The organism is Bradyrhizobium sp. Leaf396 (assembly GCF_001424605.1).
GTDB lineage: Bacteria > Pseudomonadota > Alphaproteobacteria > Rhizobiales > Xanthobacteraceae > Bradyrhizobium > Bradyrhizobium japonicum_C.
In genome coordinates this window covers 55,014-168,946 of sequence record NZ_LMQJ01000006.1, presented here as the reverse complement: position 1 = coordinate 168,946, position 113,933 = coordinate 55,014, and the positions used below count along the sequence as shown (strand labels likewise).

The window sequence follows — 113,933 nt, the reverse complement described above, 5'->3', positions numbered from 1 at the left end:
ATGCGCCCGTAATTGTTCATCTGCGGCAGGCAGGCTTCGAGAATGTCCCCGCCGACATTGTCGAAATAGACGTCGATGCCTTTCGGAGCGGCTGCGCGCAGCGCCTTGAACAATGCGCCGTCCTTGTAATCGACGGCGGCATCGAAGCCGAGCTCGGAGGTCAGCCAGTTGCACTTCTCGGCTCCGCCGGCGATGCCGACGACGCGGCATCCCTTGATCTTGGCGATCTGCCCGACGATCGAGCCGACCGAGCCCGCGGCCGCCGAGACCACGACCGTCTCGCCCTCCCTGGGCTTGCCGATCTCCAGCAGGCCGAAATAGGCGGTGAGGCCGGCGATGCCGAACACGCTGAGCAGGTGCGTCATCGGCTCGAGCTTCGGCATCTTGGTGAGATGCTTCGCCGGCACCGCGGCATATTCCTGCCACCCGGTGTCGCCGAATACGATGTCGCCGGGCGCAAGCTCGGGCGCCTTCGAGCTGACGACCTCGGCGATGGCGCCGCCGGCCATCACGCTGTTGGCTTCGACAGCCGAGCGATAGGTCGCACCGTGCATCCAGGCGCGGTTCGCAGCATCGAGCGAGATGTATCGGACGCGCAGCAAGGCCTCGCCGTCCTTCGGCTCCGGCACGGCGCCCTCCACCATCTTGAAATGCTCGGGGCCCAGCTTGCCGCTGGGCTTCTCCACCAGCAGAATCTGGCGATTGACGTTGCTGCTCATGGACATTCCCTCGTCGATGGTCTGATTATCGATGCCGGCGTTCAAACAAACGTGCGAAGCCGCATTCGCCGTGCGCTGTGCGAGGCTAGATCGCAGCGTTCCATTGCACAACGGGAACATCCTGCCAACGGCTGGACGCCGACATCCTGCTCTCCGGCGTGGCGCGCGCGACAACGCGCCGCTCAAGCACATCTCTCCGAGCGTGATCTCGATGTGGCGTGTGCCGGCCGAGCTGCTCGCTGCCGTCTGACCGGACTCAGGGCCGTCCCGTCACGTTGAAATCCGGTCTTGCGTGACCGCGCATCTCCGTGGCCGGCGAAGTGCCCAGCAATCGCGCCGGCACGTGTCTGCCGGTGAAAGTCTGCGCATCCATGCTCTGCTGCATGTAGAGCTGCCCCGCGACCAGTGTCACGGCCGCACAGGCGAGCACGAACATCGCCAGAGCCAATTGGTGCGCTTCATTCATGTCCGCAGCTCGAAAGACTGGAAACTGCTGATTTAGCTGCCAAAAGGACGGTGCAACGTTGATGTTGCGCAACTTCAGAGGTTGAATTCTCTCCGGCAGACTACTTAGGGGACTCGCCCTAAGATAAGCCGCGCAATCGCGCGACCCGGCGGTTCCGTTTAACAACGCCTTAGCGGAACAGAGTCCGGAGAGCCCAATGAATCATTCGATTTATAGCGCCGACCGCGCCACTCATTCGAGGATCGTCATCGTCGCGCTGCTGGTTGCCGCGGCCGTCGCCGGCCTTGCCGTTTCCCGCCACGCCGATGTGAGAACCGTATCGGTCGAGAGGGCCGCCGTATTCAAGCCTAGCAAGGCGGTGGTTCTGAGCGGTTCGGCCATCGTCGCCGTCCGCTGACCCGGAGATCCCCGATGCGAATGAGCAGAACTGAGGCCGGGATTGCCAACAAGCCGTTTGACGCGGCGTTCTGGTCCGTTGCAGCCGTCCTTAGCGGGGCGGTTGTCTATCTCGCCCGTCTGATCTAGCGGGCCGCGAGCCCGTCAGAGGCCGATGCCGTCTTGCGAGCGGCGTGCCGCCGCGCATTTCGTTATTGTTTGCGCTGGCGCAACCGACACGACCAGATGCGCGATAGCGTCTTGGAGCCTGGCGGCTCTCTCTGAAACCCCGATGCAGTTGCTATGGCAACGAGGCTCGGTAATTCCGGGCCTCGTTCTATTTTGCCGATTGGCTGTCGAAGGATATCGGCGGTCAGCGCTGGCGGCTCAGTGCTCCGCCTCGAAGATCCGGTCCAGCGCCGCCTCATACGCCGCATGCACCATTTCCGGATGCAGCTTGCCCAGCGCTTCCATCATCACGCCGGAATTGATCTCGAGCACTTTCCATTCGCCGCCGACGCGGACCACGTCGATGGACGCGAACGCGATCCCGATGGCGCTTGCGGCGGCGCTTGCGAGTCTGACGCAAGCCGCGCGAACCTCGCCATCGCCGAGCAATATCGGCGTTGCGCCGGCATCGAGATTGTGCCGCCAATCTGTGCCACGCCGCTTGCTGTAGACGACGAGCGGGAGATCACCGAGCAGCACCACACGGACTTCGTCCTCGATCGCGACATAGGGCGAGATCACGAGTCCGGCGCTCATCGAAAACACGTCGCGAACCGCGCGGTCGAGCTCCGCCTCCGTCGTCGCCTTGAACACGGCCCGGCCCGAGGTGCCCTCGTTCGGCTTCACCACGACGCCTTGCGAATTCTGGGCGAGCAGCATCAGCATCTCACGGCGCCAATCGGTGCCGGCGACGTGAATGCCCAGGCTCGGATTGAGGAACAGGTGATGCGGAACGCACGGCACGCCCGCCAGCGTCAGCACCTCGGCGGTGGCCGACTTGTCATTGGCGAGGCGGTGGGCGATGGCGCTGTTGAGGCCGATGTCGTAGCCGAAGGCGAAGTGACGCTTCGCACCCTGGCGCATCGCGATCAGCCAGCCACCCGCGCGGACATCGACCGCGATGCCATGCTCCGCGCAATAGCGCCTGATCGCCTGAACGAAGATTCGCTCGCCGCTCGCCATACTTTTCGTTTCTGTCGCCAAAAGCCGTAAATGCGCGGAAAGGGCGCCAGCCGGGATGAAAATCAGAGCTATTCTTAATGAATTTCTCGCGAGCGCAGCAGAAATTAACTGCTCCAACCACGCGGCTGAGTGGAAGGAAATTGCCTGCCGTGCCTGCTCGGGAGGGGAATCGTTAATGCTGTGGCCAGTTCTGCCGCAAATGCCGGTTTGACCGGCATCAATTGCATCCGGAACGAGGTTGATTATTGGTCGCAATGGCGTAGATCACACACGCGAAATCCTCCGCCATGGCAATGGTGTCCGCCCCCATTTCAGGGCCGGGCTACGCTTTTGCCCGAAAGCCGCAACTATTCGGAATATCGAGAATCATGAGCGCGTTTTACCGAGAGAAGGTTCTTTCCGTCCACCATTGGACCGACACGCTGTTCAGCTTCCGCGCCACGCGCGATACCGGCTTCCGGTTCCAGAACGGCCAGTTCGCCATGATCGGCCTCGAGGTCGACGGTCGTCCGCTGCTGCGGGCCTACAGCATGGCGAGCGCCAACCACGAGGAAGAGCTGGAATTCTTCTCGATCAAGGTTCAGGACGGCCCGCTGACGTCGCGCCTGCAGAAGATCAAGGAAGGCGACACCATCCTGGTCGGCCGCAAGGCGACGGGCACGCTGATCACCGACAACCTGCTTCCCGGCAAGCGGCTGATGCTGCTGTCGACCGGCACCGGCCTTGCGCCCTTCGCGAGCCTGATCAAGGATCCCGAGGTCTATGAGCAGTTCGAGAGCATCGTGCTGGTGCACGGCTGCCGCCAGGTCTCCGAGCTCGCCTATGGCGAGAAGCTCGTCGCGACCCTGCGCGAGGACGAGCTGTTCGGGGAGCTGCTCGCGGACAAGCTCGTCTATTATCCGACCGTGACCCGCGAGCCGTTCAGGAATCGCGGTCGCATCACCGACCTCATCAGCTCCGAGCAGATATTCAACGACATCGGGCAGTCGCCCCTCGACATCGAAACCGACCGCATCATGATGTGCGGCAGCCCGGCGATGCTCGAAGAGCTGAAGGCGATGTTCGAGAGCCGCGACTTCGTGGAAGGCTCCGGCAACAAGCCCGGCCATTTTGTGATCGAGAAGGCCTTCGTCGAGCGGTAAGCTCGGTTGGAAAGTGGCGTGATCGTGCGCCACGTTCAGCTCGTCGTCCCGGCTCTGCCGCTCAAGCTTGCCCGGGACGGCAGCTCTGTCTGGTGGCGGCTGTCGCCCTTCCATCCTCTTGCTGCACCGCAACCCGGTCCATCGGGCTGATTGATTTCTCTCGGCCGGATTCGCTAGCCTGAAACAAGGGCCGCGTCATATCCGTATGACAGGCGCGGGCGTATCGTAGCGCCTTCTGGCGAGAGGATGTGATCGTGGCCGAGGACAACAAGACGCAGCAATCTCCCAAACGTCTGCCGCTGGCGGAAGAGGGGATCATGGAGACCCTGCTGCTTCCATTCTCGCCCCGCTTCATTGTGCTGACGATCTGCGCGATCGTCACCGCGCTTCTCATGGGCATCGGCCTGGCGGATCGCAAGATCTTCGACATCATGCTGGTCCCGATCCTGATCTTCGGCGCGCTGACGCTGCTCGGGGTGCGCGATCTCCTGCAGAAGAGCCACGCGGTGCTGCGCAACTACCCGATCTCCGCGCATATCCGCTTCCTGCTCGAAGAGATCCGGCCCGAGATGCGGCAGTATTTCTTCGAGAGCGAGAAGGACGGCATGCCGTTCTCGCGCGACACCCGCGCGGTGGTCTATCAGCGCGCGAAGATGGAGCTGGACAAGCGGCCGTTCGGCACCCAGGAGGACGTCTACCGCGAAGGCTACGAGTGGATGCATCATTCGGTGTCGCCGAAGCCGCATGCCGCGGAAAAATTCCGTGTCGTCATCGGCGGGCCGGATTGCGCAAAGCCCTACTCCGCCTCGGTGTTCAACATCTCCGCGATGAGTTTTGGCGCACTCAGCCCCAACGCCGTTCGGGCGCTGAATGCCGGCGCGAAGAAGGGCGGCTTCGCGCACGACACCGGCGAGGGCGGCGTCAGCCCCTACCACCGCGAGATGGGCGGCGACATCATCTGGGAGATCGGCTCGGGCTATTTCGGCTGCCGCCATCTCGACGGCACCTTCGATCCCGAAGCGTTCGCGCGCGTCGCGAGCGACGACCAGATCAAGATGGTCGAGCTCAAGGTCAGCCAGGGCGCCAAGCCGGGCCACGGCGGCGTGCTGCCTGCGGCGAAGGTCTCGGAGGAGATCTCCAAGATACGAGGCGTAGCGATGGGTGAGGACTGCATCTCGCCGGCCTCGCACCGCGCCTTCTCCACGCCGGTCGGCATGATGCAGTTCGTCGCCGAGATGCGCCGCCTCTCCGGCGGCAAGCCGGCCGGTTTCAAGCTGTGCATCGGGCACCCCTGGGAGTTCCTGGCGATCTGCAAGGCGATGCTGCAGACCGGCATCTATCCGGATTTCATCGTCGTTGACGGCAATGAGGGCGGCACCGGAGCCGCGCCGCTGGAATTCATGGATCATCTGGGCATGCCGATGCGCGAGGGCGTCAATTTCGTCCACAACGCGCTGGTCGGCATCAATGCGCGCGACCGCATCAAGATCGGCGCCTCGGGCAAGATCGCGACCGCTTTCGACATGGCGCGCGCGATGGCGATCGGCGCCGATTACTGCAACTCGGCGCGCGGCTTCATGTTCTCGCTCGGCTGCATCCAGTCGCTGAGCTGCCACACCGACCGCTGCCCGACCGGAGTCGCGACGCAGGATCCGACGCGCGCCCGCGCGCTCTACGTGCCGCTCAAGATCGATCGCGTGTACAATTATCACCACGCGACGCTGCACTCGCTGACGGAGCTGATCGCCGCGGCCGGCCTCGACCATCCGCAGCAGCTGCGGCCGATCCACTTCACCCAGCGCAGCTCGACGACGGACGTGAAATCGTTTGCGCAGCTCTATCCGGCGCTGCGCCCGGGCGAGCTGCTCGAAGGCACTGAAGACCCGCGATTTCGCGACGCCTGGCGAATGGCGCGCCCGGAGACGTTTCAGCCGGCGCTGTAGGATGCCGGCTGCCTGATTCATCCCGACTTCAGCCCGCACTTAACGTTTGTTTCAACTTTGGGTGTAAATTGGGCTCATGGGCGACGAACGACGCAGCAGGGCGAGACATCGCGTGCTGAAGGCCGGAACGATCGAGTTCGGCGGCGGCGCGATCGACTGCACCGTCCGCAACCTTTCCGACACCGGTGCGGCGCTCGATGTCACGAGCCCCGTCGGCATCCCCGAGCGCTTCACCCTCTTCGTTCAGGCGGATGGAACTCACCGGGCCTGTACCGTGGTATGGCGCAAGGAAAGGCGGATCGGCGTGAAGTTCGGGTAAGGCCACACAGGCGTGCTGAACTCACGCCGCGGCCTGCTCGCTCCGCCGGGTCGCCAGGATCTTGTCGATCCTGCGCCCGTCGAGATCGACCACCTCAATGCGCCAGCCGCCGGCGTCGAAGGCATCGCCGGCGCTGGGCAGCACGTTGAACTGTTGCAGCACGAGGCCGGCCACTGTGTTGTAGCGGTGCGGCGGCAATTCGATGCCGAGCAGCTCGCCGAATTCGTCGGCCGGCATCCAGCCGGAGATCAGGAGCGAGTCGTCGGCGCGCCTGACATAGGCCGGCTCCGGCGGTCCCGCCTCGGAATGGAAGGCCCCGACAATGGACTCGAGGATGTCGGCAGCCGTCACCATGCCTTCGAAGGAACCGTATTCGTCATAGACGAAACCGACGTGAACCGGCGCAGCTTTCAGGATGGCCAGCACGTCGCGCGCATCAGCCGACACCGGAATGCCGGGCGCCTCGCGCACCAGCGCGCGCAGGTCAGGATCGCGCTCGTTCATATAGGCGACCAGCAGGTCCTTGGCCTGGAGCACGCCGATCGGCGTGTCGCGGTCCCCGTCGGAGACGGGAAAGCGCGAATGCGGGCTCTTGGCGATGATTTCCTGGATGACCGCCGGATCGTCGTTCAGGTCGATCTCGTCGACCTCCGTGCGCGGCGTCATGACCGCACCGACCGGCCGATCGCCGAGCCGCATCACGCCCGCGATCATCTCTTTCTCGCCGGGCTCGAGCACGCCCGCGCTCTCGGCCTCGCTGACGAGGTGATGGATCTCGTCCTCCGAGACCTTCTCGTCCGCTTTGCCGCCGCGGCCGAGCAGCGTGAGGATCAGCTTTCCCGAGACGTCGAGCAGAAAGACGAGCGGCAGCGATATTTTCGCGAGCACGTGCATCGCGGGCGCGACCCTGACTGCGATGCTTTCGGGGTCGCGAAGCGCGACCTGCTTCGGTACCAGCTCGCCGACGATCAGCGTCGCGTAGGTGATGAGCGTGACGACGATGCCGACGCCGACGATGTCGGCAATGCCCTTGGACAGCCCGAGCTCGAGCAGCCATTGCGTCAGCCGCTGTCCGAGTGTCGCGCCCGAGAACGCCCCGGAGAGCACGCCGACCAGGGTGATGCCGATCTGCACCGTCGAGAGAAACTTGCCGGGATCGGCGGCCAGCGTCAGCGCCCGCTCGGCGCCGCGCACGCCCTTGGCCGCGAGCAGCGACAGACGCGCCGGACGTGACGAGACCACGGCCAGCTCGGACATGGAGAGCAGGCCATTGATGACGATCAGCACGACGACGATAGCGAGTTCGAGTGAGAGCATTGACCTTCCGGAGGTAAATAAGTGTGTCGCGCATCGGCGCGCCAGTCACTGATATAGGTATTACTGAGGAGAATGCGGGCAATTCTGCGTATTTGGCATCGAAGGGAACCCGCGTCCGCCAGCGGTATCCAGGCCGCCGCGACGACCTGACGCTCCGCGGAACTACGGATCGTTGCTTAACGGGGTCTTAGTGGCCCGACGGCTAGGTTTCGACATTGCAGAAATCTAGCTGGGGACTGAAAGATGCGGATTGGGAAGCTCTTCGCACTGTCGATGCTGACGGTGACGGTATTTGCAGTCATCCTCGGCGCAGAGGTGCTGATACCCCAGGCGCGCATCTTCACGAACCGCTCGGACGCGATCAAAACCGTCGACGCTTTTGGCGCGACGCTGATGGCCAGCCAGCACGTCGCGAGCCTTCGCGCGCCCTACATCGGACCGATCTTCCAGGAAGGCGCTGCGACGCAGGCGCAGCTCGAAGCTGCGACGAAGGCTGCGAAAGCTGCCGAGGCGGGCTTCGAGGCGGCACGGCGCGCTGTCCTGGTGCTGGATGACGGGGCCGCCATCGCCGAGAATATCGACCGGGCCGCACGGCGACTGAAGGATATCACCACCGCTGCCGATCGGGCGATGAGCGTTCCGCTCGCGGCGCGTGACAGCGCGGCGACAAAGGGCTTCCTGCCCGGTGTTGCCGAGGTCATCGGCCACATCGAACCGGTCATGAACCGTCTCGAGGCAAAGGTCGTCAATGTCGATTCCTCGCTGGCCGCACTCCTGAGCCTGGCGCGAACGGCTCAGGATCTGCGTGTCTCGGCCGGCAGCCGCGCCGCCACGCTGTCCCCGGCGCTCTCCGCACGCCGCCCGCTCACCGCGGCTGAACTGTCGCTGATGGACCGCATGCAGGGACGCGTGGAGGCCGATCGCGAGCGCATCGAGGCCGGAGTCGACCAGCTTGGAAATCCCGCCCGCATCGCCGCCGCGCTGAAGGCGGCAACGGAATCCTACTTCGGACAAGCAGCGGTCGCCGTGGACAAGGAGCTTCCTGCGGCCCGGAGCGACGGCAAGTACGGCGCCACGGCGGACGAGCTCGCGAAAGTCATCGTGCCGGCGATCCAGATGTTCTACGGCGTGCGTGACGCCGCGCTGGCGGAAGCAGCCGCGCGCGCCTCCGCCGCGCGCGACGGCGCGCTGGCGATGCTCGCGCTCGCCGCTGTCGTCGTGACGGCGCTGCTCGGGACGCTCGCTGGCGTGACGATCATGTTGCGCAGGCGCGTGGTGACGCCGCTTGCGAAGCTCGCCGACGTGATCGGGGTGCTCGCCGCAGGACGGCACGAGGTCGAGATCCCTGCAACGGGCCGCAACGACGAGATCGGCCAGGTCGCGGGCTCGCTCCAGCACTTCAAGGATTCGCTGCTCGCCAAGAAGGCCGCCGACGAGGCCGCCGCGGCCGAAGCCGAAGCGAAGCTCAAGCGCAGCCAGCGCATGGACCAGATCGCGCGCGAGTTCGAAGCCATGATCGGCGACGTGATCAATACCGTCTCGTCGGCCTCCTCGGAGCTGGAAGCGTCGGCGGGAACGTTGACGAGCACGGCCGAGCAGTCGGAAAAGGTCACCGCGACGGTGGCGGCCGCGTCCGAGCAGGCCTCGACCAACGTGCAGACCGTCGCCGCCGCGGCCGAGGAGATGGCCTCGTCTGTGGACGAGATCAGCCGTCAAGTCCAGGATTCCGCGCGCATCGCCGGCGAGGCAGTGCAGCAGGCGACGCGCACCAATGATCATGTCGGCGAGCTCGCCAGGGCCGCGGGCCGCATCGGCGACGTCGTCGAGCTCATCAGCCAGATCGCCGGCCAGACCAATCTTCTGGCCCTCAACGCCACCATCGAGGCGGCGCGCGCCGGCGAGGCCGGCCGCGGCTTTGCCGTCGTCGCCTCCGAGGTCAAGGCGCTGGCCGAGCAGACCGCCAAGGCCACCGGCGAGATCAGCCAGCAGATCTCCGGCATCCAGGCCGCGACCGAGGACTCCGTCGGCGCCATCAAGGCGATCGGCGACACCATCACGCGCATGTCCGAGATCGCGTCCGCCATCGCATCGGCGGTCGAGGAGCAGGGCGCGGCGACGCGGGAGATCTCTCGCAACGTTCAGCAGGCCGCGCGCGGCACCCAGCAGGTCTCCGCCAGCATCGTCGACGTGCAGCGCGGCGCCAGCCAGACCGGATCGGCCTCCGCCAACGTGCTGACGTCCGCGAAGTCGCTGTCCGGCGAGAGCACCCGTCTCAAGGCCGAGGTCGGAAAATTCCTGGACGCGATCCGGGTGGCGTAAAGGCCGCAGAATATTGGCTCGATGCAAGCCGAGGACAAGAACACCTCTCCCCTCCGGGGAGAGGTGAACGACCATCGAGCCCGTGCTGAATAGGCTCAGAACTCCCCGTGCAGCCGCCCCGAGAACACCGACACGGGTCCGCGATCGGCGTTGTAGGCGGGGTTGACGATGAGCTGGTAGTCGCCGGTGAGGGTGAGGTTCTTGTTCAGCGCGTAGGCGTAATAAGTCTCGAGGATGCGCTCCTTGCGGTAGTTGAGCGCGCCGTCGCCGACGAGAACGCCGAGGCCGCCGGCGGCGAGGAAGTCGCGATAGTCCCGAGAAATCGCGTTGATGGCGCCGCCGATGCCGATCACGTCGTCGGAGCGCCCCCATGCCGCGCCCCTGATCGAGAGGCCGCCGGACAGGCTGCGATGAATGTCGGTGAAGGCGAGGGTTTCGGTCCTGCCGTCGTTCCAGCTCCAGCGGCCGAACAGCCCGACATCGTCCGTGATCGCCTGCTCGACGTTGAGCACATAGCCGTACTTCAGGCGGCCGCGCCGGGTCCGCGCGATGTCGAGGTTGAGTCCGGGATTGTCCAGCGTCTCGCGGAAGCTGCCCATATTGGCGCTGTCCAGCCAGCCTATGGTCCTGAGCTTGCCGGGGCGGCCGAACAGCGAGAGCCGGGTCTCGAGCTCGAGTAAGTATTGCCCGCGCTCCCCGACCCTGGTGTCGAAGTGATTCCCATTGGACTCCGCCACCATCAGGAAATAGCCGCCGCGCAGTGCCCATTGCCGCTGGTTGAGTTCGGCAGTGACGCCGTAGGTGAGGCCGACTCTGTCGGCGGAATAGTCGAAGGCGCCGGGCGCCCAGATCGACCAATTCATGAAATCCCGGCGGGTGTCCTTTGCATAGGCATTGCCGTCGAACACGTCCACCACCGCGAACTTGCCGGCCTGCAGGGTGAGGCGTGACACGTCGGCCTTCTGGGCGAGCTGCAGCTGGCCGCTCGCGAGCTCCTCCTGCTCGCCGCCAAATCCAAACGTCTGGCGCACGAACAGGCGCGAGGCGTTGTAATGTGGGTAAGGGAAGTTCGACTTCTGCGCCTCGCCGTTGGGAAAGCCCGCTGCACCGACGGTATCGTTCAATCCAAAACCCTGAAGCAGTTCGGGATTGTAATAGACCTCGCCGCCGTCCCAGAGCCGTGCGTTCAGGAACAGGCTGTTGCTCCACGTCGCCTTGGCCTGCCGCGACGGCGAGAGCGAGTTCGGTCCGCTATAGAGCGCGGGAAATGACGGATAGCCTTGCGGCAGATAGGTGCTTTGGCCGTGGATCTCCCAGCGATCGGATTCCGTGTCGAAAAGAGAGCTTTTCGGGTTGTAGCTCGGCAGGCCCGGCCAATCGACCTTGCGATTGAGGCCGAGGCGGATGGCGTGCATGTTCAACGTCGATGCGTAGTTCACGCCCGACGGAAAGCTCACCGCCGCGCGGTCGAAACCCTGATAGAGATATTCGAGCCGTGCCGTCCAGTGCGGCGCAAACCCGTATTCGAGGCCGGCTCCAGCCGCCCAACCGAGTCTCGTGTGCAGTCGCCTGTCCTCGACGTCGTTGATGGGCGTCGAGAGAAAGCGCTCGCCGGCAAAGGCGAGCCCGCCGGTCGCGTAAAGGAGCCAGTTGCCGCTGGTGTAGCCAAGCCGCGCGCGCAGGCTCGCGACATAGTCCCAGCGCTCCTCCGCGCTCGACAGCCCGGTCGCAGCCGATGACACGACGTGATTGGAGGGCAGGTAGTTCGGAAACGAGATGTCGCCTTCGACGCCGAGCAGGACCCCCGAGCTGAGGCGCCAATTGTAGCCGGCCTGGACGCCCCCGGTCATGCCGTTGAACACGTGGTTGTCGGTCGCGACCGTGGGATCGGCGAGCGTGGCCGAGGACGTGCCGCGGGTGAATCCGGTGTGCATGCCGATATAGAGTCCGGTCCAGTCGTAGACCGCTTTCAAGGCGGGGGCCTTCAGCACCAGATCAGCCGCCTGGCCGGCGGCGGGAAAAGCCAGCGCGCCCCAGGCAATCGCCGCAGCCGTCCGCAAGGACCTGTAACGGTGACCTCTCAACGTCAAAACGCACGCCCCCAAACGCAAGTCTATTCCACCCGCCGCAGTATCCCTGCCGATTCGCAGGGGCCCTGTCATCAAGCCTCAATCGTCCACGCGAACCGATGCAACTTAGCCCCAAGTTCCCACGGCTACCGCAGCATTATTGCAATTCATTCGCAACTGCAAAATGTGGGGATTGCTGCAAGTGGATGCTTCGCACTGCTTTGTGACGGGGGTGCAACAACGGCTCCGGCGCAGGAAATGGATGACCCCGCCCGGGGGGACAGCCGGACGGGGTCGGGGGCACGACACGGGGTGGATGAGGCGCCCGTGTCGGACACAGGATCCACGTGAGATCGGCCTCAGATACTCAGATCAGTAGCAGGTACGAACGCGGCCGACGTACTGGCCGAAGGCGTTGTATTGGGCGACCCAGCCGCAGCGATGATAGCCGTAGTAATAGGGGTCGTTGCTGGCAGCCATCGCGGAGCCGACGACGGCGGCGGTGGCGAGGCCGGCACCCATACCCCAGACCCAGGCGGGCTGCTTGGCTTCAGCCGAGGAGGTGGTGGACACGATGCTGCCGGCGACGGCGAGGGCAGCGAAGGCGACGGCGGCAATCTTGGTCCTGGTCGACATGAGAACTCCATCCGGATTGAGGCGGTCCGTTGTGGCCCGCGTGCCCAATTGGACGGAGCCTCTTCGCGTCCGGTTCGAATCCGGCGGATGAGGCGCTGGTGCGCGCCCTTTTCCCGAACGAATCCAGATGGATGTGAGCTAACCGAGGGGGCCTTTGGCCAGCCTGTTCACGTCGAAGTTATCGACCTCGCCGAGCAGCTCGCAAAAGCCCGTCGCGCCCTGATCGATCAGCTGCTCGCCTTTCTCGGCCACCGCCAGCGTCGCATTGCCGACTGCACCGCTGGCATTCAGATCCTGCGCCTGCCAGGCGAACGGCGCCGGACGCTGGGTCGACAGCCAGCGATACTGCCGCTCCATCGCGATGCTGCTTGCAGGAAAATCCGCGATCGCGCTCTTGCGCACCTGGTCGGGATAGCGCGCCAGCATGATCGAGGTCTCGACCGCGCCGCCGTGAATGCCGTGGCGTACTTCATCGGCCGGGAACAGCTTGTCGGCGCCGGAGAGCCGCGACCACGACGTCGTCACCACGAACAGCTTCCGATGCGCGCGAAGATCCTGCGCCACCAGCATCATGGCCGCGCTGTTGCCGCCATGGCTGGTGACGATGACGAGCTTCTTCACGCCGCGGCGTGCGACGTCCTCGCCGATCCCCGTCCATCTCTTCAGCGCGGTTTCGGTCGGCAGCGTCTGCGTCCCCGGAAAGTCGATATGCTCGGTGGAGATCCCGATTGTCTCGACCGGCAGGAAACAGGCCGGAACGGACGCCGGCAACAACTCGCGTACGCGCGCCAGATAGGCGTCCGCGATCAGTACGTCGGTTGTCACAGGCAGATGCGGGCCGTGCTGCTCCGTCGCAGCCAGCGGCAGCACCGCGATCCATCGCGACACATCCGCGAGGCTCGCATGAGCCCAGTCGATGTCGATCCAGTCGCGAGGCGGCGTCATCAAGGTTTCCCTGCCTGAATTTGTCACGTAATTTGGGGTATGAGGGGACGCGGGCCCGGCCGGCTCGCGTCCCCTGGCGTCATGCGGTTCTATCGCGTCGCGTTCATATCGGCCAGCCACGATCGACGGAGTGCCATCATGACCCCCTCTCATTTGCGGCTAGCGCTAACGGCGGGCCTGATCGCCGCTCTGGTCGCTCTTGCACCGGCCCGGGCCGAGACGCTGGACAAGGTCACCTTCGGCACCAACTGGGTCGCCGAGGCCGAGCATGGCGGCTTCTTCCAGGCGGTCGCCGACGGCACCTACAAGAAATACGGGCTTGACGTCACTATCGTCCCGGGCGGCCCCAACGAGAACAACCGCATGCTGCTGATCGCGGGCAAGATCGATTTCTTCATGGCCGCGAACACGCTGATGTCGTTCGACGCGGTCACCAACAACGTGCCTGTCGTCACCATCGCCGCGATTTTCCAGAAGGATCCGCAGGTGATGCTGACGCATCCGGACGCGAAGGTCGGCAAGATCGAGGACCTCAAGCCGCTGACGCTGTTCGTCTCCAAGGAGGGCATGACCAGCTACTTCCAGTGGCTGAAATCCGAATACGGTTTCGGCGAGAAGAACGTTCGTCCCTACAATTTCAATCCGCAGCCCTTCATCGCCAATCCCAAGAGCGCGATGCAGGGCTACGTCACCTCCGAGCCTTTCGCGGTCGAGAAGGCGGCCGGCTTCAAGCCCAACGTGCTGCTGCTTGCGGATTACGGCTTCAACACCTATTCGACCCTGATCGAGACGCGCCGCGACATCGTCGAGAAGAAGCCCGACCTTGTCCAGCGCTTCGTCGATGCTTCCATGATCGGCTGGTACAACTACCTCTACCGCGATAACTCCGCCGGCAATGCCATGATCAAGAAGCTCAATCCGGAGATGACCGACGATCTGCTCGCCTATTCCGTCGCCAAGATGAAGGAGCACGGCATCGTCGATTCCGGCGACAGCCTGAAGAACGGCATCGGCGCGATGAGCGACGAGCGCTATACTTCCTTCTTCAACAAGATGGTGAAGGCCGGCGTCGTGAAGGCGGACCTCGACTTCCGCAAATCCTATACGCTGCGCTTCGTCAACAAGGGCGTCGGCGTCGAGCTGCGCCCCAACAAGCCGTAGCGCATGCCGGGACCAATCCACGGTGTAGCGGCGTCGCCCACCTCTCCCCGATGGGGAGAGGTCAAAGACGCGGCGCGACCGAGCTCCACAACGGCCGCCCATCAATGATGGCGAATCCGACGCCACCCACCGTCGAGGCCAAGCTGACGGCTCTCGCCGTCAGCCTGCGCGGCGTGACGAAAGCCTATGACAACGGCGTAATGGCGCTCGGCCCCCTCGACCTTGCCGTGCGCAAGGGCGACTTCATCTCGCTGCTGGGGCCGTCCGGCTGCGGCAAGTCGACGGCCCTGCGCATCATCGCAGGCCTCACTGCGGCGTCTTCAGGCACGGTGCGGGTGGCGCGGCCGGAGGGCGAGATGCAGCCGGGCCACGGCATCGGATTCGTGTTTCAGGAGCCGACCCTGATGCCCTGGACCAGCGTGCGCGAGAACGTGAGGCTGCCTCTGAGGCTTGGTCGGATTCCGAAGGCGGAGGCATGCGCGCGTGCCGACGCGGCGCTCGCCAGCGTCGGGCTGGCCGATTTCGCCGACGCCTATCCGCGCGAGCTCTCCGGCGGCATGAAGATGCGGGTGTCGCTCGCGCGCGCGCTCGTCACCGATCCCGACATTCTGCTGATGGACGAGCCGTTCGCGGCGCTCGACGAGATCACGCGCTTCCGCCTCAACAACGATCTGCTGGCGCTATGGCGAGCGCTCGGTAAGACCGTCATCTTCGTCACCCATTCGGTGTTCGAATCCGTCTACCTGTCACAGCGCGTCATCGTGATGACCGCGCGGCCCGGCCGGATCCAGGCCGACATCCGCATCGAGACCGTCGAGCCGCGAGCCGAGGAGTTTCGCACCTCGGCCGCCTATTCGGACTACTGCCGAAGAGTGTCGGCTGCGCTGGCGCCATCCTATGCGGGACGGTCGACGCTATGACCGCGCAAGCTGCCGTCACCGCAAAACCGTCCGGCGCACGACGCGCGATGCGTTTCGTGCTTCCCCTCATCGTGTTCGCGGCGGGGCTCATCGCCTGGGAGCTGCTGGTCCGCCTCAAGGGGATCCCGCCCTATGTGTTGCCGGCGCCGTCTGTCATCGTCCTGACGCTGATAAAGGACTGGGCCGTGCTTTCGCAATCGCTGGCCACCACGCTGCTGACCACGCTGGAGGGTTTTGTCGCCGCCAGCATCGGCGGGATTGCGCTGGCGCTGCTGTTCAACCAGTCGAAATGGGTGGAGTACTCGCTGTTCCCCTATGCAGTCGTGCTTCAGGTGACGCCGGTCATCGCGATTGCGCCGCTGCTTCTGATCTATCTCGAGCAGCAGACTGCGGTCGTGGTGTGCGCCTTCATCGTCGCCTTCTTCCCGGTGCTGTCCAACACCACGCTCGGGCTGAATTCGGTCGATCGCAACCTCGCCGGCCTGTTCCAGCTCTATGGCGCCTCGCCGCAGCAGACCCTGCGCTTTCTCAAGCTGCCCGCGGCCTTGCCCTACATTCTTGGCGGCCTGCGCATCGCCGGCGGCCTGTCGCTGATCGGCGCGGTCGTCGCCGAGATCGCGGCGGGAACAGCCGGCGCCGGCTCCGGCCTCGCCTACAGGATCGCGGAATCGGGATATCGCCTGAACATACCCCGCATGTTCGCGGCGCTGCTTCTGTTGTCGCTCGCCGGGATTGTCATCTATGGGGTGCTGGCGCTAGTTTCGCACCTCGTTTTGCGGCGCTGGCATGAGAGCGCGCTTGGAAAGGAAGACTGATGACCGCCGGTTCGATTTCGTCCGAGAAGATCGACCTTCTGATCTATGGGCCGGTGCGGCCGATCCTAGAAAACGGCTTCTCCGATCATTTCGTCGTGCACAAGGCCGAGACGCGCGGCGATCTCGAGCGGCTGACGCCGGCGGTCCGCGACAAGATCCGCGGTGTCGCGGTGACCTATCACACCGTGCGCGCCGACAGGGATTCGCTGTCGCAGCTGCCCAAGCTGGAAATGGTGGCGAGCTTTGGTGTCGGCTACGACCACATCGATGCCAAATATGCGGCCGAACACGACATCATCGTCACCAACACGCCCGACGTGCTGACCGAGGAGGTCGCCGACGTTGCGATGGGCCTCTTGATCGCCACCCTGCGCGAGTTCATCAAGGCCGACCGCTATGTCCGCTCCGGGCTCTGGCAGACCCAGAACTATCCGCTGAGCGTCGGTTCGCTGCGCGACCGCAAGGTGGGCATCGTCGGCATGGGCCGGATCGGCCAGGCCATCGCGCGCCGGCTCGATGCCTCGCTGGTGCCGGTGGTCTATCACTCCCGCAATCCGTCCAAGGACGTTTCCTACAAGCACTATCCCGATCTGATCGAGATGGCGAAGGCGGTGGACACGTTGATGGTGATCGTGCCCGGCGGCGCCTCGACCAACAAGATGATCAATGCCGAGGTGCTGAAGGCGCTCGGCCCGCGCGGCGTGCTGATCAACGTCGCGCGCGGCTCGGTGGTCGACGAGCCGGCGCTGATCCAGGCGCTGAAATCCGGCACCATTCTCGCCGCCGGCCTCGACGTGTTCGCGGCCGAGCCGAACGTGCCGGACGAGCTCAAGTCCATGCAGAACGTCGTGCTGCTGCCGCATATCGGCTCGGCCTCGGTGGTGACGCGCAACGCGATGGACCAGCTCGTGGTCGACAACCTCAAGGCCTGGTTCGCCGGCAAGGCGCCGTTGACGCCGGTCGCGGAAACGCCGGTCAAGGGGCGCTGATGACCGCGCCTCGGCTCCTCGCATTCGCCATCATGGCATGTGCAGCCGCGGTGGGTTCTGCGCGTGCGCAGGATGCGACGAGCCTGAAGAAGCAGATGCCCGGTCAGTGGGAGCTCTCGACCACCGAGCGCAGCAAGACCTGCGTCGTCACGCTGAAGGGTGATGCCGCTGGCCAGGGCTTAAAGCTGGAGCTCGAGCCGGCCTGCAAGACGGCGCTGCCCTTCACCAAGGACATCGTCGCCTGGAGCGTCAGGGGACTCGACATCGTCCGCCTGCAGGATGCGGCCGGCGAGGCCGTCATCGACTTCACCGAGGTCGAGGCCGGCATCTTCGAGGGCTTGCGGCAGGGCGAAGGCGTCTACATCCTGCAGGATCTCGCCGCCGCGCGTTCCATGGCGAAGTCGATGGACCAGATGATCGGCGACTGGTCGATGGTGCGCGGCAACGGCCAGCCGGTCTGCGGGCTGACGCTGACCAACACCGAAGCGGACCCGGACAATTTCCAGGTCTTCCTCAAGCCGAGATGCGACGCGGCGGTTGCGCAGTTCAATCCGACGCAATGGCGCCTCGAGCGCGGCCAGATCATCCTGATGTCGAAATCGGGTGAGGCCTGGCAATTCGAGGCCGACGATCACGCCCAATGGCGTCGTGTCCCCGACACCGCCGATCCCCTGATCATGCTGCGGCAGTAGGCGGCGGCTGATAACGTTGATGCCGTGCCGCGTTTGGTCGGGTCCCGACGGGGACGAACTCGGATGGGCCGAAGATCGCCTGCCAAGGCAATTCCCGTTCGAACTTTTCTCGCATCTGGAGAGACCAAGACGGGAATCGCTCAAATTCGATCGGGCTTTGACATGAAACTGTTTGCCCTGGCCTTCTCGTGTCTTCTGCTTTTCGCGGTGTCCGCCAGCGCGAATGACACCCGCACCTTCAATGCGATGGTCGCATTGGCCAATCGCGGAGATTCCGAGGCGCAATATCATGTGGGCATGATGTACAACAACGGCATCGGCACGCAGCAGGATCGCAGTCGGGCCTTCGAGTGGTTTCAGAAATCGGCCGCCGCCAACGACCCCCTCGGTGCCTACAAGCTCGGCTGCTACTATGACGGACAAGGCGCAGGCATCATCACAACCGACGCGGATCAAGCACTGAAGTACAAGCTCGTTGCCGCCAATGCGGGTTATGCGCGTGCCCAGCACGATGTCGCTCTCACATATGACCGGCGAGGCAATCCGGAAGAAGCGCTGAAATGGTGGAAGCTGGCGGGCGATCAGGGGCTTCCCGAGGCTCTCTTCAGCCTGTCCCGCGCCTATTCGGCCGGAAAGGGAACGCCGAGAGATTTGTCACTGTCGTATGCCTATTTCAAGCTCTCGAAGGTGGCGCCGGCGAAGAACGTGAACGAGATGGCTTCCATGTTGTCCAAGCCCGAGCTCGAGAAAGCCGAGAAACTCGCTGCCGCATGGAAGCCGCGACCGACCGCCCTGACGCTCAAGGCATTCGCCGGCATCACAGCCGCGGAAGACCATTTGAAAGCCGCCAGGAACCAAGTGTTCTGATCTGGCCTAAATCAACCGCATTCCACGCAAGCTCGCGTGGCCATTCTTGCCCACGATGATGTGGTCGTGCACGGCAATGCCGAGCGGCTTGGCGATGTCGATGATGGCCTTCGTCATCTGGATGTCGGCCTGCGACGGCGAGGGATCGCCGCTTGGATGGTTATGCACCAGGATCAGCGCGGTCGCGGAGAGCTCCAGCGCGCGCTTGATCACCTCGCGCGGATAGACCGGCGTGTGGTCGACGGTGCCGGTCTGCTGCACCTCGTCGGCAATCAGCTGGTTGCGCTTGTCGAGGAAGAGCAGGCGGAATTGCTCCTTGTCGGCAAAGGCCATGCTGGTGCGGCAATAATCGATCACCTCGTTCCAGGACGACAGCGCGTTGCGGCTGTTGACGCCGCCCTTGGCGATGCGGTGCGCCGCCGCGGCGATCAGCTTGAGCTGGTTGACCGCGGCCTCTCCGACGCCGTGGACCTCGCGCAAGCGCGCCACCGGGGCATGGACGACCTCGGCGAACGAGCCGAACGTCTTGATCAGCGATTTCGCCAGCGGCTTGGTGTCGCGCCGCGGCAGCGCCGGAAACAGCGCCATCTCCAGCAGCTCGTAGTCGCTGAGGGCATCCGCGCCCGCGCTGTAGAAGCGCTCGCGCAGCCGCTCGCGATGGCCGTGATAGTGCGGCGCCTCGGCGGATGGATTGTCTGGCTGGTCGGTCTTGCGGGGCATCGGCGCAAGGATGCCGCGCCGGGCGGTTTTTGCAGCTCTGAAGTGCTGCGCGACGTCCGGCGGCGGCGAGAAATCAGGCGCCGCGCGAACACGGAGCCTTTCGCATTCACGGCTTGCGGCGCGATCAGGCCTTGACGGCGGCGAAGGCGTAGCCGTTGCCGTCCTTGGCCAGCGTGCCGACGTTCGGAAAGCCGAAATGATAGCCGGCGATCATCCCCTTTTCGGCGATTACGCGGTCGAAGAAGGCGCGCCGCGTGGCTTCCGCCTTCGGCCCGTCGCTGTCGAAGCCGGAGAACCAGCCGGGGTTCTTGACGAACAGCTGATAGATGCCGGTGACGTCGCTCTGGATGAAGAGCTGCTGCCCGCCGGAGGCCACCAGGAAGGACATGTGGCCGATCGTGTGACCCGGCGTGGCGATGGCCTTGACGCCGGGCGCGAGGTCGGCGCCGTCGCCATACTGCTTGATGTTCTTCCAGGTCGGGAAGGTCGCCTGAATCCGCTTGACGTGGGGGCGATTGGCCTCGGGCACTTTCTCCACCAGGGCCGCATCGGTCCAGAACTTGTACTCCACTTCGGGCATCATGATTTCCGCGTTCGGAAATACCTGCGCGTCGGTTTCCTTCACCCACAGGCCCGAAATGTGATCCGGATGGAAATGCGAGATGACCACCGTCGATACCGTCGCCGGATCGAGTCCGGCAGCCTTCATGTTGCTCGCAAGCTTGCCGACGCTGGCGGGGCCGTTGCCGCCGAAACCGGCGTCGAACAGCACGACCTTGCCGCCGGTACGGATGGCGGTGACCGTAAAGGGGTTGTCGATCTTGTCGGGCCCGATGCCGGCTGCGGTCAGCGCCTTCTTGACCTCGTCGAGCCCGGCATTCTTGACCATGCCCTCGGTCACCGGCCGTTCGATCGAGCCTTCATGGAGGCTGAACACCTCGATGTCGCCGACCTTGTATTTGAGGCTGTCGGCGGCGCGCTGTGCAGAAGCGGCTCCGATGAAAGACACTGGTCCGTTGAGGCCGAAGACCAGTGCCGCCCCGGTGCTTCCGAGGACCAGATCCCGGCGTGAAATCTCGAACATTGTGGTGCTCCCTTTGAGTGAATCCTCGGGCGGCGCTTTTCATGGGTTGAATGCGCCCGCCATGGTTCGACACCGGGATGCGTGGCCTATTCCATGGCGATTGTCGTGCAGGGAACGGCAAGATGACGCAGTCAGGCTGCGGTCTTGAGAACAATTTGCAACAAAGAGCGTGCGCTTACGCTGCCGCCCACGGCTTCTCGCCGTGCCGCTCCGACAGCGTGAAGATCTCCACGCCCGTCGCCGTGACGCCGACCGAGTGCTCGAACTGCGCCGACAGCGAGCGGTCGCGGGTGACCGCGGTCCAGCCGTCGGAGAGGATCTTCACATGCGGCTTGCCGAGATTGATCATCGGCTCGATCGTGAAGAACATGCCGGGCTTGAGCTGAACGCCCTCGCCGGGCCGGCCGACATGGATGATGTTCGGCTCGTCGTGGAACATGCGCCCGAGGCCATGGCCGCAGAAGTCGCGCACCACGCTCATGCCCTGCGGCTCGACGAAGCTCTGGATGGCATGGCCGATGTCGCCGGTGGTGGCGCCGGGCTTCACCGCGGCGATGCCGCGCATCATCGCTTCATAGGTGACCTCGATCAGCCGCTCGGCCTTGCGCGCGATCGGGCCGATCGCATACATCCGGCTGGAATCGCCATACCACCCGTCGACGATGAAGGTGACGTCGATGTTGACGATGTCGCCTTCCTTCAGCGGACGGTCGCCGGGCATGCCGTGGCAGACCACGTGATTGAGGGAGGTGCAGGTGGAGTAGCGATAGCCGCGATACATCAGCGTCGCCGGATAGGCGCCGTGGCTGAAGGCGAAGTCGCGGACGAATTCGTCGATCTTCGAGGTCGGCACGCCCGGCCCGACGATGTCAGTGAGCTCGTCGAGGCATTTTGCCACCAGCGCCCCCGCCTTGCGCATGCCTGCAAAGGCGTTCGGCCCATGCAGCTTGATCTGTCCGGTCTTGCGCAGGGATGTATCGGTGGCTTCGACGTAGCTCATGCGTGTCAGGTCTTCCGGGTCTTATCTCGATTCGGTGGAAAGGCTTGATTTCAGGCCCCAATCTAATGATTGGCGGCCTTCATGCAAGCCAAGGCAGGGCGTTTTCGAGCGAAGTGGCGACCGGTTCGCGCGAAGAAAACGCGTCAAAACAGGGGCCTTGCCGGTCCGGGGGGACGAAAGCAGCCTAATCCGGGACTTCCACGGTGGTTTCCACCGGCAGGACGCCGCCGCGGATGCGGATTTCGCGGACGGGGTAGGGAACCCGGATGCCTTCGCGCTTGAACGCGTCCCACAGCGCCAGCATCACGTCGCTCTTGACGGTGTCCATGCCGTCGGGATCCGCAAGCCACAAGGTCAGCGAGAACTTCATCCCGGCCTCCGCAAACTCGGTCAGGATACAGTTCGGCGGCTTGCCCTTCTGGGCGCGTGGATGAGCGGCGGCGATCTCGGTCGCGAGCTTGCAGACTAGCTTCGGATCGGCGTCGTAATTGGTGCCGAAGGCGATCTTCACCAGCGTGTTCTTGTCGGTGTAGGTCCAGTTGACGACCTTCTGCGTCACCAGATCCTCGTTCGGGACCAGGAACTCGCGGCCGTCGCCGGCGGCGACGGAGATGTATCGCGTCTTCATCGCGCTGATGCGACCGGTATTGTCGCCGATGGTGACGAGATCGCCGGGCTTCACCGACTTGTCGGCGAGCAGGATGATGCCCGAGATGAAATTGGCGACGATCTTCTGCAGGCCGATACCGATGCCGACGCCGACCGCGCCGGAGAACACCGCGAGCGCCGACAGATCGATGCCGACGGCGCCGAGCGCAATGACGATTGCGACGGCCAGAAGCCCGATGCGGATGATCTTCATCAGCAGCACCTGCACCGACGGCGTCAGGTCGGTGGTCGCGTTGATCCGGCTCTCGGCGAAATTGCTCGCGATATTCGTGAGCCAGAGCGCGATGAGGAGGAGGGCGCCGGCCTTGATCGCCAGGAGCGGGGTCAACCTGAGACCGCCGAGCACGATCGCGAAGGAATCAAGCAGGTCGACGGTCGCATCGAGCTGACCGACGATGGAGAGCGCCGCGACCAGCCACGCCGTGACCGACACCACCTTGACGATGAAGGCGTTGCGCAGCACCGAGGTGACGAGCCGGATTACCAGCCAGGCGAAGCCCAGCTTGGCTGCGACCATCAGGAGATAGCTGCGGCTTGGCCAGGTCGCATGGTACATCACGACCCGCGAGATGATCACGAGCAACGTGAACACCGCCGTGGAAGCGCTGGCGATCATCACCCGCGCGAAGTGCCGGAGCGGCAGCGGCCACCGCATCGCCAGCGAGGTCATGTCGAGACGGCTGCGAATGGCGGCTTCGGCCGCATAGGCGATACCGGCCGCGGCCAGGATGAGACCGAATTGCAGGTAGAACCAGGGTGAGGAGATTTCCGCTCCGACGCTGCGTGCGGTCGTCTGCACGAACTCCATGAAGTCTTTGAGGTCCATGTCCGTCGGTCTCGTCAGGGAAGCGGAGGAGGGATTGATGCGAGGGGGCCGGAGAATCCCACAAGGGGCACGGCCGAGCCATCGATACACCGCCAAGTGAAGCGCGTTAAGGCCGTAAAATCCTGGCAGATTGCCGCGAGCCGCAGAAAATGGGTTGGCGCGAGAGTCCACCGACGATATGGATGCAATTCCAGCGAATTTTGCCCGGAAGGTGGATGGCTTCCCTCGATTCCGTCAGTCTCGCCATATTGCTCGGCTCCGTCCTCGTCATGGCCGGCATCCTGTCCAGCCTGCTTGCGCTGCGCTTCGGCGCGCCCCTGCTGCTGGTCTTCCTTGCGATCGGCATGCTCGCCGGCGATTCCGGCCCGGGGCAGCTCCAGTTCGACGACGTCCGCACCACCTATTTGGTCGGCTCGGTCGCGCTGGCCCTGATCCTGTTCGACGGCGGCTTGCGGACGCGCTTTGCCAGCATCCGCACCGTGCTGGCACCCTCGGTGGCGCTGGCGACCATCGGCGTGCTGCTGACCGCTTTGATCACGGCACCCTTCGCGAAGTACGCGCTCGACCTCAACTGGTCGGAATCGCTGCTGGTCGGCGCCGTGGTGGCCTCGACCGACGCGGCCGCCGTGTTCCTGCTGGTGCACACCCAGGGCCTGCGCCTGCGCCCGCGCGTCGGCGCGACGCTGGAGGTGGAATCCGGCACAAACGATCCGTTCGCGATCTTCCTCACGCTGATGCTGGTGGAATACATCTCGCTGGGCTCGAGCTCGCCCGGCCATGTGCTGATGGAGTTCGTCCTGGAGGCGGTGCTGGGCGCCATCGTCGGCATCATCGGCGGCCGCCTCGTCGTGATGGCGCTCAACAAGGTCGCCTTGCCGCAGGGGCTGCATGCGCCGTTCGTGGCCACGGCAGCGCTCGTCATCTTCGGCGGCTCGCAGATCATGCACGCCTCCGGCTTTCTCGCGGTCTATCTTGCCGGCATCATCATAGGCAACCGGCCGACGCGCGCGCATAATTCGGTGGTGACCTTCCTCGATGCCGCAACCTGGCTGGCGCAGATCGTCATGTTCGTGCTGCTCGGCCTTTTGGTCTCGCCGAGCCGGCTCGGCACCAGCATATTGCCGGCGGTCGCCGTCGCGCTCGTCCTGATGCTGGTGGCGCGGCCGCTCGCGGTGTTCCTGTGCCTTGCACCGTTCCGCTTCAACTGGCGCGAAAGGATATTCATCGCCTGGACGGGCCTGCGCGGCGCCGTCGCGATCTTCCTGGCGTCGATCCCCATGCTGGTCGGCCTGTCCAAGGCCTATCTTTATTTCGACGTCGCCTTCGTCGTCGTCATCATCTCGCTGTTGCTGCAGGGCTGGACCCTGGCGGCCGCCGCGCGCAAGCTGCACGTGGCACTGCCGCGCGTCGAGCGCGGCCCGCGCCGCGTCGAGCTGGACCTGCCGGGCCAGCTCGAGCAGCAGCTCGTCGGCTATCCGGTGCGGCCCAAGAGCCTGTATTTCCGCCGCGGCCTGATCCCGTCCTGGTCCAAGCCGACGCTGGTGATCCGCAACGAGCACATCCTGACGCCGACGGAAGCCGACCCGGTCGCGCCCGGCGACTACATCTATCTGCTGGCACCGCCGGAAAAAGCCGAGTCGCTCGACCGGTTCTTCGTCGACATGCAGCCGAGCTCGGCGCCAGATCCGCATTTGCTCGGCGACTTCGTGGTGTCCGGCGAGCACACGCTGGCCGAGCTCGCCGAGATCTACGGCGTGATGGTGAGCGAGGATGCGAGCAAGCTCACGCTCGCCGATTATTTCGACGTGCATCTCGACCACGCGCCCAAGGAGGGCGCCGAGCTCGCCCTGGATACCATCGTCCTCGTGGCGCGCAGCATCTCCGGCGGCCGCGTCAACGTCGTCGGCCTGCGCCTGCCCGAGGAGGACGAGACCCCGCCGCCGCTGACGCGCGCGCAAGCGCTGCGGAAGAAGCTCGCGGATGTGTGGGCCTCGGTGGCGGGGGTCTAGCCTTTCCTCGTCATTTGCGAGGACGTTGGCCCTACGGGGCTACGCCAGCACCTTCACGCCGCCGAGACTCGTCACCCGCCCCTGCTTCAGCATCACGATCTGCGTGGCGAGCTGGCGCAGCTCGGCGACGTCGTGGCTGACATAGACCATCGGCACGTTGGCCTCGTCGCGCAGCCGCACCAGATATGGCAGGATCTCGAGCTTGCGGCCCTCGTCGAGCGCGCCCAGCGGCTCGTCGAGCAGCAGCAGCCGTGGCTTCGACAGCAGCGCGCGCCCGAGCGCAACGCGCTGGCGCTCGCCGCCGGAGAGCTTGCCGGGGCGGCGATCCTGCAGCGCGCCGATGTCGAGGAGGTCAATGATGCGCTTGTGCTGCGCCGGATCGAAGGCAAGCCCGTTCATCCGCCGTCCGTAGTCGAGGTTCTGCGCCACGCTCAGATGCGGAAACAGCCGCGCATCCTGGAACACATAGCCGATGCGGCGGCGGTATGTGGGCACGTGAATGCCGGCCGCGGTGTCGTCCACCGTCTCGCCGTCGATCACGATGGTGCCGCGATCCGGCCGCAACAGCCCCGCGATCATGTTGACCAGCGATGTCTTGCCGGCACCGGAGGCGCCGAACAGGCCGATGACGCGCCCTTCGCTGCTGAAGGATGCATGCAGCGAGAAGTCGCCGAGCTGCTTTTCGATGTCGACCCGCAGCATGGTCAATTCCCGTGCAGGCGCTGCGTGGCGCGGCGGGCGAACCACTCGGCGGCGATGAGTGCACCGAGCGCCAGCACGATCGAGACGATCACCAGCCGTCCCGCAGCGGCATCGCCGTCCGGCGCCTGGATCAGCGAATAGATCGCCGAGGAGATCGTCTGCGTCTCGCCGGGGATATTGGAGACGAAGGTGATGGTCGCGCCGAACTCGCCGATCGCTTTGGCGAAGCCCAGCACCATGCCGGCGAGCACGCCGGGCAGCGCCAGCGGCAACGTCACCGTGAGGAACACTTTCCACGGCGCCGCGCCAAGCGTCTCTGCCGCCTGCTCGAGCCGTCGGTCGATCGCCTCGATCGACAGCCGCATCGGGCGCACCAGCAGCGGAAACGACATCACGCCGCAGGCGAGCGCCGCGCCGGTCCAGCGGAACGAGAACACGATGCCGAGATGGTCGGCGAGGAAGCCGCCAACGAGGCCGCGGCGGCCGAACGTCAGCAGGAGCAGATAGCCGGTCACGACCGGCGGCAGCACCAGAGGCAGATGAACGAGGGCATCGAGCAGCGACTTGCCCCAGAAGTCACGCCGCGCCAGCAGCCACGCCAGCGCAATGCCGAATGGCGTCGCCACCAGCGTTGCGATGATGGCGACCCTGAGCGAGAGCAGGATCGCCGTCCATTCGGCGGGAGAAATCTCGGTCATCGAGCCCCAGCTATCACGTCGCAAGACCTAAGTTACGGGACTGATCAGGAACTTGAAGCCGTACTTCTCAAAAATGGACTTGGCCGCCGTGGAGCGCAGGAAGGTCAGATAGCCGCTGGTCTCGGACTTTGCCGTGGTGGTTGCGGCGACCGGATAGATGATCGCGGGATGCGAATCCGCCGGAAAGGTGCCGACGACCTTCACGCCCGGCTCGACCTTGGCGTCGGTGGAATAGACGATCCCGAGCGCGGCCTCGCCGCGTGCGACCAGCGTCAGCGCGGCGCGCACGCTCTCTGCCATCGCGAATTTCGGCTCCGCGGCCTGCCAGGCGCCGAGCCTTTCAAGCGCAGCCTTGGCATATTTGCCGACAGGTACAGATTTGACGTCGCCCGTCGCGATCCTGCCGTCGCCGGCGAGCCTGGCGAGATCGAAGCCTTGCGCGACAGTCACGTTGTCGATCCTGGAATCCTTGGGCGCGATCAGCACGATGCTGTTGCCGAGCAGGTTGACTCTGGAAGGCTCGTTGATGGTCTTTTTGGAGATCGCGTAGTCCATCCAGTCGGTGTCGGCGGACACGAACACGTCGGCCGGCGCGCCCTGCTCGATCTGCTTGGCGAGCACCGAGCTTGCGGCATAGCTGACCGAGAACTTGACACCGGTCCTGGCGGTATAGGCCGCGTCGATCTCGTCCAGCGCGTTCTTCATGGAGGCCGCGGCGAACACGGTGATGGTCTTGTCCTCGGCGACCGCAGGTGAGAGGGGTGCGGTGGCAAGGATCACGAAGGCGGCGAGAAGCCGGGACAGACGAAACATGGATGCGCTCCGTGCGAGCTCGCGCGCGCAGGAGGCGCGCAATCTGGCGTTGGTTGGGTCAGATGCGACGGGCGGACGCGCTGTTCCACGTGGCCTTGCGACGGCTTACGACCGGCAGGGATATCGCAATTGCGAAGATAGCAGGCCAGGTCGGAAGGTCAAACCTGGTGCGTCATCCCGGGCTCGCTTCGCGCCCCCGGGACGACAGCGATGGGCGAGGCGGCAGCTTGCCTTCCGCCGCAACCTTACCGCTTCGCATCGCCGGCGTGCAGCACCGCTTTGCAGGCCGCCGGCATCTGGGCCAGCGTCATCGTCGGCTTCGGCTTTGGCGGCTCCGGCGGCGGCTTGGGGTGCAGCACCGCGTCGGAAAACCAATAGGCGAGATCCGCGGGCTTGCAGCCTTCGTCCTCGGCCTGTGACGGCTGGCCCTCGCATGCGCCGGCACCGGCAGGGCAGCGCATGCGGATGTGGAAGTGATAGTCGTGGCCCCACCAGGGGCGGATCTTCGACAGCCATGCGCGATCACCCTTGGCCTCGCGGCACACCGCCTTCTTGATCGCGGCGTTGACGAAGATGCGCTGCACCGCGGGCTCCCGCGCCGCATCGCGCAACACCAGCACATGGCCCGGCGTGAACACCTTGGGATCGACGTCGAGCCGGTCGGGCCGCACCATCATCACGGCCGACATCTCCTCCCGCTCCTCGCGCGAGAGCCGGCGGTTCGGCATCGGCGTCAGCCAGATGTCGGCATCGAGGCCGATCTGGTGGCTGGCATGGCCCGAAAGCGCCGGCCCGCCGCGCGGCTGGGCGATGTCGCCGACCAGGATGCCCGGCCATCCCGCATCCCTGTGGGCCTTCGCCGCGAGCCGCTTGATCAGCGCGATCATGTCCGGGTGGCCGTAGCTGCGGTTGCGCGACAGGCGCATCACCTGCCAATGCTCGCCGCTGACCGGAATCTGCTCCGCGCCGCCGATGCAGCCCCTGGTATAGGAGCCGATGACATGGGCCGGCCCCTTCGACGGCAGCAGCTTTCGCGCGAACAGCTCCTTGGCGGCGAGATCGGGGTCGTTCGGATTGGCGAGCGGCGGCAGCGGCTTCGGGGTGACGCTGCCCTTGTCCTGGGCCAGCGCGCCGCCGGCGCCCGGGAAAGCCAATGCAAGCAGGAGGAGGGTGATGCCGCGGCGACTCATGCTGTCGTCCTTATAACGCAATTGCCGCATCAGGGTTAAGAACTCAGGCTTCTGTTCCGGCCGCAGGCTCGCGGCACAGGAGCTCAGTCAAACCGCGCCTCGAACTGCCGTTTCTTAACTGTGCAATAACCCTGTCCCGCATTGACCAAAATACGTGCGCGGCGGGCGGAATAACTGCGGCCTGGCATGCAATCGCGTGCGATTTCGGAACTGATTCAGGTGCGCGCGCAATTTTGCGCCAGATCGATCCCTGATTGCGGCGCTGAACCCATTTTGACGGTGCCTGCCGTCGCAGCCGCGCCTCGCAAACAGGCAGCAAGGTCCGCCTCGCGCGGATCGCCACCGGGCAAGATTACTTTTTTTTCAGACACTTGTCTCAAGACTCGCGGCCGCCGGGCGCACTGGGACGCGTGAAGTTGAGTTTGAAATCTCGAAGAACAAGAAAGCGAACGCAAAGCGTGCTTGCAAGCGTCGGCAAAAGGGCGCGCAAGCCGCGCTTTGCGGTCGCGTCGCGAGTTCCTTCCGAGCGCAGCGAAGTGCTGCGCAGCCGTGCCGAGGCGGAAGCCGCGATCGCGGAAGCACGCAAATCCCATGAACGCCTGCGCCAGGCCATCGATATGCTGCCGCAGGGCATCGTGTTTCTCGATGCTGAAGGCCGCTACGTCCTCTGGAACAAGAAGTACGCCGAGATCTACAGCAAGACCGCCGACCTGTTTGCGGAAGGAGCGCGCCTTGAGGACACGCTGCGCATCGGCGTGGCCCGCGGCGACTATCCCGAGGCCGTCGGCAACGAGGACGAGTGGATCTCCGAGCGCCTGCAAAAGCTCTATCAGCCCGGTGCGCGCCACGAGCAGAAGCTGTCGGACGGCCGCGTCATCCTGATCGACGAGCGTCTGACCGATGACGGCGGCGTCGTCGGCCTGCGCGTCGACATTACCGAGTTGAAGCAGCGCGAGGCTTCGTTCCGCCTGCTGTTCGAGGGCAATCCCGTGCCCATGATCGTCTGCGCGCTGGACGACGAGCGCATCATCGCCGTCAACGACGCCGCGGTCGCGCACTACGGCTACAGCCGCGCCGAGTTCGAGCGGCTGAAGATCCGCTCCTTGCAGGCCTTTGACAGCGAGCCGCCCTGGACCGCCGACGTGACCGGGGAGGAGCAGGCAGGCCGCACCTGGAAGCACGTCAAGGCAGACGGCGCGCTGATCGACCTTGCGATCTATTCCCGCGAGCTGACTTATGCCGAGCGGCCCGCGGTGCTGCTCGCGCTGATGGACATCACCGAGCGCAAGCGCGCCGAGGCGCGGCTCGCCTTCATGTCCCAGCACGACGGTCTGACCGGCCTGCCCAATCGCAGCCTGCTGCGTCAGCAGGTCGACGAGATGCTGCTGCATACGCGGCGCAGCCCCGAGAAGGTCGCGCTCCTGATGCTGGGGCTCGACAGTTTCAAGGCCGTCAACGACACGCTCGGACATGCGGTCGGCGATAAGCTCCTGCGCGGCGTCGCGAAGCGGTTGCGTTCCACCCTTCGTGAGGAAGACGCGCTGGCGCGGCTCAATTCCGACGAGTTCGCGATCGTGCAAAGCGGGCTGACGCGCCCCGAGGACGCGGTGATGCTGGCCAAGCGCCTCCTGGCGGCGATCGCCGATCCCTATCTGCTCGACGGCCATTCCGTGGTCATCGGCGCCTCGATCGGCATTGCGATGGCGCCCGGCGACGGCGACGATTCCGAGAAGCTGCTCAAGAGCGCCGACATGGCGTTGTCGCGCGCCAAGCTGGACGCGCGCGGCACCTTCGCCTTCTTCGAGGCCGCGCTCGACGCCAAGGCGCAGAGCCGCCGCAAGATCGAGGTCGAGCTGCGCGATGCGATCCAGAACGACGTGCTGCGACCCTATTACCAGCCGCTGATCGACCTCCAGAGCGGCCGCATCACCGGCTTCGAGGCGTTGGTGCGCTGGCCGCATGCGGAGCGAGGCATGGTCTCGCCGGCCGAGTTCATCCCGGTCGCCGAGGACACCGGCCTGATCAATCCGCTCGGCGGGCAGATGCTGCGCCGGGCCTGCCTGGATGCCGCGGCCTGGCCCGACGACGTCCGCGTCGCGGTCAACCTGTCGCCGCTGCAGTTCCGCAGCGGCAATCTGCTCTCGGTGGTGACGGACGCGCTGAAACATTCCGGCTTGCCGCCGCGCCGGCTCGAGCTCGAGATCACCGAGACCCTGCTATTGGAGAAGAGCGCCCAGATCCTGGCGACGCTGCATGCGCTGCGCGCGCTCGGGGTGCGCATCTCGATGGACGATTTCGGCACCGGCTATTCCAGCCTCAGCTATTTGCGAAGCTTCCCGTTCGACAAGATCAAGATCGACCAGTCCTTCGTGCGCGATCTCGGCTCCAACCGCGAAGCCCAGGCGATCATTCGCTCCATCGTCAGCCTCGGGAAGGGCTTGGGCGTCACCATCACCGCCGAGGGTGTCGAGACCGAGGCCGAGCTGAGCTGTCTCCGCGCCGAAGGCTGCCATGAGGGCCAGGGCTTCCTGTTCAGCAAGGCCCGGCCCCATGCGGAGATCGTCAGCCTGCTGGCGGCGCAGCGCGGCATCGACGGCAACGAGGACGCCGCCCTGGTGGCGTGAGGCCGTTAACGGGTCCGCAAGGGTGCTGCACTCCCTCGCCCCTCTTTCAAGGGGCGAGGTGAAGAGATCTCAGGCTGCCCGCAGTCCGGCCAGAAACGTATCCACGCTTCGGATCAGCACCGAGGCATGTTGTCCCAGCTCGCCCGTGGCAACCATGACGTCGCCGGCCAGCGCCCGGGACTGGTCGGCGGACTGGCTGGCGCCGGCGACATTGGCCGAGACGTCCGTGGTGCCGGCCGATGCCTGCTGCACGCTGCGGGCGATCTCCCGCGTTGCCGAGCCCTGTTCCTCGACCGCGGCAGCGATCGTGTTGGCGATGCCGCTGATCTCGCGGATGGTGTCGCTGATGCCGGAGATTGCGGTGACGCAATTTCCGGTGGCGGCCTGGATTGCGGTGACCTGGCTTGCGATCTCGTCGGTCGCCTTCGCGGTCTGGCTCGCCAGCTCCTTCACTTCGGCGGCGACCACGGCAAAGCCGCGGCCGGCTTCGCCCGCGCGGGCGGCCTCGATCGTGGCGTTGAGCGCGAGCAGGTTGGTCTGGCTGGCGATTTCGCTGATCAGCCGCAGCACGTCGCCGATGCGCTCGGCGGCGGTGGCAAGGCTCGTGACCATCTCGGTCGTCTCCGCGGCCTTGCGGACGGCGCCGCTCGCAACCTCGCTGGAATGGGTGACCTGACGGCCGATCTCGTTAACGGATGAGGCCAGCTCCTCCGTCGCTGCCGCGACGGCATTGACGCTGGCCGAGGCTTCCTCGGAGGCCGTCGCTGCGGCGGAAGCTCGCTGCGAGGTGCCGTTGACGCTGGTGGTGATCTCGCCGGCCACGCTCTGCATGCCCTCGGTCGCCTTTGCCACGGCGGCCACCACGCCCTTGACGTCGGCCTCGAAGCGGTCGGCCATCTGGCGCTGGAGTGCCTGCTTCTCGATCTCGGCCCTGGCCCTGTCCGCTTCCTGCGCCTCGCGCAGGGCGCCCGCCTCGAGCATGTTGCGGCGGAACACGTCGACCGCCTTGGCCATGGTGCCGAGTTCGTCCGTGCGTTCGCTTCCGGGAATGGTGACGCTGGTATCGCCGCTCGACAGCCGGTTCATGACCGCAGTGATCGCGGTAAGCGGCCGCGACAGGCCTCGCCCGAGCAGCAGGGCCAGCACGATCGTGACGGCAAGGATCGCAAGCGTGCCGAGGATCAGGTTGCGCTCGGCTGTGGCGAACGCGGCCTCATACTCGCTCGTGTCCTTGATGATCTCGAGCACGCCGACGGGCGCTCCCGCATAGTTCTTGATAAGTCCGGCATAGACCTCGACTGGATGACCGTCGAGCTCGGCCGCATGCCGGACCACCGAACCGTCGATTGCGTTCTTCAGCTGATCCAGCGTGGTGACGACCGTGTCGCCAAAGGTTGACGACAGCTTGTTCAGGTTCTTGCCGTCGAGCGAGTAGACTGCGAGGTCGATGCCAAAGCGCTTCTTGGCGCGGTCGACGAATTCCTTGCCGAAGGCTGCGCCGATATCAACGTTGGCAAGGCTTTTGCCGCCTCGCACGATCGGTGTCATGCCGAAGATGCCAAGCGCCTCCCGGCCGGGCTCGACGCCGACGATCTGCCGGCCGCCCTTGATCGCCTCGACCACGGTCTCCCGGCGCGCCGAGACGTCATCGCCGAACACCTTGGGAGCATGTACACGGTAAAATGCGACCGCGGGCGGAACCTGGAAGGTGATGAGTGGGATACCCTGCGCTTTCAGCGATTTGTTGGCCTCGCCGAGCAGTGCGGCCAGGCTGTCGCGGTCGCCCTTCGCTATGGCATCGCCAACCGGCGGCAGCGCCGCGATCACGGCGGAGACGGCCAGTGCCGAACGCCCTTCATAGTCGATCGCCGCAATCACGCTCTCATATTGCAGCTTGAGCTGCTGATCGAGCGCCATCCGCGTCAGCGCCCGCTGCTGGGTGATCGAGAAGCCGGAGAGGATGGCGCAGGCCACTGCCACTGTGAGTGCGATGGCGAGGATCAGGCGGGCGGCAATCGACTTGATCTTGAACATGAACAATTCCCGGGTATTTCCAAATTCTGCTTTGGTGGGAATGGTTGCAGAAATTGCTTAACAATAAGGCCGGATGGCCCCCGTGTTTTAACGGAGACGCCGTCATCCCTTTGCATGACTCGCTGCAACGGGCGCATGGAGGGCTGGTGGTTCGCCGCGAGCAAAGGCAACGCGCGCAGTCATTCCTGCAGGCGACCAGTGCAAGTCGCGGAACCGGCGTGAGCGGTCGAAGCCCGATGTTGATCCATCTGGCTGATGGGACCAGGCGACGCGTCGTTCGACGCCGGAGCATCGTTCGAACGCGAGGGCCTCGCCACCATTCCTGGATCTCAGCGACGAGGGCAACGCGGCGAGATGCTTTCTGGACCATAGCAAAGCGGCAATGTACCTTCACCGGCGGACCATACGGCAAGACCACGTCCCGCGAGGCGATCGGGCAAGCGCGCGCCGACGGGGCGGTGCTCCGATGACGAAAGGCAGTGCGCGGGAGTGAATTGGAATTCGACCATACCGGCACCTCTGAAGGAGCGCGATCTTCGGATCGATCTCTTTCGGGGCCTTTCCCTATGGTGGATCTATATCAATCACATCCCGGAAACTTATCTCAACAGGTTCACGCCCAAGAATTTCGGCTTCAGCGATGCGGCAGAGATTCTCGTGTTTCTGTCGGGCCTGGCGTCCGGCATCGTGTACGGCGATCTGTTGCGCAGCTCCGGCTTTGCGGCGGCGAGCCTGCGCATGTTGCGGCGTTCGTTCGAAATCTATATCGCGCAGATTTTGACGGTCGTCCTGTTGCTGGCGGAAGTGTCCTACATCGCGGCATGGCAGCTCGACATGTTCGATCACGCCAACCTGGCCGTCCTGCTGCAACAGCCCGCAGAAACACTGCTGCAGGCCGCGCTGCTGCGATATACGCCGGTCAATCTGGATCCTCTGCTCCTGATGGTCATACTTCACTTCGCGCTCGTTCTCATCGTGCCGTTGACGATCGGCGCCTGGCCGCTGGCCCTGGCCGGATCCGTGGCTCTTTATGTTTGCGCCCACCTGTTCGACTGGTACATCCCGGCCTATCCAAAGGGGCAACTCTACTTCAATCCGCTGAACTGGCAGTTGCTGTTCGTGATCGGCATCTGGTGGGGAGCGAACCGCGGTGATTGGCAGCTCGCCATTCTCAACTCCCGGACGCTTGCCGTCCTGGCGGCGGGCTATGTGCTGTTCTCGTTCGTGATCACTCTGGGCTGGCAGATTCACGCGATCGAAGCCTATGTGCCGGCCTGGCTGTCGCGTCTGATCTATCCTGTCGACAAGACCAATCTCGACATCTTGCGATTGTTGCATTTTGCTGCGCTCGCGCTGCTCTGTTGGCGTTTTCTTCCAAGCAATGCCAGCATCTTGAAAGCCAGATCGCTGGTGCCGCTGATACGGTGCGGCGAGTATTCGCTCGCGATCTATTGCGTCAGCGTTCTGCTGTCCTTTGCGGCCCATGCGCTGCTCAGCCTGGGCTCGAACGGCCTGGCATCGCAGACGCTGGTCACCCTGCTGGGCTTGGGCCTGATGAGCGCCCTGGCGATGTCGCTCGCCGCGATTGATCGCGGCGTCTTGCCCAATCTCAGGCCATTGTAGGTCGACCGCGACCGCACAGGCGCATCATGCAGATGTCAGACCGCGGCGCGACCGAGATCGAGCGATGGCCGGCGCCTGGTCGGAAAGCTCAGCGCCACTGCGACGGCGGCGAGGCCGATCGCGAATGAGCCGGCGTGCAGCCAGGTGTAGCGCTGGAAGTTATCGAACACGATTCCGCCGGCCCAGGGCCCCAGCGCCATGCCGAGGCTGGCGAAGGCCGACACCGCGCCGAACACGGTGCCCATGATGCGCGCGCCGAAGTATTCGCGGACCAGCACCGCATAGAGCGGCATCACCCCGCCATAGGCGAGGCCGAACACCACCGAGAGCGCGTAGAATTCGCCGAGTTGCGCCACCGCGAGATAGGTCGCGATGCACATCGCCTGCACGAACAGCCCGCCGACCAGCACGGGCTTCGCGCCCATGCGATCGGCCAGCACGCCCAGCAGCAGGCGTCCTCCGAGGCCGGAGACGCCGGCGACGCTGTAGACCGTCACCGCCGTGAGCGGGGCGATGCCACAGACCATCGCATAGGACACCATGTGGAAGATCGGGCCGGAATGCGCGGCGCAACAGGCGAAATGGGCCGCGGCGAGTGCGATGAATTGCGGCGTGCGCAGCGCCTGCGCTGCGGTCAGCTCAACGGCGGCTGCCTCGTCCGCCGTCGCCGGCGCGGGGGCCGCCGGCGCCGGACGCACCAGGAAGCAGGCGGGGATCAACAGCGCCCAGGCGGCAATGCCGATCACCAGCATCGCGGTGCGCCAGTCATAGGCCGTGATCAGCCAGCTCGCGGCCGGCGCGATCGTCACCGGAGAAACGCCCATGCCGGCGGAGACCAGCGCCACCGCAAGGCTGCGGTTCTTCTCGATCCAGGCGCTCGCGAGCGCCATCATCGGTGCATAGAAGCTGCCGACGGCGATGCCGATCAGAACGCCGAAGCAAAGCTGGAACTGCCACAGGGTTGTCGCCTGGCTCGCCGTCACCAGCCCGAGCCCCAGCAGCAGGCTTCCCGAGAGCACCACGATGCGGGTGCCGAAACGATCCGACAACGTGCCCCACAGGAACGCGGCAAATCCCATGCAGAGGAAATCCAGCGTCGCCGCCGCCGAGACGCCGGCGCGCGACCAGCCCATCGCTTCCGAGATCGGCTGCAGAAACACCGCGAGCGACAGCATCGTGCCGAACCCGACACAGGTCATCAGTGCGCCCGCGGCGACAACGACCCAGCCATAGTCGAAGCGTGCTGGCCTGCTCATGCGTTTCCCCGCGCTGTTTGTCTTGTTGGTGGTGCGCGGCGGGATGGTGGCCTAACTTCCGCGCGAGGGCAAGGTGGCCGCAACGGCACGCTGACACTGTCTGTCCGCCTTGGTAGCATGCCTTGGTCCCCGGCCTGCGAGGTTGTTCTCATGAGCGCACACACAGGAATGTGTGAGGAGACAAGTTCAATGAGGCGGGAAGCGCTCTGCAGGCTGCGCGATTGTCGCAGGCTGTTCGTTTCCGTCATTTTCGCCGTCGCGGTCTCGGCACCTCCGGCATGCGCACAGGACGGCAGAAGCTCGCTGGGTGAGCCGGGGCCGGTCTTCTCGGACAGCGGTCCCGACGCCGAACTCTACGGCGCGGCCGAGGGCTATCCGGTCGGCACCCGGGCCACAGCCACTCAGCTCGACAAGCTGGTCGGCGTCTACAGCCGTTTCGGCGACATCCATCGCTCGCGCACGGTTCGTCGCGCGGCGGCGCCGTGGCACTTCAAGCGCGCGCCTGAGCCATCGATAACGTACAGCTTTGGTACCGAACGGCTGAGCATCGGGGACTATCTCAAGCGCAACCCGGTGACAGGGCTCCTGATCGCCAGGGACGACACCATCCTGTACGAGCACTATCAATATTCGCGGACCGACCGCGACCGCTTTCTCTCGCAGTCCATGGCGAAGACGCTGGTGGCCATGCTGGTCGGGATCTCGGTCTCGGAGGGGCGGATCAAGTCGATCGACGACGTCGTCTCGACCTACGTCCCCGCCCTCGCAGGAACGGAATATGGCAACACATCGCTGCGCGCTTTGTTGAACATGTCGTCGGGCGTCGCGTTTTCCGAAGTCTATGATGGGAAAGATGACATTGCCCGGCTGAGGCGGGCGCTGTTTGCTGGTGAGCCGAGAGACCCCGCGGAGATCGTCGCGCAATTCAACAACCGGACCGCACCACCGGGGACCAGATGGCACTATGCAAGCGTTGAGACCGAGATACTCGGCCTGGTCCTGCGCTCCGTCACCGGCACGCCGGTCGCCGACTATCTCCACGATCGGATCTGGGACCCCATCGGCACCGAAGCGGATGCGTCGTGGGCGATAGACGGTAGCGGGCAGGAGATCGCGTTCTGCTGCTTCAACGCAACCTTGCGGGACTACGCGCGCCTGGCCCGCTTGCTCGCCCATGACGGCGCTTGGGAAGGTCGGCAGCTGATCCCGCGGCAGTGGCTGCTGGATGCCACGACCGTCAGGCCCGAGGATCGCCATCTCGCTCCGCGCGTGGCCACGCCCTATTTCGGATACGGCTATCAGGTGTGGCTCCTTCCGGGCGAGCAGCGCCGATTTGCTCTGCGCGGCATTCGCGGTCAGGTCATCCTGGTCGATCCGGCCTCCAAGCTCGTCATGGTGCACACTGCCGTTCGCAAGAAGCCGACCGAGCCCGGAGGCCTCAGGGAGCCGCTCGCGTTGTGGTCTGCCGTGCTTCAGCAACTCGGGCAATGACGACCTGACGCCGCCTTATATACCCCAGATATTTGCGACGACCGTGTCGGCGCCGGCGAGTTTCGATCGTCCTAGGTCCACAATCGCGGACCTGCCGCGGATGGCCCGGCACCCGGGATGTCGTCAGCTCGACTGCAAGAATTGAACTGGAGAATACCGATGAGGATCACCGTCGAAACCAGCGTAGCAGCCCCGATCGATCAGGTCTGGCGTGCCTATACGACGCCTGCCGATATCGTGAAGTGGAATGCGGCGTCCGACGACTGGCATACGACCAAGGCGACGGTCGACCTGCGGGAGGGCGGGGCTTTCTCGTCCCGAATGGAAGCCAAGGACGGCAGCATGGGCTTCGACTTCGCCGGCACCTACACGAAGATCGTGGAGCACAAGCGGATCGAGTACGCGTTCGGCGACCGCAAGGCCGAGGTCGAGTTCGTGCCCGGCGCGAATGGCGTCCTCGTCCGCGTTGTCTTCGATGCCGAAACGACGCACTCAGAGGAGCAGCAGCGGGGCGGTTGGCAGGCGATCCTCGATAATTTCGCGCGATACGTCGAGGCGAAGCAGAAGGTGTGAATGTTCGGCGAGCCGGACGCACTGACTGCGCCTGCATCACACACCCTGCGATGCTGACACCGTACCCCTGTTTTGCCCGACGGAGCAAGCCCACTTCGCAAAATCGAAAAGGCGCAAGCCCGCCACGAGGGCGGCTACTGTGCATGGGGTTGTTTTCGCGGTTTTGTGTCGCGGGGTGCTGAACGGGTCGGCCGAACCGGTCCCGCGACGAATTCTGCTCCACATCGTCGTCATGGTCGGGCTTGCCCGGCCATCTACGGCTCTTGTCGCTCCAGAAACGTGAATGCCCGGGACGAGCCCGGGCATGACGGCGGTTCGCGACGAGTGAAGCCCCGTTGCTCAGCTATCCACCTTCAGTGCGGCAATGAAGGCCTCCTGCGGGATGTCGACCTTGCCGAACTGCCGCATCTTCTTCTTGCCTTCCTTCTGCTTCTCCAGAAGCTTGCGCTTGCGCGTGATGTCGCCGCCGTAGCACTTGGCGGTGACGTCCTTGCGCAGCGCGCGCACCGTCTCGCGCGCGATCACCTTGCCGCCGATCGCCGCCTGGATCGGGATCTGGAACATGTGCGGCGGGATCAGCTCCTTCATCTTCTCGACCATGGCGCGGCCACGTCCCTCGGCGCGGGTGCGATGGACCAGCATCGAGAGCGCGTCGACCGGCTCGCCATTGACCAGGATCTGCATCTTGACCAGATCGGCCGGCTTGTAGTCGGTGAGGTGATAGTCGAACGAGGCGTAGCCCTTGGAGACCGACTTCAGGCGGTCGTAGAAGTCGAACACGACCTCGTTGAGCGGCAGGTCGTATTTCACCATGGCGCGGGAGCCGACATAGGTGAGCTCCTTCTGGGAGCCGCGGCGGTCCTGGCACAGCTTCAGGACGCTGCCGAGATATTCGTCCGGCGTCAGGATCGTCGCCTCGATCCAGGGCTCGTCGATCTCCGCGATCTTGACCACATCGGGCATGTCGACGGGATTGTGGATCTCGATCTCCTGGCCGTCGGTGAGCTTCATCTTGTAGATGACGCTCGGCGCAGTCGCGATCAGGTTGAGGTCGAACTCGCGCGACAGCCGCTCCTGGATGATCTCGAGGTGCAGCAGCCCGAGGAAGCCGCAGCGGAAGCCGAAGCCGAGCGCGGCAGAGGTCTCCATCTCGAAGGAGAAGCTGGCGTCGTTGAGGCGCAGCTTGCCCATCGCGGCGCGCAGCGTCTCGAAGTCGTCGGCATCGACCGGGAACAGGCCGCAGAACACGACGGGGATCGCGGGCTTGAAGCCCGGCAGCATCTCGGCGACCGGCTTCCTGTCGTCGGTGATGGTGTCGCCGACGCGGGTGTCGGCGACTTCCTTGATCGCGGCGGTGATGAAGCCGATCTCGCCGGGGCCGAGCTCCTCGACCTGCTGCATCTTCGGCGTGAAGAAGCCGACGCGCTCGACGTCGTAAGCCGCGCCCGTGCCCATCATGCGCACGCGCTGGCCCTTCCGCATCGTGCCGTCGACGATGCGCACCAGCACGACGACGCCGAGATAGACGTCGTACCAGCTGTCGACCAGGAGCGCCTTCAGCGTCGCGTCGCGATCGCCCTTCGGCGGCGGCAGGCGGGTGACGATGGCCTCCAGCACGTCGGGAACGCCGAGGCCGGTCTTGGCCGAGATCATCACTGCATCCGAGGCGTCGATGCCGATGACATCCTCGATCTGCTGCTTGACCTTCTCGGGCTCGGCGGCGGGCAGATCGACCTTGTTCAGGACCGGAACGATCTCGTGATTGTTGTCGAGCGCCTGGTACACGTTGGCGAGCGTCTGCGCTTCGACGCCCTGGCTGGCGTCGACCACGAGCAGGGAACCCTCGCACGCCGCCAGCGACCGCGAGACTTCGTAGGCGAAGTCGACATGGCCGGGCGTGTCCATCAGGTTGAAGATGTAATCCTTGCCGTCCTTGGCGCGGTACTGAAGGCGCACCGTCTGCGCCTTGATGGTGATGCCGCGCTCGCGCTCGATGTCCATGGAATCGAGCACCTGCTCCTTGCCCGCCATCTCGCGGTCGGAGAGGCCGCCCGTCATCTGGATCAGGCGGTCGGCCAGCGTCGATTTGCCATGGTCGATATGGGCGACGATGGAGAAGTTGCGGATGTTGGAAATGGGGACGGTCGTCATGGGCGCGGGATACCACTCACATCCCCGTGCGGCAACCATATTGCTGTAATTTCAGGGTCTTTGTTCACGCCAAGCTGATTCCAACACGGGCCAAAACGCGCTACGCACGGCCCATGTCCAGGCTCATGTCCACCACCTCGATTCCCTCTGCCCGACCGCGCGTCAGAACCCGGGTGAGTTATGACCGCTTCCGGGCCTGGCTGGTTGCCTGCGCGGTCCGCCCCGAGGCGCGCCTGTGGCTGGTGATCCAGTTCGCCATCCTGCATGCGGTGCTCTGGACCTTCATCCTGATCAATCTCAAGGCGGCGCAGGACGTTCACATGGACGTCGCAGAAGCCTGGGGCTGGGGCCAGAAATTCCTCTGGGGCTATGGCAAGCACCCGCCGCTGTCGGGCTGGGTGGCCGGCCTCTGGTTCAGCGCGTTCCCGGCGGCGGACTGGGCGACCTATGCGCTCGCGATGACGACGGTGAGCGTCGGCATGGTGATCTGCTGGTTCGTGAGCTTGCGCGTGGTGGATGCGCGCCGCGCGTTCCTCGTCGTGGTGATGATCGCGCTCTATCCGATCTTCAATTTCAAGGGATTCAAGTACAACCCGGATCTGTTGCAGCTCGTCACGCTGCCGCTGTTGGTGCTCGCTTATCTGAACGCATTCGAGAGGCGGAGCTGGCAATCCGGAATCCTGCTCGGCCTCGCCGGCGCGCTGGCGCTGATGACCAAGTATTGGGTGCTGACCATGATCGGCGCCATCGGTCTTGCCGCGCTGATCCATCCGGAGCGGCTGCGCTTCCTGTCGTCGCCTGCGCCGTGGGTCGCGATCGTGACGATGGTCGCGGCGATGATCCCGCACATCGTGTGGCTTGCAGATGCGCATTTCGTGCCGCTGACCTATGCCGGCGACACCTACAGCCTCGCCGACAGCGCTCAGGTGCACCAGCTCGTCGCGGGCTACGTGCTGCATAATCTCGGACTGCTGGCCCTGCCGGTGGCGCTCGCGGCGCTGGCCATGGCGCTGGTGCCGCCTTGGGGCAGGCTGCTGCTGCGCGCCCCCTCGCGCATCGTCACGCGTGCCTGGGCGCGCGGCGGCAGTTCCGGCGTCAATGCCTCGCAGGCGCTGAACGTCTGGATCATCCAGGTCATCGTCGCCCTCGGCCCGCCGCTCGGTGCGCTGGTCTTCAGCATCTACATGAAGACCGATTGGGGCATCTCGCTGTTCTTCCTGGTGCCGCTCGCCCTGGTCGCGATTCCGACGCTGCGCGTGCAGGGCGCCGTGCTGTTCAACATCGCCGCGATCTGGCTCGTGCTCAGCGTCGCGACACTCGCTGCCTCGCCCTGGATCGCCGCGCGGGAGATGGCGGCCAATGCCGGCAACACCGCGACCTACGGCGCGCGCTCGGAGCTGGCGCGCGAGCTGACCCAGGCCTGGCACGCGCGCTTTGCCTCGCGCTGGGCCGTCGTCGCCGGCACCATGGAGTCGATCCAGCCGATGGTGTTCTACAGCCCGGATCATCCGTCCGCATTGCTGCCGCTCGAGGCCTGGGATTCCGGGTTGACCTCGCGCGATGACGCCAAGACGTACGGCTTCATCGGCGTGTTCGATCCGACCGACGGCCGGCTGCCCAAGTTCGAGAAATGGGTGGCGGAAGTCGCGCCCAACGCCGAGCGCATCGTGATGACGACGCGCCGCTTCACCCACGGCAAGGCCGGCCCGGCGATGAGCTGGAACATCTACATCGCGCCACCGGCGAAGTGAGCTTGCTGTCGTTCCCAACGCGCGCGACGCGTGAATACGGTGCGCGATTGCGCACCTGAGAACTTCGAGATCCCGGAGGTGATGCTTCGCACCATCCCGGAATGACGATCGGGCCTAAACCCCTTCCTCGTTGAACTTGCTCTCGACCAGCTCGGTGATCGCCGCGAGCGCCGCTTCGGCATCGGTGCCGGCGGCGGATACCGTGATCGTCGTGCCGGGCCCTGCGGCGAGCATCATCAGGCCCATGATCGAGGTGCCGCCGACGGTCTCGCCGCCGCGCGTCACCCACACCTGTGCATCGAAGCGCTCGACCGCCTGGACGAACTTCGCGGAGGCGCGGGCATGCAGGCCGCGCTTGTTGACGATAAGAAGATCCTTGGAGATCGCGCCCGCGGGCACGCCTGTCCCCGCTTGTGACGCCTCGTCGCTCATTTGCCGGCGAGCACGCGGCTGGCGATGGTGACGTATTTGCGGCCCGCTTCCTGGGCCATCGCGATCGCATCGGGCAGCGACCGCTCCTCGCGCACCTTGGCGAGCTTCACCAGCATGGGCAGGTTGATGCCGGCGAGCACTTCGACCTTGGGCCGGCTCATGCAGGATATTGCGAGGTTCGAGGGCGTGCCGCCGAACATGTCGGTGAGGATGGCAACGCCGTCGCCGGAATCGACGCGGTTGACCGCCTCGATGATGTCGCTTCGGCAGAGATCGGAATCGTCTTCGGCGCCGATCGTGATCGCCTCGATTTGTTTTTGCGGACCCATGACATGCTCAAGCGCCGCCTTGAATTCGTCGGCAAGGCGCCCGTGGGTCACAAGTACTAGACCAATCATCGGAAAACTCCTCGCGGGCGCTTTTGGTGCACCGCACGAACGCGCCACTTTGACCATCCAGAGCCCCCGCGCAAGAGGGGATGTTGCGTATCTCCCTGAATATAGACGGATGGATAAGGGGAGCTGCGCCGGTCACTCGGTCGCGATACTGGGGTTCATATGGTTACCATTTCCCTTCAAACAATCGCCGGAAAGGTTAACGGAAGATGAACTCTTGGTAGTGGTCAAGGCCGCGACAACCAGGGGAAGGGGCGAATAGTCGCGGGCCACCGGGATTCGCGGTATTTCGACACCCAAAATGCTGGTTTTCAGGGACTCGGCTGGGGGCAGTCGCTCCGCGTCCGCGGCATGCAGATCGACGACGAGACCGACGGTCGCATGCTCCACGAAGTCGCAGCTGCGGATGCCGAGGCCCCGGATCTCGATCAGTCCCACCAGCGGCGCGGCGGGGCGGACCTCAATTTCATGGCCGACTGTCGCCAGATGGACACGGTCATCGCCGACCAGAACGGTCCTTTCGACCAGGCCGGCGCGTCCCGCCATGATCAAATCAAACGCGAGGCGCGACTTGCCCGAGCCGGAGGGCCCGCGGATCAGCACCGCACAAGTCCCGACCATGACGGCGGAGGCGTGAACGCTGGGCCCATCGCTCATAGCGCCGGCAGCCTCACCACGAAGCGCGCGCCTGATACGGTCGGGACGCCTTCGTCATCGGGCGGGCCTGCGCGGTTCTCGGCCCAGATGCGTCCGCCATGGGCGTCGACGATCTGCTTGGAGATCGACAGGCCGAGGCCGGAGTTCTGGCCAAATCCCTGATGCGGTCGGTCGGTGTAGAAGCGCTCGAAGATGCGCTCCAGCGCGTCGTCGCGAATGCCGGGACCATCATCGTCGACCACGATCTCGATCTCGCCGCGGACCCGGCGGCAGGTGAGGCGCACCTTGCTGCCGCGTTCGGAGAACGATTGTGCGTTGGAGAGCAGGTTGGAGACGACCTGTCCGAGCCGCGAATCGTGGCCGCTCACGGCGAAGGTGTCGGTCGGGCTGCGGCCCTCGAAGCGGGTCTCGACCGCGACGTCGTGGCCGAGCTTGGTCTCGTTGGCGACCGACACCAGCGTCGTCAGCAGGCGGCGCAAATCGACCGGGACCGCATCCTGCCGCTGCAGCTCGGCATCGAGCCGGCTGGCGTCGGAGATGTCGGAGATCAGCCGGTCGAGCCGCTTGACGTCGTGTTCGATCACCTCGAGGAGGCGTGCGCGGCTGTTCTCATTGCGCGCGAGCGGCAGCGTCTCGACCGCCGAGCGCAGCGAGGTCAGCGGGTTCTTCAATTCATGGGCGACGTCGGCGGCGAACATCTCGATCGCCTCGATGCGGCTGTAGAGCGCGCTGGTCATGTCGCGCAGCGCGCCGGAGAGATGGCCGATCTCGTCGCGGCGGCGGGTGAAATCGGGAATCTCGATGCGGGCCTTGATGCGGCGGCGGACGCGCTCGGCACTGTCGGCGAGCCGGCGCACGGGGCCCGCGATGGTGCTCGCGAGCAAGAGCGAGAGCATGATCATGACGGCGGCGGCGACACCACCGACCTTCAGGATGGCGAGGCGCTCGGCGGTGACCATCTGATCGATGTCGTCGCCTTGCGTCGACAGCATCAAGGCGCCGTGAATGGCCCGCGAGCGCAGCACGGGGACGGCGACCGAGACGATCACCTCGCCGCGCGCATTCACCCGCACCATCGAGCGCTTCTGCCCTTGAAGCGCGTCGCCCACCTCCGCATAGCCATTGCCGTTCTCGGGCCCGAGCTCCCGATAAAGCGGCAGGTCGCCGCGATTCAGCCAGGTGCGCACTGCGACCATGCCGCGCTCGACGAAACCGGGCTTGGCGGCCGGAGGCGGCAGATCGAAGCGGAGCACGTTCTCGAGGTTTCGGCTGTCGAGCAGCAGGCTGCCGTTCGGATCGTAGATGCGGGCGCGGGTCTTGGTCGGCGAGATCAGCGTGCGCAGCACCGGCGCGACGCGCTCGGGATTGATCGGGAAGTCCAGCGGCGAATACTCGTCCGGGCCGCCATAGGTCTCGCCCGGCTTGAGGTCGAGCAGCCTGTCGGGGTCGATGGTGATGGCGTTGGTCTGCACCGTCGCGGAGGCCGCGATCGCCCCGGCGATGATCTCGGCCTGCACCAACAGGCTCTGCGCGCGCGCGTCGATCAGGCCGGCGCGGAATTGCGACAGATAGAGGATGCTCGCAACCAGCGCCACGAGGCCGGCGAGATTGAGGGAGACGATGCGGCGGGTCAGGCTCGAGAAGGAGAGAGCGAAGAAGAACTGCCCGGCGCGCTTCAGCCAGTTCAGCGGCCGGAAGCCTGACGGCTTGTCCTCGGCAACGAGCTCCTGAACGCCGTTGGAGGTGCTATCCCCGGCGCTCGGGTTGGGATCAGGCTGCGTTCGGTCAAGCAATGCTTACGCCCGCGTTAGGACAAGTGGTCGAGAAGGTCCCCGCACCCTAGAGCATGATCCGGAAAAGCGTGCAGCGGTTTTCCGAACAGACCATGCTCAAACGATAACCCAAAGCGCGAGACGCTTCATCCCGTTCTCATCGCGCTTTAGAGCGATCCCGGCCCCGATGGAAATCGGGCCCGGCGATGCTCCTGGTCGTTTGTGAGGCTGCAGAGCCTCAGGCCTCCTTGAAACGATAGCCGACACCGTAGAGCGTCTCGATCATCTCGAACTCGTTGTCGACCACCTTGAACTTCTTGCGCAACCGCTTGATGTGGCTGTCGATGGTGCGGTCGTCGACATAGACCTGGTCGTCATAGGCGGCGTCCATCAGCGCGTTGCGGCTCTTCACCACACCGGGACGGGTCGCGAGCGCCTGCAGGATCAGGAATTCGGTGACGGTGAGCGTCACCGGCTCGTTCTTCCAGGTGCAGGTATGCCGTTCCGGATCCATGCGCAACAGGCCGCGGTCGAGCGCCTTGGCGTCGTTCTCCTTCGGCGCAACGGTCGGATCCTTCGGCGCCGAGCGCCGCAGCACCGCCTTGACGCGTTCGACCAGGAGGCGCTGCGAGAACGGTTTGCGGATGAAGTCGTCGGCGCCCATCTTGAGGCCGAACAACTCGTCGATCTCCTCGTCCTTCGAGGTCAGGAAGATCACCGGCAGGTCGGACTTTTGCCTCAGACGGCGCAGCGTCTCCATGCCGTCCATGCGCGGCATCTTGATGTCGAGGATGGCGAGATCAGGCTGGGTGGTGCGGAAGCCGTCGAGCGCGGAGGCGCCGTCGGTGTAGGTCATGATGCGGTAGCCTTCGGCTTCCAAAGCGATCGAGACGGATGTGAGAATGTTGCGGTCGTCGTCGACCAAAGCGATTGTGGGCATGAGCCTCTGCTTTCTGCTTTCCGTTTGGGTCGTGGCTTGAAACGGCGAGCAATCCAGTGATGCGCCGCATACATGGGTGCCGAAGTGGCGTTCGAACCTTGTCACCGAGCAATGCAAGCTGGGCTGAAGTGTGACCAAGTTCCACGAAACACGGCAGATTCGCCGCATCTCGACCCATAACCGGGCCCCCGTTTACCCGAAAAAAGGCCCCCCACGCAACCACCTGATCCGAGAAAGCCGATGCAACCGACTCCCGACTTCGACCCTGGAAAGCTAGCCAAATCGCTGCTGAGGCGGTCTCGGCAAGGCGCCCTGGCGACGCTGATGACCGGCAGCGGCGATCCCTATTGTTCCCTCGTCAATCTCGCCAGCCACCCCGACGGCTCGCCGATCCTGCTGATCTCGCGCCTCGCTGTGCACACGAGAAACATCCTCGCGGACAGCCGGGTCTCGCTGATGCTGGACGAGCGCGTGGCCGGCGATCCCCTGGAAGGGGCCCGGATCATGCTGGCAGGCCGGGCGGAAGAGGCGGGCGCAGACAAGGATCTGCTTCAGCGGCGGTATCTCGCTGCCCATCCGTCGGCAGAAGGCTTTGTTTCCTTTACGGATTTTTCCTTCTTTCGGATCCGGCCGACGGGAACTCACCTGGTCGCCGGATTTGGCCGGATCGTCGATCTCAAGCCTGAGCAATTCCTGACGGATCTCACCGGCGCCGAGGACCTGCTGGCGGCAGACGAGGGCGCGGTCGAGCACATGAATGCCGACCATCGGGACGCCATGAACCTCTATGCGACAAGGCTCCTCGGTGCGGCCTCGGGCGACTGGCGCTGCACCGGTTGTGACCCTGAAGGCCTCGATATGCAGCACGGCCAGGCGACGCTGCGGCTGGACTTCCCGGAGCGGGTCACGGACGGCACAGGGCTGCGCAAGATGCTGGTCCGCCTCGCTGGTGAGGCGCGCAAGAAGGTGGAGCAGGGCGCAACGCCTTGAACGCCGCCGCCCGTCGCAGCGACCCAAGCCGTAACCGGTCCGGTTGGCAGCGAGGAGTTATGACGCATCGACGTTTGGCACTGGCGGTGGGTGTAGCACTCGCGATCGCCACCTCATGTGCCACGGCCGCTCTCGCCCAGAAGGCCAGTCCGGCCGCGCAAGGTGCGCGGATCAGCGCGCTCATGAGCGCCGGCAAATATGCGGAAGCGCTTCCGCTCGCCCAGGCCATGGTCGCGAGCCTGGAGAAGACCAACGACGGTCGCGAACTGTCCGCCGCGCTCAACAATCTCGGCCAGGTCTATGCCGGCCAGGGCCGCGACGATCTGGCCGAGCCGGTCTACAAGCGCGCCATTGCGTTGATGGAGAAGTCGCTCGGCCTCGACACGGGCTTGATCGCGCCCGAACTGAACAACCTTGCCGCACTGTATCAACGGCAAGGCCGCTTCACTGAAGCGGAGCCGCTGTTCAAGCGCGCGCTCGCCGTCAGCGAAAAGAGCCTGTCGCGCGAGCATCCCGATATAGGCCGAGCTTTGAACAATCTCGCCACGCTCCATGTGAAGCAAGAGCGTTTTGCCGACGCCGAGCCGCTGTTTCAGCGGGCGCTCGCGATCTATCATCAAGCCGCCGGGCCCGAGCATCCCGCTGTTGCAACCGTCCTGAACAACATCGGTCAGCTCAATCGCGATCTCAATCGCGACGCCAATGCCGAAGCGCCGATCAAGCGCTCGCTCGCGATTCGCGAGAAAGTGCTGGGGCCGGAGCATCCCGACGTCGCCCGCTCGCTCAACAATCTAGCCGGGCTCTACGAGCACCAGAAGCGCCATGCGGAGGCAGAGCCCCTTTACCGCCGGGCCCTGGCGATACGCGAGCATGCACTCGGAGCCGATCACCCTGACGTCGCGACCTCGACGAGCAATCTTGCTCATTTCCTGCAAGCGACGGGACGGACGGTCGACGCTTTGCCGCTCGCGCAGAAGACGCTCGGCGCGAACCGTGCGCAGCTGCCCGTCGTGTTGCCGATCCTGTTCGCTGCGCGCCAGCAATCGCTGCTGGCGAGCGACAAGGCGCTCGATGACGCGCTCGCAGCGATCCAGCGCGGCACGCAATCCTCCGCAGCGTCTGCCGTGAACAAGCTTGCGGTGCGGCTTGCCGCCGGCACCGACCGGCTCGCCGAGCTCGTGCGCAAGGACCAGGATCTCGCGGCCGAAGCTGAAGCGCTCGACAAGGCGATCGTCGCTGCGGTGTCGAAGTCCTCGGCGCAACGCGATGTTGGGGCCGAGCAGCGCAGCCGGACGCGGATCGCTTCGATTGCGAACGAACGCGCGGCCCTGCAGAAGACGCTCGCCGTCGAGTTTCCCGAATATTCCTCGCTCTCCAATCCGCTCCCGCTGGCCGTGAAGGACATCCAGCCGTTGCTCTCGGCCGACGAGGCGATGGTGATCTATTCCGTCACCAAGGGTCAGAGCTATGTGGTCGCGATCACGCGCGAGGGTGTCGACTGGAAGGAGATCAATGTCGGAGCGGATCTGCTGGCGCAGAAGGTGTCTGCTTTTCGCAAGGGGCTCGACGTCGGCAAGGCGCGGGACAGCTCCGGAAAATCGGGACTGTTCGATCTTGCGCTGGCGCACGAGCTCTATCTCGCGCTGCTTGGCCCGGTCGAGGTGCTGACGAAGGACAAGCGTAACCTGCTGGTCGTGCCGTCGGCGGCGCTGACCGCGCTGCCGTTCCATCTGCTGGTCACGGAGAAGCCGCAGGCTCCGATCCCGGACAAGCTCGAAGGCTATCGCGATGCCACCTGGCTGCTGCGGCGTCAGGCGGTCTCGGTGCTACCGTCGGTGGTCAGCCTCAAATCCCTTCGGGCCTTTGCGCGCAGGGACCACGGCGTCAAGCCGATGACCGGTTTCGGCGATCCCGTGTTCAACCCTGCTGAAGGACCCGCCGATCGTCGTGCCGCGGGCGGCAAGATCGCCGCGCGCAGCATCGCGACGATTGCCTATGCCGAATTCTGGCGCGGTGCCGGTGTCGATCGCGCTCGACTGGCTCAGGCGTTGCCGCAACTGCCCGATACCGCCGATGAGCTTAACGCGGTGGCGAGGGACGTCGGTGCCGCCGCGGCCGACATCCATCTCGGCCGCGAGGCCAGCGAAACGACGCTGAAGCGTGCAGCGCTTGCCCAATACGGCATCGTCTACTTTGCCACCCATGGCCTCGTTGCCGGCGACGTCAAGGGATTGGGTGAGCCCTCGCTTGCACTTTCCATTCCCGACCAGCCAACGGAGCTCGACGACGGCCTGCTGACCGCGAGTGAGGTGGCCCAGCTCAAGCTCAACGCCGATTGGGTGGTGCTGTCCGCCTGCAACACCATCGCCGGGGACAAACCCGGCGCGGAAGCGCTGTCGGGATTGGCGCGCTCGTTCTTCTATGCCGGCGCGCGCGCATTGCTGGTCTCGCATTGGGCGGTGGATTCCGAAGCGGCCACCCGCCTGACCACGTCGACGTTCGCGCTGCTCAAGAACGAACCAGCGATCGGGCGTGCCGAGGCCCTGCGCCGCGCGATGTTAACGTTTGTTGATGACACCTCCTCGCCCCAGAACGCCTATCCGGCGATGTGGGCGCCATTCGCACTGATCGGCGAACGCGAGGTAAGATAAGAAGACGCGACGAGGAATTGTGCGTCGCAATAACCAGACATAACGCGCAACCACGCCTTTGGTTGCGCGATCATTGTGGTTTCTGCATGCGTCTACTCAGGGCTGACATGCGCGAAGTTTGGCGTGGTCCTTGAATAAACCAAATCCTGCGGGATCAGCTTGGCAACGCCAGCGTTCATCAGTATTAGGTCGTTCAGCCGAGGCCGAATGGCCCATTCATCACGGTGACCGCGATGGCGCCAAACTTGGTCGCGCTAAGTGTCGCGGGTTCTAGGAGGGTTTTTTCGTGCAAGAGACGGGCGTGCGCAACGGTGCCTTCGGCGCCGACAAATTCGGCTTAAAGAATCTCAAGCAGGTTCACTGGAATCTGGGTGCGCCGCAACTCTATCAATACTCGCTTGCTGCGGGTGAGGCGGTGCTCTCCTCGGACGGCGCGCTCTGTGCCGACACGGGCGAGTTCACCGGGCGCAGCCCGAAAGACAAGTTCACGGTGCGTGACGCCACCACCGACAAGAAGATGTGGTGGGCCGGCAACCAGTCGATCACCGCCGAGCAGTTCGAGACGCTCTATCAGGATTTCCTCAAGCACGCCGAAGGCAAGCGGCTGTTCGCGCAGGACCTCTATGGCGGCGCCGATCCGGCCTATCGGATCAAGACGCGCGTCTTCACCGAGCTCGCCTGGCACTCGCTGTTCATCCGCACGCTTCTGATCCGCCCCGAGGCAATCGAGCTGTCGACCTTCGTGCCGGAGCTCACCATCATCGACATGCCGAGCTTCCGCGCCGATCCCAAACGCCACGGCGTGCGCTCGGAGAACGTCGTCGCGATCGATTTCGCCCGCAAGATCGTCCTGATCGGCGGGTCTTATTATGCCGGCGAGATGAAGAAGTCGGTCTTCACCACGCTGAACTACTATCTGCCCGAGCGCGGCGTGATGCCGATGCACTGCTCGGCCAATGTCGGGGCCAAGGGCGACACCGCGATCTTCTTCGGCCTGTCCGGCACCGGCAAGACCACGCTGTCGGCCGACCCCAATCGCACGCTGATCGGCGACGACGAGCACGGCTGGGGCCCGAACGGCGTGTTCAATTTCGAGGGCGGCTGCTACGCCAAGTGCATCAAGCTGTCGAAGGAAGCCGAGCCGGAGATTTATGCGGCATCGACCCGCTTCGGCGCGGTGCTCGAGAACTGCGTGCTCGACGAGGACACACGCGTGGTCGATTTCGACGACGGCTCCAAGACCGAGAACACGCGCTCGGCCTACCCGCTCGACTTCATTCCGAACGCCTCGCGCACCGGCCGTGCGCCGCAGCCCAAGAACGTGGTGATGCTCGCCGCCGACGCCTTCGGCGTGCTGCCGCCGATCGCCAAGCTCTCGCCGGCGCAGGCGATGTATCATTTCCTGTCCGGCTACACCGCCAAGGTCGCCGGCACCGAGCGCGGTCTCGGCAACGAGCCGCAGCCGGAGTTCTCCACCTGCTTCGGCTCGCCCTTCCTGCCGCTCGACCCCTCGGTCTACGGCAACATGCTGCGCGACCTCATCGCCCAGCACAATGTCGATTGCTGGCTGGTCAATACGGGGTGGACCGGCGGCAAGTACGGTGTCGGCTCGCGCATGCCGATCAAGGTGACGCGCGCGCTGCTCACCGCAGCGCTCGACGGTTCGCTTCGCAACGTCGCATTCCGCACCGACAAGTATTTCGGCTTCGCGGTCCCCACCGCGCTGCCGGGCGTGCCTCACGAGATCCTCAACCCGGTCAATACCTGGAAGGACAAGGACGAGTTCGACAAGACCGCCCGCGCGCTGGTCGGCATGTTCCAGAAGAACTTTGCCAAGTTCGAAGCCCAGGTCGACGCGGAAGTGCGTGCGGCCGCGCCGGACGTGAAGCTGGCGGCGGAGTGATCGCTCTCCCTTCAATGCAAAGGGCGGCCGCAAGGCCGCCCTTTTTGTTTGTCGCACAATCTTTCCGCCGTCCTTGATGAGTTCGTGGACGCAGCTACGCCTTGAAGTACGCGATCTGCGTCGTGGTCGCGAGCAGGCGGCCGTTCGGCGACCACAGCTCGCCATGCTGATCGCCGTAGCTCCGGTGAAAGATCTTGGCGTCCGCGGTCGCCAGCACGCGCGTGGTGTCCTCGGCGGCGAGGTTTTCGCTCGTGGTGTGGAAGTAGGTCGTCAGCGACACCGTGCCGAACGGCACCAGCTCGCGTCGCGCATGGAAGACGCGGCCGAAGAAGGCGTCCGACATCGACATCAGCGACAGCATGTCGAGCTTGCGCGGCGTGCGGTCGCTGATCCAGAGCTTCGAATAGGTGCTGGCGGGGTCGGCCTGCCGCGGGCCGATCCGCATCTCGCCCTCGACGAAGCGGAATTCGTACTGGTTGGCCCACGCCGCCGAGATCTTCGGGAACGGCAGCGTCTGTTCGAACGGCGTCGCGTCGGGGACCTCGACCACCCGGTGCTCCCAGGACGGCCGGCGCTCGGCGAACACGGCGGTGGCGAGCGTTGCGACCTCGCCGCCGTTCTGCGACAGCTCCACGCTCCAATGCTGGCTGGAGCGGTTGGCCTTCACCAGCCGCACGTCGAGATCGAACGCTCCCTTGGCGATCGGCGCGCAGTAATTGACGGTCATTGCCAAGGGATCGCCGGTGCGTTGCGGGTGCTCCATCAGCGCGCGCAGGATGGTTGCGGCGGTGGCGCCGCCGAACGGGCCGACGAAGGCCCAGTAATCGTCGCTGGTGTGCCCCTGCCAGCTTGAGTCACCGGCGGTGATGCGGGTGGCGTCGTCGAAGGGGTGCGGGAGCTTGGAGTGCATTGTTGGTCCTCGATGCCTCCACAGCCGTCATTGCGAGGGCAGCGAAGCAATCCGGGCTCTTTCCACGGAGACGGTCTGGATTGCTTCGCTGCGCTCGCAATCACGGCGGTTGAGGTTGCGGCGTCGTGTCACCGTGCCGCCTTGGGGATGATGGCGATCATATCATCATCCCTTGCAGAGGATGCAATAACCTCGCAGGTAACCCGCTTCCACACCGCGGAAAATCAGCCCGCGGCGTCGCGCAGGTTCGGCAGCAGCGGCGTGGTCGGATTGACCGGCACGTTCCAGATCTCCTCGGCGTATTCGCGGATGGTGCGGTCCGAGGAGAACCAGGCCATGCGCGCGACGTTGAGGATGGAGGCCCGCGTCCAGGCCGGTATCACCTGCCAGCGCGCATCGACCGCGCGCTGCGCCTCGTAATAGGAATCGAAATCGGCGCTGACCATGTAATGGTCGAGATAGCGCAGCGCATGCGCGATCGATTCGAAGCGGCCGGGGTCGCCGGGCGAGAACTCGCCGGCGCCGATCGCATTGATGGCGCGCTGCAGTTTCGGCGAATTGCGGATCACGTCCGATGCGTCCAGCCCCTGCTTGCGCCGGATCATGACGTCGCCGGCTTCCATGCCGAAGATCGCGATGTTCTCCGCGCCGACATGGTCGCGGATCTCGATATTGGCGCCGTCGAGCGTGCCGATCGTGATGGCGCCGTTGAGCGCCAGCTTCATGTTTCCGGTGCCGGAGGCTTCCATGCCGGCGGTGGAGATCTGCTCGGACAGGTCGGCCGCGGGAATGATCACCTCGGCGAGGCTGACATTGTAGTCAGGCAGGAACACGACCTTGAGCTTGCCGTCGATTGCGGGATCGTTGTTGACGATCTCGGCGACGTCGTTGATCAGCTTGATGATGAGCTTGGCGTAGCGATAGCTCGCCGCAGCCTTGCCGGCGAAGATCTTCACCCGCGGCACCCAGTTGCCGTTCGGATCGTCCTTGATGGCCTGGTACAGCGCGACCGTCTCGATGATGTTGAGCAGCTGGCGCTTGTACTCGTGGATACGCTTGATCTGCACGTCGAACAGCGCGCTCGGATCGACCTTGATGCCGAGCCGCTCGCCGATCACGCGCGCCAGGGCCGTCTTGTTGTGGTGCTTGACGTTGCGGAATCTCTTCTGGAATTCGACGTCGCTCGCGCGCGCCTCGATCAGGCCGAGCTGGGTCGGATCGTCGAGCACGGCATCGCCGCAGGTCTCGCGCAACAGCTCGGTCAGCTTCGGGTTCGCCAGCATCAGCCAGCGGCGGAAGGTGATGCCGTTGGTCTTGTTGGTGATGCGGCCGGGATAGAGATGGTTGAGGTCGTGGAAAACGGTCTCGCGCATCAGGTCCGAATGCATCGCCGAGACGCCGTTGATGCGGTGCGAGCCGACGAAGGCGAGCTGCCCCATGCGCACACGGCGGCCGCTCTTCTCGTCGATCAGCGAGACCGAGGCGCGGAAGTCGATGTCGCCGGGGCAGCGTGCTTCGGCGAGCGCCAGATGCTGCACGTTGATACGGTAGATGATCTCCAGATGCCGAGGCAGCAGCCGCTCGAACAGCTCGACCGGCCAGGTCTCGAGCGCCTCGGGCAGCAGCGTGTGGTTGGTGTAGGAGAGGGTGGCGACCGTGATCTTCCAAGCCTCGTCCCAGCGGAAATTGTGGAGGTCGACGAGGATCCGCATCAGCTCGGTTACGGCGAGGCTCGGATGGGTGTCGTTGAGCTGCACCGCGACCTTGCCTGCCAGGCTGCGCAACTGCCCATCGGACGACAGATGTCGCTTGACCAGGTCCTGAAGCGAGGCGGAGACGAAGAAATATTCCTGGCGCAGCCGCAGCTCGCGGCCCGCCGGGCTCTCGTCGTTCGGATAGAGGAACTTGCAGATCGCCTCCGCGCGCGCCTGTTCGGCGCTGGCGCTGACGTAATCGCCCTTGTTGAACGCGTCGAGCTTGAGCGGATCGGGCGAGCGGGCCGACCACAGCCGGAGCGCATTGACGTGCTGGCCGCGCCAGCCCACGATCGGCGTGTCATAGGCGATGGCCTGCACGGTCTCGGCCGGATGCCAGATCGCGCGGTCGCGGCCCTTGTCGTCGACATGCTCGACGCCGCCGCCGAAATTGACGTCGTAGATCACCTCGGGCCGCTGCAACTCCCAGGGGTTGCCGAAGCCCAGCCATTCGTCCGGATATTCCTGCTGCCAGCCCTGATTGATGATCTGGCGAAACAGGCCGTAATCGTAGCGGATGCCGTAGCCGATCGCGGGGATCGACAGCGTCGCCATGCTCTCCATGAAGCATGCCGCGAGCCGGCCGAGGCCGCCATTGCCGAGCGCGGCGTCTGGCTCGCATTTGCGCAACTCGGGCAGCGAGACGCCGAGATCGCCGAGCGCGAGCTCGAAGATATTCAGAAGGCCCATATTGTTGAGCGCGTCGGTGAACAGGCGACCGATCAGGAATTCGAGCGAGAGATAATAGACCCGCTTGCGCCCGGTATCGTAGCTGTGCTTCTCGGCCGTGAGCCAGCGATGCACGATGCGGTCGCGCAGCGCCAGCGCCGCGGCCTGGTACCAGTCGTGCTTTGTCGCCATGCCCGCGTCCTTGCCGATGGCAAGGCGCAGCTTTGCCAGGATGGCGCCCTTGATCTCGGTCAGCGCGAGTTCGTCGATAGGCTGTCCGGGGGCGGAATAATTGGGCTGGAACGATGAATCCTGCAAAGCCTTCACTTCCTGGGTCGAAAGAGCTCTCAACTAACCCTACGCGTCCTGCCCTTGCACCGGAACTGTCGTCGGTGCGGTCGTGCATTGCGCTGGCGTAAATTTATGCAAGGAACGGGCCGACTTGGGTACCCGGGGGAGCACGGAGAAACCGGGATTCGGTGCTAGATTAAGGAAGATTCAGCCATCAGTATGGAGACGCCTCATGAGAACGCCCACGCGAGTGCTGATCGAAATCGCTACTGCCCTCCTCGTCGTCTGCATCGGCGCCTCCAGCGCGGCGCTTGGCGCCGGCAAATCCGGCCGCAGCCCCGACGGCCTCAGCTGCGGCTTCACGGTCCCAGAGAAGGCGTCTCCCGCAGCTCGCTGCGCTGCGATCAAGCGCCAATGTGGCGGCAAGTTCTACGCAAATGCGTGCGGTGACAGATTGATCTCCGCAGCAAGCTGAGAGCGCCGAAGGTTCAGCAGACTCAAGCCGCCTTCGTTTGCACCGCATCGCAAAACTGCGCCAGACGATCGGCGAGCCGCAGCGTTGCCGGACTCGCATTGGGCGAGGCCATCAGTGCGAGCTCGGTCTTGTTGATCGGTGCAAAGCCTTCCTTCGCCGTCAGCACGCGGTGGTCTGAGAGGATCGACATCTCCGACAGGATGCTCAGCCCCATGCCGGCGGCGACCGCGGCCTGGATGCCGGCGAGGCTCGATGACGTGTAGGCGGTGTGCCAGGCGCGGCCCGCGCTTTCCAGCGCGTGGATGGCGCCGGCGCGATAGATGCAGCCGAGCGGAAAGCCGATCAGCGGCACGGACGGCACGTCGACGTCGACCGGATGGCTCTTGCTGGTGACCCAGTGCACCCGCTCCGGCCACACCGCGACCGCGCCCTTCTCGCCGGCCTCCCGCTTGTAGAGCGCAAGGTCGAGCTCGCCGCGTTCGAGATCGTGGGCGAGGTGCTTGCTCTGGCCCGCGCGCACGTCGAGGCGCAGGCGTGGATGCGAGCGCGAGAACGCGCCCAGCAGCTTCGCCAGGCGGTAGGCCGCGAAATCCTCGGGAATACCGAGCCGGATCGCGCCCTCGCCGTCGGGCTGGCGCAACACGTCGCGCGCCTCCTCGGCGAGCGAGAGCAGCCGGCGCGCATAGGAAAGCAGCCGCTCGCCCGCCTCGGTCGGGCGCACGTCCTTGCCGTCGCGATGCAGCAGCACCTGGCCGACATCCTCCTCCAGGCGCTTGATCTGCTGGCTCACGGTCGATTGCGTGCGGTGGACGCGCGCGCCGGCGCGGGTGAAGCCGCCGGCCTCGACGACCGAGACGAAGCTGCGCAGCAGCTCCAGATCGAGCATTGCGGCCTCCATTCGAAAATCCACTGATACGGAGTTAATCATTTAATTTCCAAATGGCAAGCGATCTCCCTAGATCGAGGGCTCAGGAGAATGCCGCATGTCGCTCGCTCCCTCGGTTTCTGTTCCTCGCAGCCGTTTCAACACGCTGCCGCTCGCTATCGGTCTGTTCTGCCTGCTCTGGAGCTACGCCTTCATCGCCGGCAAGATCGGCGTCACCCATCGCCCGCCGCTGATTCTGCTCGCCGCCCGCTTCTCGCTCGCAGGCATTCTGATCCTGGGCGCCACGCTGATACGGGGCGATGATTGGTCCCTGTCCTGGCGCGACGCTGCGGTCTTCGCAGTGCTCGGCATCGCCAACAACGCGCTCTATCTCGGGCTCGGCTACACCGGCCTGCAATCGGTTTCCGCCGGTCTTGGTGGCCTGATCGTCTCGGCGAACCCGGTGTTCACGGCCGCGCTCGCCGCGCTTCTCCTCGGCGAGGGCATGACCTGGCGCAAGGCGGGCGGCCTCATGCTTGGCGTGATCGGCGTGACGGCGATTGTCTGGCACCGTCTCTCGGTCGGCACGGACTCGCTGCACGGCATCCTCTTCACGCTGGCCTCGCTGGCTTCGATCGTCGCCGGCACCATCCTGTTCAAGCTGCTCGCGCCGAAGGGGTCGTTGTGGATCGGCAACGGCGTCCAGAACCTCGCCGCCGGCATCGTGCTGACGCCGGTCGCGTTCACCTTCGCCGATATCCACGCGATCGACTACACGCCGAGTCTGATCGGCGCGTTCGCCTTCCTCGTGCTCGGCGGCTCGATCCTCGCCTACTGGCTCTGGTTTCATCTGCTGAAGGTGTGTGGGGCCTCCGCTGCCAGCGCCTATCATTTCCTGATGCCACCGCTCGGCATGCTGTTCGCGTTTGTCGTGCTCGGAGAGCATGTCGAGGCGCGCGATCTCTTGGGAATCATCCCGGTGGCGCTCGGCATCTATCTGGTGACGCGACCGGCGAAGGCGGCGGCGTCTGCAAGCTGAGAAAGCCCTGCTGTCTCCCCAACGTCCGGCTAGTCTTTCCGGAACACGATCGACGCCATCCATCCCGTCATCAGCGCCATCGCCACTGTTGCAAGGCCGTAGAGCAACCCGTTGTGCCGCGCACTGTTGGCGACGAACTGCTCGAAGCCGACCTTGACGATCTCGAAGGCGGTGTCGGTCTTGCCGATGAACGCCCCGTTCGCAAACAGCTTGATCTCGACCTGATAGGTGCCGATCGGGACCTCTCCCGGCAGTGGAATGCCGGTCCGGAACAGGGTCGGCGTCAGGAACGTCACCGCGCTCGAATCCTCGCGGTAGAGGCCGCGCTGGGTGCGCAGGCGAATGAAGGCCGAGCGGAACACATCGTGGGGCACCACGTCGGCGTAATCGCCGCCGACTCGCTGCGTCAGCAGCACGTTGTTGAGCCCGATCTGCTGTCGCCGCGCGATCTCGGGCGAGGTGATCGCATCGAAGGGGCGGTTGGCGAACAGCGCGAGATAGCTCGGCACCTGCAGGAACTGCCGGTAGTCGGTGTTGATCCAGATCCCGAAGGTGCGCTCCTTGCGCCGCGTCACCATGTCCGCGCGCGGGCCCATCACGGTGACCACGAGATCGTAGGCCGTGCGGTCGGCCGGCGTCGTGGCGTCCTTTTCCACCGAGCCGAACAGCACCAGCTCCTCGCCCGAATAGTTCGGCGTCACCGTGACCCGATGGTTGGAGACTGACACGATCAGCCGCTCGGCCCGCGCGGCGCCGCCGAGCAGCAGGACGAGAGCGATGGCGAGAAGCACGCGAATCATCCGCTCACTCCGAGCTCGCGGATGGTGAAGAGGTCCGAGGGCTGGATCACCAGCTCGATCGCAAAGCGGATTCCGACCGAGAGGATCAAGAGGCCGAGCAGCAGCCGCAGCTGCTCGCCGCGGATCTTCTGGCCGGCGCGGGCACCGAACTGCGCACCGGTAACGCCGCCCACCATCAGGATCAGCGCCAGCACGGCGTCGACCAGGTGATTGGTCACGGCGTGCAGCATGGTCGCGAACAGCATCGTGACCAGCGTCAGCACCATCGAGGTTCCGATCACCGTCGAGGTCGGGACTCTGAGCAGATAGATCATGACCGGCACCAGGATGAAGCCGCCGCCGATGCCCATGATGGCGCCGATGAAGCCGATCGCGATGCCGACGACCACGACCGGAATTACCGAGAGATAGATCTTCGAGCGCTTGAACCGCATCTTCAGCGGCAGGCCGTGGATCCAGTTGTGCGTGCGGCGTGGCGGCAGCGCGCCGCGTCGGGTGCGCATCAAGGCGCGCAGGCCCTCGTAGAACATCAGGCCGCCGACCGTGGTGAGCAGCACGACGTAGGACAGCGCAATCATCAGATCGAGCTGGCCGAGCGCGCGCAGCTGCGTGAACGCCCAAACCCCGAGCGCCGTGCCGGTCACCCCGCCGCAGAGCAGCACGGTCGCCAGCGCCGGATCGATCGCGCGCCGCCGCCAGTAAGAGAGCGCGCCGGAAAAGGACGAGGCCGCGATGTGGCTGGCGACGGAGGCGACCGCGACGGCCGGCGTGATGCCGATGAAGATCAGCAGCGGCGTCATCAGAAAACCGCCGCCGATCCCGAACATGCCCGAGACGAAGCCGACCGCCGCGCCCATGGCGAGCACCAGGAAGACGTTGACCGGGAGGTCGGCGATCGGAAGGTAGAGCTGCATCGAAGGACCACGCTCCGGCGAGACGGATCGATTGCGCGGAATGCCCGCCGGACGGTCGGAACGATTGCCGCGCCCTTCAATAGCGGAATTTGCCGGCCGGCGGGACCGGGAATTTCGGGCGTGGTGAATGGGCGCGACGGCGGCATCGACGCTTTTGCTCCTCACCCCGAGGAGCCGGCGCAGCAGGCGTCTCGAAGGGCGAGGCCCGGACCGAGAGGCGGGCCTGCATGGTTCGAGACGCGCGCGAGGGCGCGCTCCTCACCATGAGGGGAGAGATTTCAATGCGCCGCGGATGCCGAGCGCTTGGTTGCGACTTGCTTCGGCGCCGGCTTGGCGTTCGCCTGCGGCGCGCTGTCCCAGCCTCCGGCGGGCGTCGCAACGTTGACGGCGTCGTCGGGCTGGGGCTCGGCGCTGAAGGTCTGGATCGCGAGCTTGGCCGCAGCGAGCGATTGCGGGTCGAGGCGCTTGGCGACGTCGTCGCGCTTGCCGGCGGCGTCCGCATCGCCCTGCGCGGCCGCCAGGCTGAACCATTTGTAGGACTCGGCGAGGTTCTGTTCGACGCCGATGCCGCGGGCATAGAGAATGCCGAGGTTGAACTGGCTGTCGGCGACGCCGCGATCGGCCGCCTTGCGGAACCACTGGGCCGCGCTCTTGTAGTTCGCGCCGCGTCCGCCGCCGTCGGCATCGAGCACCGCGAGGTTGTGCATCGCCTTCGCGTTGCCGCGCTCCGCAGCCTGCGTGTAGTAGCGTCGGGCGATGTCGGCGTCCTTCTTCACGCCGAGGCCCTTTTCGTACAGCGTTCCGAGCCGGAAGATCGCGGGCACCACGCCGGCCTGCGCCGCGCGGTCGTACCATTTGGCGGCTTCGTCGTAGTTCGTGGCGACGCCCTTGCCTTCGGCGAAGCGCAGGCCGATTTCGTAGGCCGCGGTCGCATCGCCCTTCATCGCGGCGGTGCGCAAGGCCGGGCCGCCGATTCCGTCGGGCAATCTCTCGCTCGGCGGCACCTGGACCAGGCCGAGCTTGGCGCGGCTCGTCCCCGACAACGCGCCGGTGATTTCGCCGGCGGCCGGCGGCAGCGGAGCCGCGGCGGGTGCGGGCGGGATTTCGACCGAGGCCGCGCTGCCCGGATTGGCCGCTTGCGCCGGCGCGGCATTGTTCTGGGACTGCCGTCCGATCGGCGTCGGCGATGTCATCGACGGCGTCACCTGCTCCGGTGTTGCCGGCTTTGTTTCGACTGGAGGCGGCGGGGCGGGCGCCGCCGGCTCGCTCGGAATGTTCTGCATCGCCTGCGGCGCCGGCGGCGGGCCGTCGCCGTCGAGCAGGTTCATCGCCATTTTGAAGGTACCGAGCACGATCACGACCACGCTCGCGCCGACCAGCAGCGAACGGATCTTCGAGGTGATGGTCGAACCGCCGTCCTTGCCCGTTTCCTTCGAACGGTCGGTCCCCGCCTTGGCGGCGCGGCCGGTCTTTTCCGGCTGGGCTGCGGCAGCCTGGGCGGCACGGCGCGCGGCGGCGATGAAGCTCGATGACGACACCGGCTCTTTCGGCCCGGCGGGAATTTCGCTGATCGCGCTCTCGGACGCCGCGATGCGCTCCGATGGCGTGGCGACGCGTCCGCCTGGCCGTGTGCCTGGCTCGAGCGGATGATCCGGCGGCAATTCCGGCGCCAGGGCGGCGCGTGGCGGGGCCGTATGCGGCTCCAGGATCTCGCTGATCGCGCGCGGCGGAATGGGGGGCATCGCCGGTACCGGGGGCGGCGCGGCGGGAGCGGCGGCATGGAATTCGCGCGGCGCGGCGACGAAGGCGGCGGCCTGTGCGGCTTGCGCGGCGGCGGGGTTGGGCAGCTCTGGCTTCGGATCGTATTTCGGCGGCTGTGCTTGCGGCCGCGGCTCGCGCGCCATCGGCGCGGGCTCCATCGGAGCCGCGGACGGCATCGGCTGCGGAGCGGCGGGCTGCGGCGCAGTGCGCACCCCGCGAAGATCGCCCTCGATCATCGAGAGGCGATCGACGACGTGGCCCAGCGCGCTGTGGACGGCTTCGAGCGAATCCTGGGTGTGCCGGTTGGTCTCGGCCTGGCTGAAACGGATGTCGGAGAGCTCGCGCTTGACGAGATCGACCATGTCGGGATCGGCGGCCGGCGCGGAGTTGCGGCTTTCGGCCAGCGCGGCATAGGTCGCCTGCTGCCGCTCCAGGTGCCTGAGGATGTCGTGCAGCCCGTCCTCGACGCGGCTCAGGTTGCCGTTGCGCGGATCGGAGGCGGCCTCGATCCGTTCCAGCAGATACGAGACGCGCTGCTCGAGATGGGCGAAGGTGGAGGCCGAGTCGTTGCCGACCTGCATGCGGTCGAAGCGGTCCGACAGCGCGCGGATTGCGGCTTCGAGATGCTCGGTGCTTTCGGACGGCTGAGGCCGCTCGCGGGTTTCGAGCGCGGCGGTGAGCGCGGCAATGCGCTGTTCCAGCACCGTAAAGCTGTCACCCTGGCCGGAGGCGCGGGTGATCTGGTCGACCTTGGACGACAGCAGCTGCACGTCTTCGGACAGCCGCGCGAGCGCTTCGTTGGAGGCGACATTGGAGACGATGGCGCGCAGCGCGGAGATCGCGCCTTCGAGCTGCTGAACGGTCGAAGGATCGTCATTCGCGCGCAGGATCAGGTCGAGCTTGGCTCCGAGATTGCGGATCGCCTCGTCATAGCCGGTGAGCTGCTCGGCAGGCGTCAGCGTGCGCAGCACCTGCTTGATCTCGGACAGCGCGTGCTCGATCCCCGACAGCACCTGGCCGTCGGTGCCGTTGGACCGCGTCTCGTCGATCCGACGGTGCAGCGAGCGGATCTCGTTCTCGATCGATTCGATCGCGCGCCGCGGCATCGCCTCGGTGATGGCGGCACGGATTTCGGCAAGCTCGCTGCGGAAGGCGTTGATCGCCTGCTCGGTATTGTCGGGACGCTGCAGCGACTCGATCTGGCTCGTGATCTTGAGCAGATGGCGCTCGAGCGAGGAGAAATCCGGCCCCGGCTGCGGAGGCGGCGGCGGCGCGTAGGCAGGGCCGGGCGGCGCCACTGGAGGCGCGTAAGGAGCCGCCGTGGGTGCAATCGGCGGCGCGGCGCGCGGCGGCATCTGCCTCGGCGTAAAGCCATCGAGCTCGCTCTGGCGCGCGGTGATCTCGGCGACCGCGACGTCGAATGAAGCCGGACTAAGGGGAGGGGAGTTGCGATAGACTTGAGCCGCCGCGCGCTCGACCGCATCGGCCTGGCGCTGGCGCGCCTCGATGGGCGAGGCCGCAGGAGCCGGACGCGGCGCCTGAGGCTGTTGCGGACGGGAGATTTGCGACAGGCGTGCGTCGAGCCGCGAGATCGCGTCGTTGAGCTGGCGCGCGACGCCCTGCTCGCGCGAGATCTCCTGGCGCGGCGTGGGCTTCGAAATCCGTTCGATCTGCTGGGTAATCGCGTCGAGCCGCTGGTGAATGTCGGCGACTTCGCGGCTCTCCTGACTCGGCATGTGCTGCGGACGCTGGTCGTAGGCCGCGCGAAAGTTCGGCGGGGCAGTCTCGCCGAGCGTGGAGTTCAGCCAGTCGTTGAGCGACATGCCGGCCCTGCGCGCAGCAGCTTCGGCCCGCTCCCGGACGGATGGATCGATGCCGTCAGCACTCCACGATACGCGCGAATTCATGACTCTGTCCGGTTCCGACTCCGGCGCCCCACCCGGCGCCTCCAGCCTCCCCACGCGTGCCGGTTGCAAACACAATCGAATTTGGCGCGGGTCGTCTGCCTCGAAAACCGACTTTTTCCTGTTACGGTAAATAACGGGTTAAGGAATGCAGGCCCGGTGTCTTAAAGTTGGCCGCGGGAACTTGGGGCCTGGCGTTCGGCCTTCGCCCAGTGGTCGGTGCGCTGCCTGCCCTGCATGCGGGGAGGGCTGGGGCTGGGAAGAGGGTGCTTCGGCCCCGGCAATCCGCAAGAGGACAAGCCCCCTCAGTCGGCGCTTCGCGCCGATCTCTCCCGCAAGCGGGAGAGCTGACCAGCACCGCCGGCGCCGGTCTACCCCTTCCCCTCGCGCTTGCCATCCTCCAGCGGCACCACCGTGCCCTTGCCACTCTCCGCCGACAGCGCCTCCAGCGCCTCCTCGCAGAAATCGGCCACCATCTGCTCGTGGCGGGCCCCGAGACGGAGCAGCAAGAGGTTGCCAAGGTCGAGCCGGCCTTCTGCCCTGCCGTCGGGAAAGCGCTTCTTCAGGATCCGCTCGTAGTTGGCATGGCGGTCGCGATGGTGCTCCAGGCGGGCCATCAGGTCGGTCCGCAGGGGCTCGATGTCGATGCTGTCGAGCGCGTGCAGGCGCACCAGCAGGTCGTCCTTGGTCGAGGCTGGCGTGCTTGGCCGCGCGGCCCAGTGCCGCAGCGCTGTTCTACCCTCGGGCGTCAGCGTATAAACGAGCTTGTTGGGCTTGCCTGTTTGCACGACCTCGCGGCCCTGGATGTAGCCGCGGTCGCGCAGCTTGGAGAGCTCGCGGTAGATCTGCTGGTGGTCGGCCTTCCAGAAGAAGCCGATCGAGGAATCGAAGGTCTTGGCGAGCTCGTAGCCAGTCATCGGACGTTCCGTCAGGCATGCGAGGATTGCGTCGCCCAGTGCCATGATCGGCCTCCTTCTTCGGTTCGACCAAGTTGCTTGACTTTATGCGCATCGGCGCATATGCGTCAATATGCATATGAGGCAGCATGCAGGCGGGCCGAAGGCCCGGCTGAAAAATCCAGCGCAATCAACTCCCCCGCTACTGTGCATGGGGTTGTTTTCGCACTTTGCCCTTGGCCTAGGGAGGCACCTGAGAATGACCGGCCTCGATTCCTGGTACGCCTACATGAAGTCCCACGACCGCGCCGCGCTCCGGGACCTGCTGCATCCCGATGCCGTGTTCGAGAGCCCCGTCGTGCATTCACCGCAGCGCGGGCGCGACATCACCTTCAAATATCTCTCCAGCGCCGAGAAGGTGCTCGGCGGCCCCGGCTTCACCTATGTCGGCGAGTGGAAGAACGAGCGCGGTGCCGTGCTTGAATTCAAGACCATGATCGACGGCATCGAGATCAACGGGGTCGACATCATCAGCTTCGACAGCGAGGGACGCATCACCCATTTCAAGGTGATGGTGCGCCCGCTCAAGGCGATCAACATGCTGCACCGCCTGATGGCGGAGCAGCTTGCCGCCGCCCAACCATAAGCCCAACATCATCCCCACAAGGCCCATGCCGGGAGAACGCCATGCCGACCTATAAAGCCCCCGTCGAAGACGTGAACTTCCTGCTCAACGACGTCTTCCAGATCGACCGCTACGACAATCTGCCGGGCTTCTCCGACGCGTCGAGCGACGTGCGCGAAGCCATTCTCGGCGAAGCCGCCAAGCTCGCCGAAGAGGTGCTGCAGCCGCTCAATCGCGTCGGCGATCTCGAAGGCTGCAAGCGCGCCGAGGACGGCAGCGTCACCACGCCGAAAGGCTTCAAGGAGGCGTTCAAGCAGGTCGCCGAGGGCGGCTGGCTCGGCCTCTCGGCGCCGACCGAATATGGCGGGCAGGGCCTGCCGGTGACGCTCTCCCAGGCGGTCAACGAGTTCCAGATCTCCGCCAACATGGCGTTCTCGATGTATGGCGGCCTCACCATGGGGGCGACCGCGGCGCTGCTGGTGCATGGCTCTCCGGAGCAGAAGAAGACCTATGTGCCGAAGATGATTGCGGGTGAGTGGACCGGCACCATGAACCTGACCGAGCCGCATTGCGGCACCGATCTCGGCATGCTCCGCACCAAGGCGGTGCGGCAGGCGGACGGCAGCTTCAAGATCACGGGCACCAAGATCTTCATCTCGGCCGGCGAGCATGATCTCGCCGACAACATCATCCACCTCGTGCTTGCCCGCATCGAGGGCGCGCCCGCCGGCATCAAGGGCGTCTCGCTGTTCGTGGTGCCGAAATTCCTGGTCAATGCCGACGGTTCGCTGGGGCAACGCAACGGCGTCGTCTGCGGCTCGATCGAGCACAAGATGGGCATCCACGGCAATTCCACCTGCGTGATGAACTACGACAACGCCACGGGCTGGCTGATCGGCGAAGAGAACAAGGGCATGCAGGGCATGTTCGTGATGATGAACGAGGCCCGCCTCGGCGTCGGCGTGCAGGGGCTCGCGCAGTCCGAGGTCGCCTATCAGAACGCGGTCGCCTATGCCCGCGAGCGCATCCAGGGCCGTTCGCTGACCGGTGCGAAGGCGCCGGACAAGCCGGCCGATCCGATCATCGTGCATCCGGACGTGCGCCGCACGCTGCTCTCGATCCGCGCCTTCAACGAGGCCGCGCGGGCCTTCGTGATCTGGACCGCGCTGAAGAGCGACGTCGCCCATCGCTCCGAGGATCCGAAGGACCGCCAGGCCGCCGACGACCACATGGGCCTGATGACGCCGGTGCTGAAGGGCTTCCTCACCGATTACGGCTTCGCCAACGCGGTGCAGGCGCAGCAGATGTATGGCGGTCACGGCTACATCGCCGAGCAGGGCATGGAGCAGTTCGTGCGCGATGCCCGCATTGCGATGATCTATGAGGGCGCCAACGGCATCCAGGCGCTGGACCTCGTCGGCCGCAAGCTGCCGCGCGACGGCGGCCGCGCCATCATGGCCTTCTTCGGCGAGGTCATGGCCTTTGCCAAGGAGAACGGCGGCGACGAGGCGCTCAAGCCCTTCATCGCCCCGCTGTCGACCTCGCTCGGCCATCTCCAGCAGGCGACGACCTGGCTGATGCAGAACGCGATGGCGAAGCCGGATAATGCCGGTGCCGCTGCAACCGATTACCTGCATCTCTTCGGCTTCGTCGCGCTCGGCTACATGTGGGCGAAGATGGCGAAGGTGACGAATGCGAAGATTGCCGAGAGCGGGGCGACGCCCTATCTCTCCACGAAACTCGTCACCGGCCGTTTCTTCATGGAGCGGATGCTTCCGGAGACCGCGGCCAATCTCGCGCGCATCCAGGCCGGCTGCGCCACCATCATGGAATTGCCGGCGGAAGCGTTCTGAGCCTGCTTCCGCTGCCTGCTCCCAATCGTCTCGAAAATCACATCAGGAGGGCGTCATGCCTGAGGCATTCATCTACGATCACGTTCGCACCCCCCGTGGCCGCGGCAAGGCGGACGGCGCGCTGCACGAAGTCACTGCGCTGGCACTTGCCACGGTGCCGCTGAAGGCGCTGAAGGACCGTAACAACCTGCCGGAAGATTCGGTCGACGACGTCGTGCTCGGCGTGGTCGATCCCGTCGGCGAGGCGGGTTCCGACATCGCGCGCTTCGCCGCGCTGAAGGCCGGTCTCGGCGAAGCCGTGCCCGGCGTGCAGATCAGCCGCTTCTGCGCCTCCGGCCTCGACGCCGTGAACTTTGCTGCCGCACAGATCATGAGCGGCCAGCATGAGCTCGTGATCGGCGGCGGCGCCGAATCGATGAGTCGCGTCGGCATCGGCGCCTCAGGCGGCGCCTGGCCGATGGACCCGTCGATCGCGGTGCCGGCATATTTCATGCCGCAGGGCGTCTCGGCCGATCTGATCGCGACCAAGTACGGCTTCTCGCGCGACGACGTCGACGCCTATGCCGTGCAGAGCCAGCAGCGCGCGGCCAAGGCCTGGGACGAGGGACGCTTCGACAAGTCGGTCGTGCCGGTGAAGGACATCAACGGCCTCACCATCCTCGCCAAGGACGAGCACATGCGTCCCTCGACGACGATGCAGTCGCTGGCACAGCTGCAGCCGTCGTTCACGATGATGGCGCAGATGGGCGGCTTCGACGGCGTCGCAGTGCAGTCGCACCCGGAGATCGAGCGCGTCAATTACGTGCACCATGCCGGCAACTCCTCGGGCATCGTCGACGGCGCCGGCGCCGTGCTGCTCGGCAGCAAGGAAGCCGGCAGCAAGTACGGCCTGAAGCCGCGCGCAAAGATCCGTGCGTTCGCCAACATCGGCTCGGAGCCCGCGATGATGCTGACCGGTCCGGTCGACGTCACCGAGAAGCTCTTCGCGCGTTCGGGCATGAAGAAGACGGACATCGATCTGTTCGAGCTCAACGAGGCTTTCGCATCCGTCGTGCTCCGCTACATCCAGGCCTTCGACATCGACAACGCCAAGATCAACGTCAATGGCGGCGCCATCGCCCTCGGCCATCCGCTCGGCGCAACCGGCGCGATGATCCTCGGCACCGTGCTCGACGAGCTCGAGCGTACCAACAAGTCCACCGCCCTCGTCACGCTGTGCATCGGCGGCGGCATGGGCACCGCGACCATCATCGAGCGCGTGTAAGGGCAGGGAGCAACCAACATGTCGTACAAGAACTTCAAGGTTGAGACCGATTCCGACGGCATCGCGCTCGTCACCTGGGATATCCCGGGCCGTTCGATGAACGTGCTCGACGAGACCTCCACCAACGAACTCGAGGCGATCGTCAAGGCGACCACGGCGGATGCTGCGGTGAAGGGCGTCGTCATCACCTCGGCCAAGGAGGCCTTCTGCGCCGGGGCGGACCTCTCCATGCTCGAAGGCATGAACCAGGCCTACGCAAAAGTCTTCAAGGAGCAGGGCGAGACCGCGGCGAACCAGATGCTGTTCGACCAGAGCCGGCGCTTCTCGCAGGTGCTGCGCTCGATCGAAACCTCAGGCAAGCCCTGGGCGGCCGCGATCAACGGCCTCGCGCTCGGTGGCGGCTTCGAGATCACGCTGTGCTGCCACTATCGGGTCGCGGCGGAGAATCCCAAGACCCGCCTCGGCCTGCCCGAGGTCAAGGTCGGCTTGTTCCCCGGCGCCGGCGGCACGCAGCGGGTGCCGCGTCTTGTGCCGCCGCAGGACGCCATGACGATCCTGCTCAAGGGCGATCCTGTGACGGTGGAGAAGGCCAAGGCGCTGAATTTGATTCACGCCGTCGTTCCCGCCGCCGATCTCGTCAAGGCCGCGAAGGACTGGATCAAGGGTGGCGGCAAGGCCGTCGCGCCCTGGGACGAGAAAGGCTTCAAGCTTCCGGGCGGTCCGGTGTTCTCCAAGGCCGGCATGATGATGTTCCCGGCTGGCAACGCCATCTATCGCCGCGAGACTTACGACAATTACCCGGCCGCTCGCGCGATCATGAGCTGCGTCTATGAGGGCCTGCAGCTGCCGATCGATGCCGCACTGCGTGTGGAGTCGCGCTACTTCACTTCGGTGCTGCGATCCAAGGAAGCGGCGGCGATGATCCGCAGCCTGTTCCTGTCGATGCAGGAGCTCAATAAGGGCGCGCGCCGTCCGAAGGACGTGGCCCCGACCAAGGTGAAGAAGATCGCCGTGATCGGCGCCGGCTTCATGGGCGCGAGCGTCGGCTACGTCTCGGCCCGCGCCGGCCTCGACGTCGTCCTGATCGACCGCGACCAGGAGAGCGCCGACAAGGGTAAGGCGCATGCGCAGAAGGTGATCGAGGAGCAGATCAAGAAGGGCCGCGCCAAGCCTGCGGATGCCGAAGCACTGCTCGCGCGGATCACGCCGACCGCGGACTACGCCGCGCTGAAGGACGTCGATCTCGTCATCGAGGCCGTGTTCGAGGACCGCAAGGTCAAGGCGGACACCTTTGCCAAGGCGCAGCAATATCTCAAGCCCGACGTGATCTTCGCCTCCAACACCTCGACGCTGCCGATCACCTCGCTGGCCGAGAGCTTCAAGGACCAGGGCAAGTTCATCGGCATCCACTTCTTCTCGCCCGTCGAGAAGATGATGCTGGTCGAGATCATCCTCGGCAAGAACACCGGTGACGTCGCACTCGCGACCGCGCTCGATTACGTCCGCCAGATCGGCAAGACGCCGATCGTGGTCAACGACTCCAGAGGCTTCTTCGCCAACCGCTGCGTCGGCCGCTACGTCGCCGAAGGCAACGAGATGTTCCTGGAAGGCGTGCCGCCGGCGATGATCGAGAACTGCGCCAAGATGGCCGGCATGCCTGTCGGCCCGCTCTCGCTCTCGGACGAGGTCGCGCTCGACCTCGGCCTCAAGATCATGAAGGCGACGGAAGCCGATCTTGGCCCCAATGCCATCAATCCCGACCAGAAGAAGCTGATGGTGGAGATGGTCGAGAAGCAGGGCCGCCTCGGCCGCAAGAACGGCAAGGGCTTCTACGATTACCCTGAGAAGGGCAAGGGCCAGAAGAGCCTGTGGCCGGGCTTGTCAGCGCTGCAGCCGAAGCAACTCGACCCTGACACGCTCGACGTCGAGGAGCTGAAGCAGCGCTTTTTGGTGGTACAGGCGGTGGAAGCCGCGCGCACGGTGGAGGACCACGTCATCACCGATCCGCGCGAGGCGGATGTCGGCTCGATCCTCGGCTTCGGCTTCGCGCCGTTCACCGGCGGCACGCTGTCCTATATCGACTTCATGGGCACGAAGAAGTTCGTCGAGCTCTGCCGCAAGCTCGAGGCCAAGTACGGCTCGCGCTTCACGCCGCCGAAGCTGCTGGAGGAGATGGCAGCCAAGGGCGAGACCTTCTATGGTCGCTTCGCGCCGAAGAAGGCAGCGGCTTGAGTAGCACGTGTAGCGGGGATTGCGCTGCACGCTTTCATGGTGGCGCAGGAACGACAGGCAGGCCGGATCATCGATCCGGCCTTTCTGTTGTGCCGGCCTTCGCCTGCTAACCGGTTCCCTGCCGCACCAGCGCCGCTGCAGATCCTCGCTGCCGTCAGGCGCTCCGCACTGGCATCCCGCTTGCTAACGCATTCACAAGATGACCATTCGCATTGGAAGTGTCCCGCAATGAGCCTCACACCGTTTCAGGATGGTGCGGCCGGCGTGCGCGCAAGATATTCTCCGATGTTGGTCCTCGATCGGCCGCGCGCAGGTCCCAGAATCATGCGGCGGCGCAGAAAAATACCGTCCTGGATCGGTTGGGCCTTACTCGTTTTGACCGCCGATGTGGTTATGGCTTTGCTTGCCTGGTTCGCCGTTGGTTTCGTCCTGCATTGAGAGTTCTCCTCTGTACAGATGAAACGTCGCTGCGAGGTAGGCGAACTGGCCCATCATGAGGCAAGCGGTCACGATCGGAATACCCGCCCAAAATCCGAACTCCGAGCTCTGGAGCACGGTTGCTGCAACAATCGCAGTCGCCGGTGAAACGAGCAACAGAGCCCAGACCCGAAAGAACAGTCCCGTCGCAAGTCCCGCGATTCCGCTCGCGACCAAGAGAAGTAGTACGATCGTCACGATAGAATCCCAATTCAGCAGTCCGCGTTGCGGTTCCTAGCTGAAGTTGAGCCAACGAGATTGCTCTCACAAGGATGGTGACGACTGCGGAGCGGACAAGGCGGGGTTATTGTTAACCGGGACAATGCGTATCAAATTGACATCGCCACGCCGAGACGCGGGTCTTCAAGTCGGTATCTTTCAAGCCGGTATCTTGATGAACTGTCGGCCGCCGCAACTGCTGGTCCATGAGGTCGCCGTGGCCGGAACTTGTGCCCCACGCTGTCACGGGCGGTCTATCGGCGTTCATCTGGACAATCACCGGACCTTCGGTCACGATTTGATCGTTGTCGAGTCCCAGCGCCGGGAGCAGGTCGCTGGACTTCAGCTTCAGATCGTCCCCGCGATTTCGAGCTTCATGCGCCTCTGTCGACCTCGCCCCGCTCATATGACAATGCTGCTTCCAGAGCAGCAATGTGGGGGACAGCGAGCAGGCACCGGGCGAACGGGAGAGTTCGCGGTATTTGCGCCCGAGGCTTTTCTCGGCCGAAAGAGCAACTACATGCACCTGCTTTGATAGTCAAGATTGATGCAGCTGCATCAAATGAGGTAAGAGTCGGACGACGAGCTTGAGCGGGACCATGAAACGCAGACCATCGACCGAGGCAACGGCCGCCTGGATCCGCCTGATGCGGGTGCAGAGCCGCGTGCTCGATTGCGTCGAGCAGGACTTGAAGAAAGCCGGCTTTCCACCACTGGCCTGGTATGACGCGCTGCTCGAATTGTCGCGGGCGCCCTCGGGCGAACTGCGCCCGGTCGAACTCGAGCGGCAGATGCTGATCCCCCAATATTCCACATCGCGGCTGATCGACCGCCTGGTCGATGAGGGCCTTGCCTCGCGGCGCGAATGCAAGATCGACAAGCGCGGCCAGTTCGTGGAGATCACGGAAGCCGGCCGCGAGCTGCAGAAGCGGATGTGGGGCGCCTATTCCGCTGCGATCGAAAAATATGTCGGTTCGAAACTGTCAGATGCCGACGCCGTCAAGCTCAGCGGTCTGCTCGACCGCCTGGGCTGCTCGTGCGGCGAGATGAAACTGCCGCCCGCGGGCGCCAACGAAAGCATGCCGTCGCGATGATCGCGCGGCAAACCCGCTCGCCCGCGCACCCGGTGGGTTCGCGGACGATCCCTGTCACCCGCGCGCGTTCGGTCGAAGCGCCGTTTGAATAGAGTTTGAGATGGCGCGAGACCAGATCGATATGACGCCTCTGCAATCGCGCGACGAACTCGTCGCGTGGTTCGAGGCCGGCTGCAAGGACCCGTCGGAATTCCGCATGGGCACCGAGCACGAGAAGACGCCGTTCACGCTCGAAGGCCACCGTCCCGTGCCTTACGAAGGCGCACGCGGAATCGGCGCGCTGCTCGAAGGCATGAAGCTCCTGCTCGGTTGGGAGCCGATCATGGAGAAGGGCAACATCATCGGTCTCTACGACGTCACCGGCGGTGGCGCGATCTCGCTCGAGCCCGGCGGACAGTTCGAGCTGTCCGGCGCGCCGGTCGAGAACGTGCACCAGACCCAGAGCGAGTTGATGGCGCATCTTGCACAGGTGCGCGAGATCGCAACGCCGCTCGGCATCGGCTTCCTCGGGCTTGGCATGACGCCGACCTGGTCGCGCGCCGACATCCCGGTGATGCCCAAGGGCCGCTACAAGATCATGACCAACTACATGCCGAAGGTCGGTCAGTACGGCCTCGACATGATGTACCGGACCTGCACCGTGCAGACCAATCTCGACTTCTCCTCCGAAGCCGACATGGTCAAGAAGCTGCGCGTCTCGCTCGCGCTCCAGCCGGTCGCGACTGCGCTGTTCGCCAATTCGCCATTCACCGAAGGCAAGCCGAACGGCTTTCTCTCTTTCCGGTCCGAGATCTGGCGCGACACCGACAACGCCCGCGCGGGCATGATGCCGTGGGCTTTCGAGGACGGCATGGGGTTCGAGCGCTATGTCGACTACGCGCTCGACGTGCCGATGTATTTCGTCAAGCGCGGCGAGGAGTACATCGACGTGTCGGGCTCCTCGTTCCGCGCGTTCTTCGAGGGCCGCAACAACAATCTTCCCGGCGAGCGTCCGACGCTGTCCGACTGGGCCAATCATCTCTCGACGATCTTCCCGGAAGTGCGGCTCAAGCGCTATCTGGAGATGCGCGGCTCCGACGGGGGGCCATGGGGCCGCTTGCCGGCGCTGCCCGCCTTCTGGGTCGGAATCCTGTACGACGACGCTTCGCTCGATGCCGCCTGGGACCTGGTGAAGCACTGGACCGCACATGAACGTCAGGCTCTGCGCGATGACGTGCCGCGTCTCGGCTTCAAGGCGCGGATCAAGGACCGTTATCTCTTCGAGATCGCCAAGGAGTGCCTCGTTCTGGCTCATGCCGGCCTGCGGCGGCGCAGCCGGATCGACCAGCTCGGCCGCGACGAGACCCGGCACCTCGAGCCACTCGATCGCATCGTCGATTCCGGCAAAACTCCCGCGGAGGAAATGCTGGAGAAATTCAACGGTCCCTGGAAGGGTTCGGTGGAACCAGCCTATGTGGAGTACGCGTTCTAGGGCGCTGAATTGGATCGTGATCGCGGCTCAGGTTATTGTTTGAGCATGATCTTCTCCGAAACTCGCTGCACACTTCTCGGCATCATGCTCTCAACCTATAGGCCAACGAGCGGGACTTGAGCCGTTCATCGCCCGTACAGGTTTGCGGCGATCAAATGACCGGCCGAAAAACCTGAGCTTCGTCAATAACTCGAAAGCTGTTTCGATGCGGAAGGGCCGCCTATCCGGGGCCGTCATGGCCAGCGTCGTGGCATCTGCCGCGCTGCTTTCGCTCGCATTTGCGGGCGTGCCGGCGCTTGCCCAGACGGCGTTCGATCGGCCCGGTGGCGACTACTTCAGCACACCGGTCGCCTCGGGCGATCCCGAAGATTGCGCGCTGCTGTGCGAGCGCGACCGCCGCTGCCGCGCCTGGAGCTTCAGCTATCCCGACGTCGAAGGCGGGTCTGCCGTTTGCTGGCTCAAGAACACCGTGCCCGCACGCGTGCCGGGGAGTTGCTGTATCTCCGGAGTGCGCGGTGCGGGCGTGATTGAGCCGCGGATCGAGGGCGTCGAAACCTCGATCGACCGCCCTGGCGGCGATCTGCGCAACTTCGACTTGAAGGACGGGGAGGGTGTGGAGGTCTGCAAGGCTGCATGCACCGCCGACAACAAATGCCGCGCCTTCACCTATGCCCGCCCCGGCTACACCGGGCGCGAAGCGCGCTGTTTCCTGAAGAAGGAAATCAAGCCCCCGCGCCGCAAGGCGGGATTCACGTCGGGCGTGGTTCGTTAGTCGTCTCGTCCCCCGTACGTGCCGCGGCGCTTTTCGAGCTGCGTTGCAGAGCGCGGTCCACCCGGCGCCGGATTCGATGCGTCATGGATCCCGGCTCATGCGTCCGCCTCAATCACCGTCAGCTCCGGCCATAGCGCCTTCCATCGCGCGACCTTCGCCGCGTAATTGGCGGCGGAAAAATTCAGCGCCCGGTTGGGTCGTACGATCAGCTTTGCGATGTCGTCGAATCCGTGGGGCGCATAGACGTCGAACTCTCCACCTGAGGGCCGGATCCCCAGTTGCGTATTCTCCGTGAGGAACCGGTCGATACCGTCAGTCGAGCGCGCCAGCGGCGGATAGGGCAGGCCATGCTTGTCGGGGTACCATAAATGCACTCGCGCCTGGTTGCGGATCTCGACCTTGGCGCCGAGATGCGCAAGACGCGCATGCAGCCCGCGGATCACAGTGTCTTCCGCTTCCCACGAGGTATCGGGGTCAAAATAGAACACGTCGTAGTCGGCGATGCCGTGGCTGATCGCACGGCCGGTAAGCGCGTTCCAAACCGTCTGCACGAGGCAACCTGCGACAAGCCACGCATCGGGCAGCGCGAGCCGATCGAGTTCATCGACGATCGCGGCGTTGACCGGATTCTGCAGCGCCAACGCGAGGAATTCGTCGCGGGTCATTGGAAATCGCAGGGTAGGCTAAGATGCGCGCCCGGCGTCGTGCCACCATCTCTCAACGTTGCGACAGAAGCAGTGGGTACGCTTCGGGCCTTGCCATCCCATGATCGACGCTTCGATCAATGCACGGCGGTGAAGAACCGCGCCAGCCTGAAACCGGACAGCCAAGTCCACACCGGTTGGCTGCGCATGCCGAGATCCCAGGAGCCGACCACAGCGTCCGCACGACCGATCAGGTTGTCGATCGGCAGCAGGCCGACGCCGCCCGACCGCAGCGGCACACGGCTGTCGGCGGAATTGTCGCGGTTGTCGCCCAGCACGAAGAGATGGCCGGCCGGCACGGTCACTTCAGGCGTGTTGTCCAGCGGACCGCTGTCGCGCATCTTGAAGATCAAATGCGAAACACCGTTCGGCAGCGTCTCGACATAGCGGTAGGCGGGTTCGCTTCGGCCACGGTCGTCCTCGGCGGTGCCGATGCCATCGGGCTTCAGCTCGGCCGGACGGTCGTTGATGAAGAGCTGGCCCTGCCGCATCTGGATGCGATCGCCCGGCAAGCCCACGACGCGCTTGACCCAGGCCTGCGAGCGATCGCCGGGCCAGCGGAAGACCACGACGTCACCGAGTTTCGGTGTTTCCGCGAAGACGCGGCCGCTTTCGGGCAGGCTGATCTGGATCGGCAGTGACGAGGTGCCGTAACCATAGGGGAATTTCGAGGCGAGCAGCGCATCGCCGATCAAGAGCGTCGGCTCCATGGAGCCTGACGGCACATAGAACGGTTCGGCGAGCGCGCCCTTGGCGATGAAGACCGCGGCGACGATGCCGGCGAGCTGAGCAAGTTGCCCGGCCCAGCCGCTGCTCTTCCGCTTGGGGGTGGCAGTGACCTTCTCTTCAACGCTCATGCGCCCGTCCCACCCACGGTAATGCGTTCCATCAGCAGCGACGGCTGGCCAACGCCGACGGGCACGCCCTGGCCGTTCTTGCCGCAGGTTCCGATTCCGGTGTCGAGCGCAAGGTCGTTGCCGATCATGCGGATGCGATGCAGGTCGGTCGGGCCGTTGCCGATCAGCATGGCGCCCTTCAACGGGGCGCCGATCTTGCCGTTCTCGATCTTGTAGGCTTCCGTGCACTGGAACACGTACTTGCCCGAGGTGATGTCGACCTGGCCGCCGCCGAAATTCGCGGCGAACACGCCGTTCTTCACGGAGGCAAGGATTTCGGCCGGATCGCGGTCGCCGGCGAGCATGTAGGTGTTGGTCATGCGCGGCATCGGCACGTGGGCGTAACCCTGGCGGCGGCCGTTGCCGGTCGGCTTCATGTTCATCAGCCGCGCGTTCTGGCGGTCCTGCATGTAGCCGACGAGGATGCCGTCCTCGATCAGCACGGTACGATTGGTCGGCGTGCCCTCGTCGTCGATCGACAGCGAGCCGCGCCGCGAGGCGATCGTGCCGTCGTCGACCACGGTGACGCCCTTCGCGGCAACCTGCTGGCCCATCAGGCCTGCGAAGGCGGACGTCTTCTTGCGGTTGAAGTCGCCCTCGAGTCCATGACCGACCGCTTCATGCAGCATCACGCCGGGCCAGCCGGCACCGAGCACGACGTCCATTTCCCCCGCGGGGGCCGGGATCGATTCCAGATTGACCAGCGCCTCGCGCAACGCGCCATCGGCAGCCTCGCGCCAGGATTTCGTCTCGATGAATTCGGCATAGCCGGCGCGGCCGCCATAACCCTTGCTGCCGCTCTCCTGGCGGTCGCCTTGGCCCGCGACGACGGAAATGTTCACGCGCACCAGCGGACGGATGTCGCGATAGCTTTCGCCATCGGGGCGAAGGATCTCGACGACCTGCCAGGTCGCGCCCAGGCTGACGCTGACCTGCCGCACCCGCGGATCCTTGTCGCGCAAATAGGCGTCGATCTCGGCGAGCAGCTTGACCTTGGTCTCGAAGCCCGGCGCATCCAGCGGATTGTCGTCGCCATAGAGCCGCACATTGGTGTGCGGGGGCGGCGCGGCGAAGCTGCCGGAATAGCCGCCGCGCACGGCCGAAACTGCATCCGCCGCGCGCATCAGCGCCGGCAGGGACACGTCGGAGGAGTGCGCATATCCGACCGCATCGTCCTTGACGGCGCGCAAGCCGAAGCCCTGCGAGGTGTCGTAGGTCGCCTGCTTGAGCCGCCCATTGTCGAACATCAGGGCTTCGGTCTGGCTGTACTCCAGGAACAGCTCGCCGTCGTCGGCGCCCGAAAGCCCCCGCGCGATCTCGTGGCGAACCTGGTCGCGGTCGAGATTGGCGCGGTCGAGCAGGGAGGTTGTGGCAGGGTTGGTCATGCGTCCGTCCATTAGCCGGGGTATGTACGGCAAGATAATGATTTCGCGCCGGTTCCGCGAGGGCGCGAAGCCTCACATTACGGAAACAATAGGATTGCCCGCGACGCTACGGCAGCTTGTCATATCCCTCACCCAGCCCGTTCAGACTGAGCGGAAAGCCGATGCCTTCTTCGGGGGTCTCGAAGATGATGAAGGTCGCGGTCTTGGCGCTGCGCAGCTGGCCCAGCAGCTTGTCTTCCAGGACGACCTCGGCGACGCAGCCATTGGGCAGGCAGCGGACGAAGCCGGCGCGGCCGACATCCTGGTTGTCGAGCTTGAGGCCGAGGCCGGAGGGCAGGAGCACGCCGAGCGGGGCGACCACGCGCATCAAGCGGCTCTTCTGGTCGGCGGTCTTGAGCACGATCACGGTCAGGCCGGCATTGGAACGGTCCTCCGCCACCACGCTCTGGATCAGGGCGCATTGCTCGGTCTGGGCGCCGGGCGGGGTGTCGCAGCGGATCTGCCAGTCGCCATGGACGGAGCGGACCGCGCCTTGCGCATGAGCGAGGCCCGGGAGCGCCGGCAGGACGATCGAAGCCAGCAGGGCCAGCGCCGGGAGGCCGTTGGCCGGCCTTGCCATCGATCTCGAAAGCCCCATCGGGTCGGTCCCTCTGCTCGCCTGGCTCGCTCGTGCTTGGCGGACCAATCCGGCGCACTGATACGGGAATGACGGCGTCTTGAAGGCGATTCCCAAGCAAAATCCGCGCCGCCCACGCCGCCATCGCCCGCACGAATCAGGCTGCTGCGCGGCCATTCGCCTGTGCCTACCGCGAGCAATTCCGCTGTCAAGCCGCAGCATCCCGGCCAACGGTATTTTTGTCTGATGTTACTAGGAAATATCTTGCGGGTGATGGCTGACAGACGAAGCTCAAGACTGCATTGCGATAGATCAAGAATTATGGTTTGAGAGGCTTGATTTCGCGTTCTAGCGATCTGGCCCCAGTTCCTCTTAGAGGTATTCTTGCGTGGCGGTTTGTCAGACCGGCGGATCGAATAAGTGCTTCCCGCAAACAGGGGGATGCATCTGGGGTGATTTCGTAAGGGGAGCGCGAACGGCATGAGGATGTCGATGGGTCGGGTGGGCCGGCAATTGCTGGGATTGGCCACCATCTTCGTGGCGGTGGCTGGCATCATGCTGGCGACGGGTGGTGCGGCATTCGCCGAGCTCGGGCAGCCGGCGCCGTGGGAGTGGACGCTGCAGCAGTCCGGTTCCCCGGTGATGGACAACATCATCTGGTTCCACAACTTCCTGTTCGTGCTGATCACCCTGATCACACTGTTTGTCCTGGCGCTGCTCGTCATCGTGGTGGTCAAGTTCAACGCGCGGGCCAATCCGGTGCCGTCGCGGACCACCCATAACACGCTGATCGAGGTGGCCTGGACACTGGTTCCGGTGCTCATCTTGGTCGGCATCTCGGTGCCGTCGTTCCGGCTTCTGTTCCTGGAGCTCGACGTGCCGAAGGCCGACCTGACCATCAAGGCGACCGGCAAGCAGTGGTACTGGTCCTATGCCTATCCTGATAACGGCAAATTCGAGTTCGACTCGCTGATGGCGCAGGACAAGCAACCCCGCCTGCTCGGCGTCGACAACGAGATGGTGGTGCCGGTCAACAAGGTGATTCGGGTCCAGACGACCGGCGCCGATGTCATCCACGCCTTTGCGGTGCCGGCTTTCGGCGTCAAGATCGATGCCATTCCCGGCCGCCTGAACGAGACCTGGTTCAAGGCCACCAAGACCGGCATGTACTACGGTCAGTGCTCGGAGCTTTGCGGCAAGGACCACGCCTTCATGCCGATCGCCGTGCGAGTGGTGAGCGATCAGGAGTTCGCCTCCTGGGTCGAAGCGGCGAAGAAGAAATATGCGAGCGGCGGCACCAGCACCTACGCCTCCGCTGCTGGCCCGACGCAGTAGGCGTCGGGTGACGGCTTGAGGGACTGAAAGCGACAAAAGGGCGGGACCTCCAGAGGTCCGAACGGGACGCAAGGCAGGATTTGAAAATGGCAACGAGCGCAGCGGCACACGGCGATCACGCGCAGGCCCACGGACATGACGAGCACGCCCATCCGACCGGATGGCGGCGCTACGTCTATTCGACCAACCACAAGGACATCGGCACGATGTACCTGATCTTCGCGGTCATTGCCGGCATCATCGGTGCCGCGATGTCGATCGCGATCCGGGTCGAGCTGATGTATCCGGGCGTGCAGATCTTCCACGAGGCCCACACCTACAACGTGTTCGTGACCTCTCACGGCCTGATCATGATCTTCTTCATGGTCATGCCTGCGATGATCGGCGGCTTTGGCAACTGGTTCGTGCCGCTGATGATCGGCGCGCCCGACATGGCTTTCCCGCGCATGAACAACATCTCGTTCTGGCTGCTGCCGGCGTCCTTCGCGCTGCTGCTGATGTCGACCTTCGTCGAGGGCGAGCCGGGCTCCAACGGTGTCGGCGCCGGCTGGACCATGTACGTGCCGCTGTCGAGCTCTGGCCATCCGGGGCCCGCCGTCGATTTCGCGATCCTGGCGCTGCATCTTGCGGGCGCCTCGTCGATTCTCGGCGCCATCAACTTCATCACCACCATCTTCAACATGCGTGCGCCGGGCATGACCCTGCACAAGATGCCGCTGTTCGTGTGGTCTATCCTGGTGACGGTGTTCCTGCTGCTGTTGTCGCTTCCGGTGCTCGCCGGCGCGATCACCATGCTGCTCACCGACCGCAATTTCGGCACGACGTTCTTCGCGCCTGACGGCGGCGGCGACCCGGTGCTGTTCCAGCATCTGTTCTGGTTCTTCGGTCATCCCGAAGTGTACATCCTGATCCTGCCGGGCTTCGGCATGATCAGCCAGATCGTCTCCACCTTCTCGCGCAAGCCCGTGTTCGGCTATCTCGGCATGGCCTACGCGATGGTCGCGATCGGCGGCATCGGCTTCGTGGTGTGGGCGCACCACATGTACACGGTCGGCATGTCCTCGGCGACGCAGGCCTACTTCGTCGCGGCCACGATGGTCATCGCCGTTCCGACCGGCGTGAAGATCTTCTCGTGGGTCGCAACGATGTGGGGCGGCTCGATCGAGTTCCGCGCCCCGATGATTTGGGCGGTGGGCTTCATCTTCCTGTTCACGATCGGCGGTGTCACCGGCGTCGTGCTGGCGAACGCGGGCGTCGACCGCGTGCTCCAGGACACCTACTACGTCGTTGCGCACTTCCACTACGTGCTGTCGCTCGGCGCGGTGTTCGCGATCTTCGCCGGCTGGTACTACTGGTTCCCGAAGATGTCGGGCTACATGTACAACGAGACTTTGGCCAAGGCGCACTTCTGGGTCACCTTCGTCGGCGTCAATATGGTGTTTTTCCCGCAGCACTTCCTCGGTCTGTCGGGCATGCCGCGCCGCTATATCGACTATCCCGATGCCTTCGCGGGCTGGAATCTGGTCTCGTCGATCGGCTCCTACATCTCCGGTTTCGGCGTGCTGATCTTCCTGTACTGCGTGTTCGACGCTTTCGCCCGCAAGGTGCCGGCTGCCGACAACCCCTGGGGTGCGGGCGCGACCACGCTGGAATGGACGCTGACCTCGCCGCCGCCGTTCCACCAGTTCGAAGTGCTGCCCCGCGTGCAGTAAGCCATCTCCCGCGGCGCCCGTGACGGGCGCCGCGGCGCTATAACGAAGCGAGTAGATCTAAGTGTCCGTCCTCGACCAGAACGCCATCGACATCAATCCCCGCATCTCCGAAGCGGAGGTTGGCGATTATATCGCGCTGCTCAAGCCGCGGGTGATGTCCCTGGTGATCTTCACCGCGCTGGTCGGGATGGCGATGGCGCCAGGGCACTTTCACCCGGTGCTGGCGATCACCTCTCTGCTCTGCATCGCGGTCGGTGCCGGCGCCTCCGGGGCGCTCAACATGGCGCTGGAGGGCGACATCGACGCCAAGATGTCGCGCACGGCAAACCGCCCGATCCCGCGCGGCCGCATCACACGTCCCGAAGCCATGGCGTTCGGCACGACGCTCGCCTTCTTCTCGGTGATGACGCTCGGCATCCTCGTCAATTGGGTCGCGGGCGCGCTGCTCGCCTTCACCATCTTCTTCTACGTCGTGATCTACACGATCGGCTTGAAACGCTGGACCGCGCAGAACATCGTGATCGGCGGCGCCGCCGGCGCGCTGCCGCCGGTGGTGGCCTGGGCTTCGGTCACGGGCACGGTCGATGTCGAACCGCTGCTGCTGTTCGCCATCATCTTCTTCTGGACCCCGCCGCATTTCTGGGCGCTGGCGCTGTTTCGTTCCGACGACTACGCGCGCGCCGGCATTCCGATGCTGCCCAACGTCGCCGGTCCCGACGCGACGCGGCTCCAGATCCTGCTCTACACCGTCGTGCTGATCGCGGTCGCCGCGGCGCCATGGGCGCTTGGCTATTTCGACGCCGTCTACGGCATCGTCTCGCTGATCCTGGGGGCTGGCATGCTGGTGCTCGCGATCAACGTCTACCTGCGTCGCGAACGCAGCCAGTCGCTGCGCGCGACCCGCAAGCTGTTTGCATTCTCGATCCTGTATCTGTTCGCGCTGTTCGCGACCTTGCTGGCCGAGGTCGTGTACCGGGCGCTCGTGCCGATGGCAGGGGGCGCATGATCACAGCGATGGCCGACAAACCCGAGCCAGACGGAATCGTCCTCACCGAGGCGCAGCGGAAGAGCCGTCGTCAGCGTTCGATCGCAATCGCGCTCGCGCTCGGCGTGCTCGTGGTGCTGTTCTTCGCCGTCACCATGGTCAAGGGACCGGCGGTACTCGTGCGGCCGATGTAGGAAACATGAATCACGAGCCGATCATATCACGGGACGTCAGCGCCAAGCCGGCCGATCGTAAGCCGGCCGGGAGCCGTGCGCTGCGGCGCGATGTGGTGGTGGCTTCCATCTGCGGCGGCGTGGTCGCGCTGATGGTCGGTGCTTCCTACGCGGCGGTGCCGTTCTACAACTGGTTCTGCCGTGCCACCGGCTTCAACGGCACGACGCAGGTTGCGACCTCTGCGCCGGCCTCCGGCCCGATCGCGCGGAAGATATCGGTGCGCTTCGATTCCAACGTCGCGCCCGGCCTGCCCTGGAAGTTCGAGCCGGAGCAGAGCGAGATCGAGGTCAATATCGGCCAGGTCGTGACCGTCTTCTACACCGTGACCAACCAGGCCGCGCGCACAACGGCCGCGCAGGCCGCGTACAATGTCGCGCCGCTGACGGTCGGCTCATATTTCCAGAAGATCAACTGCTTCTGCTTCACCGAGCAGACCCTGGCTCCGGGCGAGAAGCGCGAGATGCCGGTCGTGTTCTACGTCGATCCATCGATCGCCGACGACCGCGAGAATGATGCGTTGAACACCATCACGCTGTCCTACACGTTTTATCCGGTGAGGGATCCGGTGGTGAAGCCGCTGGCTTCGGGCGAAGGCGACAAGCGCAAGGGAAATCTCTGACCGCCGGGCGCGCGCTCGGGATGTCGGAAGCAAGGGGATAAGTGCCTGCCAGGCACGGGATTGAGGAGAGAGACGGAATGGCTACGGCGCACACCAAGCATCACGACTATCATCTGGTCGATCCCTCTCCCTGGCCGGCGGTCGGCTCGCTCTCGGCGTTCATCATGGCCGTCGGCGCGGTCGCCTGGATGCACCACATGTTCTCTGCGGCGCCGATCGTGTTCGGCGTCGGTACCGTCGGCGTGCTCTACACCATGGCGAGCTGGTGGGGGGACGTGATGAAGGAGGCCCAGTACAAGGGCGACCACACCCGCGTCGTGCAGCTGCATCATCGCTACGGCATGATCCTCTTCATCGCCTCCGAGGTGATGTTCTTCGTCGCTTGGTTCTGGGCCTATTTCAACGCCGCGCTGTTCCCGGCCGACGCGGTGCAGGCGACCCGCGACGCCGTGTTCGGCTGCGGTCTCGGGACCCAGGCTGGCGCCTGCTCGGTCCCCGGCACTTGGCCGCCGAAGGGCATCGAGACTTTCGATCCCTGGCATCTGCCGCTCCTGAACACGCTGATCCTGCTCACCTCAGGCACCACTGTGACCTGGGCGCACCATGCGCTGCTCGAGAACGACCGCCAGGGCCTGAAATACGGCCTGATCCTCACGGTCGTACTTGGAGCCCTCTTCACCTGCGTGCAGGCCTACGAGTACAGCCATGCGGCGTTCTCCTTCGCCGGCAACGTCTACGGTGCGACCTTCTTCATGGCGACGGGCTTCCACGGTTTCCATGTGCTGGTCGGCACCATATTCCTGCTGGTCTGCCTGTTCCGCGCCTATGCCGGCCATTTCACGCCGAAGCAGCATCTCGGCTTCGAATTCGCCGCCTGGTACTGGCACTTCGTTGACGTGGTCTGGCTGTTCCTGTTCCTTTGCATCTACGTCTGGGGACGCGGCGCCGAGACCATGGCTCACGCTGCCCACTAAGCCAGATTGAACGACCAGAAAGGGCGGCCGCAGGGCCGCCCTTTCGCGTTCCGGCCGCCGGAAGTTTCGGCCGAAAGTGTGATAGAGTCCGCCATCATGAACGACACCGCCGGCACCTCCCCGTCCGAAACCACCGTCCTGCAGAGCGCGATGCGCGGGCTTGCCTGCAAGTGCCCGCGCTGTGGCCAGGGCAAGCTTTATGCGGGCTTCCTGACGCTCGCCCCCGCTTGCGACCGTTGCGGTCTCGACTACGCCTTCATCGATACCGGAGATGGCCCGGCAATCTTCATTATCATGCTCGCCGGCGCCATCGTCGTCGGCTGCGCGCTCGTCGTCGAGGTCAAGTACCAGCCGCCGTTCTGGCTCCATGCGGCGCTCTGGCTGCCGCTGATCCTCGCCACCACGCTGCTGCCGCTGCGTGCGATGAAATCGCTGCTGATCGCGCTGCAATTCCACCACAAGGCGGCGCCCGGCCGGCTGGTTGATCGCGCGAAATGAACGAGGCCGCGCGCAAGGGCCGCGTGGCCGGCTTCGCGCTGTTCACGCTGTTCCTGACAGCCGTGTGCGTCGCGCTCGGTGTCTGGCAGTTGCAGCGTCGGACAGCCAAGCACGAGCTGATTGCGGCCCTCACCGAGCGGCTTGCGGCGGCACCCGTCGCGCTGCCTTTGCCGGTGCTATGGTCTGGTCTCAATCCCGCCCGCGACGAATTCCGGCGCGTCAGCTTCACGGCGACGTATGCGCCGCTGCCCGATGCGATGGTCTATTCCGCGGGCTCCGCGGTGCGCAAGGACGCCTCCGGCCCCGGCACCTGGGCGTTCCTGCCGGCGCGGCTTCCGAGCGGCGAGACCGTCGTGATCGATGCGGGCTTTATCGAGAACACGATGCAGGATCGCGATGTCGAGGATCGTGCGGTGAAGAAGCTCGTCACGGGTGAGCCGGTCACGCTCACCGGCTACCTGCGCTTTCCCGAGGCGCCAGGCTGGCTGACGCCGGGGGAGAATCGCGCCAAGCGGCTCTGGTTCGTGCGCGATCATCTGGCAATGGCAAGCGCGCTCGGCTGGGGCGCTGTTGCGCCGTTCTATGTTGACCTCGAGCAGCCAGCACCTGCGAATGGCATTCCGCGTCCGGGGCCGCTCGTCGTGAATCTGAAGGACGATCACCTGCAATACGCCATCACCTGGTTCACGCTTGCGGGCGCCGTGCTGATCGCCTTCGCCGTGTGGGCAAGAGGCCGCCGGCGGAGCTGAGCTCATCCGAAGATTTTCCGTGGAACCCGGTATCGCCCGGGGTTTATTATTCAGCGCACATTCACGAGTGTGGTCCCAAGCCGCCGCCGATTCTCCGCGGCAGACAGGATTGCGGCGTGAGCGACTTCGATCAGATGGGAATTGTCGTCGACTGGGTGGACGCCTGCCGGAAGGGCGACCTCATGACGTTGCTCGGCCTCTACGCGGATGACGCCCAGGCCGAATGTACGTGTAACGGCACCCAGCGCTATAGCGGTCGAAGCGAGCTCGAGGCGTATTGGCAGCCGCGGCTCAGCACTTTCTCGGCGGCGGGTTTCGGGCTTGAGGAGATTCATCCGGCACCCGACGGCGTCGACCTCGAATACTCCGTTGCCGGCGCGTTGCGCATTCACGTCTCGTTCCGCTTCAGCCCGGAAGGCAAGATCCGCAGCACGCTGTGCGAACCGGCGCTGCAGAACGTGCGAGATGGCTGCTGGTGCCGGCTGGCCTCATGACGCCGGGTCCCGACTTGCCTTAGCCGGAAGGCGGCAGCGCACATAAGTCCGTTCGTTCATGCGCAGCAGGGACAGCGATCCGCTGAGCGCGCGCACGCGCTCTTGCATGCCGGTCAGGCCCCGGCCGAAGACGTTGCCGGCCGGAAAACCGGCGCCATCGTCGGAAATCTCGATGACGACCGTCTCACCGGTGACGATCGCCTGCACATGGGCGCTGCCTGCCTTGGCGTGGCGTAGCACATTGGTCAGTGCCTCCTGTGTCACCCGATAGACGGTCTGTGCCGACGGCCCCTCGATCACGTTCAGGTCCGGGTCGATCGTGTCCGTCAGGACGATATGCGGCGCCTGCTTGCGAAAGTTCCGAAGCAGCGTCTGCACGCTGGTCGAAAGGCCCAGTTCCTCGATGTAGAGCGGTCGGAGCCGGTCGAGGATACGGCGGTTGGTTTGCTGGAGTGCCTCGACCGATTGCAGCAGATCCTGCGCCGGGTTGCCGAGATTTCCCACGGGCGGTGAGGCCTCGACGAGCGCGATCGTGCCCGCGCGGATGCTGAACAGCAGCGGCCCGAGTTCGTCGTGCAATTCGCGGGCGAGATCGCGTCGCTCGTCGTCCTGGAGCGACACCAGGCGGTGCATCAGATCGCGATTGTCCCGGCTCAATTGCGCCAGCGTTGCAGCGAGCGCATTCGCCTCTTCGCAGCCCTGCCGGATCTCCGGCGGCCCCCTGACCGGAATCGGCCTGGTGTAGTCGCCCTGTCGTATTCGCGTGAGACCTTCGCCGAGATCCTGCATGGGGCGCAGGGCAGATCCCGACAAGACGTAGGCGATCGTGCCGGTAAGAGCCATCAGCACGGCCACCAGGCCGGTGAACGCCAGAAAGCCGATCCACTTCTCGAACAGATCGGCCGACATGTCCGACAGGAAGACGATGTCGCCGACACGTTGGCCATCGATCATGACCGGGGATGCCGCGTCGATTTCGGGAATGGCGAGAAGGCGGATGAACCATTGCGGCACGCCATGCGACTTGCGCGAGTCGTCCTTCGGTGACGGCGTGGGACCTGCTCCCAGGGCACGGAATTGAATATCCGAGGAGGTGTCCAAGGAATGGACAAAGGCGTCGAGCGTCTGCCGCGGATTGTCCGATGCACGCAAGGTGTTGTTGAGCGCGGTGGCGATGGCCTGGATCGATCGCCTTCCCGGCTCGCGTTCCTCGGCCAGCTGGCCCGTTGCGAATATCTGGAGCAGCACGCCGCCCAGGATCAGCACCGCCAGGAAGCTCGCGCCGAGCGGAAGAAACAGTTGCGTCCTGAACGAGAGTCGCTGCCACATTAGGTCAATTCTAACGCGCATCGGCGGAATTTACTCTTTCCATTTCTTCCCGTCGGTCTATGAGTCGAAAAACGAGAGAGTGCGCGATGCAAGATACCGCCAAGCTGGCGACCAGGGTCCTGATCGTCGACGACCATCCCGTGGTGCTGTCCGGTTGCCGGACCTTGTTCGCTTCCGACCAGTCGATACGCATTGACGAAGCGACCGATGCCAAATCCGGGCATCGCGCCTATGTCAGCAAGCGGCCCGACGTCACCGTGATCGACATCAGCCTGCCCGATGTCTCCGGCTTCGAGCTGATGCGACGGATCCGCAAGGACGATCCCGCCGCCAAGATCATCATGTTCAGCATGAACGACGATCCCGCCTTCGTGGTGCGCGCCGTGGAGCTTGGGGCCCAGGGCTACGTCTCCAAGGGCGATGATCCCAGGCTCCTGCTAAAAGCGGTGCGCAAGGTGGTCGCGGGGGACAATTTCATCTCGCCGCAGCTTGCGGAAGCCGTCACGTTTTCCGGCGCGGCAATCAAGGCCAATCCGGCCTCGCAGATGACGCCGCGGGAGCTCGAAATTCTCCGCCTGCTCGGACGCGGCGACAAGATCGTCGAGGTCGCCGAGGCGCTCGGCATCTCCTACAAGACCGTCGCCAACACCACGTCTCTGCTCAAGCAGAAGCTGGGCGCCAAAAATCACTCCGACCTGATTCGGATTGCCGTGGAAATCGGGATGAACTGAGCTTCCGCCCAGCGACCGAACCGGCTGCTCCAGGATGCAGCGGTTCGGTCGACGGATCGACGCCGCCGTTGGCCGGGCAATGCATGGGCAACGGGCTGACACCCATCCGCAAACACAATGGGCCGAGGCTGCATTCGTTCCTGCGAGAGGAAAACTTTTCGGGAAAAAATGGTATTTCCTGTCGAGCCTCGCCGCGTGTGAAGTCCTTGTGCCTTGGGATGCCTCGGGAAAAATAGGAACATTCTTCGGCGCGCGCGATTTGGCTCTTGACGATTTCGTGACAGGCGAGGAAAGCTCGCCGAAACGGTCGGCGGTCATCGACCCCGGACAGGCAACCGGTCTGCACACAACGACAGACCTTCCAAGAGAAGGGCTGCGGCAATGCCGCAGCCCTTTTTCGCTGGGCGAGGGTGGGCCAGAAGCGGTTTGCCGATGCCGCAAAACGCTTTATGGTGGGCGAGCCTCTGGCTTTGAACAAGTAACTTCGTAAAATCAAAGGCTTAGGCGTCGGGTTGCGGCCCGGCCGGCCTTTGGAGGGCAGTTTGACTCGTTATATCTCGACCCGGGGCGAGGCCCCTGAACTCGGCTTCTGTGATGTGATGCTGACCGGGCTGGCCCGCGACGGCGGCCTTTATGTGCCGACGACATGGCCGCAGCTTCCGACCGAGACCATCGCCGCCTTCTTCGGCCGCCCCTATTGGGAGGTCGCGGTCGATGTGATTCGCCCCTTCGCCGGCGGCGAGATCACCGACGTTGAACTCGGCCGGATGGCGAACGAGGCCTATGCCACCTTCCGCCATCCCGCAGTGGTGCCGCTGCGCCAGATGTCGCCGCATCAGTTCGTGCTGGAGCTGTTCCACGGCCCAACGCTCGCCTTCAAGGATGTGGCCATGCAGCTGATCTCGCGGCTGATGGACCATGTACTGGCCAAGCGCGGCCAGCGCACCACCATCGTGGTCGCGACATCAGGCGATACCGGCGGGGCCGCGGTCGAAGCCTTTGCCGGGCTCGAGAATGTCGATCTCATCGTGCTGTTTCCGCACGGGCGCATCTCCGAGGTGCAGCGGCGGATGATGACGACCACGGGTGCCGCCAACGTCCATGCGCTCGCGGTCGAGGGCAACTTTGACGATTGCCAAGCGCTCGTGAAAGCGATGTTCAACAATCATCGCTTCCGCGATGCGACCTCGTTGTCAGGCGTCAACTCCATCAACTGGGCGCGTATCGTCGCTCAGGTGGTCTACTATTTCACCTCTGCCGTTGCCGTCGGCGCGCCGGCGCGCGCGGTCGATTTCGTCGTGCCGACGGGGAATTTCGGCGACATCTTCGCGGGCTACGTCGCCAAGCGCATGGGACTGCCGGTGCGGACCCTGCGCATCGCCGCCAACGTCAACGACATCCTGGCGCGCACGCTGAAGACTGGTATCTACGAAGTGCGCGAGGTGCATGCGACGGCGTCGCCGTCGATGGACATCCAGATCTCGTCGAATTTCGAGCGGCTGCTGTTCGAGGCAGGCCGGCGCGATGCGGCTGGCGTGCGCCGCTTGATGGAGTCGCTCAAGCAGTCCGGTCGCTTCGTGCTGCCCGATGCGACGCTGGCCGCGATCCGCGAGGAGTTCGACGCAGGGCGCGCCGACGAGACCGAGACGGCTGCCGCGATCCGCGCCGCCTGGCGCGAAGCAGGCGAACTGGTCGACCCCCATACGGCGGTGGCGCTCGCCGTCGCGGACCGCGACACCACCGACACGCGGGTGCCGAGCATCGTGCTCTCCACCGCCCACCCGGCCAAATTCCCCGACGCTGTCGAGGCGGCCTGCGGCCAGCGGCCGCAATTGCCGGCCTGGCTCGACGGCTTGATGACCAAATCCGAACACATGAGGGTGATGAAGAACGATCAGGCCGAGATCGAGCGGTTCGTGCTGTCGGTCAGCCGCGCCGCAAAGCAAGGAGTTGCCGGATGAGCGTCGAGATTTCCAAGCTTGCCTCCGGCCTGACCGTCGTTACCGACGAGATGCCCCATCTTGAAACCGCGGCGCTCGGCGTCTGGGCCGGCGTCGGGGGACGCGACGAAAAGCCGAACGAGCACGGCATCTCACATTTGCTCGAGCACATGGCATTCAAAGGCACGACCAAGCGCTCCTCGCGCGAGATCGTCGAGGAGATCGAGGCGGTTGGCGGCGACCTCAACGCCGGCACCTCGACCGAGACCACGTCCTATTACGCGCGGGTGCTGAAGGCGGACGTGCCGCTCGCGCTCGACGTGCTCGCCGACATCCTCGCCAATCCCGCCTTCGAGCCCGACGAGCTGGAGCGCGAGAAGAACGTCATCGTGCAGGAGATCGGTGCCGCGCAGGACACGCCCGACGATGTCGTGTTCGAGCACCTGAACGAGCTCTGCTATCCCGACCAGCCGATGGGCCGATCCCTGCTTGGCACGGCCAAGACGCTGCGCGCCTTCAACCGCGACATGCTGCAGGGCTATCTGTCGACGCATTATCGCGGGCCCGACATGGTGGTGGCGGCGGCCGGCGCGGTCGATCACAAGGAGGTGGTCGCCGAGGTCGAGAAGCGCTTTGCCAGCTTCGAGGGGACGCCGGGGCCGAAGCCGCAGACCGCTCAGTTCGGCAAGGGCGGGACCAAGGTGGTGCATCGCGAGCTCGAGCAGGCGCATCTGACGCTGGCGCTGGAAGGCGTGCCGCAGACCGATCCGTCGCTGTTCTCGCTCCAGGTCTTCACCAATATCCTCGGCGGCGGAATGTCCTCGCGCCTGTTCCAGGAGGTGCGTGAGAAGCGCGCTCTCTGCTACTCCATCTATTCGTTCCACGCGCCCTATACCGACACCGGCTTCTTCGGCCTCTACACCGGCACCGATCCAGCCGACGCTCCGGAGATGATGGAAGTCGTGGTCGACATCATGAACGATTCGGTGGAGACGTTGACCGAGGCCGAGATCGCCCGGGCCAAGGCGCAGATGAAGGCTGGCCTTCTGATGGCGCTGGAGAGCTGCTCCTCCCGTGCCGAGCAACTGGCCCGGCATGTGCTCGCCTACGGGCGGCCGCAGACGGCGCAGGAACTGGTGACTCGCATCGATGCCGTCAGCATCGAATCGACCAGGGACGCGGCACGTGCGCTGCTGTCGCGGAGCAGGCCCGCCGTTGTCGCACTGGGCAGCGGCAGGGGTCTGGACACCGCGGTATCTTTCGCGGAAGGATTGACCCGGGCGCGCGCCAAGGCGCGGCTGCACTAGGAGCCGCCCAAGGGCGCCCGCCCCCCGGAAGCATCACCATGGCTCTCTTTCGCCTGCCATCCAGTGGACCCGCCGCCCTCGCGCCGCGCGGCAACGGTCTGCTGCTGCGCGCCCCGCAAATGTCCGACTTCCTGCAATGGGCCCATCTGCGCGAAACCAGCCGTGACTATCTCACGCCCTGGGAGCCGATCTGGCCCTCCGACGATCTCACCCGGTCCGGCTTCCGCCGCCGCCTGCGCCGCTATTCCGAGGACATTGCCGCGGACCGCTCCTATCCGTTTCTGGTGTTCCGTGAGCTCGACGGCGCACTAGTAGGCGGAATCACGCTCGCCAATGTCCGGCGTGGCATCGTGCAGGCCGGCACCATCGGTTACTGGGTCGGCCAGCCGTATGCCCATCGCGGCTACATGACGTCGGCTCTGCGGGTGTTGTTGCCGACGCTGTTCGGCGAGCTCAATCTGCACCGGGTCGAGGCCGCCTGCATTCCCACCAATGCGCCCTCGATCCGGGTGCTGGAGAAGTGCGGCTTCTCACGCGAGGGGCTGGCGCGCCGCTATCTCTGCATCAATGGAGTCTGGCAGGATCATCTGCTGTTCGGCCTGCTGCACGAGGATTTCCGCGGCTGAGCTGCAATCTCCCGTGCGGCCATATTCTCGACGATCCGGCCTCGTTGCTACCCTGTCCGCTTGCCTTGTCCGCGCACCCTGTTTGTTGGCCTTGGGTTCGCCGATTTTGGCGATATAACGGCGCGGGCCGGCCGGTGGATCGGCCGGATGTTCGGATGGAGTTATGGGGTCGATGGTGAAGGAGCTTCGGTCATCGCGGAATGCATCGCGGCGGGGAACAGCGGTCGCGTTGATGCTGTCGGCTGCGCTCGCCTCTGTCTCCCCGGCGGCGGCCCAGTCCTTAACCGACCGCTTCAAGAGCCTGTTCGGCGGCAAGTCCGACGAGTCGGCGCAGCCCACTCCGGCGCCCGCGCCCGGTCAGCCCGCCGAAGAAGATGACTTGGATTGCCCGCAGGTCACCGTGCGCTCCGGCGCCTCCACCTATGCGGTCGGTGCGAGCGGCAAGCAGGCCGTCGGTAACGACATCCGCTTCCAGGCCACGATCACCAAGATGGCACGCGAGTGTGCCCGGAACGGCGGCGATATCACCGCTCGGATCGGCATTCAGGGCCGCGTCATCGCAGGCCCCGCCGGGGCGCCTGCGACCGTCGAGGTCCCCTTGCGCGTCGCGGTCGTGCAGGGTGGCATCGGCGAGAAGGTCATTGCCTCCAAGGCCTACCGGACCACAGTCTCGATGTCGGAGGGCGGCAGTGTACCCTTCACTTTCGTCGCCGAGGACCTGGCCTATCCGATGCCGTCACCCGCGGTCGCCGACAACTATATCTTCTATGTCGGCTTCGACCCGCAGGCGCTTTCGCCCGAGCCGAAGGGACGGAAGAAGAAGTAGGCGAGGTCTTGCGGCAATCTCAGCCGTCGTTGCCGGCGAAGGCGGGCAACCCAGCAAACAAAAAAGCCGGCGCTCGTCGCGCCGGCCTTTTTGTTCGGAAGGCGTTCGCCCTCAATTCAGCTTCTGTCGAACCTCGTTGATGCCCTTGGCCAGCAGGTCGTCGGCGACTTGGCCCCTGACGGATTGCGACAGGATCGCGGAAGCGGCCTGCACGGCGGCTTCCGCGGCAGCGGCACGGACGTCGGCGAGAGCCTGAGCCTCGGCGAGCGCGATCTTGCCCTCCGCGGTCTTGGTCCGTCGTGCAACGAAGTCTTCCATTTTCGCCTTGGCCTCGGCTGCGATTCGCTCTGCTTCGGCGTTTGCGTTGGCGATAATGTCGGCGGCCTCGCGTTCAGCCGATGCAGTGCGCGCCTTGTAATCGGCCAGCACCTTGGCTGCCTCTTGCTTGAGGCGCGCCGCCTCGTCCAGCTCGGCCTTGATGCGAGCGGCACGATGATCGAGCGCCGACATCGCAGTCTTGAACACCCCGACATAGCCGAAGATCACCATCAGGATCACGAAGGCGACGGCGACCCAGAACTCAGGTGTGAAGAACATCTCGACTAACCCTTCAAGGATGCGTCAACGGCGGCATTGACCGACGCTGCATCCGGAACGACGCCCGTGAGCTGCTGAACGATGGTGCCGGCCGCATCAGCCGCGATGCCGCGCACGTTGCTCATGGCGGTCGCGCGGGTCGAGGCGATCGTCTTCTCCGCCTCGGCGAGCTTGGCGGCCAGCTGCTGCTCCAGCGTCTTGCGTTCGGCGTCCGCCTGCGCATTCGCCTTTTCGCGGGATTCGTTGCCGATCGCCTGAGCACGCGCGCGCGCCGCCGCGAGCTCGCCTTCATAGGCCTTGAGCGCGGCCTCGGACTGATCCTTCAGCTTCTGCGCTTCGGCGAGATCGCCTTCGATCTTGTTCTGACGCGCCTCGATCGCACCGCCGACACGCGGCAGCGCGAGCCGGGAGACGATCAGATACAGCGCGACGAAGGCGATCGCGAGCGACACCAGTTGCGAGGCAAAGGTGCTGCTCTCGAACGGCGGAAAGCCACCGCCGTGGTGACCGCCATCGGCCTCCGTGTGAGCGCCGGTACCCGTGGCGCCGCCATGACTCTCAGCCATGGAGTTCTCCTGTTGCTGTCAGACGCGCCGCCTCCCACCAGGAAGCGGCGCGAAACGCGTTCAGAGCGGGACGAACAGCAGCAGCAGAGCGATCAGCAGCGAGAAGATGCCGAGCGCTTCGGTCACGGCGAAGCCGAAAATCAGGTTGCCGAACTGGCCCTGGGCAGCTGCCGGGTTGCGCATCGCTGCGGACAGGTAATTGCCGAAGATGAAGGCCACGCCGATGCCGGCGCCGCCCATGCCGATGCACGCGATGCCCGCGCCGAGAAATTTCGCTGCTTGCGGATCCATTTTTGACTCCTTCGAAGAAAGACAGGTGTGGGTGGAAAAGCACCCGGATCACTCAGTGTCCAGGGTGAATGGCGTCGTTGAGGTAGATACAGGTCAAGATCGCAAACACATAGGCTTGCAGGAACGCGACCAGCAATTCGAGCGCGGTGAGCGCGACGGCAAGTGCCAGCGGCATCACTCCGCCGATCCAGCCGACCACGCCAAGAGAGGCGCCGAGCATCGCGACGAAGCCGGCGAACACCTTCAGCGCGATGTGGCCGGCCAGCATGTTCGCGAACAGTCGAACGCTGTGCGAGACCGGGCGCAGGAAGAACGACAGCACCTCGATCGCCATGACCAGCGGCAGGATGTAACCCGGAACGCCCGAGGGCACGAACACTTTCAGGAACTTCAGGCCGTTCTTGTAGAGGCCGTAGATCAGGACCGTGAAGAACACCAGCAGCGCAAGCGCCGCGGTGACGATGAGGTGGCTCGTAACAGTGAACGTGTAGGGAACGATGCCGACCAGGTTCGAGACGCAGATGAACATGAACAGCGAGAAGATCAGCGGGAAGAACCGCATGCCGTCCGCGCCCGCAGTGCTCCGGATCATGCTGGCCACGAACTCATAGGAGAGTTCCGACACCGACTGCAGGCGCCCCGGAACGAGTTGCTTGCCGCTGGTGAGCAGCAGCAGCGCAATGATCCCCACCGCCACAAACATGTAGAGAGAGGCATTGGTGAAGGCGATCGTGTGATCGCCGATACGGCCGATCGTAAAGAGCGGTTCGACGTTGAACTGGTGGATCGGGTCGATTTTCATCCGCGCGGCATCTCTCGTCTGCCGGACGAGCCGACCTATCAAGGTCGGCCGGCCGGCCGTGCCGGCGAGCGGCACGTCAGTTAATCTGGCCAAGCCAGTTACGAACCACCGCGCCTGTTCTGACCGGCGCCTGCCGTTCTCACCACATTCACCACGCCGGCGGCGAAGCCAAGCAACAGGAACACGATGAACCCGAAAGGCGACGTCGACAGCAAGTGGTCGAAGCCCCAGCCAATCCCCGCCCCGACAGCGACCCCGGCGATCAACTCCGAGGATAACCGAAAACCAAGCGCCATCGCCGAGGCTCTGGCCGCTCTGTCTCCATCGTCACCTGCGGGTTGCTCGGTCCTGGTCCGGCGGTCGCGAAACTCGGACAACCGTTGATCCAGGCTCCCGAGCCGTTCGGAAAGCGCAGCTTCCTCCGACGACCGATCGCGATCTCCATCCTCGCCGTGTCCCGTGCCCTGTGTCATGCAACGAAGACCCGAAACGCTGCGGCTGAATGGAAATTACGCCCGTCACCCTCAAAAGCCGCGCGGACCATACTGATGGCCCATAATCAAGTCAAGCCAAGTCACGATTGCGTCTACTTCAGTTATGTAGCTGATTTATATGAATATATTGGCATGTGCGACAGCGCTGCACACAGCGTGACGCCGCACCGCAGCAGGTCTGCTCATGTTCGGCCGATGTAGCCGTGCTTTCGCCGGGTTGCCGCGATCAAAGAAGCCACGGCGTTCGTTGGTTTCAGTGGTGGGTTTTGGGCCACGGATTCCCGATGCCGGTGTAGAATTGCAAAGCCGCCGGGGCGGAGACAGCGATGAGACCAGCGACGTCATCCACAACATCATGGCTAGCGGTGGTTGCCGCCGTGTTCGTCGTCAGCGGCAGCCCCGTAGCCGCGCAATCTGCTCCAGACGGCGAAAATGGCCGCTACAGCATGACGCCCATCCCCGAGGGCGTGCTGCGGCTCGACACGCGCACTGGCACGGTAGCGACCTGCACCAGAAGCGGCGCAGGCTGGGCCTGCTACGCGGTGCCGGACGAGCGGACCGCACTCGACGCCGAGATTGGAAGGCTCCAGGCCGAGGTCGAACGGCTGAAGGGACAGCTGGCGGCAGGGCCGACTGTGTCGGGCAAAATCGACGAGGCGCTGCCGAAATCCGACCCGCTGAAGAAGGCCGAACCCAAGGTCGCCGAGGGCGAGCGCAAGATCGAGATTCCGTTGCCGAGCGATCAGGACGTCGATCGCGTGATGTCGTTCCTCGAGAGGGCCTGGCGGCGGCTGATCGACATGGCCAACCGCGTGCAGAAGGACGTGTCGGGGAAAATCTAGCGCGTCGCGAGCCGCCTTTTGGGGGGGCGCAACGTGCCCGCCAACTGACGCAACGGAATGGGGATGGCGGGCACGTCGCTTGTTCGAACGATCGAGACCTTTCATGACATCAGCCAAATCCGTCACGCGCTCGGCAGCATCGTCCGTGCAAGCCTCCACCATCGCTTCGTCATTGCTGACAGTACAGACGCCGGGCCGCGGATTCAGCGATCTCACCGGCGAAGCCGCAAAGTTCGTCGCCGAGGTGCACGCAGGCGAGGGCGCATTGACCCTTTTCGTTCGCCACACCTCTGCCTCGCTGACGATCCAGGAGAACGCCGATCCTTCCGTGCTCGTCGATCTCACCACCGTGCTGTCCCGGCTCGCGCCGGAAGACGGCGGGTGGACGCACGATGCGGAAGGGCCCGACGACATGCCCGCCCATATCAAGGCGATGCTGACGCAGACTTCGCTTCATGTTCCGGTCCTGAACGGCAGGCTTGCGCTCGGCACCTGGCAGGCGATCTATCTGATCGAGCATCGCAGCCGCCCGCACCGCCGTGAGATCGTCCTGCAATTCATCGGTAGCCTGCAGTAAGCACTCAAAACAAAACCGGCCGCGGAGTCCGCGGCCGGTTCGTGTTGCCGATCGATGATTTCGATCAGTTCGCCTTGATGTCGACGTCCTTGGTCTCCGGCAGGAACAGGAAGCCGATGACGACGGTGATCGAGGCGAAGATGATCGGGTACCAGAGGCCCGCATAGATGTCGCCCGTCGAGGCCACGATGGCGAAGGCGGTTGCCGGCAGCAAGCCGCCGAACCAGCCGTTGCCGATGTGGTAGGGCAGCGACATCGAGGTGTAGCGGATGCGGGTCGGGAACAGTTCGACCAGCATTGCCGCGATCGGGCCGTACACCATGGTGACGAACAGCACCAGGACGAACAGCAGCCCGACGACAGCTGCCACCTGCGGGCGGAAGACGTCGAACGGATGCGACATCTTCACGATGCCGGCGTCACCAGCCTTCGGATAGCCAGCTGCCTGCACGGCGGCGAGGACGGCCGGGTTGCTGTCCTTGGCGCTCGTGTAGGGAACTTCCTTGCCGTTGACCATCACCTTCACGCCGGAGCCAGCCGGGGCTGGCGTGGTCGAGTACTTGACCGACGACTGTGACAGGAAAGCGCGAGCGGTATCGCACGGCGCGGTGAAGACGCGGGTGCCGACCGGATTGAACAGATCGCCGCAGCCCGCTTGATCGGCCACCACCTCGACCTTGACCTGCTCGATGGCCTTCTCCAGCGCCGGGTTGGCATTGGTGGTGATCATCTTGAAGATCGGGAAGAAGGTAAGTGCCGCGATCAGGCAGCCGCCGAGGATGATCGGCTTGCGGCCGATCTTGTCGGAAAGCATGCCGAACACGATGAAGAAGCCGGTGCCGAGCAGCAGCGACCAGGCGACCAGGAGGTTGGCGGTGTAGCCGTCGACCTTCAGGATCGATTGCAGGAAGAACAGCGCATAGAACTGGCCGGTGTACCAGACCACGCCCTGGCCCATTACGCCGCCGAGCAAAGCGAGCAGCACGAGCTTGCCGTTCTGCCAATTCCCGAAGGCTTCCGTCAGCGGCGCCTTCGAGCCCTTACCTTCTTCCTTCATCTTCTGGAAGATTGGCGATTCGTTGAGGCGTAGCCGGATCCAGACGGAGATGCCGAGCAGAACCACCGAGACCAGGAACGGAATGCGCCAGCCCCACTTCGCGAACTCGGCCTCGCCGGTTGCGGTGCGGGTGAACAGGATCACCAGCAGCGACAGGAACAGGCCGAGCGTTGCGGTGGTCTGAATGAAGGATGTGTAGTAGCCGCGCTTGCCGTTCGGCGCGTGCTCTGCGACGTAGGTCGCCGCACCGCCATATTCGCCACCAAGCGCCAGGCCCTGGGCGAGGCGCAGCACGATCAGGATGATCGGGGCGGCGATGCCGATGGTGGCCGCGTTGGGGAGCAGGCCGACGATGAAGGTCGACAGGCCCATGATCAGGATGGTGACCAGGAAGGTGTATTTGCGGCCGACGATGTCGCCGACACGGCCGAACACGATGGCGCCGAACGGACGAACCAGGAAGCCCGCGGCAAACGCCAGCAGCGCGAAGATGTCGCGAGTGGCCGGCGGATAATCCGAGAAGAACTGCGCGCCGATGATGCCGGCGAGCGAGCCATAGAGATAGAAGTCGTACCACTCGAAGACGGTACCGAGCGAGGAGGCGAGAATGACGAACCGTTCGTCCTTCGTCATCCCCCCCGCGCGTGCATCAGACACAGCCACTGTCGACATGTTGAATCGCTCCCCAAAAATGCGTTTCCCTCGCGCCCCGGGCGTCCGGACGTGCCGGATCAACCCAGGTCTTGGCCACAAGGTAACATCGGCGTGAAACCCGCCCCAATACGACTTTCGGCCTTGCGCACTGTCGCGCAGCTGACGTTGCGGTATCTGGGACTAGCGCGCAGGTCATCAGGCAGGTGATTAACCCCATTGCGGCAAAGGGATAATGTGCCCTTGCATGCCACGGCGGCTCGGGGAAGAATTGACGCACCCCGGGATATGCGCGCGGGTCGGCACGAACGATAGCAAGAGAACGATGAACGCTCCCTCGACTCATCTCGTCATCGCCGATGACCATCCCCTGTTTCGCGACGCGCTGCGGCAGGCGGTGGCCGGGGTTCTGGCCTCGGCAAGGATCGATGAGGCCGGATCGTTTGAGGATCTGACCAAGCTTCTGGAGCAGACCTCGGACGTCGACCTGATCCTGCTCGACCTCTCGATGCCCGGGATCTCCGGCTTTTCCGGCCTGATCTACCTGCGCGCGCAATATCCGGCGATTCCGGTCGTGATCGTCTCGGCGTCCGACGACAGCGCGACAATCCGCCGCTCACTCGATTTCGGCGCCTCCGGCTTCATTCCGAAGCGATTCGGCGTCGAGACGCTGCGCGATGCCATCCTCAAGGTGATGGAGGGCGACGTCTGGGTTCCGGCCGACACGGATCTGTCGGCCGCGGCCGACCCCGAGATGACGCGCCTGCGCGACCGTCTGGTGACTCTGACGCCGCAGCAGGTCCGGGTCCTGATGATGCTGTCGGAGGGCCTTCTCAACAAGCAGATCGCGTATGAACTCGGCGTCTCCGAGGCCACCATCAAGGCCCACGTATCGGCCATTCTGCAAAAGCTCGGCGTCGAGAGCCGCACCCAGGCCGTGATTGCCGCGGCCAAGATCGCCGGCGGCCAGTGGAAGCAGGGGAGTGCCGACGGGATGAGCCGCTAGAGTGTGGTCAGAAGGCCGTTGGCTGCTCTGATATCCGCCGTCTCGGACCCATCGGCAAAGCCCTTGAGCGACGATTGGAGCAATCGCTTCGCTTCCTCCCGCTGCCCGCGTTCGGCAAACAGTCGGGCGAGATCGATCGCGGTGCGCAGTTCCCAGGCTGTGGCGCCCTTGCGGCGGCTCAAAGCCAGGGATTGCATCAACTGGTCCTCTGCTTGCTCGCCCCCAGGCCGTGGCAGCGACAAGAGGGTCATACCTTTCATTCGAAGCAGTTCGGGCATGTAGAGATGATCGCCGCTTTGCTTGACCAGCCGGATCGCGTCATCGATCAGGATTGCGCCCTGTTCGAACTGTCCAAGCGCCACCAAGCCCTGAACGAGCGCGATGTTGAATGTCGTGGTGAGCAGTTCGTAGCCGGCCCCGTGGAGCTCGCGCAGGCAAGCATTGATCGTCTGGATGCCATGCGCGGCGTTTCCTCGCCGGATCGCCAGCTCTCCCTTCACGCCGCGGCCAACCACAAGATAGGGACCCATCGACCGAGATCTGGCATGTGCGATGAACAGATCGATGCTCTCTTCCGCGGCGTCGAGGTCGCCTCCCCAAAGTGAGATCGAGACCGCCCAGATCAGCGCGATACAGAGCGTGATCGGGTGCTCCATCTGCGCGGCCTCGGCGATCGTCTGCTGCGCCAGCTGCAGCGCTTCCGCGGGCCGGCCCTGCAACCAGAGCTCGCGGGCCAGCGTGATGCCGGCCCGGTTGCGATGATCGAAGCCGTGGACGGTGCTGATTCGCTCCGTGCCCGGACCTTGCCAGGCGACCTCCAGCATCTTAAGCGCGTCCCGATGCTCGCCGGCCAGGTGGAGCGAGACTCCCATGAGCGAACGAGAGAGGGCGATTGAGCCGGCATCGCCAAGCGATCGCGCGACCGCAAGGCTTTGCTGCGCATAGCCAAGCGCGGCCTCGAACCGCCCGATCCGTTCGTGGAAGATATGCATCCGACCGAGCAACTGGAGCTGGTTCGGTGCGTCGCCGCGCGCCGCGGCAATCGCAAGGCTCCTGTTCAGGGCGCTCCGCGCCGCTTCGCTGCCGCCGCGGGTGAACATCAAGGTCAGTCCGAGAGCGGCCTGGATGTGCATTTCCTCGGCGCTGCCACGCGAGGAGGGGGCAATCGCAAGCAGCGCCCGTTCTGACCAGCGTCGGCATTCGATTAGCAGCGACATTGCCAGGAAGATCGGCGCCGCGGCAGCGGCGAGCGCAATGCCGATGTCGAAATCACCCTCTGCGCCGAAGCACCATTCCAACGCGGCACGCACATTGTGAAGCGCCGAGAAGTGAGCCGCTCGCTCGTCCGCGCTCGGCACGGCCGCCCATGTCGTCCCGGCCTGTTCCAGCCATCGCCGGTAAAAAGTCGCATGGCGGGCGGCGAGGGCGGCGTCGGCCGGTTCGATCTCGAGCAGATAGGCGCGCGTCGTGTCGAGCAGGCGGTAGCGCATCATGGCGCCTATGGGGCGCGGCGCGACCATCGATTTGGCAACGAGACTGTCGACGGCATCGAACAGGCGGGTGCGGTCGACGCGCTCGTCCGGCACGACCTCGAGTGCCGCATCGATGGTGAAGTGACCGGCGAAGACCGCAAGTCTGCGCAGCACGAGGCGCTCAAGATCCGACAGCAGCCGGTAGCTCCAGTCGAGCGTGGCCTGCAACGTCTTCTGCCGTGGTGGCGCCGTTCGCTGGCCTTGCCAGAGTAGATTGAGGCGCTCGTCGAGCAGCGCAGCCGTTTGCTCCAGGCCGTAGGCTTCGACCCGGCCAGCGGCGAGCTCGATCGCCAACGCCATGCCGTCGAGCTTGCGGCAGATCCCGGCGATGATCACGGCATTGGCATCATCGAGCGTTATCTGCGCGCCGCTGGCTGCGGCACGTTCGAGGAACAGTTGAAGCGCGGGATAGACTTGTGCTGCAGCGATCGTCACTCCGGCGCCGTCGGGCGGAACGGCGAGCGGGGCCAATCGATAGACCTGCTCGCCCTCAACGCGCAGGGCTTCACGGCTGGTCGCGAGGATATGGACGTTCGGCGCCGCATGGAAGATCTCAGCCGCCAACGGCGCCGCAGCGGCAATGACGTGCTCGCAATTGTCGAGGATCAGCAGCATCCGCTTGTCCCGCAGATGCGCCAGCAGCGCGGGCAGGGGATCCTCGGCCTCGGCCGGCAAGCCAAGCATCAGCAGGATTGATGTGATCACGAGATGGGGATCGCTCAGTGCGGCAAGGTCCACGAAATGTGCGGCGTCGGAGAAAGTCGTGAGCAGATCATGGGCGAGCGCCACCGCGACGGCGGTCTTGCCGACGCCACCTGGCCCGGCGACCGTGACGAAACGTGCGGTCAGGAGCTTCTCGGAGATGGCGGCGAGCGCCTCGTCGCGTCCGACCATCCGCTGCAGCCGGTTCGGGAGTTTGACTGGCGGCAACTCGGCCCGAGGTGCGGAGCGACGCGCGGCCGGAAGCTGCGCTTGCGAAATCGGCGCCACGAAACAATAGCCGCGGCCGGAGAGCGTGGCGATGTAGCGCGCGCCATCCTTGCCGTCGCCGAGCGCCTTTCGAAGGGCTGCGACGTGAAAGCGTAGGTTGCTCTCTTCGACCGTGATGCCGGGCCAAACTATCGCCATCAGCTCCCATTTGCTGACGACCTCGTTCGGCCGCGACATCAGCGCCAGGAGCGTGTCGAATGCTTTCGCGCCGAGCGGCACGGCGACGCCGTCGCGCATCACGAGCCTTTCATGCGGCCTCACGGAGAATGGCCCGAACGATAGAGTTCCCGTCGTGGTGCCGGCCGGCTCGGTCATGGCGAAATCTTCGTCCCTTCAAGAAGGTTCGATAGCCAGATGATCGCGATCCGGCAAGGCCGTCCGTGCATCGGCGCGATCGCGGATGCAGGCCTTGTGAGGCGCGTAAGGTCGCATCTCACAACTTCTCACAAGTCCAAACGGGCACGCTGCGGCGGCCGCTGCTAGTCAGTGGCGTGACGGCGAAGGAGTCCATGATGACACAGGCGGCAAAGGTACTCTACACGGCCAGGACCCACACCAGCGGCGGGCGCCACGACGGCATATCGCGCAGCTCAGACGGTCGCTTGGACGTCAAGCTGTCGCCGCCGGGCGGCGCGGGCATCGGTACCAATCCCGAGCAATTGTTCGCCGCCGGCTGGTCGGCCTGCTTCGAAGGCGCGATGGAGATCGCAGCGCGCAAGCGGAAGATCGAGCTTCCCAGAAAATGCGCTGTTGATGCCGAAATCGATCTCATGCTGGACGAGGGCGCCTATTCGCTCCGGGCGCGTCTCAATGTCAGCCTGCCGGGCCTAGATCGCGAGATCGCAAGCGGCATCGTCGACGATGCGCATCGGACCTGTCCTTATTCCAAAGCAGTTCGTGGCAATGTCGATGTCACGATCGCCCTGATCTGAGGCGCACTACCAATCACAACAAGGCAGCAAGATCATGAAGCAAACCATCAACCAGCAGCGCCGCAGCTTCCTTGGCATCGCGGCGGGAACCGTCGCCGCCGGTCTCGGCGTGATTGAGTTCGCTCGCGCCGAGACGGAAGCGAGGTCGTCCTCTGCATCAAATGCGTCCTTCAGCACGATCAAGCAGGTCGATGCGGGCGTCCTCAACGTCGGTTATGCCGAGGTGGGACCGTCGAACGGCCCCGTCGCGATCCTGCTGCACGGCTGGCCTTACGACATTCACGCGTTCGTGGACGTCGCGCCGATCCTGGCAAAAGCCGGCTATCGCGTGATCATCCCTTACCTGCGCGGCTATGGCACGACGCGCTTCCTCTCGGGAGAGACGCCGCGCAACGGCGAGCCTGCCGCAATGGCCGCCGACATCATCGCGGTCATGGACAAGCTCGACATCAAGAAGGCCGTCGTCGCCGGCTTCGATTGGGGCGCGCGTACCGCTGACATCATCGCCGCGCTGTGGCCGGAGCGCTGCCGTGCGCTAGTGTCGGTCAGCGGCTATCTGATCTCCAGCCAGGCTGCCGGCAATGCGCCGCTGCCGCCATCGGCTGAGCTGCAATGGTGGTACCAGTTCTATTTCGCCACCGAGCGCGGCCGGGCCGGATACGAGAAGTACACGCATGATTTTGCCAAGCTGATCTGGAGGCTCGCCTCGCCCCAGTGGAAGTTCGACGACGCCACGTTCGCCCGGAGCGCGGCGGCGCTCGACAACAAGGATCACGTCGCGATCACGATCCACAATTACCGCTGGCGGCTGGGTCTCGCCCAGGGCGAAGCGAAATACGAACATCTCGAAAAGAAGTTGGCCGGGGCTCCCGTCATCGACGTGCCGACGATCACCATGGAAGGCGACGCCAATGGCGCGCCACACCCCGATCCAAGCGCCTATGCGAAGAAGTTTTCAGGTCGTTACGAGTTTCGTCTGATCACCGGGGGCATCGGCCACAATCTCCCGCAAGAAGCGCCGCAAGCCTTTGCCAAGGCCGTCATCGACGTCGACGGTGCCTGGTGATCGATGCGATGCTCGGTCCAGCGTGACTGGACCAAGGATATGCCGAATCCAGATTGAAGAAAAAGTCATGACGTCCTTCGAAACCGAAAACAAGAAGCGCTCCTATGCCACGGCGATTACGCTGGCCGTGCTCCTCCTCGTCATTGTCTTGACTTGCGTGCCATGTCTGGTCTCGATCGCTCTGGCTGCGGAACCTGCGCAAAATGCGGCCGAGGCCTCGCCGATTTTCGGCGTCACGATTCCGTCGGACTACAGGCAGTGGGAGTTGATCGCACCTGCCGAAGAGGCCGCGCCGCTCGACGAGCTTCGCGCCGTCGTCGGCAACCAGACCGCATTGGAGGCGTATCAAGCCGGCAAGCTCCCGTTTCCGGACGGCACCATTCTGGTCAAGCGTGCCTGGAAGCGGAAGAAGTCGCCGGAATTTGCGTCCGCAACGATTCCTGGTGCCGCCACCACGGTCCAGGTGATGGTCAAGGACTCCAAGACGTACGCCGCAACGGGAGGATGGGGCTTTGGCCGCTTCGTCGATGGCAAACCGGTCGACGAGGCTCAGCATCGCACCTGCTTCGCGTGCCATGAAGCGCGCGCCAAGGGCCGCGATTATGTGTTCACGCGGCTGGCACCTTAGGCCACCTGGAGATCGCGTTATTGAAAACATGGTTCATCAGCGGCAGCTCGACCGACTACTGACCTTGCGCCTCACTCCGCCGCCACCATCTGCTGCGTGCGCCACTGGCCGAGCAGGGCGCGAAGCGAGGCCGGCTTCACCGGCTTGTTCAGCACCGCGACTCGCTCCTCGCGCGCCGCGACCTGTACGGCGGGGCTGCGATCGGCAGTGATCAGGATCGCGGGGATGCCATCGCCGAAGCGGCGACGGATCTCGCGGATGGCCGCGATGCCGTTGCCGCGATCGAGGTGATAGTCGACGAGCAGGCCGGTGACGCGCTTGCCGGCCGCCTCGATCGCGGCGATCGCGCCTTCCGGATCGGCAACCGCGATCACTTCGGCGTCCCAGGCCATCAGCAGCGTGCGCATGCCGTCGAGAATCGCCGCATCGTTCTCGATGCAGACGATCAGCGCGCCCGAGATCGGCGTGCGCGCCAGCGGCGTTGCGCTGGTCACGGCCGCGGTGTGGGTGATCGCCTTCGCCGTCGGCACCGTCACCAAGAAGACCGAGCCGCCGCTGGCATTGGCGTCGATGGCGATGCCATGGTTGAGCACGCGCGCCAGCCGCTCCACGATCGAGAGCCCCAGCCCCAGGCCGCGCGCGATCCGCGCCCCCTGTTCCAGGCGATGGAATTCCTTGAAGATCTCGCCGCGCTTGACCGGGGGGATGCCGACCCCGGTGTCGTAGACGCAGATCTTGAGCGCGGCGCCGCGGCGGCGGCAGCCGACCAGCACGCGGCCGCGCGGGGTGTACTTGATTGCATTCGAGATCAGGTTCTGGAGCAGGCGCCGCAGCAGCAGGCGGTCCGACTCGACCGGCAGCGAGCAGGGCACGAAGGTGAGCTCCAGGCCCTTGGCGCGGGCAATCGGCGCAAACTCGATCTCCAGCGAACGCATCAGGTCGGCCATCTTGAAGCTCGAGATCGAGGTCGTCATCGCGCCGGCGTCGAGCCTGGAGATGTCGAGCAGTGCGCCGAGGATCTCCTCGATCGCCTGCAGCGATTCGTCGATGTTCTCCACCAGCCGCGTCTCCTCGCCATTGTGCTGGCGCTCGACCAGGCTGGTGACATAGAGCCGGGCCGCATTCAGCGGCTGGAGGATGTCGTGGCTGGCGGCGGCGAGGAAACGCGTCTTGGAGATGCTGGCGTCTTCGGCCGCGCTCTTGGCCAGTGCCAGCTCGGAGTTCAGCCGGGTCAGCTCCTCGGTGCGGTCGCGCACGCGCTTTTCCAGCGTCGCATTGGCGCGCTCCAGCGCTTCCGCCGCTTCGAAGCTGGGCGTGACGTCGGTGAAGGTGATGACGAAGCCGCCGCCGGGCATGTGGTTCGTGAGCACCTCGATCACCATGTGGCGCTCCGGCAGGCGTTCGAGATAAGGCTCGCTGTCGGTGGTGTAGGCGGCAAGGCGCCGCTCCAGCGCGGCGTCGCGCTCGAACGGATCCTCGGGATCGCCCACACCGATAAACTCCAGAATCTCACGCAGCGGCGTGCCGAACTGGATCAAATGCGGGGGAACGTTGAGGAGATCTCCGAACTGCCGGTTGGAGCAGATCAGCTGCAGATCGGCATCGAACACGGCGATGCCCTGGCGCACATGGTTGAGGGCCGTCTGGAGGATCTCGCGGTTGAAATGCAGCGCTGCGTGGGAGTCGTCGAGCAGCTTCAGCGCGGCCTTGGCGGAGACCGTCCGCTTGCGCAGCAGCAGCGACATCACGAGACGCGAGGAGGCAGCGCCGATCGAGGAGGCGATCAGGTGCTCGGCATGCTGCAGCAGCTCGAAATCAGCAGGCGCTCCAGGCTCCAGCCGCACGTTTCGCCGCGCCGAGAATGCCTCGAAGGAATGCCGCGCGCGCTCGGGTCCGAGATATTGCGCCACAGTGGTCTGGATGTCCTGCACGGTGACGCTGGTGCGCCAGCGGCGGAAGCTCGGGGAGATCGGCGCGAGCGTATTGGGCACGAACAGATCGGCCTGCAACAGCTCGATGGACGACGGCTGACGCGCCAGCGACAGCAGCACATAGGTCAGGATGTTGAGCGACAGCGACCAGATGACGCCGTGCATCAGCGGCGGCAGGTCGGCACCGAACAGCGCCTGCGGCCGTAGCGCCTCGATGCCGAACGGGCCGTGCTGGAGCAGCATGATGCCTGATGTCGAGGAATCCATGAAGCTCGGCATGAACAGCGTATAGAGCCACACCGCGAAGCCGACCAGCATGCCGCCGATGGCGCCGCGCGCGGTTGCGCGTCGCCACAGCAGCCCGCCGAAGAAGCTCGGTGCAAGCTGGGCGATGGCGGCAAAGGAGAGCAGGCCGATGGCCGCGAGCTGGGTACTGCCGAGCGCGCGATAGTAGAAATAGGCCATCACCATGATGGCGAAGATCGCGAGCCGGCGCGAACGCAGCAGGAAGTCGCTGAAATCGGCACCGCCGGCGCGTCCCTCCGGCCGGCGTTGCAGCACCAGCGGCACCACGAGGTCGTTCGAGACCATGATGGAGAGCGCGACACATTCGACGATCACCATCGCGGTCGCCGCCGACAGGCCGCCGACGAAGATGACGACGCTGAGCAGGTCCGCGCCCCCCTCCATCGGCAGGGCCAGCACGTACATGTCGGGGTCGGCGGCGCCGAACGGGAAAGTGACGAGGCCGGCAATCGCGATCGGGATCACGAACAGGTTGATGGCGACCAGGTAAAGCGGGAACAGCCACCGCGCGCGCCCGACCTCGGCGTCCGAGGAGTTCTCCACCACGCTGACGTGAAACTGGCGCGGCAGCAGCATGATCGCACACAGCGACAGCAGCGTCATGGTCAGGAAGTTGCCGATCGACGGCGAATAGTTGATGGTGCGCACCGCCTCCGGGGTCTTCATGGCGCGCTCGATCAGTTCGTGCGGCGAGAACATCCAGAAGGTGACGAAGATGCCGGCGGCGAGGAAGGCGACGAGCTTGATGATGGATTCCGTCGCGACCGCCAGCATCAGGCCGTGCTGGTGCTCGGTGGCGTCGGTTTGCCGCGTGCCGAACAGCACGGCGAACGCCGCCATTGCCAGCGTCACCATCAGCGCCACGTCGCCGACGAGCGGGATGTGGGAGAAGGCCTGGTCTTCGGTCAGGATCGTTTCGAGCGAGGAGGCCACGGCCTTGAGCTGGAGCGCGATGTAGGGCACCGAGCCGATGATCGCGATTCCGGCGACGGTCGCCGCCACCGCCTGGCTCTTGCCGTAGCGGGCGCCGATGAAGTCTGCGATCGAGGTGATGTTGTGGGCTTTGGCCAGCTGGATCATGCGGCGCAGCACGCCGGCGCCGAGCCCGATCATCAGGATCGGGCCGACATAGATCGCGAGGAAGTCGGTCGAGGTCCGGGTGGCGAAGCCGACCGAGCCGAAGAAGGTCCACGAGGTGCAGTAGATCGCCAGCGACAGCGGATAGATCAGCCCGGAGGCGCGCCTGGCCGGCGAGCGGCGGTCGCCATGGCTCGCCACCAGGAACAGGAAGCCGATATAGCCGAAGGCGACGGCGATCACGCCCCAGTCGTGCAGCATGGTGAGCGTGCTTCTCCCCTGGGCGCTGCCAGCGCCCCGAACTTATTTTCCCCGTGAACCTAGCGCGTCGGACGAGGGGAGGCGACAGCGAAATGCCGGGTGGCGGCAGGAACCGGGGCTTGTCGTCAAGGTGCAAGCGTGCACCGTGGGCGCCTCCCCGCTGGAGGGGGAGGGTCGATCGGGCGCAGCGCGAGCGGGTGAAGTGATCTCCACGCGGGCAGCGTTCGAGGTGGAGAGACCATTATCCAACCTCGTCTCACATTCGCTGCGCTCAAGGTGCGCCGGCCCACGGGCGAGCTACGCCCGTCCCGGCCCCTCCAGGGGAGGGTAAGGGCCTATTCCGCCGCGAGCGACTTCGCGCGCAGCGGCAGGCCGAGGCGGTCCCACACTTGAAGCAGCGCTTCGGCGAGTTGATCGATCAGGCCGTCATCGTGGTAGGGCGAGGGCGTGATGCGCAGCCGCTCGGTGCCCTTGGCGACGGTCGGGTAGTTGATCGGCTGGATGTAGATCCCGTGCTCTTCGAGCAGCAGGTCGGAGGCCTGCTTGCACTTCTCGGGGTCACCGACGAACAGCGGCACGATGTGGGTGTCACTCGACATCACCGGCAGGCCGGCGGCATTGAGGATCGCCTTGACGCGGGCGGCGCGGTCCTGGTGGCGCTCGCGCTCCCAGCTCGAGGTCTTCAGGTGCCTGATCGCGGCGGTGGCCGCCGAGCAGACCGCGGGCGGCAGAGCGGTGGTGAAGATGAAGCCCGGCGCGTAGGAGCGCACGGCATCGATGATCTGGCCGTTGGCCGCGATGTAGCCGCCGAGGCAGCCGAATGCTTTCGCCAGCGTGCCCTCGAGGATGTCGATGCGATGCATGACGCCGTCGCGCTCGGCGATGCCGCCGCCGCGCGGGCCGTACATGCCGACGGCGTGGACCTCGTCGACATAGGTCATCGCCCCATACTTCTCGGCGAGATCGCAGATCTTGGCGAGCGGGGCGACGTCGCCATCCATGGAATAGAGGCTCTCGCAGACGATCAGCTTCGGCCGATCGGGGCCGGCCGCTTTCAACAGCTCTTCCAGATGCGCCAGATCGTTGTGGCGGAACACGACCCGCTCGCAGCCGGACTGGCGGATGCCCTCGATCATCGAATTGTGGTTGAGCTCGTCCGACAGGATCAGGCAGTTCGGGATGAGCTTTGCGATGGTCGGGATGCCCGTCTGGTTCGAGACGTAGCCCGAGGTGAACAGCAGCGCGGCCTCCTTGCCGTGGAGGTCGGCGAGCTCGGCTTCGAGCTGGACCAGCGGATGGTGCGTGCCGGCGATGTTGCGGGTGCCGCCGGCGCCTGTGCCGACGCGCGTGGCTGTCTCAACCATGGCGCCGACCACCTTCGGATGCTGGCCCATGCCGAGATAATCGTTGGAACACCAGATCACGACGTCGCGCTTGCCCCTGGGCGAGTGCCAGACCGCGTGCGGGAACCGGCCGGCGGTGCGTTCGAGGTCGGCGAACACGCGATAGCGCCGCTCGGTGTGGAGACGATCGAGGGCGGAATCGAAGAACTGGTTGTAATCCATCGGCGAAACCTGCAGCGGAACCTGGCCCAAGGTGGCCGTTCGATTTTTAGAGCTTTTCGAGCTCCAATGTCCATGCGCCAGCACACATTTGAGGCAAGGCGAGCGGGTATATTGATAGCGGCGGATGGCGCGGGATTGTTGATTTGGATCAACCGCCTAGCGCTTCTGCAGCCCAGGACCGGGTTTCTTCGGGGAGGTCAGGGCTGTCGTGGACATTTTGTCTATGGTGCGCTCGCCGTTCATGATTGGCGGACCGGCCACACCGACGCCGCAGCTCCCGCAGGGTCGGCCAGCGCGGCGCACTCGCGCGAAAGGACGCCCCGATGAAACGTGTCATGATCCTCAACGGCCCCAACCTCAACATGCTTGGCATCCGTGAGCCGCACATCTACGGCACCACGACGCTCACAGAGGTCAACACAAGCTGCGAGCAGGCTGCCGCCATGCTCGGGCTCAAGCTTGCCTTCCACCAGTCCAACCATGAGGGTGTGCTCGTCGACCTGATCCAATCGGCGCGGCAGGACGCCGACGCCATCGTCATCAACCCGGCCGGTCTCTCCTTCACCTCGGTCTCGATCATGGACGCGATCAAGACGTTCGAGGGTCCGGTGCTGGAGGTGCACATCTCCAACATCCACGCCCGCGACGAATATCACCGCCACTCGAAGATCTCGTTCGTGGCGACCGGCGTGATCTGCGGGCTGGGGCCGTTCGGGTACATCGCAGCTCTGCACGCGATCGCGAACATGAAGTGAGCTGGCGCGGCAGCGGAGATCTGCTCCTCGCAACAAGGGCGGCGTGTGACGGAGGCAACTCGCGGCGTCTGGGTGGCGTCGAGGGCGCCTTTGTCGCGATCATGTATGGTGTCGCTGACGATAGGCTGCGTGCATCCCGACGCGCTTTCTCGACGCGACTTTCTCGCGGGTCGTCGCCACATACGAATGCGACTAGTCTGGTCTTTGCGCGTTTGTCTTGTCTCCAATATCGCTGGCAAACGCCGCCGCCGCCGGCGACCTCGGCTATGTCGTGCTCGACGCCGATCTCGGTGGTCAGGATTCCGGCGAATTGCTCCAGCAGATCCGCAGCCTCGAGGGGACGGTCGGCGCACGGCTGGTGTTCGAGCATTAAAGCGGTCGTCTGCCGGGCTTCGAGTTTCACCTGCGCGGTTTAGCGAAACGCCTCGTTTGACAAAAGCCCCGCGCTTGTCTATATATTTCGCATGCGAAATAATAGCGGCGCGGGACACCACCGGCTGATCTACCTGCTGAGCGTCGCGAACCGGCGCTTGCAGCGCTGGATGGCTGCGCGGCCGGAGAGCGCGGTGACGCCGGCACAGGCCGGGCTGCTCTTCATTCTCGGCAAGCAGGATGGCGTGCTTATGGGCGAGGCGGGCGCGGCGCTTGATCTGGGGCCGGGCGGCATCTCGGGCCTCGTCGACCGCACCGCAGCCGCAAAGCTGATCGAGCGGCGGGCTGATCGCGAAGACGGCCGCGCCTGGCGGATCTGGTTGACGCCGAAGGGGCGCGCCGCGCTGGCGCAGGCCAAAGCAGGTGCGGCAGAGGTCAACGCGGCGCTGACGGAAGGATTTACGGCAGCGGAGATCGACATCGTCGCGCGCTGGCTGACGAGCATTCCGCACAAGTTTCCAAGAGGAGCAGACGAATGACCGAGCACGTCCGGATCGATAACAGCGGCGGAATTCTCACGTTGACATTGGCGCGCCCCGACAAGAAGAACGCGCTGACCGATGCGATGTACGGCAAGCTCGGCGATGCAATCGAATCTGCCGAGTTCGATCCGTCCGCCCGCGTGATCCTGATTCGCGGCGAGGGCGACATGTTCACCGCCGGCAACGATGTCGGGGAGTTCGCCGCTGTCGCAGCCGGAAAATCGGAAGGCAGCCGCAACGTCGTGCGCTTCATCCAGTCGCTGGCGCGCTGCACCCGGCCGCTGGTCGCGGCCGTGCAGGGCCGCGCCGTCGGCGTCGGCACCACGATGCTGCTGCATTGCGATCTCGTCGTCCTCGCCGACAATGCGCAATTATCGACGCCGTTCGTCAACCTCGCGCTCGTGCCGGAGGCTGCTTCCAGTCTGCTGATGCCGGCGCGTATCGGCCATGCGCGCGCCTATGAGATGTTTGCGCTCGGCGAGACCGTGCCGGCCAAGTCGGCGCTGGAATGGGGGCTTGCCAACCGTGTGGTTCCGCTCGAGAGGCTCGATGCCGAGGCGCTTGCACTGGCGCAGCGTCTTGCGCGCCAGCCGGCCGGTGCCCTCACAGCGACCAAGCGGCTGATGCGCAACGGAGAGGCTCTGGTCGCTCAGATGCAGGCCGAAGGCGAGCAGTTCGCGCAGCGCCTGCGCACTGCCGAGGCGCGTGAGGCGTTCACGGCATTCGCCGAGCGCCGCCCTCCGGATTTCACGAAAGTGGCGTAAAGGCCCAAGTTCCTGGGACCGGTACTTCCCGGGACACACATCATTTGAATAAACCTTAACGAAACTTTGGCATGTCCCCCTGCAAGATGACCGCTCGCGACGAGTAGGTCTTTTGGTCCATGTCAATTTTTAAGAAATCGGTAAGCACGCTCCTCCTGGTTCTGATGACGCTGCTGGCCGCCGGTGCGCTGACCAGCACGGCCATACAGATGGTCGGGGCCTTCGGCCGTTACAGCGACAGCCTGGAGACCGAGCGGCTCGCGAATGCCGACAAGGCGATATTCCATGGCGTGCTCGCGTTGCGTAACAATCGCGGCGACGCGCAGAGCGCGCTGCTAGGCGAGGACGATCCGCGCGCCAAGCTCGGTGCCGCGGAGAAGGCGGAGCAGGCCGGCTTCGACGCCATCATCGCCGCGCTCTCCACCGTCGAATTCGCCCGGCGCGACGAACTCGCGGCCACGCTGAAGCAGCGCTGGAGCGAGGCCGCGCCGAAATTCCAGCTGTTCTATGACGAGGCCAAGCTGCCGCGCGCCGACCGCAAAGTGGAGCGCACGGCACCCTGGTACGATGCGGTGACCAAGGTGATCGAGCCGGCCAATCTGGCGTCCACCGCGGTGTCGAACCGGGCCTGGATGAACGATCCCTTCATCGCCCGCATGATCCAGGTCCGCCGGCTCGCCTGGCAGGTGCGAGATCGCTACGGCATCCAGTGCTCGACCTTGCGCCCGAACGTCAATGCCAGCAAGCCGCTCGACGAGAGGCAGAAGCAGACGGTGGCAAGCTGGAACGGCATCATTACCGCCGGCTGGACCGGCATGGAGGAGGTGCTGGCGGCGCCTGACGTGACGACCGACCTCGTTAACACCGCCAAGGAGGCGCGCGCCAGGACCGACGGTGTCCTCAAGCAGATCGGCGACATCACCAGGAACTTGGACGGCAGCGGCCGTCCCGCGATGCCGGCTTCGGAATGGAACGCGTTGTGCCAGTCTCCGTTCGCCTCCATCGTCGCGGTCGCGAACAAGGCACTCGACCTGTCGATCGCGCGCGCCGACACGGTTCAGGCGAAGGCCCTCACCAATCTGGTCGTGCAATCGCTCGCATTCCTGCTCGCGCTGGCCGTGACCCTGACCGGCGTGTTCGTGGTGCGCAACCGTCTCGTGCGGCCGGTGGGCGCTATCCTCGACGCCATCGCCCGCATCAGCGCACGTGACTATGAGACGCCGGTGCCGCAACCCCGCCATCGCGACGAGTTCGGCACCATGGCTGCTGCGCTTGAAAGCCTGCGCGAGAGCGCGGCGACGGCGGAACGGCTGGGCCGGGAGCGCGAATCGCAACAGGCGCTGCAGCTCGCCCGCTCCGGCAGCGTCGACGCAGCCTGCCGCAGCTTTGATGATGCGGTGCAGGCGGTCATCCAGAGCGTCGTGGCCTCGACGCAGGAGCTCGATGCCACCGCAACCGGCGTACGCTCGCTGGTCTCGGAATCGAGCAGCCAGACCGCCGCGGTTTCATCCGCCGCCGAGCAGGCCACCAACAATCTCGAGACTATCGCTGCCGCGACCGAGGAGCTCTCCGCATCCGTCGGCGAGATTTCCGCGCAGGTGCAGTCGAGCGCACGGGAGGCCCGCGAAGCTGTCGCACAGGCTGAGCAGACCAATGCGACGGTGGAGATCCTCGACCAGACTGCAAGCCGCATCGGCGAGGTCGTCAAGATGATCAACGCCATCGCCGGCCAGACCAACCTTCTGGCCCTGAACGCCACCATCGAAGCTGCGCGGGCAGGCGAGGCCGGCCGCGGCTTCGCCGTGGTTGCAGGTGAGGTCAAGAGCCTCGCTGCGCAGACGGCGACAGCGACCGAAGAGATATCGCGCCAGGTCGAGGAGATCCAGGGCGCGACCGGCCAGGCTGTTGCTGCGATCCGCTCGATCGGCGGCGCCATCAGCGGCATCGACGAGAAGATGACCGCGATCGCCGCCGCGGTCGAGCAGCAACGCGCGGCGACCACCGAGATTTCGCGCAATTTCCAGCAGGCAGCTCAGGGCACCCGCGAGGTCACCGACACCATCGGCAGCGTCGCGAGACTTAATCAGGAGACCGGCAACGCCGGCACGGTGCTGTCGGAGTCCGTCAAGAAGATGTCGGCCGACGCGGATCGCCTCCGCGTCGCGGTCGAGGGCTTCCTGGGAGCGGTGAAGACCGCATAAGATTGATCTCTCCGTCGAGTGACGAGCGGGCATTGCCGCCGGTC

100 protein-coding genes and 1 pseudogene (1 of these 101 only partly in view) are annotated in these 113,933 nt (G+C 64.9%); 55 read left to right on the top strand and 46 right to left on the bottom strand.

The window, feature by feature from the left end:
* Together ASG57_RS08505 and ASG57_RS08495 are read right to left on the bottom strand one after the other, a co-directional pair.
* Nucleotides 1–719 carry the 5' portion of an NADP-dependent oxidoreductase gene (locus ASG57_RS08505; RefSeq protein ID WP_057196088.1) on the bottom strand. The gene continues 283 nt to the left of window position 1, outside the view, so the window shows 719 of its 1,002 coding nt (coding positions 1–719); its start codon is at nucleotides 717–719; its stop codon lies off the left edge, out of view.
* Nucleotides 720–975: 256 nt separating this feature from the next.
* A complete protein-coding gene (locus tag ASG57_RS08495; RefSeq protein ID WP_035728909.1) occupies nucleotides 976–1,185 on the bottom strand; it encodes a hypothetical protein in 210 nt (69 codons plus the stop codon).
* Between the two features lie 196 nt (nucleotides 1,186–1,381).
* Between ASG57_RS08495 and ASG57_RS08490 the strand changes: the two genes are divergently transcribed.
* A complete protein-coding gene (locus tag ASG57_RS08490; RefSeq protein ID WP_024339185.1) occupies nucleotides 1,382–1,582 on the top strand; it encodes a hypothetical protein in 201 nt (66 codons plus the stop codon).
* Between the two features lie 365 nt (nucleotides 1,583–1,947).
* Here the strand turns inward: ASG57_RS08490 and ASG57_RS08485 are convergent, their stop codons facing one another.
* Nucleotides 1,948–2,751, bottom strand: a complete 804-nt coding sequence (locus ASG57_RS08485; protein ID WP_057196042.1) for an ATP-grasp domain-containing protein — start codon at nucleotides 2,749–2,751, stop codon at nucleotides 1,948–1,950.
* 368 nt (nucleotides 2,752–3,119) lie between these two features.
* Between ASG57_RS08485 and ASG57_RS08480 the strand changes: the two genes are divergently transcribed.
* From ASG57_RS08480 to ASG57_RS08470, 3 genes are all read left to right on the top strand, one after another.
* Nucleotides 3,120–3,893 carry a ferredoxin--NADP reductase gene (locus ASG57_RS08480; RefSeq protein ID WP_024339183.1) on the top strand — a complete coding sequence of 258 codons (774 nt, stop codon included), beginning with the start codon at nucleotides 3,120–3,122 and terminating at the stop codon, nucleotides 3,891–3,893.
* 254 nt (nucleotides 3,894–4,147) lie between these two features.
* A complete protein-coding gene (locus ASG57_RS08475; RefSeq protein WP_200948537.1) occupies nucleotides 4,148–5,836 on the top strand; it encodes an FMN-binding glutamate synthase family protein in 1,689 nt (562 codons plus the stop codon).
* Nucleotides 5,837–5,912: 76 nt separating this feature from the next.
* Nucleotides 5,913–6,155, top strand: coding sequence for a PilZ domain-containing protein (locus ASG57_RS08470; protein ID WP_024339181.1), 243 nt, complete (start codon nucleotides 5,913–5,915; stop codon nucleotides 6,153–6,155).
* 21 nt (nucleotides 6,156–6,176) lie between these two features.
* Here the strand turns inward: ASG57_RS08470 and ASG57_RS08465 are convergent, their stop codons facing one another.
* Entirely contained in the window at nucleotides 6,177–7,472 is a 1,296-nt protein-coding gene (locus tag ASG57_RS08465; protein WP_057196041.1) for a hemolysin family protein, read from the bottom strand.
* A 243-nt stretch (nucleotides 7,473–7,715) separates the two neighbouring features.
* Between ASG57_RS08465 and ASG57_RS08460 the strand changes: the two genes are divergently transcribed.
* On the top strand, nucleotides 7,716–9,791 hold the full coding sequence (locus tag ASG57_RS08460; RefSeq protein ID WP_057196040.1) for a methyl-accepting chemotaxis protein: 2,076 nt from the start codon (nucleotides 7,716–7,718) through the stop codon (nucleotides 9,789–9,791).
* Between the two features lie 95 nt (nucleotides 9,792–9,886).
* On the opposite strand, the gene ASG57_RS08455 is transcribed toward ASG57_RS08460, so the two are convergent.
* The 3 genes from ASG57_RS08455 to ASG57_RS08445 form a co-directional block, all read right to left on the bottom strand.
* Nucleotides 9,887–11,851, bottom strand: coding sequence for a carbohydrate porin (locus tag ASG57_RS08455; RefSeq protein ID WP_057196039.1), 1,965 nt, complete (start codon nucleotides 11,849–11,851; stop codon nucleotides 9,887–9,889).
* A 381-nt stretch (nucleotides 11,852–12,232) separates the two neighbouring features.
* Nucleotides 12,233–12,496 (bottom strand): hypothetical protein, encoded by a 264-nt coding sequence (locus tag ASG57_RS08450; RefSeq protein ID WP_024339177.1) that lies wholly within the window; start codon nucleotides 12,494–12,496, stop codon nucleotides 12,233–12,235.
* 138 nt (nucleotides 12,497–12,634) lie between these two features.
* Entirely contained in the window at nucleotides 12,635–13,441 is an 807-nt protein-coding gene (locus ASG57_RS08445) for a creatininase family protein (RefSeq protein WP_057196038.1), read from the bottom strand.
* Between the two features lie 138 nt (nucleotides 13,442–13,579).
* Here ASG57_RS08445 and ASG57_RS08440 point away from each other — a divergent pair, with 138 nt between their 5' ends.
* The 6 genes from ASG57_RS08440 (at nucleotide 13,580) to ASG57_RS08415 (ending at nucleotide 18,885) form a co-directional block, all read left to right on the top strand.
* Nucleotides 13,580–14,602: an ABC transporter substrate-binding protein gene (locus tag ASG57_RS08440; protein ID WP_057196037.1), complete on the top strand. Its 1,023-nt coding sequence runs from the start codon at nucleotides 13,580–13,582 to the stop codon at nucleotides 14,600–14,602.
* Nucleotides 14,603–14,706: 104 nt separating this feature from the next.
* Nucleotides 14,707–15,522 (top strand): ABC transporter ATP-binding protein, encoded by an 816-nt coding sequence (locus ASG57_RS08435; protein ID WP_024339174.1) that lies wholly within the window; start codon nucleotides 14,707–14,709, stop codon nucleotides 15,520–15,522.
* On the top strand, nucleotides 15,519–16,337 hold the full coding sequence (locus ASG57_RS08430) for an ABC transporter permease (protein WP_024339173.1): 819 nt from the start codon (nucleotides 15,519–15,521) through the stop codon (nucleotides 16,335–16,337). Before ASG57_RS08435 ends, ASG57_RS08430 begins: the two co-directional genes overlap by 4 nt.
* Nucleotides 16,337–17,326, top strand: a complete 990-nt coding sequence (locus ASG57_RS08425) for a 2-hydroxyacid dehydrogenase (protein WP_057196036.1) — start codon at nucleotides 16,337–16,339, stop codon at nucleotides 17,324–17,326. The genes ASG57_RS08430 and ASG57_RS08425 overlap by 1 nt, the downstream gene beginning before the upstream one ends.
* On the top strand, nucleotides 17,326–18,018 hold the full coding sequence (locus ASG57_RS08420; RefSeq protein ID WP_024339171.1) for an AprI/Inh family metalloprotease inhibitor: 693 nt from the start codon (nucleotides 17,326–17,328) through the stop codon (nucleotides 18,016–18,018). The genes ASG57_RS08425 and ASG57_RS08420 overlap by 1 nt, the downstream gene beginning before the upstream one ends.
* 162 nt (nucleotides 18,019–18,180) lie before the next feature.
* Nucleotides 18,181–18,885 carry a tetratricopeptide repeat protein gene (locus tag ASG57_RS08415; protein WP_024339170.1) on the top strand — a complete coding sequence of 235 codons (705 nt, stop codon included), beginning with the start codon at nucleotides 18,181–18,183 and terminating at the stop codon, nucleotides 18,883–18,885.
* 6 nt (nucleotides 18,886–18,891) lie between these two features.
* Here the strand turns inward: ASG57_RS08415 and radC are convergent, their stop codons facing one another.
* The 4 genes from radC to ASG57_RS08395 form a co-directional block, all read right to left on the bottom strand.
* Nucleotides 18,892–19,605, bottom strand: coding sequence for a RadC family protein (gene radC / locus ASG57_RS08410; RefSeq protein WP_024339169.1), 714 nt, complete (start codon nucleotides 19,603–19,605; stop codon nucleotides 18,892–18,894).
* A gap of 124 nt (nucleotides 19,606–19,729) precedes the next feature.
* Complete coding sequence (locus ASG57_RS08405; RefSeq protein WP_024339168.1) at nucleotides 19,730–20,689, bottom strand: MBL fold metallo-hydrolase; 960 nt, start codon at nucleotides 20,687–20,689, stop codon at nucleotides 19,730–19,732.
* A 175-nt stretch (nucleotides 20,690–20,864) separates the two neighbouring features.
* Nucleotides 20,865–21,689 (bottom strand): type I methionyl aminopeptidase, encoded by an 825-nt coding sequence (gene map, locus ASG57_RS08400; RefSeq protein ID WP_057196035.1) that lies wholly within the window; start codon nucleotides 21,687–21,689, stop codon nucleotides 20,865–20,867.
* A gap of 184 nt (nucleotides 21,690–21,873) precedes the next feature.
* Nucleotides 21,874–23,184, bottom strand: coding sequence for a mechanosensitive ion channel family protein (locus tag ASG57_RS08395; protein ID WP_057196034.1), 1,311 nt, complete (start codon nucleotides 23,182–23,184; stop codon nucleotides 21,874–21,876).
* Between the two features lie 215 nt (nucleotides 23,185–23,399).
* Here ASG57_RS08395 and ASG57_RS08390 point away from each other — a divergent pair, with 215 nt between their 5' ends.
* Entirely contained in the window at nucleotides 23,400–25,193 is a 1,794-nt protein-coding gene (locus ASG57_RS08390) for a potassium/proton antiporter (protein ID WP_024339165.1), read from the top strand.
* Nucleotides 25,194–25,232: 39 nt separating this feature from the next.
* Here ASG57_RS08390 and modC read toward each other — a convergent pair whose 3' ends face one another.
* The 4 genes from modC to mepA form a co-directional block, all read right to left on the bottom strand.
* Complete coding sequence (gene modC, locus ASG57_RS08385) at nucleotides 25,233–25,895, bottom strand: molybdenum ABC transporter ATP-binding protein (protein WP_024339164.1); 663 nt, start codon at nucleotides 25,893–25,895, stop codon at nucleotides 25,233–25,235.
* A 2-nt stretch (nucleotides 25,896–25,897) separates the two neighbouring features.
* Nucleotides 25,898–26,593, bottom strand: coding sequence for a molybdate ABC transporter permease subunit (gene modB, locus ASG57_RS08380; RefSeq protein ID WP_057196033.1), 696 nt, complete (start codon nucleotides 26,591–26,593; stop codon nucleotides 25,898–25,900).
* A gap of 27 nt (nucleotides 26,594–26,620) precedes the next feature.
* A complete protein-coding gene (gene modA / locus ASG57_RS08375) occupies nucleotides 26,621–27,406 on the bottom strand; it encodes a molybdate ABC transporter substrate-binding protein (RefSeq protein WP_057196032.1) in 786 nt (261 codons plus the stop codon).
* 245 nt (nucleotides 27,407–27,651) lie between these two features.
* On the bottom strand, nucleotides 27,652–28,596 hold the full coding sequence (mepA, locus tag ASG57_RS08370) for a penicillin-insensitive murein endopeptidase (RefSeq protein WP_057196086.1): 945 nt from the start codon (nucleotides 28,594–28,596) through the stop codon (nucleotides 27,652–27,654).
* A 617-nt stretch (nucleotides 28,597–29,213) separates the two neighbouring features.
* On the opposite strand from mepA, the gene ASG57_RS08365 reads away from it, so the two are divergent.
* Nucleotides 29,214–31,220, top strand: coding sequence for a putative bifunctional diguanylate cyclase/phosphodiesterase (locus ASG57_RS08365; protein WP_422866061.1), 2,007 nt, complete (start codon nucleotides 29,214–29,216; stop codon nucleotides 31,218–31,220).
* Nucleotides 31,221–31,289: 69 nt separating this feature from the next.
* On the opposite strand, the gene ASG57_RS08360 is transcribed toward ASG57_RS08365, so the two are convergent.
* Nucleotides 31,290–33,254, bottom strand: coding sequence for a methyl-accepting chemotaxis protein (locus ASG57_RS08360; RefSeq protein WP_024339159.1), 1,965 nt, complete (start codon nucleotides 33,252–33,254; stop codon nucleotides 31,290–31,292).
* A gap of 489 nt (nucleotides 33,255–33,743) precedes the next feature.
* Between ASG57_RS08360 and ASG57_RS08355 the strand changes: the two genes are divergently transcribed.
* Nucleotides 33,744–34,877: an OpgC domain-containing protein gene (locus ASG57_RS08355; protein ID WP_057196031.1), complete on the top strand. Its 1,134-nt coding sequence runs from the start codon at nucleotides 33,744–33,746 to the stop codon at nucleotides 34,875–34,877.
* A 35-nt stretch (nucleotides 34,878–34,912) separates the two neighbouring features.
* On the opposite strand, the gene ASG57_RS08350 is transcribed toward ASG57_RS08355, so the two are convergent.
* Entirely contained in the window at nucleotides 34,913–36,133 is a 1,221-nt protein-coding gene (locus tag ASG57_RS08350) for an MFS transporter (RefSeq protein ID WP_024339157.1), read from the bottom strand.
* Between the two features lie 189 nt (nucleotides 36,134–36,322).
* Between ASG57_RS08350 and ASG57_RS08345 the strand changes: the two genes are divergently transcribed.
* Nucleotides 36,323–37,624, top strand: a complete 1,302-nt coding sequence (locus ASG57_RS08345) for a serine hydrolase domain-containing protein (protein WP_057196030.1) — start codon at nucleotides 36,323–36,325, stop codon at nucleotides 37,622–37,624.
* Between the two features lie 159 nt (nucleotides 37,625–37,783).
* Nucleotides 37,784–38,197 carry an SRPBCC family protein gene (locus ASG57_RS08340; protein ID WP_057196029.1) on the top strand — a complete coding sequence of 138 codons (414 nt, stop codon included), beginning with the start codon at nucleotides 37,784–37,786 and terminating at the stop codon, nucleotides 38,195–38,197.
* Nucleotides 38,198–38,536: 339 nt separating this feature from the next.
* Here the strand turns inward: ASG57_RS08340 and lepA are convergent, their stop codons facing one another.
* Nucleotides 38,537–40,348, bottom strand: a complete 1,812-nt coding sequence (lepA, locus tag ASG57_RS08335; protein ID WP_024339154.1) for a translation elongation factor 4 — start codon at nucleotides 40,346–40,348, stop codon at nucleotides 38,537–38,539.
* Nucleotides 40,349–40,473: 125 nt separating this feature from the next.
* Here lepA and ASG57_RS08330 point away from each other — a divergent pair, with 125 nt between their 5' ends.
* Nucleotides 40,474–42,099, top strand: coding sequence for a glycosyltransferase family 39 protein (locus ASG57_RS08330; RefSeq protein WP_057196085.1), 1,626 nt, complete (start codon nucleotides 40,474–40,476; stop codon nucleotides 42,097–42,099).
* Between the two features lie 114 nt (nucleotides 42,100–42,213).
* Here ASG57_RS08330 and ASG57_RS08325 read toward each other — a convergent pair whose 3' ends face one another.
* The 5 genes from ASG57_RS08325 to ASG57_RS08305 form a co-directional block, all read right to left on the bottom strand.
* Nucleotides 42,214–42,531, bottom strand: coding sequence for an HPr family phosphocarrier protein (locus tag ASG57_RS08325; protein ID WP_057196028.1), 318 nt, complete (start codon nucleotides 42,529–42,531; stop codon nucleotides 42,214–42,216).
* On the bottom strand, nucleotides 42,528–42,929 hold the full coding sequence (locus ASG57_RS08320) for a PTS sugar transporter subunit IIA (RefSeq protein ID WP_024339151.1): 402 nt from the start codon (nucleotides 42,927–42,929) through the stop codon (nucleotides 42,528–42,530). Before ASG57_RS08320 ends, ASG57_RS08325 begins: the two co-directional genes overlap by 4 nt.
* A gap of 132 nt (nucleotides 42,930–43,061) precedes the next feature.
* On the bottom strand, nucleotides 43,062–43,583 hold the full coding sequence (locus ASG57_RS08315; protein ID WP_024339150.1) for an HPr kinase/phosphorylase: 522 nt from the start codon (nucleotides 43,581–43,583) through the stop codon (nucleotides 43,062–43,064).
* Nucleotides 43,580–45,376, bottom strand: coding sequence for a sensor histidine kinase (locus ASG57_RS08310; RefSeq protein ID WP_057196027.1), 1,797 nt, complete (start codon nucleotides 45,374–45,376; stop codon nucleotides 43,580–43,582). Before ASG57_RS08310 ends, ASG57_RS08315 begins: the two co-directional genes overlap by 4 nt.
* Nucleotides 45,377–45,593: 217 nt before the next feature.
* The gene (locus tag ASG57_RS08305) at nucleotides 45,594–46,295 is read right to left on the bottom strand and encodes a response regulator transcription factor (protein ID WP_008542552.1); all 702 of its coding nucleotides are present in this window, start codon (nucleotides 46,293–46,295) and stop codon (nucleotides 45,594–45,596) included.
* Between the two features lie 240 nt (nucleotides 46,296–46,535).
* On the opposite strand from ASG57_RS08305, the gene ASG57_RS08300 reads away from it, so the two are divergent.
* From ASG57_RS08300 to ASG57_RS08290, 3 genes are all read left to right on the top strand, one after another.
* On the top strand, nucleotides 46,536–47,285 hold the full coding sequence (locus ASG57_RS08300) for a HugZ family pyridoxamine 5'-phosphate oxidase (protein WP_024339148.1): 750 nt from the start codon (nucleotides 46,536–46,538) through the stop codon (nucleotides 47,283–47,285).
* Between the two features lie 59 nt (nucleotides 47,286–47,344).
* Nucleotides 47,345–49,936, top strand: a complete 2,592-nt coding sequence (locus tag ASG57_RS08295; RefSeq protein ID WP_024339147.1) for a CHAT domain-containing tetratricopeptide repeat protein — start codon at nucleotides 47,345–47,347, stop codon at nucleotides 49,934–49,936.
* A gap of 286 nt (nucleotides 49,937–50,222) precedes the next feature.
* Nucleotides 50,223–51,839 carry a phosphoenolpyruvate carboxykinase gene (locus tag ASG57_RS08290; RefSeq protein WP_057196026.1) on the top strand — a complete coding sequence of 539 codons (1,617 nt, stop codon included), beginning with the start codon at nucleotides 50,223–50,225 and terminating at the stop codon, nucleotides 51,837–51,839.
* Between the two features lie 94 nt (nucleotides 51,840–51,933).
* Here the strand turns inward: ASG57_RS08290 and ASG57_RS08285 are convergent, their stop codons facing one another.
* Together ASG57_RS08285 and ASG57_RS08280 are read right to left on the bottom strand one after the other, a co-directional pair.
* A complete protein-coding gene (locus ASG57_RS08285; RefSeq protein WP_057196025.1) occupies nucleotides 51,934–52,749 on the bottom strand; it encodes an acyl-CoA thioesterase in 816 nt (271 codons plus the stop codon).
* A 224-nt stretch (nucleotides 52,750–52,973) separates the two neighbouring features.
* Nucleotides 52,974–55,490 carry a glycogen/starch/alpha-glucan phosphorylase gene (locus tag ASG57_RS08280; protein ID WP_057196084.1) on the bottom strand — a complete coding sequence of 839 codons (2,517 nt, stop codon included), beginning with the start codon at nucleotides 55,488–55,490 and terminating at the stop codon, nucleotides 52,974–52,976.
* Nucleotides 55,491–55,695: 205 nt separating this feature from the next.
* On the opposite strand from ASG57_RS08280, the gene ASG57_RS08275 reads away from it, so the two are divergent.
* On the top strand, nucleotides 55,696–55,938 hold the full coding sequence (locus ASG57_RS08275) for a hypothetical protein (protein WP_057196024.1): 243 nt from the start codon (nucleotides 55,696–55,698) through the stop codon (nucleotides 55,936–55,938).
* A gap of 22 nt (nucleotides 55,939–55,960) precedes the next feature.
* Here ASG57_RS08275 and ASG57_RS08270 read toward each other — a convergent pair whose 3' ends face one another.
* Nucleotides 55,961–56,824, bottom strand: a complete 864-nt coding sequence (locus ASG57_RS08270; RefSeq protein WP_024339142.1) for a LysR substrate-binding domain-containing protein — start codon at nucleotides 56,822–56,824, stop codon at nucleotides 55,961–55,963.
* 97 nt (nucleotides 56,825–56,921) lie between these two features.
* Between ASG57_RS08270 and ASG57_RS08265 the strand changes: the two genes are divergently transcribed.
* Nucleotides 56,922–57,842: a DMT family transporter gene (locus tag ASG57_RS08265; RefSeq protein WP_057196023.1), complete on the top strand. Its 921-nt coding sequence runs from the start codon at nucleotides 56,922–56,924 to the stop codon at nucleotides 57,840–57,842.
* Between the two features lie 29 nt (nucleotides 57,843–57,871).
* Here ASG57_RS08265 and ASG57_RS08260 read toward each other — a convergent pair whose 3' ends face one another.
* The 4 genes from ASG57_RS08260 to ASG57_RS08245 all read right to left on the bottom strand — a co-directional run bounded on the left by ASG57_RS08260 (nucleotide 57,872) and on the right by ASG57_RS08245 (nucleotide 64,183).
* Nucleotides 57,872–58,642: a TIGR02186 family protein gene (locus tag ASG57_RS08260; protein ID WP_024339140.1), complete on the bottom strand. Its 771-nt coding sequence runs from the start codon at nucleotides 58,640–58,642 to the stop codon at nucleotides 57,872–57,874.
* Nucleotides 58,639–59,556 (bottom strand): sulfite exporter TauE/SafE family protein, encoded by a 918-nt coding sequence (locus ASG57_RS08255; protein WP_024339139.1) that lies wholly within the window; start codon nucleotides 59,554–59,556, stop codon nucleotides 58,639–58,641. Before ASG57_RS08255 ends, ASG57_RS08260 begins: the two co-directional genes overlap by 4 nt.
* A gap of 278 nt (nucleotides 59,557–59,834) precedes the next feature.
* Nucleotides 59,835–63,224 carry a tetratricopeptide repeat protein gene (locus tag ASG57_RS08250; protein WP_024339138.1) on the bottom strand — a complete coding sequence of 1,130 codons (3,390 nt, stop codon included), beginning with the start codon at nucleotides 63,222–63,224 and terminating at the stop codon, nucleotides 59,835–59,837.
* A gap of 368 nt (nucleotides 63,225–63,592) precedes the next feature.
* Entirely contained in the window at nucleotides 63,593–64,183 is a 591-nt protein-coding gene (locus ASG57_RS08245; protein ID WP_024339137.1) for a PadR family transcriptional regulator, read from the bottom strand.
* 193 nt (nucleotides 64,184–64,376) lie between these two features.
* Here ASG57_RS08245 and ASG57_RS08240 point away from each other — a divergent pair, with 193 nt between their 5' ends.
* Genes ASG57_RS08240 through ASG57_RS08225 form a run of 4 tightly spaced genes read left to right on the top strand, consistent with a single transcriptional unit; the run spans nucleotide 64,377 to nucleotide 70,091 of the window.
* Complete coding sequence (locus tag ASG57_RS08240) at nucleotides 64,377–64,763, top strand: nuclear transport factor 2 family protein (RefSeq protein WP_057196022.1); 387 nt, start codon at nucleotides 64,377–64,379, stop codon at nucleotides 64,761–64,763.
* Nucleotides 64,764–64,804: 41 nt separating this feature from the next.
* A complete protein-coding gene (locus ASG57_RS08235) occupies nucleotides 64,805–66,595 on the top strand; it encodes an acyl-CoA dehydrogenase C-terminal domain-containing protein (RefSeq protein ID WP_057196021.1) in 1,791 nt (596 codons plus the stop codon).
* A gap of 55 nt (nucleotides 66,596–66,650) precedes the next feature.
* Nucleotides 66,651–67,859: an acetyl-CoA C-acetyltransferase gene (locus ASG57_RS08230; protein WP_024339134.1), complete on the top strand. Its 1,209-nt coding sequence runs from the start codon at nucleotides 66,651–66,653 to the stop codon at nucleotides 67,857–67,859.
* Between the two features lie 18 nt (nucleotides 67,860–67,877).
* Complete coding sequence (locus ASG57_RS08225) at nucleotides 67,878–70,091, top strand: FAD-dependent oxidoreductase (protein ID WP_057196020.1); 2,214 nt, start codon at nucleotides 67,878–67,880, stop codon at nucleotides 70,089–70,091.
* A gap of 366 nt (nucleotides 70,092–70,457) precedes the next feature.
* On the opposite strand, the gene ASG57_RS08220 is transcribed toward ASG57_RS08225, so the two are convergent.
* Nucleotides 70,458–70,766, bottom strand: coding sequence for a hypothetical protein (locus ASG57_RS08220; RefSeq protein ID WP_024339132.1), 309 nt, complete (start codon nucleotides 70,764–70,766; stop codon nucleotides 70,458–70,460).
* 112 nt (nucleotides 70,767–70,878) lie between these two features.
* Nucleotides 70,879–71,313 carry a glutathione S-transferase family protein gene (locus ASG57_RS08215; RefSeq protein WP_155248406.1) on the bottom strand — a complete coding sequence of 145 codons (435 nt, stop codon included), beginning with the start codon at nucleotides 71,311–71,313 and terminating at the stop codon, nucleotides 70,879–70,881.
* A gap of 73 nt (nucleotides 71,314–71,386) precedes the next feature.
* Here ASG57_RS08215 and ASG57_RS08210 point away from each other — a divergent pair, with 73 nt between their 5' ends.
* The 3 genes from ASG57_RS08210 to ASG57_RS08200 all read left to right on the top strand — a co-directional run bounded on the left by ASG57_RS08210 (nucleotide 71,387) and on the right by ASG57_RS08200 (nucleotide 74,124).
* A complete protein-coding gene (locus ASG57_RS08210) occupies nucleotides 71,387–71,881 on the top strand; it encodes a MarR family winged helix-turn-helix transcriptional regulator (protein ID WP_024339130.1) in 495 nt (164 codons plus the stop codon).
* Nucleotides 71,882–71,981: 100 nt separating this feature from the next.
* Entirely contained in the window at nucleotides 71,982–73,352 is a 1,371-nt protein-coding gene (locus ASG57_RS08205) for a glutamate--cysteine ligase (RefSeq protein ID WP_024339129.1), read from the top strand.
* Between the two features lie 205 nt (nucleotides 73,353–73,557).
* Nucleotides 73,558–74,124 carry a PAN domain-containing protein gene (locus ASG57_RS08200; protein ID WP_024339128.1) on the top strand — a complete coding sequence of 189 codons (567 nt, stop codon included), beginning with the start codon at nucleotides 73,558–73,560 and terminating at the stop codon, nucleotides 74,122–74,124.
* 95 nt (nucleotides 74,125–74,219) lie between these two features.
* Here ASG57_RS08200 and ASG57_RS08195 read toward each other — a convergent pair whose 3' ends face one another.
* The 4 genes from ASG57_RS08195 to ASG57_RS08180 form a co-directional block, all read right to left on the bottom strand.
* On the bottom strand, nucleotides 74,220–74,789 hold the full coding sequence (locus tag ASG57_RS08195) for a nucleotidyltransferase family protein (protein ID WP_024339127.1): 570 nt from the start codon (nucleotides 74,787–74,789) through the stop codon (nucleotides 74,220–74,222).
* A 116-nt stretch (nucleotides 74,790–74,905) separates the two neighbouring features.
* On the bottom strand, nucleotides 74,906–75,685 hold the full coding sequence (lepB, locus tag ASG57_RS08190) for a signal peptidase I (protein WP_024339126.1): 780 nt from the start codon (nucleotides 75,683–75,685) through the stop codon (nucleotides 74,906–74,908).
* Nucleotides 75,682–77,109, bottom strand: a complete 1,428-nt coding sequence (gene tldD / locus ASG57_RS08185; RefSeq protein ID WP_024339125.1) for a metalloprotease TldD — start codon at nucleotides 77,107–77,109, stop codon at nucleotides 75,682–75,684. The genes lepB and tldD overlap by 4 nt, the downstream gene beginning before the upstream one ends.
* Nucleotides 77,110–77,215: 106 nt before the next feature.
* Complete coding sequence (locus ASG57_RS08180) at nucleotides 77,216–77,746, bottom strand: invasion associated locus B family protein (RefSeq protein ID WP_024339124.1); 531 nt, start codon at nucleotides 77,744–77,746, stop codon at nucleotides 77,216–77,218.
* A gap of 459 nt (nucleotides 77,747–78,205) precedes the next feature.
* On the opposite strand from ASG57_RS08180, the gene coxB reads away from it, so the two are divergent.
* The 9 genes from coxB to ASG57_RS08135 all read left to right on the top strand — a co-directional run bounded on the left by coxB (nucleotide 78,206) and on the right by ASG57_RS08135 (nucleotide 85,325).
* Nucleotides 78,206–79,060, top strand: a complete 855-nt coding sequence (coxB, locus tag ASG57_RS08175; protein WP_024339123.1) for a cytochrome c oxidase subunit II — start codon at nucleotides 78,206–78,208, stop codon at nucleotides 79,058–79,060.
* A gap of 86 nt (nucleotides 79,061–79,146) precedes the next feature.
* Nucleotides 79,147–80,772 (top strand): cytochrome c oxidase subunit I, encoded by a 1,626-nt coding sequence (gene ctaD / locus ASG57_RS08170; protein WP_024339122.1) that lies wholly within the window; start codon nucleotides 79,147–79,149, stop codon nucleotides 80,770–80,772.
* Nucleotides 80,773–80,833: 61 nt separating this feature from the next.
* Nucleotides 80,834–81,778 (top strand): heme o synthase, encoded by a 945-nt coding sequence (locus ASG57_RS08165; protein ID WP_024339121.1) that lies wholly within the window; start codon nucleotides 80,834–80,836, stop codon nucleotides 81,776–81,778.
* Nucleotides 81,775–81,951 carry a cytochrome c oxidase system small membrane protein gene (locus tag ASG57_RS08160; RefSeq protein ID WP_024339120.1) on the top strand — a complete coding sequence of 59 codons (177 nt, stop codon included), beginning with the start codon at nucleotides 81,775–81,777 and terminating at the stop codon, nucleotides 81,949–81,951. The genes ASG57_RS08165 and ASG57_RS08160 overlap by 4 nt, the downstream gene beginning before the upstream one ends.
* 5 nt (nucleotides 81,952–81,956) lie before the next feature.
* Nucleotides 81,957–82,610, top strand: a complete 654-nt coding sequence (locus tag ASG57_RS08155) for a cytochrome c oxidase assembly protein (RefSeq protein ID WP_057196019.1) — start codon at nucleotides 81,957–81,959, stop codon at nucleotides 82,608–82,610.
* Between the two features lie 77 nt (nucleotides 82,611–82,687).
* Entirely contained in the window at nucleotides 82,688–83,584 is an 897-nt protein-coding gene (locus ASG57_RS08150) for a cytochrome c oxidase subunit 3 (RefSeq protein ID WP_024339118.1), read from the top strand.
* A gap of 96 nt (nucleotides 83,585–83,680) precedes the next feature.
* Entirely contained in the window at nucleotides 83,681–84,082 is a 402-nt protein-coding gene (locus ASG57_RS08145) for a DUF983 domain-containing protein (protein WP_024339117.1), read from the top strand.
* Nucleotides 84,079–84,831, top strand: coding sequence for an SURF1 family protein (locus ASG57_RS08140; protein WP_057196018.1), 753 nt, complete (start codon nucleotides 84,079–84,081; stop codon nucleotides 84,829–84,831). The genes ASG57_RS08145 and ASG57_RS08140 overlap by 4 nt, the downstream gene beginning before the upstream one ends.
* Nucleotides 84,832–84,947: 116 nt before the next feature.
* A complete protein-coding gene (locus ASG57_RS08135) occupies nucleotides 84,948–85,325 on the top strand; it encodes a nuclear transport factor 2 family protein (RefSeq protein ID WP_024339115.1) in 378 nt (125 codons plus the stop codon).
* Here ASG57_RS08135 and ASG57_RS08130 read toward each other — a convergent pair.
* Entirely contained in the window at nucleotides 85,320–86,654 is a 1,335-nt protein-coding gene (locus tag ASG57_RS08130) for a histidine kinase (RefSeq protein WP_024339114.1), read from the bottom strand. The two genes, ASG57_RS08135 and ASG57_RS08130, sit on opposite strands and share 6 nt — an antisense overlap.
* Nucleotides 86,655–86,740: 86 nt before the next feature.
* On the opposite strand from ASG57_RS08130, the gene ASG57_RS08125 reads away from it, so the two are divergent.
* From ASG57_RS08125 to ASG57_RS08105, 6 genes are all read left to right on the top strand, one after another.
* Nucleotides 86,741–87,385 carry a response regulator transcription factor gene (locus tag ASG57_RS08125; RefSeq protein WP_024339113.1) on the top strand — a complete coding sequence of 215 codons (645 nt, stop codon included), beginning with the start codon at nucleotides 86,741–86,743 and terminating at the stop codon, nucleotides 87,383–87,385.
* A gap of 34 nt (nucleotides 87,386–87,419) precedes the next feature.
* Nucleotides 87,420–87,875, top strand: a complete 456-nt coding sequence (locus ASG57_RS37585; RefSeq protein WP_155248405.1) for a hypothetical protein — start codon at nucleotides 87,420–87,422, stop codon at nucleotides 87,873–87,875.
* A 52-nt stretch (nucleotides 87,876–87,927) separates the two neighbouring features.
* Entirely contained in the window at nucleotides 87,928–89,346 is a 1,419-nt protein-coding gene (thrC, locus tag ASG57_RS08120; RefSeq protein WP_024339112.1) for a threonine synthase, read from the top strand.
* On the top strand, nucleotides 89,343–90,632 hold the full coding sequence (locus tag ASG57_RS08115) for a M16 family metallopeptidase (protein ID WP_024339111.1): 1,290 nt from the start codon (nucleotides 89,343–89,345) through the stop codon (nucleotides 90,630–90,632). The genes thrC and ASG57_RS08115 overlap by 4 nt, the downstream gene beginning before the upstream one ends.
* Before the next feature lie 38 nt (nucleotides 90,633–90,670).
* Complete coding sequence (locus ASG57_RS08110; RefSeq protein ID WP_057196017.1) at nucleotides 90,671–91,258, top strand: GNAT family N-acetyltransferase; 588 nt, start codon at nucleotides 90,671–90,673, stop codon at nucleotides 91,256–91,258.
* A gap of 172 nt (nucleotides 91,259–91,430) precedes the next feature.
* Nucleotides 91,431–92,084 carry a hypothetical protein gene (locus tag ASG57_RS08105; RefSeq protein WP_024339109.1) on the top strand — a complete coding sequence of 218 codons (654 nt, stop codon included), beginning with the start codon at nucleotides 91,431–91,433 and terminating at the stop codon, nucleotides 92,082–92,084.
* 111 nt (nucleotides 92,085–92,195) lie between these two features.
* On the opposite strand, the gene ASG57_RS08100 is transcribed toward ASG57_RS08105, so the two are convergent.
* The 5 genes from ASG57_RS08100 to ASG57_RS08080 all read right to left on the bottom strand — a co-directional run bounded on the left by ASG57_RS08100 (nucleotide 92,196) and on the right by ASG57_RS08080 (nucleotide 94,813).
* The gene (locus ASG57_RS08100) at nucleotides 92,196–92,681 is read right to left on the bottom strand and encodes a F0F1 ATP synthase subunit B family protein (RefSeq protein WP_024339108.1); all 486 of its coding nucleotides are present in this window, start codon (nucleotides 92,679–92,681) and stop codon (nucleotides 92,196–92,198) included.
* A gap of 5 nt (nucleotides 92,682–92,686) precedes the next feature.
* Nucleotides 92,687–93,247 carry a F0F1 ATP synthase subunit B gene (locus ASG57_RS08095; protein ID WP_024339107.1) on the bottom strand — a complete coding sequence of 187 codons (561 nt, stop codon included), beginning with the start codon at nucleotides 93,245–93,247 and terminating at the stop codon, nucleotides 92,687–92,689.
* A gap of 60 nt (nucleotides 93,248–93,307) precedes the next feature.
* Nucleotides 93,308–93,538 (bottom strand): F0F1 ATP synthase subunit C, encoded by a 231-nt coding sequence (locus ASG57_RS08090; protein WP_008541273.1) that lies wholly within the window; start codon nucleotides 93,536–93,538, stop codon nucleotides 93,308–93,310.
* 52 nt (nucleotides 93,539–93,590) lie between these two features.
* Nucleotides 93,591–94,340, bottom strand: coding sequence for a F0F1 ATP synthase subunit A (locus ASG57_RS08085; RefSeq protein WP_024339106.1), 750 nt, complete (start codon nucleotides 94,338–94,340; stop codon nucleotides 93,591–93,593).
* A 98-nt stretch (nucleotides 94,341–94,438) separates the two neighbouring features.
* Entirely contained in the window at nucleotides 94,439–94,813 is a 375-nt protein-coding gene (locus ASG57_RS08080; protein WP_024339105.1) for an AtpZ/AtpI family protein, read from the bottom strand.
* 347 nt (nucleotides 94,814–95,160) lie between these two features.
* On the opposite strand from ASG57_RS08080, the gene ASG57_RS08075 reads away from it, so the two are divergent.
* Both ASG57_RS08075 and ASG57_RS08070 read left to right on the top strand, forming a co-directional pair.
* The gene (locus ASG57_RS08075) at nucleotides 95,161–95,676 is read left to right on the top strand and encodes a hypothetical protein (protein ID WP_024339104.1); all 516 of its coding nucleotides are present in this window, start codon (nucleotides 95,161–95,163) and stop codon (nucleotides 95,674–95,676) included.
* A gap of 103 nt (nucleotides 95,677–95,779) precedes the next feature.
* The gene (locus tag ASG57_RS08070) at nucleotides 95,780–96,253 is read left to right on the top strand and encodes a secondary thiamine-phosphate synthase enzyme YjbQ (RefSeq protein WP_024339103.1); all 474 of its coding nucleotides are present in this window, start codon (nucleotides 95,780–95,782) and stop codon (nucleotides 96,251–96,253) included.
* Nucleotides 96,254–96,317: 64 nt separating this feature from the next.
* Here the strand turns inward: ASG57_RS08070 and ASG57_RS08065 are convergent, their stop codons facing one another.
* Nucleotides 96,318–97,943 (bottom strand): MFS transporter, encoded by a 1,626-nt coding sequence (locus ASG57_RS08065; RefSeq protein ID WP_024339102.1) that lies wholly within the window; start codon nucleotides 97,941–97,943, stop codon nucleotides 96,318–96,320.
* A 343-nt stretch (nucleotides 97,944–98,286) separates the two neighbouring features.
* Between ASG57_RS08065 and ASG57_RS08060 the strand changes: the two genes are divergently transcribed.
* A complete protein-coding gene (locus ASG57_RS08060; RefSeq protein WP_057196016.1) occupies nucleotides 98,287–98,967 on the top strand; it encodes a response regulator in 681 nt (226 codons plus the stop codon).
* Here ASG57_RS08060 and ASG57_RS08055 read toward each other — a convergent pair.
* Entirely contained in the window at nucleotides 98,964–101,804 is a 2,841-nt protein-coding gene (locus ASG57_RS08055) for an ATP-binding protein (RefSeq protein ID WP_057196015.1), read from the bottom strand. The genes ASG57_RS08060 and ASG57_RS08055 overlap by 4 nt on opposite strands.
* A gap of 197 nt (nucleotides 101,805–102,001) precedes the next feature.
* Here ASG57_RS08055 and ASG57_RS08050 point away from each other — a divergent pair, with 197 nt between their 5' ends.
* The 3 genes from ASG57_RS08050 to ASG57_RS08040 all read left to right on the top strand — a co-directional run bounded on the left by ASG57_RS08050 (nucleotide 102,002) and on the right by ASG57_RS08040 (nucleotide 104,115).
* On the top strand, nucleotides 102,002–102,421 hold the full coding sequence (locus ASG57_RS08050; protein ID WP_057196083.1) for an organic hydroperoxide resistance protein: 420 nt from the start codon (nucleotides 102,002–102,004) through the stop codon (nucleotides 102,419–102,421).
* Between the two features lie 34 nt (nucleotides 102,422–102,455).
* On the top strand, nucleotides 102,456–103,487 hold the full coding sequence (locus ASG57_RS08045) for an alpha/beta fold hydrolase (RefSeq protein WP_057196014.1): 1,032 nt from the start codon (nucleotides 102,456–102,458) through the stop codon (nucleotides 103,485–103,487).
* A gap of 67 nt (nucleotides 103,488–103,554) precedes the next feature.
* Nucleotides 103,555–104,115 carry a cytochrome P460 family protein gene (locus tag ASG57_RS08040; RefSeq protein WP_057196013.1) on the top strand — a complete coding sequence of 187 codons (561 nt, stop codon included), beginning with the start codon at nucleotides 103,555–103,557 and terminating at the stop codon, nucleotides 104,113–104,115.
* 71 nt (nucleotides 104,116–104,186) lie between these two features.
* Here the strand turns inward: ASG57_RS08040 and ASG57_RS08035 are convergent, their stop codons facing one another.
* Both ASG57_RS08035 and hemA read right to left on the bottom strand, forming a co-directional pair.
* Nucleotides 104,187–107,690 carry a hybrid sensor histidine kinase/response regulator gene (locus tag ASG57_RS08035; RefSeq protein ID WP_057196012.1) on the bottom strand — a complete coding sequence of 1,168 codons (3,504 nt, stop codon included), beginning with the start codon at nucleotides 107,688–107,690 and terminating at the stop codon, nucleotides 104,187–104,189.
* A 335-nt stretch (nucleotides 107,691–108,025) separates the two neighbouring features.
* A complete protein-coding gene (gene hemA, locus ASG57_RS08030; RefSeq protein WP_024339096.1) occupies nucleotides 108,026–109,255 on the bottom strand; it encodes a 5-aminolevulinate synthase in 1,230 nt (409 codons plus the stop codon).
* Nucleotides 109,256–109,578: 323 nt separating this feature from the next.
* Here hemA and aroQ point away from each other — a divergent pair, with 323 nt between their 5' ends.
* From aroQ to ASG57_RS08010, 5 genes and pseudogenes are all read left to right on the top strand, one after another.
* Nucleotides 109,579–110,010, top strand: a complete 432-nt coding sequence (gene aroQ, locus ASG57_RS08025; protein WP_057196082.1) for a type II 3-dehydroquinate dehydratase — start codon at nucleotides 109,579–109,581, stop codon at nucleotides 110,008–110,010.
* A 250-nt stretch (nucleotides 110,011–110,260) separates the two neighbouring features.
* Nucleotides 110,261–110,383, top strand: a pseudogene (locus ASG57_RS37575) (ACT domain-containing protein); the annotation flags it as partial.
* A gap of 91 nt (nucleotides 110,384–110,474) precedes the next feature.
* Entirely contained in the window at nucleotides 110,475–110,921 is a 447-nt protein-coding gene (locus tag ASG57_RS08020; protein ID WP_057196011.1) for a MarR family winged helix-turn-helix transcriptional regulator, read from the top strand.
* Nucleotides 110,918–111,688 carry an enoyl-CoA hydratase gene (locus ASG57_RS08015; RefSeq protein ID WP_057196010.1) on the top strand — a complete coding sequence of 257 codons (771 nt, stop codon included), beginning with the start codon at nucleotides 110,918–110,920 and terminating at the stop codon, nucleotides 111,686–111,688. The genes ASG57_RS08020 and ASG57_RS08015 overlap by 4 nt, the downstream gene beginning before the upstream one ends.
* A 119-nt stretch (nucleotides 111,689–111,807) precedes the next feature.
* The gene (locus ASG57_RS08010; RefSeq protein WP_057196009.1) at nucleotides 111,808–113,889 is read left to right on the top strand and encodes a methyl-accepting chemotaxis protein; all 2,082 of its coding nucleotides are present in this window, start codon (nucleotides 111,808–111,810) and stop codon (nucleotides 113,887–113,889) included.
* Nucleotides 113,890–113,933 lie beyond the last annotated feature (44 nt).

Coding starts and splice junctions, on each gene's coding strand:
- ASG57_RS08495 (WP_035728909.1), bottom strand. CDS start 1,185: ATGAATGAAGCGCACCAATTGGCTCTGGCGATGTTCGTGCTCGCCTGT.
- ASG57_RS08490 (WP_024339185.1), top strand. CDS start 1,382: ATGAATCATTCGATTTATAGCGCCGACCGCGCCACTCATTCGAGGATC.
- ASG57_RS08485 (WP_057196042.1), bottom strand. CDS start 2,751: ATGGCGAGCGGCGAGCGAATCTTCGTTCAGGCGATCAGGCGCTATTGC.
- ASG57_RS08480 (WP_024339183.1), top strand. CDS start 3,120: ATGAGCGCGTTTTACCGAGAGAAGGTTCTTTCCGTCCACCATTGGACC.
- ASG57_RS08470 (WP_024339181.1), top strand. CDS start 5,913: ATGGGCGACGAACGACGCAGCAGGGCGAGACATCGCGTGCTGAAGGCC.
- ASG57_RS08465 (WP_057196041.1), bottom strand. CDS start 7,472: ATGCTCTCACTCGAACTCGCTATCGTCGTCGTGCTGATCGTCATCAAT.
- ASG57_RS08460 (WP_057196040.1), top strand. CDS start 7,716: ATGCGGATTGGGAAGCTCTTCGCACTGTCGATGCTGACGGTGACGGTA.
- ASG57_RS08450 (WP_024339177.1), bottom strand. CDS start 12,496: ATGTCGACCAGGACCAAGATTGCCGCCGTCGCCTTCGCTGCCCTCGCC.
- ASG57_RS08445 (WP_057196038.1), bottom strand. CDS start 13,441: ATGACGCCGCCTCGCGACTGGATCGACATCGACTGGGCTCATGCGAGC.
- ASG57_RS08440 (WP_057196037.1), top strand. CDS start 13,580: ATGACCCCCTCTCATTTGCGGCTAGCGCTAACGGCGGGCCTGATCGCC.
- ASG57_RS08435 (WP_024339174.1), top strand. CDS start 14,707: ATGATGGCGAATCCGACGCCACCCACCGTCGAGGCCAAGCTGACGGCT.
- ASG57_RS08430 (WP_024339173.1), top strand. CDS start 15,519: ATGACCGCGCAAGCTGCCGTCACCGCAAAACCGTCCGGCGCACGACGC.
- ASG57_RS08425 (WP_057196036.1), top strand. CDS start 16,337: ATGACCGCCGGTTCGATTTCGTCCGAGAAGATCGACCTTCTGATCTAT.
- ASG57_RS08420 (WP_024339171.1), top strand. CDS start 17,326: ATGACCGCGCCTCGGCTCCTCGCATTCGCCATCATGGCATGTGCAGCC.
- ASG57_RS08415 (WP_024339170.1), top strand. CDS start 18,181: ATGAAACTGTTTGCCCTGGCCTTCTCGTGTCTTCTGCTTTTCGCGGTG.
- radC (WP_024339169.1), bottom strand. CDS start 19,605: ATGCCCCGCAAGACCGACCAGCCAGACAATCCATCCGCCGAGGCGCCG.
- ASG57_RS08405 (WP_024339168.1), bottom strand. CDS start 20,689: ATGTTCGAGATTTCACGCCGGGATCTGGTCCTCGGAAGCACCGGGGCG.
- map (WP_057196035.1), bottom strand. CDS start 21,689: ATGAGCTACGTCGAAGCCACCGATACATCCCTGCGCAAGACCGGACAG.
- ASG57_RS08395 (WP_057196034.1), bottom strand. CDS start 23,184: ATGGACCTCAAAGACTTCATGGAGTTCGTGCAGACGACCGCACGCAGC.
- ASG57_RS08390 (WP_024339165.1), top strand. CDS start 23,400: ATGGCTTCCCTCGATTCCGTCAGTCTCGCCATATTGCTCGGCTCCGTC.
- modC (WP_024339164.1), bottom strand. CDS start 25,895: ATGCTGCGGGTCGACATCGAAAAGCAGCTCGGCGACTTCTCGCTGCAT.
- modB (WP_057196033.1), bottom strand. CDS start 26,593: ATGACCGAGATTTCTCCCGCCGAATGGACGGCGATCCTGCTCTCGCTC.
- modA (WP_057196032.1), bottom strand. CDS start 27,406: ATGTTTCGTCTGTCCCGGCTTCTCGCCGCCTTCGTGATCCTTGCCACC.
- mepA (WP_057196086.1), bottom strand. CDS start 28,596: ATGAGTCGCCGCGGCATCACCCTCCTCCTGCTTGCATTGGCTTTCCCG.
- ASG57_RS08365 (WP_422866061.1), top strand. CDS start 29,214: ATGCTGCCGCAGGGCATCGTGTTTCTCGATGCTGAAGGCCGCTACGTC.
- ASG57_RS08360 (WP_024339159.1), bottom strand. CDS start 33,254: ATGTTCAAGATCAAGTCGATTGCCGCCCGCCTGATCCTCGCCATCGCA.
- ASG57_RS08350 (WP_024339157.1), bottom strand. CDS start 36,133: ATGAGCAGGCCAGCACGCTTCGACTATGGCTGGGTCGTTGTCGCCGCG.
- ASG57_RS08345 (WP_057196030.1), top strand. CDS start 36,323: ATGAGGCGGGAAGCGCTCTGCAGGCTGCGCGATTGTCGCAGGCTGTTC.
- ASG57_RS08340 (WP_057196029.1), top strand. CDS start 37,784: ATGAGGATCACCGTCGAAACCAGCGTAGCAGCCCCGATCGATCAGGTC.
- lepA (WP_024339154.1), bottom strand. CDS start 40,348: ATGACGACCGTCCCCATTTCCAACATCCGCAACTTCTCCATCGTCGCC.
- ASG57_RS08330 (WP_057196085.1), top strand. CDS start 40,474: ATGTCCACCACCTCGATTCCCTCTGCCCGACCGCGCGTCAGAACCCGG.
- ASG57_RS08325 (WP_057196028.1), bottom strand. CDS start 42,531: ATGAGCGACGAGGCGTCACAAGCGGGGACAGGCGTGCCCGCGGGCGCG.
- ASG57_RS08320 (WP_024339151.1), bottom strand. CDS start 42,929: ATGATTGGTCTAGTACTTGTGACCCACGGGCGCCTTGCCGACGAATTC.
- ASG57_RS08315 (WP_024339150.1), bottom strand. CDS start 43,583: ATGAGCGATGGGCCCAGCGTTCACGCCTCCGCCGTCATGGTCGGGACT.
- ASG57_RS08305 (WP_008542552.1), bottom strand. CDS start 46,295: ATGCCCACAATCGCTTTGGTCGACGACGACCGCAACATTCTCACATCC.
- ASG57_RS08300 (WP_024339148.1), top strand. CDS start 46,536: ATGCAACCGACTCCCGACTTCGACCCTGGAAAGCTAGCCAAATCGCTG.
- ASG57_RS08295 (WP_024339147.1), top strand. CDS start 47,345: ATGACGCATCGACGTTTGGCACTGGCGGTGGGTGTAGCACTCGCGATC.
- ASG57_RS08285 (WP_057196025.1), bottom strand. CDS start 52,749: ATGCACTCCAAGCTCCCGCACCCCTTCGACGACGCCACCCGCATCACC.
- ASG57_RS08275 (WP_057196024.1), top strand. CDS start 55,696: ATGAGAACGCCCACGCGAGTGCTGATCGAAATCGCTACTGCCCTCCTC.
- ASG57_RS08270 (WP_024339142.1), bottom strand. CDS start 56,824: ATGCTCGATCTGGAGCTGCTGCGCAGCTTCGTCTCGGTCGTCGAGGCC.
- ASG57_RS08265 (WP_057196023.1), top strand. CDS start 56,922: ATGTCGCTCGCTCCCTCGGTTTCTGTTCCTCGCAGCCGTTTCAACACG.
- ASG57_RS08260 (WP_024339140.1), bottom strand. CDS start 58,642: ATGATTCGCGTGCTTCTCGCCATCGCTCTCGTCCTGCTGCTCGGCGGC.
- ASG57_RS08255 (WP_024339139.1), bottom strand. CDS start 59,556: ATGCAGCTCTACCTTCCGATCGCCGACCTCCCGGTCAACGTCTTCCTG.
- ASG57_RS08250 (WP_024339138.1), bottom strand. CDS start 63,224: ATGAATTCGCGCGTATCGTGGAGTGCTGACGGCATCGATCCATCCGTC.
- ASG57_RS08245 (WP_024339137.1), bottom strand. CDS start 64,183: ATGGCACTGGGCGACGCAATCCTCGCATGCCTGACGGAACGTCCGATG.
- ASG57_RS08240 (WP_057196022.1), top strand. CDS start 64,377: ATGACCGGCCTCGATTCCTGGTACGCCTACATGAAGTCCCACGACCGC.
- ASG57_RS08235 (WP_057196021.1), top strand. CDS start 64,805: ATGCCGACCTATAAAGCCCCCGTCGAAGACGTGAACTTCCTGCTCAAC.
- ASG57_RS08230 (WP_024339134.1), top strand. CDS start 66,651: ATGCCTGAGGCATTCATCTACGATCACGTTCGCACCCCCCGTGGCCGC.
- ASG57_RS08225 (WP_057196020.1), top strand. CDS start 67,878: ATGTCGTACAAGAACTTCAAGGTTGAGACCGATTCCGACGGCATCGCG.
- ASG57_RS08210 (WP_024339130.1), top strand. CDS start 71,387: ATGAAACGCAGACCATCGACCGAGGCAACGGCCGCCTGGATCCGCCTG.
- ASG57_RS08205 (WP_024339129.1), top strand. CDS start 71,982: ATGGCGCGAGACCAGATCGATATGACGCCTCTGCAATCGCGCGACGAA.
- ASG57_RS08200 (WP_024339128.1), top strand. CDS start 73,558: ATGCGGAAGGGCCGCCTATCCGGGGCCGTCATGGCCAGCGTCGTGGCA.
- ASG57_RS08195 (WP_024339127.1), bottom strand. CDS start 74,789: ATGACCCGCGACGAATTCCTCGCGTTGGCGCTGCAGAATCCGGTCAAC.
- lepB (WP_024339126.1), bottom strand. CDS start 75,685: ATGAGCGTTGAAGAGAAGGTCACTGCCACCCCCAAGCGGAAGAGCAGC.
- tldD (WP_024339125.1), bottom strand. CDS start 77,109: ATGACCAACCCTGCCACAACCTCCCTGCTCGACCGCGCCAATCTCGAC.
- ASG57_RS08180 (WP_024339124.1), bottom strand. CDS start 77,746: ATGGGGCTTTCGAGATCGATGGCAAGGCCGGCCAACGGCCTCCCGGCG.
- coxB (WP_024339123.1), top strand. CDS start 78,206: ATGAGGATGTCGATGGGTCGGGTGGGCCGGCAATTGCTGGGATTGGCC.
- ctaD (WP_024339122.1), top strand. CDS start 79,147: ATGGCAACGAGCGCAGCGGCACACGGCGATCACGCGCAGGCCCACGGA.
- ASG57_RS08160 (WP_024339120.1), top strand. CDS start 81,775: ATGATCACAGCGATGGCCGACAAACCCGAGCCAGACGGAATCGTCCTC.
- ASG57_RS08155 (WP_057196019.1), top strand. CDS start 81,957: ATGAATCACGAGCCGATCATATCACGGGACGTCAGCGCCAAGCCGGCC.
- ASG57_RS08150 (WP_024339118.1), top strand. CDS start 82,688: ATGGCTACGGCGCACACCAAGCATCACGACTATCATCTGGTCGATCCC.
- ASG57_RS08145 (WP_024339117.1), top strand. CDS start 83,681: ATGAACGACACCGCCGGCACCTCCCCGTCCGAAACCACCGTCCTGCAG.
- ASG57_RS08140 (WP_057196018.1), top strand. CDS start 84,079: ATGAACGAGGCCGCGCGCAAGGGCCGCGTGGCCGGCTTCGCGCTGTTC.
- ASG57_RS08130 (WP_024339114.1), bottom strand. CDS start 86,654: ATGTGGCAGCGACTCTCGTTCAGGACGCAACTGTTTCTTCCGCTCGGC.
- ASG57_RS08125 (WP_024339113.1), top strand. CDS start 86,741: ATGCAAGATACCGCCAAGCTGGCGACCAGGGTCCTGATCGTCGACGAC.
- ASG57_RS37585 (WP_155248405.1), top strand. CDS start 87,420: ATGCAGCGGTTCGGTCGACGGATCGACGCCGCCGTTGGCCGGGCAATG.
- ASG57_RS08115 (WP_024339111.1), top strand. CDS start 89,343: ATGAGCGTCGAGATTTCCAAGCTTGCCTCCGGCCTGACCGTCGTTACC.
- ASG57_RS08110 (WP_057196017.1), top strand. CDS start 90,671: ATGGCTCTCTTTCGCCTGCCATCCAGTGGACCCGCCGCCCTCGCGCCG.
- ASG57_RS08105 (WP_024339109.1), top strand. CDS start 91,431: ATGGTGAAGGAGCTTCGGTCATCGCGGAATGCATCGCGGCGGGGAACA.
- ASG57_RS08100 (WP_024339108.1), bottom strand. CDS start 92,681: ATGTTCTTCACACCTGAGTTCTGGGTCGCCGTCGCCTTCGTGATCCTG.
- ASG57_RS08095 (WP_024339107.1), bottom strand. CDS start 93,247: ATGGCTGAGAGTCATGGCGGCGCCACGGGTACCGGCGCTCACACGGAG.
- ASG57_RS08090 (WP_008541273.1), bottom strand. CDS start 93,538: ATGGATCCGCAAGCAGCGAAATTTCTCGGCGCGGGCATCGCGTGCATC.
- ASG57_RS08085 (WP_024339106.1), bottom strand. CDS start 94,340: ATGAAAATCGACCCGATCCACCAGTTCAACGTCGAACCGCTCTTTACG.
- ASG57_RS08080 (WP_024339105.1), bottom strand. CDS start 94,813: ATGACACAGGGCACGGGACACGGCGAGGATGGAGATCGCGATCGGTCG.
- ASG57_RS08075 (WP_024339104.1), top strand. CDS start 95,161: ATGAGACCAGCGACGTCATCCACAACATCATGGCTAGCGGTGGTTGCC.
- ASG57_RS08070 (WP_024339103.1), top strand. CDS start 95,780: ATGACATCAGCCAAATCCGTCACGCGCTCGGCAGCATCGTCCGTGCAA.
- ASG57_RS08065 (WP_024339102.1), bottom strand. CDS start 97,943: ATGACGAAGGACGAACGGTTCGTCATTCTCGCCTCCTCGCTCGGTACC.
- ASG57_RS08060 (WP_057196016.1), top strand. CDS start 98,287: ATGAACGCTCCCTCGACTCATCTCGTCATCGCCGATGACCATCCCCTG.
- ASG57_RS08055 (WP_057196015.1), bottom strand. CDS start 101,804: ATGACCGAGCCGGCCGGCACCACGACGGGAACTCTATCGTTCGGGCCA.
- ASG57_RS08050 (WP_057196083.1), top strand. CDS start 102,002: ATGACACAGGCGGCAAAGGTACTCTACACGGCCAGGACCCACACCAGC.
- ASG57_RS08045 (WP_057196014.1), top strand. CDS start 102,456: ATGAAGCAAACCATCAACCAGCAGCGCCGCAGCTTCCTTGGCATCGCG.
- ASG57_RS08040 (WP_057196013.1), top strand. CDS start 103,555: ATGACGTCCTTCGAAACCGAAAACAAGAAGCGCTCCTATGCCACGGCG.
- ASG57_RS08035 (WP_057196012.1), bottom strand. CDS start 107,690: ATGCTGCACGACTGGGGCGTGATCGCCGTCGCCTTCGGCTATATCGGC.
- hemA (WP_024339096.1), bottom strand. CDS start 109,255: ATGGATTACAACCAGTTCTTCGATTCCGCCCTCGATCGTCTCCACACC.
- aroQ (WP_057196082.1), top strand. CDS start 109,579: ATGAAACGTGTCATGATCCTCAACGGCCCCAACCTCAACATGCTTGGC.
- ASG57_RS08020 (WP_057196011.1), top strand. CDS start 110,475: ATGCGAAATAATAGCGGCGCGGGACACCACCGGCTGATCTACCTGCTG.
- ASG57_RS08015 (WP_057196010.1), top strand. CDS start 110,918: ATGACCGAGCACGTCCGGATCGATAACAGCGGCGGAATTCTCACGTTG.
- ASG57_RS08010 (WP_057196009.1), top strand. CDS start 111,808: ATGTCAATTTTTAAGAAATCGGTAAGCACGCTCCTCCTGGTTCTGATG.